The organism is Ochrobactrum sp. WV_118_8, assembly GCF_039631535.1.
In the GTDB taxonomy this organism is placed as follows: domain Bacteria; phylum Pseudomonadota; class Alphaproteobacteria; order Rhizobiales; family Rhizobiaceae; genus Brucella; species Brucella anthropi.
Genome location: NZ_JBDIUZ010000001.1, coordinates 169,676 through 283,939 on the forward strand (window position 1 = coordinate 169,676; position 114,264 = coordinate 283,939).

Consider the following 114,264-nt stretch of genomic DNA (forward strand, 5'->3'; position numbering starts at 1 on the left):
ATTTGTGGAAAAGCTGGGAATTACGATGGGATTTCGCGTTTTCATGAGTCTTGTCCACACATGTTGATGACCACTCGCCACATGTTCGCCCGCTGTGGATGACTTGCCAAGTTTCCCACGGCCTGCCATGGCTTGTGGAAGACGTTCGGCCTTTACGCACAGCCGTCAACAGGAGGGCAACAAAACTGTGACCAGACCGCTTTCCTACTTTCATCTTCATCTTATTTCTGATGCGACGGGAGAGACTCTCCTCGCGGCGGGCCGTGCGGCAGCGGCGCAATATGCCAATGCGCGTGCCATCGAGCACATCTATCCGCTGATCCGTACCGAAAAGCAGTTGCGCAAGGTTCTTGAGGGCATCGATGCGGAACCCGGCATCGTTCTCTATACGATTGTCGACCAGAAGCTGGCGGCGATCATTGATGAATCCTGCGCGGAAATGGGCGTGCCGAGCGTTTCCGTGCTGGAGCCGGTGCTGAACACGTTTCAATCCTATCTCGGTGCGCCCGCGCATCGCCGCGCCAGCGCACAGCATGTTCTCAATGCCGATTATTTCCGGCGCATCGACGCGCTCAATTTCACAATGGAACATGATGACGGGCAATTGCCTTATGACATTGAGGAAGCCGACGTCATTCTTGTTGGCATTTCACGCACATCCAAGACACCGACAAGCATCTATCTCGCCAATCGTGGCATCAAGGCCACCAATGTTCCGATTGTGCTGGGGATTCCCTTGCCCGAAGTCCTTTTCACGGCGAAGCGTCCATTGATCGTGGGACTGGTCGCGACGGCTGAACGGATTTCGCAAATCCGCCAGAACCGGCCGCTCGGCAATGTGCCGTCGCTGGATACGGGTCTTTATACGGATCGCGTATCGATCTCGGAAGAACTGGCCTATGCGCGTAATATATGCAACCGAAACGGCTGGCCAATCATTGATGTATCGCGCCGGTCGATCGAGGAAACCGCAGCTGCCATTCTGGCGCTGCTCCGCGCGCATAACGAAAAGGGATAAACAAGGATTCCTGTCATGACGGACAAACTCGTTCTTGCCTCTAAAAGCCCCTTCCGTTCGGCGTTGCTGAAGAATGCCGGCATAGAGTTTTCAACAGCAAGCGCGGATATCGACGAGCGCGCGGTCGAAGCCCCACTTTATGAAACGGGCGCTACGCCGGAAGAAGTCGCACAGGTTCTGGCCGAGGCGAAGGCGCTCGACGTAAGCGAGAAGAACCCCGGCGCGGTGGTGATCGGCTGCGATCAGACTCTGTCACTCGGTGACGAGATTTTCCACAAGCCCGCCGATATGGAAGCGGCGCGCCGCCAGCTTCTGAAATTTTCCGGAAAGACCCATCAGCTCAACAGTGCGGTTGTGCTTGTGAAGGACGGCAAAACCCTGTGGCGCCACGTTTCGATTGCCCGCATGACCATGCGCGATCTGGATCCCGGTTTTGTCGGGCGTTATCTCGGTCGTGTGGGGGACATCGCGCTTTCGAGCGTCGGCGCATATCAGGTCGAAGGACCGGGCATCCAGCTTTTCGACAAGATCGAAGGCGATTATTTCACGATTGTCGGTCTGCCGCTGCTGCCGCTGCTGGCTGAACTGCGGAAGGAAAAACTGATCGATGGCTAAGAAGGCGTTTGTCACCGGCTTTCCGATAAAACATTCGCGGTCGCCGCTGATCCATGGTTTCTGGCTTGATGAACTTGGGATCGACGGTTCTTATGAGGCGATAGAAGTGAAGCCGGAGGATTTCGGCTTCTTTGCTTCGTCGCTTGCCGAAAACGGTTTTGCCGGTGGCAATGTCACCATTCCCCACAAGGAAGCAGCCTATGCTGCGGTGGAAAGTCTGGATGAGGCCGCGAAGGCCATCGGCGCGGTCAACACGCTTTGGCTTGAAAATGGCAGGCTCAATGGCGGCAATACCGATGCCTATGGTTTTGCCGCCAATCTCGATGCATCGGCTTCCGGCTGGGATAATGCCGACAGTGCCCTCGTTCTGGGCGCTGGTGGCGCAAGCCGGGCAATCGTCCACGCGCTGTTGTCGCGCGGCTTTAAGAAAGTCGCCATCGTCAATCGCACGGTGAGTCGGGCGCAAGATCTCGCAACCCATTTCGGACCACGTGTCTCGGCGTATGGCTGGGATGCGGCGCAAAAACTGGTCTCCGACGCCGGATTGATCGTCAACACGACATCGCTTGGCATGAGCGGCCATGACGAGCAGGAAGTATTTCCGCTCGATCTTGGCAAGGCGTCGCGAAAGGCAGTCGCCACCGATATTGTTTATGTACCGCTCAAGACGCCATTTCTGAAAAAGGCCGAAGAAGCAGGTCTGGTGACAGTGGATGGTCTTGGCATGTTGCTGCATCAGGCCGTTCCAGGTTTCGAGTGCTGGTTCGGCAAAAGGCCGCTAGTGACGAAAGCGCTGCGTGAGCATATTCTGGCGGATATGGCAAAGGCTGGCGCTCTATGATCGTGCTCGGATTAAGTACATGAGCACCGGAAGCGCAGAAAAACGCCATTTGCAGCAAGGCATGGCGACTTTTGGAACAGATACTATGATCGTGCTCGGATTAACCGGCTCCATCGGAATGGGGAAAACAACGGCGGCGAACATGTTCGCCGAAGCCGGTGTGCCGATCTATAGCGCCGACGACACCGTGCACCAGCTCTATTCCGGTCGCGCGGCCCCGCTGATCGAGGCTGCGTTTCCGGGCACTGTGGAAAACGGTGCGGTCAATCGGGAAAAACTTTCCGCTGCCGTCATCGGAAAGCCCGAAGCCCTGAAGAAACTGGAAGCCATCGTTCATCCGCTTGTGCGTGAGGAAGAAGAAGCCTTTCGCCGCAATGCGGAGCAAGCTGGCGCCGCTCTGGCACTGATCGATATTCCGCTGCTTTTTGAAACCGGCGGCGACAAGCGTGTGGACAAGATCGTGGTTGTCTCAGCCCCTGCCGAGATACAGCACATTCGCGTGCTTGCGCGACCGGGCATGACGGAAGAAAAACTCGATGCCATTCTCGCCCGTCAGACGCCGGATGCGGAAAAGCGTGCGAGAGCCGATTTCATTATCGATACGAGCGGTAGTTTCGACAATCTGCGCCGTCAGATTACCGAAATTGTTGCGGAATTGAGTGGAAAGCCGGCGGTCGCGACAGAATAATCGCGGGCGCTGTGTTACAGCTGTTCGAGATATTTTCCGAGAGGTTCTTCAATGCGTGAAATCGTTTTCGATACGGAAACCACCGGTCTGGAAAGGCTCGAGGACCGTGTGATCGAAATCGGCGGCGTGGAACTGATCAACAAGTTTCCCACAGGCCGCACTTTCCATAAATACATCAACCCGCAGGGGCGTCAGGTTCATCCCGAAGCGCTCGCGGTCCACGGCATCAGCAATGAACAATTGCTGGACAAGCCGACATTCGCGGAAGTTCTGGACGAGTTTCTCGAATTTTTCGACGGGGCCAAGCTCGTGGCACACAATGCCATGTTCGACCTTGGCTTCATCAATGCTGAACTGGCAAGGCTCGGACAGGCTGAAATCCAGTCGGAGCGCATCATCGATACATTGGCGCTTGCCCGCCGCAAGCATCCGATGGGTCCGAATTCACTCGACGCCTTGTGCAAGCGCTACGGCATCGAGAATGGACACCGTACCCTGCACGGGGCATTGCTCGATTCCGAGATTTTGGCCGAAGTCTATATAGAACTGATCGGCGGCAAGCAGACCGCGCTTGGGCTCAGCATGGGCGGTGCTGTCAGCGGCAACAATGCCGGAGAGAGCGGCGCTGCCATCGTTCTTGCCGCGCGCCCGAGGCCGCTTGCCCCACGCATTTCCGATGCGGAGCGCGCGGCTCACGCTGCACTTGTGGACAAGCTGGGCGAAAAAGCTATCTGGAAAAAGTACTGAGTAAGTCTCAGAAGCGGATATGAAAAAAGCCCGGTCGAAACCGGGCTTTTTTGCAGTTAGAGCATTTCCAGCAAAAGTGCGAAGCGGTTTTGCGTCGGATAATGCGTACAAACAAAGAGATAGAGCGGTTCCACGGCTCTGCTTTAACTGGAACCGCGCTATCGTCTGAAATGATCAGCTCTTTACAGCGGACTTGGCCTGTTCTTCGGCCATCCGCTGCTGGAACATCTGCGCGAAATCGATCGGGTCGATCATCAGTGGCGGGTAGCCACCGTTGCGCGTTGCGTCGGCAATGATCTGGCGAGCGAACGGGAACAGAAGACGCGGGCATTCGATGAACAGAAGCGGAAGCATGTGCTCCTGCGGGATGCCCTGAATGCGGAACACGCCGCCATAGACGAGCTCGGTGTTGAAAAGGACGTCCTTGCCGTCAACAGCCTTGGCTTCCAGCGTCAGCACAACGTCGAAATCCGTTTCGGAAAGCGGGTTGGCGTTTACGTTCACGTTGATGTTGATGGACGGTGCCTTCTCGCGCGGACGCAGCGACAGCGGCGCGCCCGGGCTTTCGAAGGACAGGTCCTTCACATACTGCGCCAGAATGTTGAGGGACGGCTCGGCCGTCGCGCCATTGCCGTTCTTTACTTCGCCCGCGGCCTTATCGCTCATTATCGGTATGCCTTCTATCGGTGATTAAAACTTTTGCGCTTCCAGCGCAGTCTACGCAGACTGCCCCGAAAGGTCGGAATGTTTGGCTAGCATGTGCGCGGGCATGAGGCAAGAAAGGCTTTTTAGGTTAGTATTTGCGTATTCATTGATCTTTACGGTCGTCTTTCCATGGCGAGTTTTCATTCGGCCTGGTGGTATAATCCTCTGGATCGAGATCGATGACATGGTCCTGACGTGGATTTGAACCGGGACGCTGTTGCCCGTAGCCGTCCGAATAGCGCGCGGATGTCGCAACGACCATGCGGCCGCGCATGAATTTTTCCCACATGAAATCACGGATGAACGGAATGAACAGCAGAATGCCGATGGTGCTGCTGACAAAGCCGGGCACGATCAGCAGGATCGCCGCCAGAACCAGCATGGCGCCATGCACCATTTCGCGATCCGGCACGCGTCCAGCAGCCGTTTCGGTACGGATACGCTGCAAAAGCCCGATGCCCTGTACGCGCAGCAGAAAGAAACCCAGCATTGCGCTCAGAATAACGAGGCCCAAAGTCGCGAAAACGCCGATCTTGCTGCCGATAATGACGAAACCGGCAATTTCGATGAAAGGCATCGCCAGCATGACGAGAGGGGCGAGAGAGGAGGACACGTAAGTTACGACCTTTGTTGTTTGGTTTCAGCGTTTCAATTTAATCCGAATTGTAACTTTTTCAGGTTTGGAACGAAATTGAAACTGTCTGTCATGCAATATCAAATAGGTATGCATGATCGGGATTTGAATGATGACGTAAGCCGATCTATATGTATGAGATACAAACTAGGGATAAGGAAAGGCGAAATGCCTGATCCTTCAATCAGCGGCAGGCGGCATGGAATTTTTTGATTTTGGCACGATATTCTTCTTCATCGCAGCGGTGATCATCTTTCTCCAGCTGAGGAATGTTCTTGGCCGTCGTACCGGAAGTGAAAAACCGCCCTTCGATCCTTACACATCAGCCCGCAGTGCCGATGCTGCACCGGCAAGCGGTGAGACGGATAATGTCGTCTCTCTGCCACGTCGTCCGGGCGAAAAAGATTTCACCGCCATCGACAAGGCCGCTCCGGTCGGCACGCCGGTCAATGATGGCATGCGCGCGATTTACGCTGCCGATCCTTCGTTCGATCCGGCCGGTTTCGTGGAAGGCGTGAAGATCGCCTATGAAATGATTGTGATGTCCTTTGCCGATGGCGATCGCAAGGTTCTGAAAAATCTGCTTTCCAAGGATGTCTTCGAGGGCTTTGTTTCAGCTATCGACGACCGCGAAACCCGTGGCGAAAGCGTGCGTTCGTCCTTTGTCGGGATCGACAAGGCGGAAATCGCCGGTGCTGAGATGAAGGGGTCGGAAGCGCACGTAACGGTCAATATCGTCAGCCAGATGATTTCATCCACCTTTGACAAGGACGGCAAGCTGATCGACGGTGATCCGGAAAACGTGCTCGAGATCAAGGATCTCTGGACCTTTGCCCGCGACACACGATCGCGTGATCCAAATTGGAAGCTTGTCGCGACTGAAGCGGAAGATTAAGAGAAAACATGTGAATCCGGCCGCGATAGCGCATCCCGAAAAGTGTGAAACGCCTACGCAGGGAAATCAGTCCACTGGACTGATTTCTGATCCTGCTTCGATCGGAAAAGATGCGCGTTTCAAAAAATCAGCGGCCTTTTTGTTTGTGCATAGTTAGACGGATGCGGCGATGAACGACTTGGCGAGGATTTTGCGCCCGGTGGCTTTTTCCGATTGTCCGGGCTGGAACCGGGACGATCAGTCCGCGGCATTCGCTGCGTTTCGCCGTTCTGCCGACTATGCGGCCCACCAGACTTACAAAAGCGGCAGTCTCGGCATCTGTTTCGAAGCGTTGGGGCCGATCTTTGCGGCTGCACGCAGCCTCGACAATCCGGGTGTGGAAGAAGCGCGCGCTTTCTTCGAACAGAATTTTATCCCCTGCCGGATCGTTCCCGATCAGGGCAAAGGCTTTGTGACCGCTTTCTATGAACCGGAGATCGAAGCCTCCCTTGAGGCCGACACCCGGTTCAAGGTGCCCTTCCTGCGCCAGCCCGATGACCTCGTGAAAGTGACAGATGAAAGCCGTCCAATCGGACTTGATCCGTCCTTTGCCTTTGCGCGCCGGACGGAAAACGGCCTTGCCGAATATGACGACCGCCAGACAATCGAGCAGGGAAGTCTTTCCGGGCGTGGGTTGGAAATCGCTTTTGTCGCCGACCGGGTCGATGCCTTTTTCGCGCATGTGCAAGGTGCAGCACGCCTGAAACTGCGCGATGGCGGGTTGCTGCGCATTACATATGCAGCCAAATCCGGCCATCCGTTTACAGGCATCGGCCGCATTCTGGTTGCCAATGGCGAAATCCCGGCTTCAGAAATTTCCATGCAGTCGATCCGACGCTGGCTGGCCGAGCATCCGGATAAGGCCGACGATCTCATCTGGCAGAACCGGTCCTACATTTTCTTCCGGGAAGCTTCTGTGGACGACCCGGATGCCGGACCTATTGCGGCTGCAAAAGTTCCGCTGACCGCCGGGCGTTCGCTTGCTGTCGACAAATTGCTCCACACATTCGGGACGCCGATCTACGCCAGTGCTCCCAATGTCACGGTCTTTGACGGCGAACCCTTTGCACGCCTGATGATCGCGCAGGATACGGGAACGGCCATTGTCGGCCCTGCCCGCGGCGATCTGTTCGCGGGCTCTGGCGACACGGCAGGCGAGATCGCCGGTGGTGTAAAGGACGATGCTGACTTTTATGCGCTGGTGCCGCGCAGGCTTCTGGAGGCTTGAACGGGATGGCGCGTAACACCGACAAGCCGGAAAAGGATTATCTGCGGCCCGAAGACCGCATCCTGTGGGAGACGGTCGCGAAAACCGCAAAGCCGCTGATAAAGCCAAAGGCGAGTGAGGACGAACTTCCCGACTTCAAATCCCTGATGGCGGAAGAAGAAAAACGCCCTGCCAAGGCGAAGGTTCAGCCTGCAGTGGAAGCGAGCAAACCGAAGAAGGGTTTGTCGGCGCTCAGCGAAATGCAGATTCAATCACTCGACAAGCCGACGCATCGAAAGATCGCCAAAGGTCGTGTCGATATTGAAGCCCGCATCGATCTGCACGGTCTCACGCAGGGAGAGGCGCACGGCCTGCTCTACGGATTTCTGGTCAGCGCACATGCACGTGGCCTGCGTCACGTCATGGTTATTACCGGCAAAGGCCGTTCATTCGGCAGCGAAGGGATTTTGCGACAGGCGGTGCCGCACTGGTTTTCCACACCGCTGTTCCGGCTTCTGGTGAGTGCCTATGAGGATGCGGCGCGTCATCATGGCGGGCATGGCGCCCTCTATGTAAGGCTTCGCCGCCAGACGCAAACCATGGCACAGCAAACCGTATTGCCCGGGGGGAGCAGACCGCGATGACGCCATTTGGAATACGCTTGCGCGAGTTGCGGGAAGAACGCGGCGTAACGCAGAAGGATATGGCGGCAGCGCTTCGCGTTTCACCGGCCTATCTGTCAGCGCTGGAACATGGCCGGCGCGGCCAGCCGACCTGGGACCTGCTTCAGCGCATCATCACCTATTTCAATATCATCTGGGACGAAGCGGAAGAGTTGCAGAACCTCGCCGCCGTGTCGCATCCGCGCGTGGTGATCGATACGTCGGGCCTGTCGCCGCAGGCAACAGAACTCGCCAATCTTCTGGCGCGCAATATCCGCATCATCGACCGCGAGACGATCAGGCATCTGAGTGAGGAAATAGAGGCGGCGCGAAAGCGCCGCCGCGGTATCAAGCCTGTTCAAGTTGATTAAAGCGCATCCCGAAAAGTGTGAAACGCCTACGCAGGGAAATCAGTCCACTGGACTGATTTCTGATCCTGCTTCGATCGGAAAAGATGCACGTAGAAACAAATGATCAGAGCGCCGATCTGATCCAATCAGATCGAAACGCGCTCTAGTGGATTGAATTTGACGTTTGATACCCGTCCGATATTAATCCCGTTTCAAACGTCAAATTCGAAAAACCCACTAGAAAAGCGCTTTCAGCTCATCAAGCTTCGAATTGACCAGCCATCCATAGTAGTTTTCCTGCGGTAGCAAAGGTTCCTGACCGTCCGCCTTTCGCTTGGCGTTTTCGTTGGCAAGCGCTCGTGCGCGTGCTTCGGCACCGCCCGTATTATAGAGCGTGGCGGTCAGGCCGGGATTCTTCGAAATGTCGAAGTCGGCGATCTGGCGGTAGGAGTTGATCGACTGTTTCAGCGTCGCCGCAATGTAGGGCAGCGTCAGATCGGGGTCCATGATCGTCTTGTAGACGACATTGCCGTCTTCTGCGTTGAGCTTGGGCAGACCGGAAACGCGGTTCACCATGTCGGACATCTGCAATGCTGTCAGCGGATTGATCTGGCCAAGACCGAATGTCTGCCCGGCATAGAAGGGCTGGAAGAAGACCGCGCTGAAACGATTGTTGGGATAAGCGTTGCCACCGACAGATTTGCCGCGGAAGTTCTTATTCCAGACATTCTCGCGGCAGGACCATAGCGAATAGCTGTCCTTGTGTTTCAGGCAGTCGGCAAATTCCGGCCGCTTGATGAACTGGCCGATGCTTTCACCATTGTAGCCGAAGCTCACGCCCTGGTTCACATAGGACATGGCCTTGACGTAATAGGTCTGCAGCCGGTCATAGACGTCGACATTATAGGTATGCTCGCCGACGATGGCGCCGACTATATGAATGGGATCGATGCCATAGGCGGCTGCCGTTGAGCGGATCTTGGAACGCAGCGAGGCATCCTTTTTCAGGAGATTGTAGATCTTCTGATACTTCTTCTCGTACGTCGTGCTCAGCTCACGCGTGCGCTTGGCGGATGCGCCGGGAATTGGCGGCTGTTCCGCACTGCGATTGCCCGGAGGCACGACCGTCGCTGCATAGGCGCTCTGGCTGGCAAGGCTGAGGGCCAGGACAAATCCAACAAAAATGCGTCGCGGCTTTGCGCCCATTATTCTGATCATTGTGTGGAAACGGTCCTGATATGGTGAATATTCGGTAAAAGTTGCGGGGAAAATAAAAAACCCCCCGATGCAAGTCGAGGGGTTTTTGCAGTATTTGCGAAAGTGAACTCGCGCCGTGGCTTTATGGCCACTTTTACAAGATGAAGCGCGACAGATCGGTGTTCTTGGCAAGGCTGCCGATCTTGTCCTTTACATAGGCCGCGTCGATGACGAAAGTTGCACCGGTCTTGTCGGGCGCGGTGTATGAAATCTCATCGAGAACACGTTCCATCACCGTCTGCAACCGGCGCGCACCGATGTTTTCAACCGTCGCATTGAGATCGACAGCGATATCGGCCAGAGCGTCGATGGCGTCATCGGTGATCTCCAGCTTCACCTCTTCCGTTTCCATCAGTGCGATGTACTGCTTGATCAGGCTTGCCTCGGTCTCCGTCAGGATGCGGCGGAAATCTTCGCGTGTCAGCGCATTAAGCTCGACACGGATCGGCAGACGGCCCTGCAGTTCCGGCAGAAGATCGGACGGCTTGGATACGTGAAACGCACCGGATGCGATGAACAGCACGTGGTCGGTCTTCACCGGCCCGTATTTGGTCGCAACGGTCGTGCCTTCGACCAGCGGCAGCAGATCGCGTTGCACGCCTTCGCGCGACACACCGGCACCCATACCGCCTTCCCGCGATGCGATCTTGTCGATCTCGTCGATGAACACGATGCCTTCGTCTTCGGTGACGCGAAGCGCTTCCTGAACGATCTGGTCCTGATCCAGAAGCTTGTCGGATTCATCATTGATCAGGATCGGATAGGAATCCTTCACCGTGGTCTTGCGCGTCTTGGTGCGCCCGCCCATGGCCTTGCCCAGCATGTCGGACAGGTTCATGACACCAATATTGGCGCCCGGCATGCCCGGAATTTCAAAGCTTGGGCCGGAGCCGGCATCGGCGACCTCGATTTCGATTTCCTTGTCGTCCATTTCGCCATTGCGCAGCTTCTTGCGGAAACTGTCACGCGTGGCGGGGCTGGCGGTCTTGCCGACCAGTGCATCCAGCACGCGTTCTTCCGCATTGAGATGCGCCTTGGCCTTCACATCGTCGCGACGCTTTTCACGGACGAGCGTGATGGCAACTTCGACGAGATCGCGGACGATCTGCTCGACGTCACGGCCGACATAGCCGACTTCGGTGAACTTGGTTGCTTCCACCTTGACGAAAGGCGCACCGGCCAGCTTTGCGAGGCGGCGGGAAATTTCCGTCTTGCCGACGCCGGTCGGTCCGATCATCAGGATGTTTTTCGGCATGACCTCTTCGCGCATCTGGCCTTCGAGCTGCTGGCGGCGCCAGCGATTGCGAAGGGCGATAGCGACCGCGCGCTTGGCGTCGTTCTGGCCGATGATGAAGCGGTCGAGTTCGGAGACGATTTCACGGGGAGAGAAATTACTCATAATTATAACCCACTTTGCCACTGCTTGATGAACTCGAACGGATGCAGCAGCATGATCACGTTGAGCGTAAGATTGTCGCGAATGACGATCAGCGCCAGAACTTCAAAGAACAGCGCGATGGCGACGGTTATTTTCGTTGGCAGTTTGGCTGCGATCAGAAAGCCGATCAGGGCGGCAACCGTGTCGGCAACCGAATTCACGATGCTGTCACCGAAATAGTCCACCGAGGACGTATTGGCGCGATAGCGTTCGATGATGAAGTTCGAATTCTCGACCAGTTCCCATACGGCTTCGATGCCGACCGCAGCCGCAAGTCTCAAGCCGAGCGGGGCTTTGGGTGCGATGACCGTGAACAGCCAGTAGAACAGAAAGCCATGGATGATATGCGACAGCGTATACCAGTCGGATATATGCTGCGAATTTTCGGTCATCAGCGAACCCGACCATAATTTTATGGTCCCGCATTCGCACATGGCGATCCGCCCGTCGAAGTAAAGCCAGGCGGCTTGCACTGCGAGTATGGCAAGAACGATCAGGGCGCCCAGGCCCCAGCGTTGCGCACTCGGTTTTGAGGCCTGCGCGAGCGAACTCATTCTGCGTCCAGGCTTTCCACGATGATATTGTGGTTGGTGTAGATGCAGATATCGGCGGCGATATCCATCGCCTTGCGGGCGATTTCTTCGGCTGACTTGTCCGTATCGACCAGCGCGCGGGCAGCGGCCAGCGCATAATTGCCGCCCGAACCGATGGCCATGACGCCGTGTTCGGGTTCAAGCACGTCGCCGGTGCCCGTCAGCGCCAGCGTTACCTTGCTGTCGGCAACCAGCATCATGGCTTCCAGCTTGCGCAGATAGCGGTCGGTGCGCCAGTCCTTGGCGAGTTCGACCGAAGCGCGCATGAGCTGGTCGGGATATTGTTCCAGCTTCGCTTCGAGGCGTTCCAGAAGGGTGAAGGCGTCTGCGGTGGCTCCGGCAAAACCGGCAATCACATTGCCCTTGCCGATGCGGCGAACCTTTCGCGCATTGCCCTTCATGACGGTATTGCCGAGCGAAACCTGTCCGTCGCCGGCGATAACGACCTTGTTACCCTTGCGCACGGTGACGATGGTCGTGCCGTAAATTGTCGTGGGATGATGTTCGATCATGGATGCTCCTTTGGCGGCACATGCAATCCCGGAAGGCAATTGCAGGTGCCCCTTCATCTATTGAAGAAACAGGTTCCGTCAGCCATTGGCGGATGAATCGTGCTTCGCTGAGAATATTTAAGAACGTACGGACGAATTGCAAATGCCGAATTGCAGCTTGCCAAACCGGCAAAAGGAATTGGCAAACTGGGCAAGCTGTTCTAGAACGCCTCCAAGCTATTGAATGAGGAAAGCTTATGACTGCAGAAAGCACCCGCAAGGCAAGCATCGAGCGCTCGACCAAGGAAACGAGCATTGCCGTTTCCGTCGATCTGGACGGCGTTGGCAAGTTCGACATCACCACCGGTGTCGGCTTCTTCGATCACATGCTGGAGCAGCTTTCCCGACATTCGCTCATCGATATGCGTGTCATGGCCAAGGGCGACCTGCATATTGACGATCACCACACGGTCGAGGACACCGGCATTGCGCTCGGTCAGGCCATTGCCAAAGCATTGGGCGAGCGCCGCGGTATCGTGCGCTATGCCTCGATGGACCTGGCCATGGACGATACGCTGACCGGCGCTGCCGTCGATGTATCCGGGCGCGCCTTTCTGGTCTGGAACGTCAATTTCACGACATCCAAGATCGGCACGTTCGATACCGAGCTGGTGCGCGAATTCTTCCAGGCTTTCGCGATGAATGCAGGCATCACACTCCACATCAACAATCATTATGGTGCCAACAACCACCATATTGCGGAATCGATCTTCAAGGCGGTGGCCAGGGTTCTGCGCACGGCGCTGGAAACCGATCCGCGCCAGAAGGATGCAATTCCCTCCACCAAGGGTTCGTTAAAGGGATAGGTCCCGAACGGAAGGACAGGTCATGGCGCAATATGTCGTGCTGGAACCGAGGGATAGTAAAGCAATTTCAGGAAAAGTGGACACCGGTTTTCGGTCCGAAATTGCGACTGAAAAAAGCGCTGAAAAGGCCGTCTTCGTGCGCGACGGATTCCATGTACTGGCGCTGGTCTTGCCCTTCGTCTGGCTTCTGACCCAGCGTCTGTGGTTTGAAGCTTTTGCTGTTCTGGGCATTACAATCCTGCTCGGGCTTGCCGGAGCTTACTTTGGCATCGCCGATGCGGTTCCGCTTCTGACCCTGCTGGTATCGCTGTTTGTGGCGCTGGAAGGCGTCAACTGGAAGATCGCCAAGCTCAGGCGTCAGGGTTTTGTCGAAAAAGCGGTCATTGATGCCTCCGATCTGGAAGAAGCAGAGATCCGCTATTTCTACAGCCTCGAAGATGCGGCCCGGCCAGCAACCTCTCTTGCGGACAAGCCTGCTCCGGAATGGGCGCAGCAGCCCCCTCGTCCCACCTATTCCTCATTTGGCTCGACGATCGGGTTTGTCGGCCATCGCGGAGAAAACTGAAAATGCGTGTTGCAATCATCGATTACGGCTCCGGCAATCTGCGCTCGGCCACCAAGGCTTTTGAGCGTGCGGCGCATGAGAGTGGTATCGCGGCAGAAATAGAACTGACGGCGGATGCCGACCGAGTGGCGACGGCTGACCGTATCGTGCTTCCGGGCGTTGGCGCCTACGCCGATTGCCGTCGCGGCCTTCATGCCGTACCGGGCATGGTGGAAGCACTGGAAGATGTGGTTCTGAAGAAGGCGCACCCCTTCCTTGGCATTTGCGTCGGCATGCAGCTCATGTCGGAGCGCGGCCTTGAAAAGGAAGTGACCGAGGGCCTTGGCTGGATTGCGGGCGATGTGCGTGGAATGACACCGTCCGATCCTTCGCTGAAAATTCCGCAGATCGGCTGGAACAGGATTCACGTGAAACATTCTCACCCGGTCTTCGAAGGTATCGAGACCGGCGAGAACGGCTTGCACGCCTATTTCGTGCATTCCTATATGTTCGATGCGAAGAACAAGGCTGACGTGCTGGCCGTTACTGAATATGGCGGCGATGTCACTGCAACGGTTGGCCGCGACAATATGGTGGGAACCCAGTTCCATCCTGAAAAGAGCCAGCTGCTCGGCCTTTCGCTCATTGCCAATTTCCTGAAATGGAAGCCCTGACATTATGATCCTTTTTCCCGCCATCGATTTGAAAGACGGTCAATGCGTGCGCCTGAAGCTCGGCGACATGGATCAGGCCACCGTCTATAATGAAGACCCGGCTGCACAGGCCAAAGCCTTTGAGGATCAGGGCTTTGAATGGCTGCATGTGGTTGATCTCAACGGTGCCTTTGCTGGCGAAAGCGTCAACGGCAAGGCTGTGGAAGCGATCCTCAAAGCCACGAAAAATCCGGTGCAGCTCGGGGGCGGTATCCGCACGCTCCAGCATATCGAGAACTGGCTTTCCAAGGGATTGCGCCGCGTCATTCTTGGTACGGTCGCCGTGCGCGATCCAGCATTGGTGATAGAGGCCTGCAAGGCATTTCCGGGTCGGGTTGCTGTCGGCATCGATGCCAAGGGCGGCTATGTCGCCGTTGAAGGCTGGGCAGAAGCGTCTGAACTGGGCGTGATCGAACTCGCGAAAAAGTTTGAAGGCGCAGGCGTTGCCGCCATCATCTATACCGACATTGATCGCGACGGCGTTCTGGCTGGCATCAACTGGGATTCGACGCTCGGCCTCGCAGATAGCGTTTCCATCCCGGTGATCGCATCGGGCGGCCTCGCCTCGATGGATGACATCAAACGTCTTGCCGCTCCTGATGCCCGCAAGCTGGAAGGCGCGATTTCCGGTCGCGCGCTTTACGATGGCCGCATCGATCCGGCAGAAGCATTATCCCTGTTGAGGGCCGCAGTATGACACTCAAAGCACGCGTAATTCCTTGCCTCGATGTTAAAGACGGCCGCTCCCGCCTGCCCGCAGCGAACAGTCCGGCAAAGGCCGGACAGCGAGGACAGGCAAAACTGAAAAGAGACGCGGCAGATCGAGGACAACCATGCTGAAAGCAAGAGTGATACCGTGCCTCGATGTGAAGGACGGACGCGTCGTCAAGGGCGTGAACTTTGTCGATCTGATCGATGCGGGTGATCCGGTGGAAGCTGCCCGCGCTTATGATGCGGCGGGCGCGGACGAACTGTGCTTCCTCGACATCACGGCGTCTTCGGACAATCGCGAGACAATTTTCGATGTGATCGCCCGTACAGCGGAACAGTGCTTCATGCCGCTCACTGTTGGCGGTGGCGTGCGTCAGGTTGCCGATATTCGCAAGCTGCTTCTGGCCGGTGCAGACAAGGTTTCGATCAACACGGCTGCGGTGAAGAACCCGGAATTTGTTGCAGAAGCTGCTGACAAATTCGGTGACCAGTGCATCGTGGTTGCCATCGACGCCAAGAAGGTTTCGGGCGAAGGTGAAGCCGACCGTTGGGAAATCTTCACCCATGGCGGACGCCAGACAACCGGCATCGACGCGGTGGAGTTTGCGCAGCAGGTGGTGAGCCTCGGCGCCGGTGAAATCCTGCTGACCTCGATGGATCGCGACGGAACCAAGGCCGGTTACGACGTGGCACTGACGCGAGCCGTGGCTGACAGCGTGCGCGTTCCGGTAATCGCTTCGGGTGGTGTCGGCAATCTCGATCACATGGTGGCGGGCATTCGTGACGGTCATGCGACCGCAGTTCTCGCAGCATCCATCTTCCACTTCGGCACCTATACGATTGGCGAGGCCAAACGCTATATGGCCGAAGCTGGCATCCCGATGCGGCTCGATCCGGTCCGTTAAAGAGCAAGATTTAAGGAAATCCGATGACTGAGTTCACACTTTCCGACCTTGAACGCATCGTCGCGGAGCGTGCCGGCATGACGGACGGCTCGTCTTATACTGCAAGCCTTGTTGCCAAGGGACAGACACGGGCCGCGAAAAAGCTCGGTGAAGAAGCCGTGGAAACGGTCATTGCCGCCGTTGAGGGCAACCGCGCGGAAATGGTCACCGAAAGCGCTGACCTGCTTTATCATCTGCTGGTGGTTCTCAAGATTGCGGACGTACCGCTCAATGAGGTTCTTGCAGAATTGCAACGCCGCACGGCGCAGACTGGTCTTGAGGAAAAGGCCGGTCGTCCGAAAGCATAAATGCAAAGCGAATTGAAAGCTGCTAGTGCAGAATTGGCGTTGAGGGAGAGCAGCGACAATATGTGGGAAAAAGTGGACCAGCTAACGCCGTCGCGTTACTCGCCTTACCGTTTCTTTTCGGCTGAGGAATGGGCGGGCTTTCGCGCCGACACGCCGCTCACTTTGACTTATGACGAGGTCAAACGGCTGCGCTCGCTGGGCGATCCTATCGATCTCGATGAGGTGCGGCGCATCTATCTGTCGCTGTCGCGATTGCTGTCGGCGCATGTGGAGGCAAGCCAGCTTCTGTTCGAGCAGCGCAAGCAGTTCCTCAACATGGAAGAGTCGTTCAAGACACCGTTCATCATCGGCATTGCCGGTTCGGTTGCAGTCGGCAAATCCACGACTGCGCGTATCCTGAAAGAGCTTCTTGCACGCTGGCCATCGAGCCCGAAGGTCGATCTGGTGACGACCGACGGTTTTCTCTACCCCAATGCGGTCCTGCGCGAGCAGAACATGATGGAGCGCAAGGGTTTTCCCGAAAGCTACGATGTCGGTGCGGTCTTGCGCTTTCTGTCAGCGATCAAGGCAGGCATGAGCCAGGTGCGTGCGCCGCTCTATTCGCATCTGAGCTACGACGTATTGCCGGGCGAATATCAGATCGTCGACAAGCCGGATATTCTGATCTTTGAAGGCATCAATGTGCTGCAGGTGCGCGATCTGCCGGAAGACGGCAAGATGGTGCCCTTCGTCTCCGATTTCTTCGACTTCTCGATCTATATCGATGCGGAATCGCAGCTGATCCACAAATGGTATATCGACCGCTTCATGCGGCTGCGGGAGACTGCTTTCGTCAATCCGGAATCCTTCTTCCATCGCTATTCGCAGCTTTCGGAAGATGCGGCGCGTTCGATTGGCGAAGGACTGTGGAACAATATCAACCTGAAGAACCTCAAGGATAATATCCTGCCGACGCGCCCGCGCGCCGATCTGATCCTGCGCAAGGGCAGCGATCACCTGATCGAGGAAGTGGCGCTGAGAAAAATATAAAAGCGGAAGATATAGTAACGACAATGCCGCAAACGTTGCGCATGTATCAAGTGGATGCCTTCACCGACTGCCTGTTTGGTGGCAATCCGGCAGCCGTTCTCATTCTCGACGCGTGGCTGTCCGACCATCTGATGCAGGCAATCGCCAGCGAGAACAATCTGGCGGAAACGGCTTTTGCCTGCCGCGACGGGGATAGCTGGCGTTTGCGCTGGTTCACCCCAACGACGGAAGTCGATTTCTGCGGCCATGCCACGCTGGCGACGGCGCATGTCCTTGCTGCACATTATGATGTTGAAGGGGATATGGATTTTGAAACCCGCGTCGGCCCGATCCGGGTTTCTCGTTCGGGCAGCGGTTATGTCCTCGACATTCCGTGTTTTCCGCCGCAACCATTGGCGGAACTGCCGACCTCCATCGCTCCGCTTTTTGACAGATCGGACGGGAGCCGGTTCTTCCGCAATTTTGAGAACATCTTCGTTGAGGTTGCAGACGAGGCGTCCGTACGCGTTTTCGTCCCTGACTTGCCGCAGATTGCGAAACTGGGACCCGTCGGTCTAGTTGTCACGGCAAAGGGCGTGTCGCATGATTTTGTCTCGCGCTATTTCGTACCTGGCGCGGGCATTCCCGAAGATCCCGTCACCGGGTCGATTCACGCTACGCTTGTACCCTATTGGAGCCGGAAATTGGGAAAGAACCGACTGCATGCACAGCAGGTGTCGGCACGTGGCGGACATCTTCTTTGCGAACTGAAAGACGACCGCGTCCTGCTTGCGGGCAAGGCCGTCACCTTCATGGCGGCGGAAATCTATCTGCCGGATGTTGATGGCGGAGAGTTTCCGCCCCGTGGTTCCTTTTAATCGTAAGAAACCTTGCCGCGGCCCTTCTTGATGTCGGATCGTCCGGACTTGGCCTTGAGGCGGCGTTCGACGGAGCCTTTTGTGGGCCTGGTCTTCTTGCGTGGCGGCGGCGGTGGTTCGGCAGCTTTGGCAATAAGCGCGATCAGCCGTTCGCGCGCATCCTCCCGGTTACGCTCCTGGGTGCGGAAACGATTGGCCTCGATCAGAATATCGCCGTCCTTGGTACCTTTCTGTCCGGCAAGCTTGAAGAGCCGTGACAGGATATCTTCCGGCAGACCTGCTCTCACGGCATGAAAGCGCAGCTGCACGGCAGTCGAAACCTTGTTGACGTTCTGACCGCCCGGCCCGGAGGCACGAATGAAGCTCTCCTCCAGATCGTCTTCACGGATCGTCAGGCGATTGGTGATGCGGATGATGTTCCGGTTCTCTTCCATGACGAGGAGATATACCGCTTTGTATCCCTTATACAAAAGAAAAACCCGGCCTTTCAGCCGGGCTCTCCCTCCTCCTCAGGATGGTAAAAGCATGTCTCCAAAAAGTGGGAACCGGTTTTTGAATAAAGACATGCGTAGAAAAGCTATTCCGCAGCGATACGGATCGCTGGCGCCGCGTCCTTTACCTCGTGATCGACATGGCTTTCGAATTTCTCGAAATTCGTGACGAACATGTCGACAAGCTTCTTGGCCTGCGCGTCATAGGCAGCCTTGTCGGCCCAGGTCGAGCGCGGATCGAGAATGGACGTGTCCACACCCGGTACGTCGACCGGAACCGCGAAGCCGAAATTCGGATCGATGCGGAATTCGGCATCGTTCAGCGAACCGTCAAGCGCGGCGGCGAGCAGAGCGCGGGTTGCCTTGATCGGCATGCGCTTGCCGACGCCGTAAGCACCACCGGTCCAGCCGGTATTGACCAGCCAGCAATCGACCTTGTGCTCGGCGATCAGCTTGCGCAGAAGATTGCCATATTCCGACGGATGGCGCGGCATGAACGGTGCGCCGAAGCAGGTCGAGAAGGTCGCTTCCGGTTCGGTCACGCCCTTTTCGGTACCGGCGACCTTAGCCGTGTAGCCGGACAGGAAGTGGTACATGGCCTGTGCTGGCGTCAGCTTGGCAATCGGAGGCATTACGCCGAAGGCATCGGCGGTGAGCATGATGATGTTCTTCGGCTGGCCGCCCTTGCCCGACTTCGATGCATTCGGGATGAAATCGAGCGGATAGGCGCAGCGGGTGTTTTCCGTCAGCGAGCCGTCGTCGAAATCCGGCTGGCGGTTCTCATCGAGAACGACATTTTCCAGCACCGTGCCGAAACGCTGCGTCGTCGCGTAGATTTCCGGCTCCGCTTCGGCGGACAGACGGATGGTTTTGGCGTAGCAGCCGCCTTCGAAGTTGAAGATGCCATGTTCGCCCCAGCCATGCTCGTCATCGCCGATCAGCGTACGGGTCGGATCTGCCGAAAGCGTGGTCTTGCCGGTGCCGGACAGGCCGAAGAAGACGGCGGTGTCGCCGTTCGGGCCTTCATTGGCCGAGCAGTGCATCGGCATCACACCCTTCGCAGGCAGGATGTAGTTGAGTGCGGTGAAAACCGACTTCTTCATCTCGCCGGCATAGGACGTGCCGCCGATCAGTACGATCTTGCGGGTCAGGTCGACCGCGATCACGGTTTCAGTGCGCACGCCATAGCGTTCCGGATCCGCCTTGAAGGATGGCAGGTCGATAATCGTCATTTCCGGCACGTAGGAAGCGAGCGCTTCCTGTTCCGGACGGATCAGAAGATTGCGAATGAACAGCGAATGCCAGGCATACTCGGTGATGACGCGGGCATTGATCTTGTTGTCGGCATCGGCGCCGCCGATGAGATCCTGAACGAAAAGCTCCTTGCCCTTCGCATGGTCGATGAAATCGGCATAAAGAAGCTCGAAGGCCTCGCGGCTCATCGGCTTGTTGTTGTCCCACCAGACATGACCTTCCGTGTCGGCATCGCGGACGACGAACTTGTCTTTCGGCGAACGGCCCGTGTGCTGTCCGGTGCGTGCGACAAGCGCACCCTGCGCCGACAGTTCGGCTTCGCCCCGGCGAACGGTTTCCTCATAAAGCCGGGCGGCCCCAAGGTTGTAAAAGACTGCGGAGATTTCCTTCAGTCCTGAAGTGGCAATGGAAGCGGCCGTGTTGTGAATGCCGGTCTCTCTCATGATGTCTCCGCCATATGGTTTGACAATTGATCGGTCTCGTTTCGCGCCTACCAGATTGATCGCGAAACTGAGGATGGCAGTCAGAAACAGATTAATCGTGGCAATTCAAATATTTAATCGATTTAAAATTTTTGAAATTTTTTTAAATCGTTTAATCTATGCGTTATGAGCTGTGAGTTTCGGGGAATGAAGGTCGGGCTGGCATTAACCAAAGCGCGATTCGGAGAGCGTCGTTTCGCGGCTTCTTCCGGTGCTGCCACATTTTGTACCTAATTTGTACTGCACAAGCAGGCACATTATACTAGTATCGATGTGTAATAAGGCGCTCGATCTATAACCCGCCAGTCTCTGGCGGCTGAAAGACGTCACCAGCCGGATATTCCGGTTGGCTTAGTTGAAGGAGAAAGGTTCGCATGAAGGAAGCCTCGGCAACGCAGACAATTGCGCTGGTCGACGACGACCGCAACATCCTGACCTCCGTGTCCATCGCGCTGGAATCGGAAGGCTATCGGGTCGAAACCTACACCGATGGCGCGTCCGCGCTGGACGGTCTGATGGCGCGTCCGCCCAATCTTGCGATCTTCGATATCAAGATGCCGCGCATGGACGGTATGGAGCTTCTGCGCCGTCTGCGCCAGAAATCCGACCTCCCCGTCATCTTCCTCACGTCCAAGGACGACGAGATCGACGAGCTTTTCGGCCTCAAGATGGGCGCGGATGATTTCATCACCAAGCCGTTCTCGCAGCGCCTTCTGGTCGAGCGCGTCAAGGCGGTGCTTCGCCGGGTTGCCGCACGCGACGGCACGGCCAAGCCGACCGGACAGCAGGCCAAATCGCTTGAGCGCGGCCAGCTGGTCATGGATCAGGAGCGTCACACCTGCACCTGGAAGGGCGAGCCGGTAACGCTGACGGTCACTGAGTTCCTGATTCTTCATTCGTTGGCACAGCGTCCGGGCGTCGTGAAAAGCCGTGACGCCCTCATGGATGCGGCTTATGATGAGCAGGTCTATGTGGATGACCGTACCATCGACAGCCATATCAAGCGCCTGCGCAAGAAGTTCAAGGCGGTTGACGACGATTTCGAAATGATCGAAACGCTCTATGGCGTTGGCTATCGCTTCCGCGAGGCTTGATAGATAATTACATATCGCCAGTCCGTAAGGTCTGGCGGTAGTTTAATGAGAGCAGACAGAGCGACATGGTCGCAGAAACCGGGAACGACGGCCTTATCGGCCAGAAATCGGATTTGCGCGAACGCAGGGCCCGGCGGCAGCGCTCGGTGTTCTGGCGTCGCTTCTTTGCGCCCCTGCGCAAGTTTCTTGGCCAATATCTGTTCTCGAGTCTGACGCGCCGTATCCTGTTTCTCAATCTGGCGGCGCTGGCGGTTCTTGTTTCCGGCATTCTCTACATGAATCAGTTCCGTGAGGGGCTGATTGATGCAAAGATCGAAAGCCTGCTGACGCAAGGCAAGATCATTGCAGGCGCCATTTCGGCTTCGGCGACCATCGATACCAATTCTCTGATGATCGACCCGGAAAAGCTTCTGGAGCTTCAGGCCGGGCAAAGCCTGACGCCATCACCGGATTCGCCCGACAATTGGGAATTTCCGATCAATCCGGAAAAAGTTTCTCCCTTGCTGCGCCGGTTGATTTCGCCGACGAGCACGCGGGCGCGCATCTATGATCGCTACGCCAATATGTTGCTCGATTCGCGCGCACTCTATTCACCAAGCTTCCCTTCGGCGGGGCCTGTACTTCGCTACGACCTGCCGCCGATCGAGGAAGAGACGCCGACCATCTGGGAACGGGCCGGGACGTGGATTTCGCATCTGTTCTATGGTGGAGGTCTGCCGGTCTATCAGGAACAGCCGGGCGGTAACGGCCTTGCCTATCCGGAAATCGTCAAGGCGCTGGCCGGTTCGCCGCAAACAGCGCAGCGACGCAATGAAAAGGGCGAGCTGGTCGTCTCGGTTGCCGTCCCGATCCAGCGCTCGCGTGCAATATTGGGTGTACTCCTGCTCTCCACCGAAGGCGACGACATCGACAAGATCGTGCAGGGTGAACGCATGGCGGTTTTCCGCGTGTTCGGCGTCGTTTCTCTGGTCATGGTCATTCTGTCGCTTTTCCTCGCATCGACGATTGCAAGCCCGCTGCGCAAGCTTTCTGCTGCGGCAGACCGCGTTCGCCATGGTGTGAAGAGCCGTGTGGAAATTCCCGATTTCTCCGAACGTCAGGATGAGGTCGGCCATCTTTCCACGTCGATCCGCGAAATGACCGATTCGCTCTATACCCGTATCGAAGCCATCGAAAGCTTTGCCGCCGATGTCAGCCACGAGTTGAAGAACCCCCTCACCTCGCTGCGCAGCGCTGTCGAAACCCTGCCGCTCGCCAAGACCGAAGAATCGCGCAAGCGGCTTCTCGATATCATCCAGCATGACGTTCGCCGCCTCGACCGCCTGATTACCGATATTTCCGACGCTTCGCGTCTCGATGCGGAACTTGCGCGCGAACATATCGACCGCGTCGACATGAAGACGCTTCTGACCAATCTCGTAACGGCAGCGCGCGAAGTGCGGCGCAACAAGGTCGGAACGGAAATCGTCTTCGATACCGGCAAACTGCCTGCCGGAAAGAAGGGTTTCTATGTTGCCGGTCACGATCTGCGTCTCGGTCAGGTGGTGAGCAATCTGATTGAAAATGCCCGTTCTTTCGTGCCGGACGATACAGGCCGCATCGTCGTGTCGCTGAGTGGCGAAGGCAGTCGCTTGCGCGTGCTTGTCGAGGATAATGGTCCAGGCATTCCGATCGAGAATATCGAGCGCATTTTCGAGCGATTCTATACGGACCGTCCGGCCTCAGAGGCTTTCGGCCAGAATTCCGGTCTCGGCCTTTCGATCAGCCGCCAGATCATAGAAGCGCATGGCGGCACGCTGACTGCAGAGAATATTGTCGATCCGGCAAGGCCCGACCAGTTCAAGGGTGCGCGCTTCATCGTCGACCTGCCTGCAAGCCCATGACGCCTGAAGAGGAAAAAAGCGGGCTTCATGCGACCACGCTTCAGGTTCAAGGCCGCGGTGTCATGATCATGGGGCGTTCCGGCGCGGGCAAGACCGAACTTGCGCTGACACTTGTGGAAAGAGCCCTCCTTCGTGGAGAGGTCGCTTCACTGGTCGCTGACGACCGCACATTGCTTCATGTGGAAAGCGGCACGCTGATCGCCAGCGTTCCAGCCGCCCTTGCTGGTGGCGTGGAGATTCGCGGGGCGGGGCTTTTTAAGGTCGCTTTTGCGGAGGCCGTTCCGCTTTATCTCGTCGTCCGGCTTGTGGATCGTGACGAGGCCGAACGCTATCCAAGTGGTGAAATGTGGGAATTCGAGGGCATCTCACTGCCCCGACTTCTTTTGCCGGCTTTGTCGTCGAATGGCGATTCCAACGCGCTTTCACGGGCCATCGAAGCCACCTTGTTCTATGAAAAATGGCCCTCCTCCGAGGGCTGAAACAGGCTTCGTTACGAATCGGCTAATATTTCACAGCGCTGCGGCATTTTGCTTTTTTAGTGGCAGCGTGGAAATTTTTCACTTGCTATCAAGATTTGCGCTGCCAAGATGCACAACTCGCCGGCGCTTTTCCGGCGTGGTTTCAGTGCCATCTGACACTCTGGCGGGGTGATGCGGCGGGCACGCGACGGGAGCTTTTATAGTATGATCGGACTCGTGCTTGTCACGCACGGAAGGTTGGCCGAAGAGTTTTTGCATGCTGTTGAGCATGTAGTCGGGCCGCAAGACAATTTCGAGACCGTTTGCATCGGTGCCGAAGACGATATGGAACAGCGTCGGCGGGATATCGTTGATGCGGTGGAACGCGCCGATAATGGCAGCGGGGTCATCATCCTGACCGATATGTTCGGTGGTACACCGTCCAATCTCGCCATTTCCGTCATGAAGGAAGGCAAGGTCGAAGTCATCGCAGGTGTCAATCTGCCGATGCTTATCAAGCTGTCGAGCGTCCGCATCGGGGGCGACATCAAGACAGCCCTGCGTGAGGCGCAGGATGCGGGGCGCAAATATATCAATGTTGCGAGCCAGGTCCTGACAGGAAAGTAATTCATGCACTCCAGCGTGCCCGTTACCGGTGAATACGAACCCGAAACTGCAGTTTCCCGATCCTTCGAGATCGTCAACAAGCGCGGACTTCATGCCCGCGCTTCGGCCAAGTTCGTGCAGTTGGTCGATGGTTACAATGCGCATGTCCGCGTGAGCAAGGACGGCATGACCGTTGGCGGCACGTCGATCATGGGGCTGATGATGCTCGCCGCGTCACCCGGCTGCTGCATCGACGTTAGTGCCTCCGGTGAACAGGCCGATGCCGTGTTGGAAGCCTTGCAGACACTCATCGCCGACAAGTTCGGCGAAGAATGCTGAAGAACAAGACTGTGGCCGCCGTGGGTGATCTCAACGATCCGGTGGCCGTTTTTGATGCAGGGATCGGCAGTTATGCTCTGGTTGAACTGATCAGGCGCAGCCAGCCGCAGCGCGACATCATCTATTTTGCTGATCGGGCCAGTTTCCCCTATGGCGCCAAAAGCCGCGATCAGCTGCTTTCCATCATGCGCAGCACGATCCAATACCTCACAAGCCTTGGCGCTCAAACAATTGTCCTTGCTTCCAACGCGCCCTCGGTCATGGTCCTCGACACATTGAAAAGCGAGTTCGCCGTACCGGTTTACGGTGTGGCGCCGCCGGTACGCACTGCCCTTGCGATGAGCCACAGCGGCAAGGTTGCCGTTTTGGGGGTGCGTTCGATGATCGAGAGCGAAGAACTTGCATGTTTTGTCCGAACACAGGCCGATAACCCAGGCGATGTCGCTCTGATCAATGCGTCTGCGATGGTGGAGCTGGTGGAAAATGGCGCTTTTCTTCGGCAACCGGACGAGACCGCACAAAAGGTCGCCGCATTCTGCGATGACATTGCTGCGAGCCACCCTCATATCGACACGCTGACACTTTCCAGCACCCATCTGCCATGGCTCAGCCCGTTTTTCGAAACGGCCCGTCCCGGCTGGCAGTTTCTTGATCCGGCGGATGACGTGATCGCTGCACTCCCGCAACCCGAAGGCGGCTCTGGTCGCACGGTTGCCCTTGTCACGGAAAGCGAAACCTATCCCGTTGCCGAGTTTCGCCACATGCTCGAAATATTGCAGGTCGACCTTCCTTTGACGGTCATCGACCCCGTATTCGACAAACCTGTCTGATATGCACGTATAAAGATTTCTTTATATTGCGTTGTGCTTCTGGCGGCGATCTGCTAGTCAAGGCGGCAGCCGGAGCGCTTTCCCGTGTGGAAAGCCGCCCCATATTGGAATGCAATCCCGGCCGCTGATTACATCTTTATCGAGCTGGAACTGCCTTTTATTGGAGCAAGCGATGACCGCAAGCCAAGATTTTGTCGTCAAGGATCTTAGCCTGGCCGATTGGGGCCGCAAGGAACTCGATATCGCAGAAACCGAAATGCCGGGCCTGATGGCTGCCCGCGAGGAATTCGGCAAGTCGCAGCCGCTGAAAGGCGCACGCATTTCCGGATCGCTGCATATGACGATTCAGACCGCCGTTCTGATCGAAACCCTGCAGGCGCTGGGCGCTGAGGTCCGCTGGGCCTCCTGCAACATTTTCTCGACGCAGGATCATGCGGCTGCCGCGATTGCCGCAACCGGCACGCCGGTTTTCGCCATCAAGGGTGAAACGCTTGAAGAATACTGGACCTATACCGACCAGATCTTCCAGTGGCCGGACGGCGAACCGTCCAATATGATCCTCGACGATGGTGGTGACGCCACCATGTATATCCTCATCGGCGCGCGTGCCGAAGCAGGCGAGGACGTTCTGTCGAAACCCGGTTCGGAAGAAGAGGAAGTGCTTTTCGCGCAGATCAAGAAGCGTATGGCTGCAACGCCGGGCTTCTTCACGCGCCAGCGCGACGCCATCAAGGGCGTGACGGAAGAAACCACCACCGGCGTCAACCGTCTTTACCAGCTGCAGAAGAAGGGCCTCCTGCCCTTCCCGGCCATCAACGTCAATGACAGCGTCACCAAGTCGAAATTCGACAACAAGTACGGCTGCAAGGAATCGCTCGTTGACGGCATTCGTCGCGGCACCGATGTCATGATGGCTGGCAAGGTTGCTGTCGTGTGCGGTTATGGCGATGTCGGCAAAGGCTCCGCCCAGTCGCTCGCCGGCGCCGGCGCACGCGTGAAGGTTACCGAAGTCGATCCGATCTGCGCACTTCAGGCTGCAATGGATGGTTTCGAAGTCGTAACACTCGACGATGCCGCTTCTACAGCCGATATCATCGTGACCACGACCGGCAACAAGGACGTGATCACCATCGACCATATGCGCAAGTTCAAGGACATGGCGATCGTCGGTAATATCGGTCACTTCGACAACGAAATTCAGGTGGCGGCACTCCGCAACCTGAAATGGACCAATGTGAAGCCGCAGGTCGATCTGATCGAATTCCCGGACGGCAAGCGCATCATCCTGCTTTCCGAAGGGCGCCTGCTCAATCTGGGCAATGCAACCGGCCATCCGAGCTTCGTCATGTCGGCTTCGTTCACCAATCAGGTTCTGGGCCAGATCGAGCTCTTTACCCGCACCGACGCCTACAAGAATGAAGTCTATGTGCTGCCGAAACATCTCGACGAGAAGGTCGCGCGCCTGCATCTCGACAAGCTCGGCGCCAAGCTGACTGTGCTTTCCGAGGAACAAGCTGCCTATATCGGCGTCACTCCACAGGGCCCGTTCAAGTCGGAACACTACAGGTATTAACCATACGTTAAGCATTGCACTACATGTTGAGACCGGGCGGTTGACAAACTGCCCGGTCTTTCTTTTTGCGTGCAAGATGCTTCACGTGGATTCGCCGGAAGGGTATTGTGTAGGCGAATCAAGGTGTTTGAGCGGGTGTTTGCGTTGTGCGTTTTTTGCCGGTTGTGGCGGGAAGCGACAGGACGATTCATCCCCGAAATACCTGAAAACGGGTTGACCTTCGTGCACTGTGGCGGCGTGCGTATGGTCAGGCTTTGATGTGTATTGAAGTGTTTTAATACGGCCGGTCTGCCTTCGTGGCGGTTTTCATGGCCGGGTGGCGGAGAAAAGGACAACATGCCAGATTTCGGCGCAACGGGGATTTTGCGGAATGTTTCCGCAATCGTTACTGGCAGGCAATGGCTTCCTGCCGCCCATGTTGCAAAGCCGTTCGCATGGCTTGCTCCGAAAAAAGCCCTGATGAAGGCTTCCGTTTCTCTTTCGACGCTTTTCGCCGCCATGCCTGCCTTCGCACAGGGCGCGGAATCGGCGCGTATCGCCCTGCCCTTCGGCGGTGGCAGTATCGGCGCTTTCGAAGTCATCCAGTTTTCCATGTTCCTAGGTGTGATGGGCGCAGCGCTTCTTTCTGCGGGCTGGCTGATCCGCGAACGATCGCGCGTTGCCGCAGAAAACAAGGAACTGCGTTCCAAATTCGCCGACCTCAATCTGGTCGCCCAGCGCAATGAAGCGCTGCTTAACCTCAAGGATCAGCGCATCGTGGTCTGGGATGGCCATAGCACACGCGCTGAAGTCGTCGGACTGTTGCCAGACGATAGTGCGGCCCCGCAGGATCGCTCCACCTTTCTGGCATTTGGCCGCTGGTTGCGCCCGCAATCGGTCGTGGCGCTTGAGCGCGCCATTGGAATGCTGCGTGAACAGGCACGGTCTTTCGATCTCACGGTTGAAACTGTCAACGGCACTCTGCTCGACGTGCGCGGACGCACATCGGGCGGCTTTGCTGTTGCCCGGTTCCTCAGCCTGCAGGGCGTGCAGGCGGAACGCGCGGCACTGCAGGCGCAGAACCGTGAATTTTCCGAGCGTATCGAGCTTTTCCGGCGTCTTCTCGACCGGATCGACCAGCCGGTATGGACCCGCGACGCCGGTGGTCGCGTCGAATGGGTCAACGCCGCCTATGCGCAGGCAGTCGATATGGCGGATGCGAGCCAGGTCATTTCAGAAGGGCGCGAGCTTTTCGGCGCACAGGCGCGTCAGCGTCTGGAGCGTGATCGCTTTGCCGAGCCTGTCCTGCAGGACCAGCTGACGGCTGTGGTGCACGGTGACCGCCGCCTTTTCAACGTGACGGACGTAAGCGCGGAAACAGGTTCCATCGGCCTCGGTTTCGACCAGACCGAAGTACAGGCGGTGCGCGAAGAACTGAACCGCACCATGAAGAGCCACGCTGAAACGCTCGACCAGCTTTCGACTGCTGTGGCGATTTTCGATCCCGAGATGAAGCTGCAATTCTTCAATCAGGCTTTTGCCAAGCTTTGGTCACTTGATACGGCTTGGCTGGAATCGCAGCCGAGCAATACGCTGATCCTTGACCGCCTGCGTTCGGAAGGCAAACTTCCAGAGCAGCCGGAATGGCGCAAATGGAAGGATTCGGTGCTTTCTGCCTATCGCGCAGTCGAGCCGCAGGAACATATGTGGCATCTGCCGGATACGCGGACGATGCGCGTCGTCGCCAATCCGCATCCGCAAGGCGGTGTGACCTGGTTCTTCGAGAACATGACCGAGAAGTTCGAGCTCGAAGGCCGTTACAACACGCTCATCAAGGTGCAGGGTGAAACGCTCGACCATCTGGCGGAAGCCGTGGCGGTGTTCGGCTCTGATGGCCGCATCCGGCTTTCCAACCCGTCCTTCGCCGATCTTTGGGCGCTGCCGATGCCGCTCATTGTCGAAGGCACGCATATTTCGTCGATTGCCAAGATTTGCGGCGAGCGCGGCGGCAACGGATTGTGGGATGATTTCGTCTCCACCGTCACTGGCTTTCTCGATACGCGTGACGGGCGCATGGGACAGGTGGAGCTGGACGACGGCACCATTCTTTCCTTTGCCGTGGTGCCACTGCCGAAGGGCCAGACCATGCTGACCTTCATCGACGTCACCGACACCGTGCGCGTCGAACGGGCGCTCAAGGAAAAGAACGAGGCGCTGGAACTGGCCGACCAGATCAAGAACGATTTCGTCCAGCACGTTTCCTACGAACTGCGTTCGCCACTCACAAACATCATCGGCTTTACCGAGCTGTTGCAGACACCGACTTTCGGGTCGCTCAACGAGCGCCAGATCGAATATCTCGACCATATCAGCACGTCGTCATCGGTCTTGCTGACCATCGTCAATGATATTCTTGATCTCGCAACGGTCGATGCAGGCATCATGGAATTGGAGGTCGGTGAGGTTTCCGTCGTGGAAGCGATTTCCGCTGCCGCCTCCCGTGTCGGCGAGCGTATGCGCGACCACGATATCGGGCTCGACATCGACATTGCCGACGACGTGGATGTATTCAAGGCCGATGCAAACCGCGTCCGTCAGGTACTTTTCAACCTCCTGTCCAACGCCACCAACTATGCGCCGGAAGGCTCCAGCATCCAGCTGCAGGTGGCGCGCGAGGGGTCGGAAGTGGTCTTTGCCGTCCACGATGACGGTCCCGGCATGCCCGGAGAAGTGCTCGACACGGTTTTCAAACGCTTCCAGTCCTATCCGAATGGAGGTCGCCGTCGTGGTGCCGGCCTCGGACTTGCCATCGTCAAGAGCTTTGTTGAGCTGCATGGCGGGTCGGTCGATATCGATACGGGTTCCGGTCGTGGAACAACGGTCATTTGCCGTTTTCCGTCGGAAACACGTAGCTTCCGCGTCGCTGCCGAATAAGGTAAAGGGTGCCCATGAGCGCCTCACAATCCAGTATCAGCTATTTCTTGCCCGACGAAGCTGCAACACAGCGTTTCGGCGAGGATTTCGCCCTCGCCCTGCAGAAGGGCGATCTTGTCACGCTTTCCGGCGATCTGGGGGCGGGAAAATCCTCGCTTGCCCGCGCTATCATCCGGGCAATTGCTGATGATGAGGGGCTGGATGTCCCAAGCCCGACTTTCACGCTGGTACAAAGTTACGAGACTTTGCGCATTCCTGTTGCCCATGCCGATCTTTACCGTATTTCACACGGCGAAGAACTGGATGAGCTGGGACTGCCGGAGTTCCTGGAAGATGGCGTGGTGCTGGCCGAATGGCCGGAGCAGGGCGACAGTTTCCTGCCCGAACCGTCGTTTGCCGTCACGCTGAGCCATGAAGGAGCAGCAGGGCGACGTATTACCGTGTCGGGACCAGCGGCTGCGATCCAGCGGCTGGAACGCTGTCGGATGATCCGCGCATTTCTTGAAAAAAACGACCGGGGAGAGTCCACGCGTCGTTATTTCCAGGGAGATGCTGGTCCACGTAGATATGAACTCATCACAAGTGCCTCTGATGGTGTGGAAGTTCTCATGAACGCGCCAGCGATGCCCTATGATCCGCCACTACGTAATGGCAAGTCCTATCGCCAGCTTGCCCATATTGCAGAGAATATTCAGGCTTTTGTGGCAATTGATGGCTTGCTTGCAAAACATGGTTTTCGCGTGCCGCAAATGCGTGCGGTAGATATTGATGCAGGGCTTTTGATCCTCGAGAATCTCGGAACCGAGGGCGTGCGGGCAGCTTCGGGTGAACCTGTCGCCGAACGCTATGAGGCCGCCGGACGCTTTCTGGCGCATCTGCATGGCGTTGCCTGGCCTGACCATGCATCTGTGGCGGGGCATCCCGACCACATCATCGCCGGTTTCGACCGTGATGCGATGATGATCGAGGTTAGCCTCATCGGCCAGTGGTATGCGCCGCGCATGATGGGGAGGCAACTTACTGACGCAGAAAAGCAAGCTTACGAAGCCGCATGGGACCACGTGATCGCCGACATTGCCGATGCTGAGAAGAGCCTGCTCTTGCGCGACTATCATTCGCCGAACCTGTTCTGGTTTCCAGAGGCGGAAGGCAAGGACAAGATCGGTGTCATCGATTTTCAGGATGCGATGATTGGACCGGCAGCCTATGACGTGGCTTCGCTGGCCCTCGATGCGCGCGTGACGATTTCGCCGGAGCTGGAACAGGCTGTGGTCGCAGCCTATTGCGATGAGCGTTGTGCGCTCGGACATGCGTTCGACGAAGCTTTGTTCCGCAAGGCCTATGCGGCCATGGGCGCACAGCGTAACGCCAAGCTGCTCGGTCTTTTCGTGCGGCTCGATGAGCGTGATGGTAAGCCGGATTATCTAAAACATCTGCCACGCATTTATGACTATCTCGGCCGTGTGCTGAAGCATTCGGTCATGGCGCCAGTGGCGGCGTGGTTTGAGGAATTGGGATTGATGCAGCAGGAAGAGGCCGCGCAATGAAAATGCCTGAAATGGTCCCGAAGACGGCTATGGTTCTTGCCGCCGGACTTGGCAAGCGCATGCGTCCCATCACCGAAACCATTCCTAAACCGCTGGTCAAGGTGGCGGGCAAGCCCTTGATCGACTGGGGGCTCGATGCGGCGGCGCAGGCAGGTATCGGCACGGCAATCGTCAATGTGCACTATTTAGCCGACCAACTGGAAGCGCATCTTCGTGACCGCAACGATCTTGAGATCGTGATTTCGGACGAACGCGAAATGCTGCTCGATTCCGCTGGCGGCATCGTGAAGGCGCTGTCGATACTCGGAACAGAACCGTTTGTCATATTGAATGCCGACACATTCTGGGTAGGCGACGAGAAAGCGCCTAATCTGTTGGCGCTCGCTGACGCTTGGGATGCCGACCGAATGGATATTCTCCTGATGACGGCACGTCTCGATCAGGAAACGGGCTATGAAGGCAAGGGCGATTTTGTTGCCGACGAAAACGGGCATCTGCGCCGCGCACGGGACATCTCCGGCGAGCCGGTGATCTATGCGGGAGCAGGGATCATCCATCCTCGTATCTTCGCTGGCGCGGAGCCGGGTGTGTCCTCACTCAACCGCTATTTCGACGAAGCGATTGCAGCCGGTCGCCTTTATGGTATGCCAATGACCGGGCACTGGCTGACCGTTGGAACGCCGGATGCAATCGGCGAGGCGGAGGCAGCGCTTACCGCATTTGCATAAGGAGGTAAAACGCATGAGCGCAAGACGGCCCAGAGATGGGAAACAGCGCCTGTTTTCAATTCCTCCCGGCACGCCGTTTTTGCCCGCCTTTGCCAAGGCGCTTCTGGAGGGACGGTTAGTAGAAGGTTTTCCCGGCAAACCGTCCGATCCACTGGCGTTGGCCAACGCGACCATCTATGTGCCGACACGCCGTGCGGCGCGCGCGTTGAGATCGATACTCGTCGATAGGAATTCGACAAAAAGCGCTATTTTGCCGACGATAAAGCCGCTTGGCGATGTGGATGAAGATGCCGCTTTCTTCAATGCCGGTTCATCGGGTGTCTTCGATATAAATCCACCGATTGGTACAGCAGAGCGGCTTCTGCTTCTGGCACGATTGATCCGCCCGTGGCGGGAATCGCTGCCTTCGCATGTGCGCGCCCTTTTCGGTGTTGACGATGTTTCGGTTCCGGCAACGACTGCCGATGCAATCTGGCTTGCCCGCGATCTTGCGGGGCTGATGGATCAGGTCGAAACCGATGGGGCTAAATGGAGCGAGCTTGCGGGAATTGCTCCGGAAGACCTCGCCGACTGGTGGCAGGTCACGCTCGGCTTTCTTAACATCGTCACCAATCTGTGGCCGGATATTCTGGCAGAACGCCGGCTTTCGAATCCCGCCGCGCATCGCAATGATCTCATCTGGAGCGAAGTGAAGCGCCTGCGGGATCATCCGCCCGCCGGACCGGTTATCGTTGCCGGTTCCACCGGTTCCATACCGGCGACGGCGGAATTGATTTCCGCCATTGCGGATTTGCCGAATGGCGCGGTGGTGCTGCCCGGGCTGGATCGCGATCTGGATGATGCAGCCTGGCAGATGCTGGCATCGGCAACCGATAATCCGTCGACCTTCGGTCATCCGCAATTCGGTTTGCGCAAGCTTCTCGATGCAATGCAGACATTGCGTGCGGATGTGGAACATCTGGACGATATGCCTGCCTCGAAACGCCTGCGCGAACGGGTGGTCAGTGAAGCGCTTCGTCCGGCGGAAACGACCGATGCGTGGGGACAGCTTGCACGCGATCCCGATATGCAGCCGAAAGCCTTGCAGGAAGCAGCGCAGACGATCGATCTGATTGAAACCGCGAATGAGCGGGAAGAAGCGCTTACTGTGGCTCTCGTCCTGCGCGACGCGATCAATGATGAAGGCAGAACAGCCGCGCTTGTTACGGCAGACCGCAATCTGGCGCGGCGCGTGGTGGGTGAACTTGCCCGTTTCGGCATCGACGCCGATGATTCCGGCGGGCGGCATCTGCGTGATGTCGAGACCACGACATTGCTACGGCTGCTGGTCGAGACCGTCTTCAACCCGGGCGACCCGGTTGCGTTGCTGGCGCTGGTCAAGCATCCGCTGCTACGGCTGGAAGCTCCCCGCATCGAGCGACGCCTTGCTGCCGAAACCCTGGAACTCATCGCCTTTCGCGGTGGCACGGGCCGCGCATCCGTGCTCGATCTTCCTGCATTTTTCGACCGGCGGTTGGAGGAAAGTGCCGGCCAGCCATGGCAACCGGCATGGCACGACACGGTCACACCGGACATGATCGCCGCTGCCCGAAATCTTTGCGAAAGCCTATCGAACGCGGTGGCACCATTGGCGCCTTTCGTTATCGCTGGACGCAGGACCGAGATCGGTGAAATCGCGCGGGCCACGGTGGAGGCGCTGGAAAATCTTGCTCGGAATGAAAAGGCCAGCATCGCGCCTTTCTATTCCGGTGAACGTGGCGAGCAGCTTGCCATCTTTTTGCGTGGTCTGGTTTCGAGCGAAGCCGGGCTCGATTTTGAAGCGTCGGAATGGCCAGCCGTACTGGATGCCCTGATGGCGGGTGAGACGGTGAAGCCGCATCCGGGCGGTCATCCGCGCCTCTTCATCTGGGGTGCGCTGGAAGCGCGCCTGCAAACCATGGACACGGTGGTTATCGGTGGCCTCAACGAGGGGAGCTGGCCCGCACGCACCCGCAACGACCCATTCATGTCACGCCCCATGAAGTCGATGATCGCGCTCGATCCGCCCGAACGCCGCACCGGCCTTGCCGCCCACGATTTCCAGATGGCGCTCGGCATGGACCATGTCGTGCTGACGCGCTCGCAGCGTTCCGACAATGCCCCGACCGTGCCATCGCGCTGGCTTCAACGACTTGAAACAGTGCTGGGTGCGGATGTGACCGCCGAAATGCGCAAGCGCGGGGCTCGATTCATCCAGTGGTCGCGCGAAATCGATCGTGACGAAGATGTGCCTTTCGTGAAGAGACCGCAGCCTGCGCCGCCGGTCCTTGCGCGCCCGAAGCATTTTTCGGTAACGGAAATCGAAACGTTGCGCCGCGATCCCTATGCGATCTTCGCCAAGAAGATATTGAAGCTGCGGCCGCTGGAACCCTTGATCCGCGACCCGGCTGCCGCCGAACGCGGCACTTTGTTCCACGATATTCTGGGCCATTTTACGCAGGAGGCAATCGATCCGCTGGCGCCCGACGCTGCAGAGCGGTTGATGGAGTTGGGGCGCATCCTCTTTGCCGATATGGATCTGCCGACGGAAATAGAGGCCGTTTGGTGGCCACGCTTCACCGCGCTCATTCCGCAGTTTCTGGCTTGGGAACGCGAGCGCGCCTACAATGTCCAGACCCGCTTTGCGGAGATTTCATCCGATAAACGTGAAGTCGAAGGGCTTGGCATTACGCTTTCCGGTCGTGCTGACCGCATCGATCTGATGCGTGACGGGACAGCGGAAATCATCGATTACAAGACCGGATCGACACCATCGCCCAAACAGGCGCATGTGCTGCTGTCGCCGCAGCTGGCGCTGGAAGCCGCACTTCTGGTGCGCGGCGCGTTTCGGGAACTTGGTTCGGTCCGTGCATCCGATCTTACCTATGTGCGTCTCAAGGCGGGCGGCGAGGTGAAGCCGGAATCGATCCTCAAGATCGGACGACCGCCATCGGAAAAAACTGCACCGGCTCTTGGCGAGGAATCCTGGCAGCGGCTGGCGCAATTGCTCGTCGAATATCAAAAACCGGAAAAAGGCTATCTGTCGCGCGCATTGCCATTTCGCGAGACGGACCTGACAGGCGATTACGATCATCTGGCGCGGGTGCTGGAATGGTCTGCCGGGGGCGATGCTGGCGGGGAGGGCGGTGAATGAAAAAGGCACCCATTATCCCCGAAGAAACGCTACGGGCACAGAGCAACGCGGCAAATCCGGCGGCTTCTGTCTGGGTGTCCGCCAATGCGGGTTCCGGCAAGACCCATGTTCTGACTGAACGCGTTATTCGCCTGTTGCTGGAGGGTACTGATCCTTCCAAGATTCTCTGCCTTACCTACACCAAGGCGGCTGCGGCGGTGATGCAGAACCGCGTGTTCATGCGGCTTTCAGAATGGGCTGTCCTGCCTGACGAAGAACTCGTCGAACGTCTGAAGTCGCTGGAAGGCCGCAGACCGAACGATGCTCGTCTTGCAGCAGCGCGACGGCTGTTCGCGCGTGCGCTCGAAACACCGGGCGGACTTAAAATCCAGACCATCCATGCTTTCTGCGAAGCGATCCTGCACCAGTTCCCGCTTGAGGCGAACATTGCCGGTCATTTCGAGATGATGGATGATTTGATGCAGGCAGCCCTTGTCGGCGAAGCACGGCGCCAACTGCTCGAAACCGCGCATGGCGGCGGCGATATTGATCTCGCAGCGGCCTTTGCTGATGTTCTGCAGGCATCGGGCGAGATGGGGCTTCAATCGCTTCTGGATGAGGCCGTAAGCAGGCGCAATGGCCTGCAGACCTATATCGCCGAACTGGGCGTAACGGCGCATCGCAGCGAAGCTCTGCACCGGGCTTTCCGCTTCGACCCGCGAACCAGCGAAGATGACCTCGTCGCAGATCTCTGGCCGATACCGGAGTTTTCCGACGATGCGCTCGACCTCATCATGTCGATCCAGAAAGGCGCGTCGCGCGCGCAGGATTTTGCGCTGCAGCTTCGGCGTTTCGAAAAGGTGACGAGCCAGCGTGACCGCGAGGCCGTGTTGCGCGCAGCTTTCCTGAAAAGTACGGGCGAGCCGAAATCCGGTTCCTATGTTGGCTCGGCGGCGGTCAAGAAACTTCTGCCGGATTTCGAAGAGGATTTTGACGCGGCAGCCGCGCGTGTCGAACAGGGTCTCGACCGGCTGAAGGAATTGCGTCTGGTGCGGCTCAATCTGGCCGCGCTGACGCTGATCGACAATCTGCTGCAACGCTATCACGACCTGAAGCGTCAGCGCGGCCTGCTCGATTTCGAGGATCTCATTACCCGGACCGTGGCGCTGCTCGCCCGCAACGGGGCAGGGCAGTGGGTTCAGTACAAGCTCGATCGCGGCATCGACCATATTCTGGTCGACGAGGCGCAAGACACCAGCCCCGACCAGTGGCAGGTGATCCGCATGCTGTCGGAAGAGTTTTTCTCCGGCGTCGGCCAACGCAATATCAGCCGCACGCTTTTTGCTGTCGGCGATGAAAAACAGTCGATCTATTCGTTCCAGGGCGCGGTGCCGGAGGATTTCGCGGCGCAGGGGCGGTCCGTCAGTCTTCGCGCCGGAGATGCGGAGCTGAAATTCGAGCGCGTCAGCCTCAATTTTTCGTTCCGATCCGCGCCCGACGTCCTGCAGGCTGTAGACGAGGTTTTTGCGAGAGCCGAGGCCAATCGAGGCCTTGCAGGCGCAACGGTACATGAAGCCATTCGCTCCGATGCGCCGGGCGAGGTGGAAATCTGGGATATGCTGACGCCGGAAGTGGTGGAAGAGCCGGACGACTGGCGCGAGCCGGTCGATCATCTGGCAGCACCTGCTGTCCGGCTGGCGGATCAGATCGCAGCCACTATTCGCCACTGGCTGGATCGCGGCGAACCTATTCCGGGCCAGAACCGGCGGATCATGCCGCGTGACATCATGGTTCTGGTGCGAAAGCGCGACCAGTTCATGCCTGCTTTGTCGCGGGCGCTGAAAAACCTGTCCGTTCCGGTAGCAGGTGCAGACCGCTTGCGGCTCACCAGCCATATCGCCATTCAAGACCTGATGGCACTCGGTCGTTTCGTGCTTCAGCCTTCGGACGATCTTTCGCTGGCATCGGTATTGAAAAGCCCGTTATTCGGCTGGGATGACGACCGGCTGTTCGAGCTTGCCTATCCGCGCGGTTCAAGCCTCACGCTGTTCGAGCGGCTTTATCAGGTCTCGCGCGGCGATGCTGCACTGGCCGAGGTGCACAAGACCTTGAGCCGCTGGCGCAATATGGCCGACACGATGCCGGTGTTCGAATTCTATGCACGGATATTGAGTGCGGACGGTGCGCGGCGAAAACTACTGGCGAGGTTGGGGCCGGAGGCGGGCGATATCATCGACGAATTCCAGAATTATGCGCTTTCCGCCGAGCGTGCCGGTCTGCCCGGCCTGCAAGCCTTCCTTGAAACGCTGGAAGCGGCATCGCCGGAAATCAAGCGTGAACTCGATCAGGGGCGCAATGAAGTGCGCATCATGACTGTCCATGCCGCCAAGGGGCTGGAAGGGGCGGTGGTGTTTCTTGTTGATCCGGGAAGCGCGGTCTGGACTGGCAGTCGTGCGCCAAAGCTCATTCCTTTTGACTTTTCGAATGATAGTCCGTCGGTGAAAGGCTATCTCTGGCAACCGAATGCCGGATACCAGACCGGCTTCACGACCGCTCAGATCGAGGAGCTGAAAACGCGGGCGGAGGAAGAATATCGCCGCCTGCTCTATGTCGGCATGACGCGTGCCGAAGACCGGCTCATCATCTGCGGCTATCGCGGCACGCGTGAAAGCGGCGAAACATGGCATCGCCTTGTCGAGGATGCGTTGGCCACCAAGGCCGAGACATTCGTGCACCCCGTGCTGAATGTTGCCGCAAGACGTTATCGCAACACACCGCGCGGCATGGTCGAGATTGCCGAGCAGGATAGAACCGAAGATCATGCACTGCCATCATTTCCAGATGAATATAGAGAGCCGATAAAGCCGGAAATCGGACTGCCGCGACCGCTGGCGCCGTCCGGCGCTTCTGCGCTGATCGAAGCGGATGAAGAACCGCCGCTCGATACGTTTTCGCCCGTTCTGGGACCGGGCAATGGGACGCCAGCCTTTGCGTTGCGACGCGGCACGGCGATCCATATGCTGCTGCAATATCTGCCGGATGTCCCACAGGATGGGCGTGAAACGCTGGCACGCGACTATCTTGGGCGGATTGCTGCCGACTGGCCGGAAACGGAGCGCCAGATTGCCTGGCAAAGCGTCAGGACCATTCTGGACGATGCCACCTATGCACCGGTCTTTGCGGAAGGCTCGCGCGGGGAAGTTGCCATCATGGGCACGATTGAGCTTGGCGGGCGCGATCATGCCGTGTCCGGTCAGATCGACCGCATCAGTGTTGGCGAGGATCGTGTCCTGATCGTCGACTACAAGACCAATCGACCGCCACCGAAAACCATCGAGGCGGTTCCTTTCGCCTATCGGGCGCAGCTTGCGCTTTATCGCGAGTTGCTGGCCCCGCTCTATCCGGGGCGGATTGTCGAAACGGCGCTTCTGTTCACCGAAGGTCCGTTTTTGATGCCGCTGCCGGATGTGGTTCTGGACGAAGCGCTGCAGTCTCTGAAAGACTCTCAAGGAAAGGTGACGAACCAGAACTTGACGGATGGCAGCAGACGCGCCACATGATATAGCGAATGAAGAGCGGATCGTGTTGTGAGTCTGAAAAGATGTCTGCCGTTCTTGGTGAGAAAAGAGGATAGCCCTATGGCAACCGTTAAGGTCGATAACAGCAATTTTCAGTCGGACGTTCTTCAGTCGAGCGAGCCTGTCGTGGTGGATTTCTGGGCGGAATGGTGCGGTCCCTGCAAGATGATCGCGCCGGCTCTGGACGAAATCGCGACCGAAATGGCCGGTCAGGTCAAGATCGCCAAGGTTAATATCGACGAAAACCCGGAACTGGCTGCCCAGTTCGGCGTGCGTTCGATCCCGACGCTTCTGATGTTCAAGGACGGTGAACTCGCCGCCAATATGGTCGGCGCTGCTCCGAAGAGCCGCCTTGCCGACTGGATCAAGGCTTCAGCTGCATAATAACAGCATCATAAAAATGCAAAACCCGGCCTTCGAGCCGGGTTTTTGTTTGGAGCATTTCCAGCAAAAGTGTGAAGCGGTTTTTGCGCAGGATAATGCGACGAAATAAATACTTGGAGCGGTTCCGGCGACTCTGTTTTACTGGAACCGCTCTAGAATTTGCCGTTAGGCGGGTGGTGTGCCGTTCTCTCTCAAAACTTCACCCGCAAGGTAAAGCGAACCGCCAATCAGGATACGCGGTGGCGCTTCATCCGGGGGCCACGTGCCACGCAGAAGTTTCAACGCGTTGGCAACCGAATGCACAGGCTCTGCCGACAGGTTGGCTTTCTGGGCCGCGACCGCCAGCTCATCATTGGGGATACCCGCATCGCTGGACGGAACAGGCACGGTGAAAACATGCCGCGCCATACCGGCAAAAGCCTCGAAATAGCCGACCGGGTCCTTGGTGTTGATCATGCCGGTGATGAGGAACAGCGGGCGTTCATTGCGTTCTTCCAGATCGCCAAGCGCCTCGGCGATGACTGCGCCCGCACCGGGATTATGACCGCCATCAAGCCAGATTTCGGAGGCTGCCGGGGCCATATCCACGAGCGCACCATGGGTCAGGCGCTGCATACGTGCTGGCCAGTCCACCACCATCAAGGCCTTTTCGACGGCTTTGTCGGTCAGGCTGAAACCAGCCATCTGCACCGCCTCGATTGCCGCTGCGGCATTGGAAATCTGGTGGCGTCCGGGCAGGCGCGGCAATGGCAGGTCGATCAGGCCATCCTCGTTCTGGAACACCATGCGGCCATGTTCCTCGAAGGCGAGGAAATCCTGCCCGTAGACCGAAACGGGACAGCCAAGACGATCGGCAGTCGAGACGAGAACTTCCCGCGCCGCATCGAAAGGCTGGAAACCGACAACGACCGGGCAATCCTTCTTGATGATACCGGCTTTCTCGGCGGCAATCAGCTCCACGCGGTCACCAAGATAGGCCTGATGATCGATGGAAACCGGCATGATGAGCGAGACGGCAGGCTCGGCAATGACATTGGTGGCGTCGAAACGTCCACCAAGGCCGACTTCCATAACGACGACATCCGCCGGATGCTCAGAAAAGAGCACAAAAGCCACAGCCGTCAGGATTTCGAAAACGGTGATGTGCTGGCCGCCATTGGCTGCCGCAACGCGCTCTATGGCGTCGGCCAGAACATCGTCGCTGACCAGCCTGCCGCCGCCGGGCGCCGCCAGACGGTAGCGCTCATGCCAGTGGACGAGGTGCGGCGAAGTATGGACGTGAACGTCGAAGCCGCCCGCTTCCAGAAGCGCGCGGCAGAAAGCCGTCGCCGATCCCTTGCCGTTGGTTCCGGCAATATGGATGACCGGCGGCAATTTCAGATGCGGATTGCCGAGCTTTTCCAGAAGACCGCGGATGCGGTCTAATGAAAGATCGAAGCCTTTTGGATGCAACTGCATAAGCCGCTCGATTGCGGCGGCGGCTTTTTCTGTCACGATCAGGCTGCCTTGTCGGTTGCTTCCGTCTTTTCGTGTTCCGGCACGTCGCTATTGCCCGGCTGCCTGGTCATGATCTTGAGAAGGCGCGCAATCGTGTCCTTCAGTTCAAGACGCGAGACGACCATGTCGACCATACCGTGTTCCATGAGATAGTCGGCGCTCTGGAAGCCTTCCGGCAGCTTTTCACGGATCGTCTGTTCGATGACGCGTGGTCCGGCAAAGCCGATCAGTGCGCCGGGTTCGGCAATGTGGATATCGCCCAGCATGGCGTAGGAAGCCGTCACGCCGCCCGTAGTCGGATTGGTCAGAACGACGATATAGGGCAGGCCAGCTTCTTTCAGCATTTCCACAGCAACCGTGGTGCGCGGGAGCTGCATGAGCGACAGGATGCCCTCCTGCATGCGTGCACCGCCCGAGGCCGCGAACAGAACCAGCGGACGCTTCAGCTCGATGGCCTTTTCAAAGCCCTGAATGATCGCTTCGCCGGCACCCATGCCAAGCGAACCGCCCATGAAGCCGAAATCCTGAACGGTGGCGACAATCGGCAGGCCGTCAATGGTGCCGAGGCCGTTGACGATAGCGTCATCCATGCCTGTGCGGGTGCGATAATCCTTGAGACGATCGATATATTTCTTCTCGTCGCGGAATTTCAGCGGATCGATCGGCACTTTCGGAGCTTCAAGCGTGGTGTATTCGCCATTGTCGAAGAAGAAACGCAGACGATCCTTCGCCTTGATGCGCATGTGATGACCCGAGGACGGGATCACAAACTGGTTGCTCTCAAGGTCCTTGTGAAACACCATTTCACCGGTCGACGGATCCTTGATCCAGAGGTTTTCCGGCATTTCACGACGGCCGAGCATCGAATTGATCTTCGGACGGACGTAGTTGGTGATCCAGTTCATGACGTTTGCTTCCGTTTCTTGTTCTTCGGCAAAGAGCTTCAGCCGCTTAGCACTTTTAAGATGTGCACTAAATGGACGATTTATTGGGCGGCTTCAAGGCGTGTGGCACGCACACTCTCCGCAAGGGCGTGGACAAGTCTGGTTGCAGCGGCGACAGGATCGCCCTTCGCCTTGCCGTTTTCGTCCAGTTCACCGGCAATCGCGTTGACAATCGCCGTGCCGACGACGACGCCATCGGCATGGGTGGCGATGGCTGCTGCCTGCTCCGGCGTCTTGACGCCGAAACCGACACAGATCGGCAGATCGGTGCTCTTCTTGATGTGACGCACAGCTTCGCCGACCTTTGCCGTATCGGCAATGGCCGAACCGGTGATGCCGTTCATCGAGACGTAATAGACGAAGCCCGATGAATTATGCAGCACCTTCGGCAAGCGCTTGTCGTCCGTGGTCGGCGTGGTGAGGCGGATAAAATTGATACCCGCCTTCATGGCCGGAATGCAGAGTTCGGCATCCATTTCGGAGGGAAGATCGACGATGATCAGCCCGTCCACGCCGGAAGCCTTGGCATCGGCCAGAAAGCGTTCCACGCCGTAAATATAGATCGGGTTATAATAGCCCATCATGACGATCGGGGTCGTGTCGTCTTCCTTGCGGAATTCTGCTGCCATGTGCAACGTCTTGGCAAGCGTCTGACCGGCGTTGAGGGCGCGCAGGCCAGCGGCCTGAATGGCGGGTCCGTCTGCCATCGGATCGGAGAAGGGCATGCCGAGTTCGATCACGTCGGCACCGGCCTTTGGCAAGGCCTTCATCACCTTGAGCGAGGTTTCCAGATCGGGATCGCCACCCATGAAATAGGTAACGAGCGCCGGACGGCCCTCGGCCTTCAGTTCAGCGAATTTGGTGTCGATGCGAGTAGTCATACCGTGCCCCGTGGCAAAGTGCGTGCCAGATAGTCGGCAACGGGCTTGCCCGCCATTGCCGTTTCCATCCATGCACGCCGTTCAAAGTCTATAATTCCGAGTTCCCACACGCAGGCCATCAGCAGCGGCTGTGCGGGCATGAAGTCCACCTCGTCGCCGAGTTCCGACTGCCAGAGGATTTCCGTAGCGATGCCGCCCTCCAGCCACCAGTGCAGCAGCAGCCAGAGGCCCTCCTCGCCCTGATGAAGAACGGCGAAACCGACGCCCAGATGCGGCAATGCGGTGAGCTTTTCAGCGGCAGTTTCGATCTGTCTGCGGGCGAGGCCGACAGCAGCCTCCGCGACAGGATTGGCCGGATCGGCTTCGATGATGTTGAGCTTGATCGTCGCCGGACCGCACGTCGTCAGGCCGTCGAACCATGCGGCACGCGGCTTGTAGGCGGAGATTTCGGCGACGTCATTACCCATGTCAGATGTCCATGCCGAGAAGCTTGCCGACCGTGTGGACATCCTTGTCGCCACGACCGGACAGATTGACGATCATGACCTGATCCTTGCCCATGGTCGGTGCCATTTTCACGGCCTGCGCGATGGCATGGGCGGATTCGAGGGCAGGGATGATGCCTTCGGTGCGGGTACAAAGCTGAAAAGCATCCAGCGCCTCATCATCGAGGATCGGCACATAATCGACGCGCCCGCTGTCTTTCAGCCATGAATGTTCAGGCCCGACGCCCGGATAGTCGAGACCGGCAGAAACGGAATGACCTTCGAGAATCTGACCGTCATCGTTCTGGAGGAGATAGGTGCGGTTGCCATGCAGAACGCCGGGACGACCTGCGCTCATCGAAGCGCAATGTTCTTCACCGTCGAGACCGCGTCCGCCCGCTTCGACACCGACGATCTTCACCGAGGCGTCGTCAAGGAACGGATGGAACAGACCGATGGCATTGGAACCGCCGCCGACCGCTGCCACGATCACATCCGGCAGGCGCCCTTCCTGCTCCAGAATCTGCTGGCGCGCTTCGTTGCCAATCACCGACTGGAAGTCGCGCACCAGTTCCGGATAGGGATGCGGACCGGCAGCAGTGCCGATCAGGTAATAGGTGTCTTCGACATTCGTCACCCAGTCACGCAGGGCTTCGTTCATCGCATCCTTGAGCGTGCCGTTGCCTGCAGAAACCGGGATCACTTCGGCACCAAGCAGCTTCATGCGGAACACATTCGGCTTCTGACGTTCGACGTCGGTTGCGCCCATATAGACCACGCAGGGCAGGCCGAAACGCGCGGCAACGGTGGCCGAAGCCACACCATGCTGTCCGGCGCCGGTCTCAGCGATGATACGGGTCTTGCCCATGCGCTTGGCAAGCAGAATCTGGCCGAGGCAATTGTTGATCTTGTGACTGCCGGTGTGATTGAGGTCTTCGCGCTTGAAGTAGATTTTCGCGCCGCCCAAATGCTTGGTCAGGCCTTCGGCATAATAGAGCTTGGAAGGACGACCTGCATAATATGTGGAAAGCGCGTTCAGCTCCGCCTTGAACTCAGGGTCGTTCTTCGCCGTTTCATAGGCTTCCTGCAATTCAAGGATCAGCGGCATCAGCGTTTCGGCGACGAAGCGTCCGCCGAAAATACCGAACATGCCCTCTTCATCGGGGCCTGTCTTATAGGAATTGGGTGCAACCGGCTTGTTCAACGCTTCCGCTCCGTCAGTTCAGGCTGTCTACAGGGCAACGGCGCGCATCGGCGACAGCCCGGAAAAAATTCTCGATGAGACGCACATCCTTTTGGCCGGGCGCGCGCTCGACGCCGGACGATATATCGATGCCCGGCGCCTGGGTCTTGTGCAGCGCCTCGGCGATATTGTCCGCATTCAATCCACCGGAAAGCATGTAATCGATATCCGCGTCAAGCGCCGCCAGAAGTTCCCAGTCGAATGACACGCCATTGCCGCCTGGCAGCTCAGAGCCCCTTGGCGGTTTGGCATCGAACAGGAAACGGTCGGCTATGCCTTTATAGGCTGCAATCGCGGTAAGATCGCTGGCTTCGCGCACCGAAAAAGCCTTCATGACCGGCAGGCCATAACGCGCCTTGATGAAGGCCACGCGTTCCGGCGTCTCATGGCCGTGAAGCTGCAGAATATCTGGCTTCACGGTTTTCACGATATCATCCAGCGTTTCATCGTCCGCATCGACTGTAACGGCAACGACAAGCGCACGTTCCTTGACCGCATCGCGCAGGCCTGCCGCTGCCTGCGGGGTTATATGGCGCGGGCTTTTTGGAAAGAAGATGAAACCGATATGCGTCGCACCGCCGTCGAGGGCGGCGGCAACAGCATCGGGGGTTTTAAGCCCGCATATCTTGATATCGAGAACCATGGTTTTCCGTCGCATAAATCCGGGGTCTACTCAAGTTATTCCGTCCATTGTCGACCTATTCGGAGACCGGATGGCCGTCAAAACCCTGTGCGATCAGAAAATCATACGCCTCCATGACCTCAAGGGGAACAGCCTGCGCGATCTGATAGCCCCTGGCGGGATATTCCAGAATGCGTTGAAGATCGCCGGTCATCTCGCTGATAAGCATTTCGACCGGATGATCTGCCGTTGGCTGGTCCTCGAAGGATACGAGCGGCGCGGTGATGCTTGCGCGTGCTTCCGGCCATTGCCGGGCCGCGGTCGCCAGAACACGGCGTTGGGTCTGCGGCTTGGTCACAAGGATGGCGCTGATTGCACCGGGTGCAAGCCGTTCGCGACTGAACCTTATATTTTCGCCGATATTGGTGGCATTGGGTTCGATGGTGATCGCTTCTTCAGGCACGCCGCGCCTGATTGCGATTTCAGCAAAAGCTTCTGCTTCACTTGCCTTGTAGAGCCTGTCCGTCCAGTGACCACTTTTGCCGGTGAATACCAGCCACGTCGCCATGCCGGCCAGAAAGAGATCGGCTGCCCTCTCGGCAACGCGTGGATCGTAGCTGCCAAGCCCGATAATGACATCGGCAGTTTCCAGCGGATCATAGATGCAGTGATAATCCCACAGCACCTTGGCGGCGGTCAGTATGGATGCGGTCATGTGAAGTCGATAGCCTGTAATGCGCTGCCATTGCGCTTCAGCCAAGCCTTGCAGCGCTCCGTGTCGGGGCAAAGCTCATGGCAGAGTTTCCAGAATTTCGGCCCATGGTTCATCTCGATGAGATGGGCCACCTCATGGGCAACGAGATAATTGATCACCGGGGCAGGGGCCATGCCGATGCGCCAGGAGAAAGAAAGGATGCCGTCCGAGGTACACGACCCCCAGCGGCTCTTCGTATCCTTGAAGCGCACTGCCTTGGCCTTGCGGCCGACAGCCGCGGTGTGACGGACGACAAGCGCCTCGATCTCGCGCTTCACTTCGCGCTTGATGTGATCGGCAACGCGGCGTGGCAGATGTGCCGGGTCGCCATGGACGAGCAGAATATTGCCTTCGAGAAGCTGTGTGGTGCCGCGCCCGGGCTGATGCACGATCTTGTGTGGCACGCCACGCAAGGGGATTTTGATACCGGCGCGCACGCCTGGCTGGTCGGGCAGTTTTGCAATGCGGCTTTCGATCCAGCCTTCATGGCGGTTGAGGAAGCTCAGCACCTCGCGCTCGGGAAGGCCGGGCGGAACCGTAATGCGCAGTCCCCTGCCGCCTGCTTCGATACGCAGGGTCAGTCGTTTGGCACGCGGATTCTCGAAAACACGTAAAGGAAGTTCGCGTCCGGCGACCGCATGGATACGTTCGCTGCGAACGGTTGTCGTTCCAGCGGATGCCCCTTTACCGCTGATTTGCCGAAGAAAGGATAAGCCCATCGCTTAAGAATAAGCGATTCGCTTAAAAAGCCAGAAAAAATTGCTGTTTTGACCGAAACGGCGCAGCCAAACCGCGCCGTTTCGAGAGATTTCAGGGTGTTATACCTTATCAAAGATCGGTGATGTCGTCCTTGCCGCCTTTCGCGCGCGGGGCAGGCGTCTTCTTCGAGGCCGCACGGCGTTCAGCCATGAAGCGGTCGAATTCTTCCTTGTCGCGAGCGCGGCGAAGTTCTGCAGCATAGGCCTCGAATTCGGCGCGTGCTTCTTCAAGCTTGCGGCGTTCTTCGGCCAGTCGTTCCAGTTCGGCGCGGCGCCAGTCGTCAAAAGCCTCGTTGCCGGTGGTGCTACCGAAGTTGAAGCTTTCGCCCTTGCGGCAGTTGCGAAACGATCCGAACATGGAATCGGTCTTCTCGTTCACGCCGCGCTTGAATCCTTCGAGGCGGTCGCCCCAGAGGATATAGGCCAGCATGGCAAGGCCAAGTGGCCAGAACAGGATAAAGCCGAGCACCATCAGCGCAATCGTGGCTGGCGTCCATGCCGGGCGGATCAATGCAGTATTGGTCATGGTCTGCTCCGTCGAAAAGCGCATGCCATTCAACCGTTCGACATCGTCCGGCAACATGCGCAAAACCAAGGCCTGCCAGCCCGCCCTGTGCGGGCATTTTGTTCTGGCGGCTTGACTTCGACGTGGTGAAAAGATTGCGGCTTTTCAAGAATGCAACTTGCGGATTCAGGCCACGCTTCTGCTAACCAATGTGATTAATTCGAAATTTTCTTGCGAAAATGTTCGAGAAAAGTGACGGCAAGCCCGGCGATCAGTGCCCAGAAGGCAGAGCCGACGCCGAAAAACGCCATGCCGGAGGCCGTCACGGCAAAAGTTATGGTCGCCGCAAGACGCTCATGTTCATCCTTCAGCGCCAATGACATGGCGTTGATGAACGGGCCTGTCAGGGCAAGCCCGGCAACAAGGGCGATGAGCGTTACCGGTAATACGGCAAAGATTGCGACCAGTGACGCCCCGAAGAGGGCAAACACCACATAGATCGCCGCATAGACCGGACCGGTAAGCCAGCGTTTGGTGTGATCGGGATGTGCATCGGGATTGGTGCAGAGTGCCGCCGAAATCGCGGCCAGATTGGTGGTCGATGCGCCGAAAGGAGCCGTCAGCAGTGAAAACAGACCGGTTACGCGCAGGCAGGCGCTGGTTGGCGGCTCATAGCCTGAAGCACGCAGTACGGCGAAACCCGGCAGGTTCTGCGAGGCCATGGTCACCAGATAAAGCGGTATCGCGATGCCGATCATCGCACCCATGTGGAACTCTGGCCAGATGAGGGTGAGCGTGGAGATTTCAGGCGCGGGCAGTGCGGGTGAGCGCCCAGTGGCGAGCGCGAAGATCATTCCGATCACCAGAACGGCAATGACGGCGAGCGACGGGTTGAACAGGCGGATAATAAAGAACAGCGCTACCAGCGGCAGGACGAAAACCGGATCGCCAGGCACTGTTTTGGCGGCGGCAATGACGAAACTCAGCAGCACGCCTGCAAGCATACCTGATGCGACGGAGGCTGGAATGCGGGAAACAAGCACCGACAATTGGCGGATCAGTCCGGTGGCGACCAGTGCGAGCGCCGTCACGATGAATGCGCCAACCGCTTCCGGCATGGTGAAACCGGCACTGGCGCCGATCAGCGCCAGCCCCGGTGTAGACCAGGCCGCGATGATCGGCATCTTGTAGCGAATGCTGAGCCAGGCGGATGAGGCGGCAATCGCAAGGCAAATCGCCGTCACCCAGCTTGCAGTTTCGGCCTGTGTGGCGCCCAGCACCTGCGCTGCGGCAATGATGAGTGCCAGCGTGCCGCCGAAACCGACAATGGCCGCAACCGCCGAGGAAGCGAAAACCGAAAACCGCATGATTTCGCTCCGTTATGATTTTTCGCCGATGCGTTCCGCCAGACCGGATACGGTGCGGATCAGAAGATCGAGATCCTGCGGTCGCGACAGGCGATGATCCCCGTCGCGCACCAGTGTCAGGGTCACGTCATCGACAGGCAGGTGTTCCACCAGCGTCAGCGCATGCTTGTAGGGAACATCGGGGTCCTGCATGCCTTGCAGGATATGAACCGGACAGCCGGTCTCGATGATACCCTTGAGAACCAGGTTCTTCCGTCCGTCCTCGATCAGCGCACGGGTATAGACATAAGGATTGGGCGAATATTCGGAGGGTTCTTCGAAATAGCCCTTTTCCTGAAGGTCGTTTTTCTGCGCGTCGGAAAGTGTGGGCTCCACAAGCACAGCCGTAAAATCCGGAGCAGGTGCGATCAGGACGATCCCGGCAGGCGGGTTCCCTTCCTTTTTGAGCTCCTGCGCCATGCGCAGCGCGATCCAGCCCCCCATGGAGGAGCCGACCAGAATCTGCGGACCTTTGGCATATTTGCGATAGACGGCGAGGCTTTCGTTCAGCCAGCGCGAGATGGTGCCTTGATTGAAATCGCCGCCGGATTCGCCGTGGCCGGAATAATCGAGCCTGAGTGCGCTGTGCCCAGTCTCAGTCGCCCATTCATCGAGAACGACCGCCTTGGTGCCCAGCATGTCGGACCGATAGCCGCCGAGCCAGACCACACCGGGAGATTTGCTTCCGGCTCTGTAACGCAGGGCGATTTTCGCTCCGTCCACGTCGATGAATTCCGGCCCCGCAACGCTCATGACAAATCTCCTCATTTTCCGGGAGTGTTTTTGCATGTTCGCAAAAGAGAGAAAACCCGCATGTGGGGCGAGGCCCTTGAAATGACGGCAAATGTGACCGATATGCCGCTTGTCCGCCGCGAAATGACAACAAAAAGAACGTTTATCACGCGGGGGTGATTTTTCCTGTCAAAGATGCTATTGACTTCGCCGCCCGCTTGACGACATTTCCGCGATCAACTGCGGTTTGATTGGGGATATGCCGTCTGGCAGCGAGTATCCGACCGCATGAGACGTAACAATTCAGGAGATAACGACCATTCGCCGACCCTTCAGAGCGACGCCGGTTCAGAAAGACGGACCGCGCTCCAACCGTGATATCCGGGTTCCCCGGGTTCAGCTTATCGATGCCGAAGGCCAGAACCACGGTGATGTTTCCATTCAGGAAGCTATCGCCATGGCTGAAGAAGCAGGTCTCGATCTCGTCGAGATCGTGCCGAACGCAGAGCCTCCGGTTTGCAAGATCGTCGACCTCGGCAAGCTGAAGTATCAGAATCAGAAAAAGGCCGCCGAAGCGCGCAAGAAGCAGAAAACGGTTGAAATCAAGGAAATCAAGATGCGACCGAACATCGACACCCATGACTATGAGGTGAAGATGAAGGCTGCTCTGCGTTTCTTTGAGGAAGGCGACAAGGTCAAGGTTACCTTGCGTTTCCGTGGACGTGAAATGGCGCACCAGGAACTTGGCATGAAGCTTTTGCAGCGCGTCAAGGAAGACACTGTCGAAATCGCCAAGGTTGAGTCCGAGCCGAAGCTTGAAGGCCGTCAGATGATGATGGTTCTCGCTCCGCGCTGAGCATTTCGAAATGCCTTGGAAAAGCCGCCTTCGGGCGGCTTTTCTTTTGGCCAGGCAAATTGGATCATGGAATCGCAATGAAGACTTTGGGCGAATTGGGTAAATATCAGCAGCGTCGGCGTCTTGCGATCGGCGCCGTCGTGGTGCTTCTGGTCGTGGCGCTGCTTTTTGTCAGCTCGCAATCGACCGGCCATTTTCATGAATATATCGAGGCGTTCGGTCTCAGTCTGATCGTCGCGGCCATCATCGGACGCATGTGGTGTACGCTCTATATCGGCGGGCGCAAGAGCGCGGAAATCGTGCAGAGCGGACCGTATTCGGTCACGCGCAATCCACTTTACGTCTTCAGCAGCATCGGCGCGATGGGTATCGGCGCGCAGACCGGCAGCATCATCATTGCGATCGCCTTCGGCGTGCTTTGCTATCTCGCTTTCTCGGTTGTCATCCGGACGGAAGAGAAATTTCTCAAGCAGAATTTCGGCAAGCCTTATGAAGCCTATTGTGCGAGCGTTCCGCGTTTCTTTCCGAAGTTTTCGCTGTTTCGCGACGACAAAGAACTGATCGTCCGGCCTGACCGGATTTATCGCACTTTTCAGGACGGCCTGGTGTTCTTCGTGGCCTATCCGTTTTTCGAGTTCGTGGAATATCTGCAGGACATTCACGTCCTGCCGGTACTTCTGCGGCTTTATTGACGTTCCGGTTGCGATTCAGTCCAATTCGGGCATTGCGTTTTGCAGTCTTTGAGCCTATAAGGCCGCGTTCGAACCGCCCGGCAGGGCATGCCGTGGCGGTTTCGTATGCTTTTCGGGCTTGGTCAGTCCGGAAGTAAAACTAGGTTCCCATCCGCATCAGGCATGACCGGACGCCACGCAAGAGGCGTCGAGTGCCGGAGGCACGAGGGGGATCGCAAAGAAGGAGTAGCAAAATGCCCAAGATGAAGACCAAATCGGCCGCCAAGAAGCGGTTCAAGATCACCGGCACCGGCAAAATCAAGGCCGCAGCTGCTGGTAAGCGTCATGGCATGATCAAGCGTTCGAACAAGTTCATTCGCGATGCACGCGGCACCATGGTTCTCGCCGATGCCGATGCAAAGATCGTGAAGCAGTTCCTGCCGAACGGCCTCTAAGATTAGTCTGAGAAGGAGATCATAACATGGCACGCGTAAAACGCGGCGTTACCGCCCACGCAAAGCACAAGAAGGTTCTGGATCAGGCTGCTGGTTTCCGTGGCCGTCGCAAGAACACCATCCGCACCGCCAAGGCTGCAGTTGACCGTTCGAAGCAGTATGCTTACCGCGACCGCAAGAACCGCAAGCGCTCGTTCCGCGCTCTCTGGATCCAGCGCATCAACGCTGCCGTCCGCGAGCAGGGCCTGACCTATGGCCGTTTCATCGACGGTCTTGCCAAGGCTGGCATCGAGATCGACCGCAAGGTTCTGTCCGATATCGCAATCCACGAACCGGATGCATTCGGTGCGCTGGTTGCATCGGCAAAGAAGGCTCTCGAGTACCTCAAGAACACCGAGACGCCGAACGCTTTTGAAGGCGCTGTCCGCTAAGCCAGCCGCCTTTCCCAAGCAGTATCGATAATTTGGGGACCCGCGCTGGCTCGGCTGGCGCGGGTTTTCTCGTTTTAAGGATTCAAAGCGGGCATGAAGGATGAACCGGGCAAGTTGAGACTGGATCTGGATGCGGATGATCTCCGCAGCCTGCTGGTTCTGCTTGTCCAGAGCCGGGGCAAGCGCATTTCCAGTGCCGTCATCGGTGGTCATCGTGTCTGGATCAAGCGCTACGATGCAGAAAGGCGCCCATTTCCGAAGCGTCTGCACAGCCTCATCTCGCCGCTTCTTCCCTATCCGTTCCTGCGCAGCCCGAAGGATGTTGGAGAAGCAGACATGGCCGACCGCGAAGAGCGCAAGATGAGCGCTTTTCTGCAGGCAGGCTTTCAGGTTCCCAGGATCGTGTACCACCAAGGGGCGGTGATGGTTCTGAGCGATGTCGCGCCGATTATCCAGGACCAGCTTGACCATTTGCGTCGCAATGATCCGCAGGGCCATGATGCACTTCTCGTGCATTGCGCCCGCGCGTTGGGTGAAGCCCATGCTGCCGGGCTCTGCCATGGGCGTCCGCACCCGCGCGATTTCTTCGAGAAAAACGGCGTTGCCGGTTTTCTGGATTTCGAGGAGGAACCGGAAACGGTCATGCCGCTTGCTGCTGCACAGGCGCGAGACGTGTGGCTCCTGTTTTTCCAGATCACGGCGCAGGCGCGTCTTGCCGGGACACCGCAGCAGACATTCGCAGCCTATCGTGCGGTCGCGCCCGCTGACGTGATTCCGGAATTGAAGAAAATTGTCGGCTTCTTCCGATTTACCATCGCGCCGCTGAGGCTGTTCCGCCGCATTTTTCTCGGCGGCGATGGAAGACGGCTTTTGCAGGCGATGGAATTTTTTGACGCCAATCTTGATGCGTCTCACCAATCAGGCCAAAGAGAGTAACGACAACGCTTCTTTGGCTGCAAAGCGAAATATGTGGAGCGCTGCAGGCGCAACAGGTAACTCAAAACAAGAGGCGTGGAGTGCCGCAGGCACGACAGGGATTTAAACAATGAGTGATCTAGAACAACTTGAACGGCAGATTCTCGAAGACATCGCGGCGGCGGCTGACGAGCCTGCCATTGAAGCCGTGCGTGTCGCCGCTCTTGGCAAGAAGGGCTCAGTTTCGGAAAAGCTGAAGACACTGGGCAGCATGACGCCGGAAGAGCGCCAGGCGCAGGGACCGGCGATCAACGGCTTGAAGAACCGGGTTACCGAAGCGCTGACCGAGCGCAAGACGGAACTGCGCAAGCAAGCGATTGCCGCTCGCCTTGAGCGCGAAAAGGTCGATGTGACGCTGCCGGTGCGTGAAAGCGCTGCATCGCGCGGCCGCATTCATCCGATTTCACAGGTCATCGATGAGATCACCGCAATCTTCGCCGATATGGGTTTCTCGATTGCCGAAGGTCCGGATATCGAGACCGATTATTACAATTTCACGGCTCTGAACTTCCCCGAAGGCCATCCGGCGCGCGAAATGCACGACACCTTCTTCTTCAATGCAGACGAGAAGGGCGAGCGCAAGTTGCTGCGCACGCATACCTCGCCGGTGCAGGTGCACACGATGGAGAAGTTCGCGGCCATCCGTGACAAGGAAGGCCGTGACGAGCCGATCCGCATCGTCATTCCGGGCAAGACCTATCGTATGGATTCCGACGCCACCCATTCGCCGATGTTCCATCAGGTCGAAGGTCTGGTTGTCGATAAGTCGGCCAATGTCGCCAACATGAAGTGGGTGCTGGAAGAGTTCTGCAAATCCTTCTTTGAAGTTCCTTCGGTCAAGATGCGCATGCGTCCGAGCTTCTTCCCGTTCACCGAACCATCGGTTGAGGTTGATATTCAGTGCGACCGTTCCGGTCCGCATGTGAAGTTCGGCGAAGGCAATGACTGGCTCGAAATTCTGGGCTGCGGCATGGTGCATCCGAATGTGCTGCGCGCTTCCGGCTACGACCCAGACGTCTATCAGGGCTTTGCATGGGGCATGGGCATCGACCGCATCGCCATGCTGAAATATGGCATGCCTGATCTGCGTGCTTTCTTCGACGCCGATGTGCGCTGGATCGAACATTACGGTTTCCGTCCGCTCGACATTCCGACGCTTTTCGGCGGACTGAGCGCGTAAGGACAGGAAGGGACAAGACAAATGAAATTCACGCTTTCCTGGCTCAAGGATCATCTTGAAACCGATGCGACGCTGGAACAGATCGTCGAGAAGCTGACCGATATTGGTCTGGAAGTGGAATCGGTCGACGACCGCGCTGCTTTCAAGGCCTTCAAGATCGCCAAGGTCGTAAGCGCTGTTCAGCATCCGGATGCCGACAAGCTGCGCGTGCTTTCCGTCGATACGGGCGATGGCAAACCGGTTCAGGTCGTTTGCGGCGCACCGAATGCACGTACCGGTCTGGTCGGCGTTCTGGGTCGTCCGGGCGACTACGTGCCGGGCCTCGATGTCACGCTTTCCATCGGCAAGATTCGCGGTGTCGAAAGTTTCGGTATGATGTGTTCCGAGCGCGAGCTGGAGCTTTCCGACGAGCACAATGGCATCATCGACCTCCCGGAAGACGCTCCGGTCGGCACCAGCTTCGCGACTTATGCCGGATTGGACGATGCGGTGATCGAGATTGGCCTGACGCCGAACCGTGCCGATTGCACCGGCATTCATGGCATTGCACGTGATCTTGCTGCTGCAGGTCTAGGCACGCTCAAGAATACGTTGCCGGACGCCGTCAAGGGCGAAGGGGAAACCCCGGTCAAGATCATTCTGGATCAGGATGCCGAGAACCCGTTCTGCACCGGCTTCGCACTGCGCATGGTCAAGGGCGTGAAAAATGGCCCAAGCCCCAAATGGATGCAGCAGCGCCTCAAGGCCATCGGCCTACGCCCGATCAATGCGCTGGTCGACATCACCAATTATGTGACCTTCGATCAGGGCCGTCCGCTGCACGTCTTCGACGCTGCCAAGGTCAAGGGCAATCTGACGGTGCGTCTGGCAAAGGATGGCGAAACCATTCTCGGCCTCGATCAGCGTGATTATAAGTTCAAGCCGGGCATGTATGTGATTGCCGATGAGAACGGTCCCGAATCGATCGCCGGTATCATGGGCGGCGAACATTCCGGTTGCGATGAAAACACCACCGATGTGTTGATCGAATCGGCTCTCTGGGACCCGCGCATGATTGCGCGCACGGGCCGCGAACTCGGCATCGTCACCGATGCGCGCTATCGTTTCGAGCGTGGCGTCGATCCGGAAATGATGGTGCCCGGTGCGGAAATTGCGACCAAGCTGGTGCTGGACCTGTGCGGCGGACAGCCAACAGTTCTCGACGTGGTTGGATATAGCAAGCCTACGCCGCGCGTGATCGATTTCCCGGTATCGGAAGTCAAGCGCCTGACGGGCATCGAGGTTTCCTACGACGCATCCTTCGATATCCTGAAGCGTCTTGGCTTCGGCGTTGAAGGCGACGGCAAGGTTATAAAGGCCACCGTTCCGACGTGGCGTGGCGACGTGGAAGGCAAGGCCGACCTCGTTGAAGAAGTCATGCGCATTCATGGCATCAACCAGATCGACCCGCAGCCGCTGCCGGGGCTTGGCACGGTCAATGGTCGTATTCTGACAACCTTGCAAATCAGAACCCGCCATGCCCGCCGCATGCTCGCTTCGCGCGGCATGATGGAAGCTGTGACCTATTCCTTCATTTCCGACGCGCAAGCCAAAGCTTTTGGTGGTGGCAAGCCGGAACTGAAGCTGGCGAACCCGATTGCCGCCGATATGTCGGACATGCGTCCTTCGCTTCTGCCGGGCCTGCTGGTCGCAGCACAGCGCAATGCGGATCGCGGTTTCGGCGATACGGCACTGTTCGAGGTTTCGGGGATCTACGAAGGCGATACGCCAGACAAGCAGCGTCGCGTGGCGGGTGGCGTGCGCCGCGGTACAGCCAAGGTTGATGGCTCGGGCCGTTTCTGGGCTGGTAATGCGGCTCCCGTCGGCGTCTTCGATGCCAAGGCTGATGCGTTGGCAGCACTTGAAGCTGCTGGCGCTCCGGTTGACCGCATCCAGATCGAAGCTGGTGGTCCTGAATGGTTCCATCCGGGTCGTTCGGGCACGTTGAAGCTCGGACCGAAGGTCGTCTTGGGCTATTTCGGCGAGTTCCATCCGGATACGCTGGAAGCACTCGATGTTTCGGGCGCGCTTTGCGGCTTTGAAGTCTATATTGATGCGGTCCCTGAGCCGAAGGCAAAGTCCACGCGCACTAAGCCGGCTTTGAACCTCTCGCAGTTCCAGAGCCTCAAGCGCGATTTTGCGTTTGTGGTGGATGCAGATGTGGAAGCTGGAAATGTCGTGAAGGCAGTTTCGTCGGCTGACAAGAAGCTAATTGTTGGCGTTCAGGTCTTCGACATCTTCACAGGCGCATCGCTGGGTGAAGGCAAGAAGTCGATCGCGGTCGAGGTGCTGCTGCAGCCGCAGGACCGCACATTGACGGATGAAGATCTGGAAGCACTATCGAAGCAGGTCGTGGCCAGTGTGGCCAAGCAGACCGGCGGCGTGCTGCGCGGATAAGCATGAAATGAAAAGCCCGCCATCTGGCGGGCTTTTTTAGAGCATAATCCGACCGGAGTAAAACGAGGATCGATAAGATTATGCTTGAAATAGAAGAAGTTAGAGCGTCGATCTGATCCAGTCAGATCGACGCTCTAATGCAGCTATTCAGCGGCCTGTCTAGTCCTTGCTGGCAGAGCCATCATCGCCATATCGATGATCTTTTGTACCGCGGCGCGCGAATTGCCATCGCGGGCTTCAAAAGAAATGCTCTGCTGGATCATGTGATAGAATTCGGTCATCTGTGCAGTATCGGCATTGGAGGGTAGATCACCTGCCCCTACCGCCTGCTGCAAGCGCTTGGAAAGCCGCTCATGATTTGCGTGTCGGATAGCCTGGAGAAACTCCTTCACAGGCACATTTTCCGGTTTGCACTGGATTGAGCTGACACTGATCATACAGCCGCCCGCCGGGCAGGCGAAAGCGCTGTCTGCGCTCAGTTCCAGCCATTGGCGTAAGCCATCCTGTATGGTGGTCGCGTTTTCCAATGCATCGAAAGGAGCGGCACCGATGGTGCGGCGATAATAGTCGACGGCTTCACGAAACGCCTGCTCCTTGTTGCCGAAGGCGGCATAGAAGCTTGGCGGCGTAATGCCGATGGCGGTCGTGAAGTCGTTGATCTGGGCGCACTCATAGCCTTTGGCCCAGAAAACCTTCATCACCTTGTCCAGCGCTGTATCGCGGTCGAAGCTGCGCGGGCGTCCGCGTGGAACCATTTTTCTCCCTTTCTGTAATCATCCTTATATAATTCTCTTGACCCTTTCGGGCAAGGCGATATTAATTATGTAATCTACACTATATAAATAGGATTCGTCCCATGAACGATACGTGCGAATCCGCCCTTGCGGCGGAAGAGGTTTCTGCGTCTTCGCAAAAGGCACGAGCGATCCCGCTGGTTGTCTATTGCCTCAGCTTAGGCGTGTTCGCGCTCACGACTTCCGAACTCATGATCTCGGGCATGCTGCCTTCACTTCAGGTGGCGTTCGACCGTTCCATCGCCGATATCGGCAATCTCATTTCGCTTTATGCGCTTGGCATGATGATCGGCGGACCGCTGGTCACGATCCTGTTTCTGGCGTTGAAGATCGAGAACAAGCGGGGACTTCTGATTCTGCTTGTATTTTATGCGGCGGCGCAAAGCGTGGCCGCGTCCACAAGCAGTTTTCAAATTCTGCTGATCGCCCGTGTTTTGACCGGTATGGCGGCGGCAACGAGCTTCGGGCTGATGCTTGCCATCACGGCACAGCTCGTCGGACCGGAACTGCGCGGGCGAGCTTCATCGCTGGTCTTTGCCGGTCTTATGCTCTGCACCGTCTTCGGCGTGCCGATAGCGACGGCGATCACCAATGCGTTCGGCTGGCGGGCGAGCTTCTGGGCCATTGTGGTTCTGGTCCTGATCTGCGCCCTTGTCATCGCCTTCAAGATCGAATCGTCGCCCGATACGCCGCAGGCCGATCTGCGCTCTGAACTGAAGGAAATGCGCAAGCCGAAACTCTGGGCCGCCTATGCCACGAGCGCGCTCGTCATCGGTTCGTCTTTCGCGGTCTACAGCTATCTGTCACCGATCACGGTGGAGCTTGCCGGCTTCTCCGCAATGCAGGTGCCATTGTTGCTTGCCGTCTATGGTGGCGCCAATATCGTCGGCAACTATGTCACCGGTCGCTTTGCCGACCGTCACACAATCCCGACTATCGCTATCGGTCTTGTGTTGATGCTGTCGGCCATGCTGATTTTCGCGCTTTTCGCCGAGCTGAAACTGGCTACGATCCTTGCCATCGTGATGATCGGTCTGACAGGCATAGCACTTAATCCTGCCTTTATCGCGAGGGTGATGCGGATCGCGCATCCGGGCGCGCTGGTGAACGCCATGCATGCATCGGTCATCAATATCGGTCTCGGGCTTGGGCCGTGGGTTGGTGGACAGGCAATGGAGGCAGGCTATGGCCTACATGCACCTCTATGGGTCGGCTTTGCCATGACACTGGCTGGGCTTCTGACGCTTGCACCGCCAGCTCTGCGCAGGATGTAAAAAAGGGAGCCCGACGGGCTCCCCTTTTATTTGGAGCATTTATCAAAGACCGGTCAAAGCAAGCTGCTGTTCGTTGTAACGCTTGCCTGCGATCAGGGCGGGTGCGGATACCTGCGTAGCGACAATCAAGGTGAGATTCAGCGTCAATCAGGATGAGACTCGCGCCGGGGTGTGACGGAGAGAGGGCGTAGCCCGACCGTAGTCATATCCCGGCGCGGCGCAGATTTTCGACGTCTCATGATCGCGGTCGGTCCGATACATTTCAGGTTTTCTGGATTGGAGAACCAGTTTGTGCCGGGTCGTCATGTAACCGATCATCAGATGAGATTATTCATGAAGTATCGACAAATGCATTCAGTAGAGGTCGCCGCTGCAAAAGCGTCGATCAGCCGGGCCACGGCCTATCGTCTCGATAAGGAGACGCAACTTCCATCCCAAAGCAAAGCACCACGCGGGCGTCGTCGTCCTGATCCGCTTGAGCCGATATTCGATACGGAAGTTGTTCCGCTCCTCAAAGCAGCACCGGGCATCCGCGCCGTGGCCGTTTTCAACGAGATGCTACGGCGGCATCCAGAACTGCCCGAAGGTATCCGCCGCACGCTCGAGCGTCGCATCCGGTCCTGGCGTGCTGTTCACGGTGAGGCCCAGGAGGTCATCTTCCGCCAGACGCATGAACCTGGTCGGCTGGGCCTTTCGGATTTTACTGACATGAGCAGCCTCGGCATCACAGTCGCCGGCCAGCCGCTCGATCATTTGTTTTATCACTTCCGGCTTGTCTGGTCTGGGTTCGAGCATGCTCATGTCATTCTCGGCGGCGAGAGCTTCGTTGCGCTGGCAGAAGGGTTGCAGAACGCCCTGTGGTCTGTGGGGGGCGCGCCCCTTTATCACCGCAGCGACAGTCTGTCGGCCGCCTTCCGCAACCTCGATGCCGATGCCAAGGTCGACCTGACAAATCGCTATGACGAACTGTGTGCCCATTATCGCATGACGCCGACGCGCAACAACAAGGGCATCGCACATGAGAACGGCTCGATCGAAAGCTCCCATGGCCATCTCAAGAATGCTGTTCGTGATGCCTTGCTGATGCGCGGTACCAGGGAATTCGCTGATCTCAGCTCTTACCGCGCCTTTGTCGACGAGATTGTCAGCCGGCGCAACGCCGCCCATGGCAAGCGTATCGATGCCGAGCGGTCCCATTTGCAGGCGCTGCCCGAGCGCCGGACCACGGACTTCGAAGAGGTTGTCGTGACGGTATCTCGCACCGGCGGCTTTACCTTGCGCAAGGTGTTCTACACCGTGCCGTCCCGCCTCATCGGGCATAGACTTCGGGTGCGCTTGTTCGACGATCGGCTTGATGTCTTTGTCGGGGGTACGCACCTGATGACGCTGCGCAGGGGACGTGGCCATGCCGACGGGCGGCATGATCAGGTCGTCAATTACCACCACATCATCCATTCCCTGCGCAAAAAGCCGATGGCGCTGCGTGGTCTCGTCTATCGTGACAAGCTCTTTCCACGGCAGGAATACCGCAGAGCCTACGAGACACTCATCGAGCATCTTCCCGACAAGCAGGCCTGCAAGATCACCGTCGAGCTTCTGGCGCTGGCGCATGATCGCGGCTGCGAGCGCGAACTTGCCGAAGAATTGGCCACGACACTCGATGCCGGAGATCTGCCCGATCTGGCTGCAATGCAAGCGCTCTTCGGTCCCGATCCAGCCAAATTGCCGACCGTCCATGTCCAACTCGCATCGCTTCATGGCTACGAGGCCTTGATCGGGACAGGAGAAGCAGCATGAAGAACGCTCATGTCATCGATGAAGCGCGGCTCGGCATCATGCTCAACGAACTCCGACTGCCGACAATCAAGACTCTATGGTCGCAATTTGCCGAACAGGCCGATCGAGAAGGATGGCCGGCCGCACGCTTCCTATCGGCCATCGCCGAGCACGAATTGGCCGAGCGTGCCCACCGCAGGATTGAAAGGCATCTCGCTGAGGCACACCTGCCACCTGGAAAGACCCTGGATAGCTTCGCTTTCGACGCCGTGCCCATGGTCTCAAAGGCCCAGGTCATGGCAATTACCGCTGGCGACAGTTGGCTCGCCAAAGGTGCCAATATCCTCATGTTCGGCCCACCCGGTGGAGGAAAGAGCCATCTCGCTGCCGCTATCGGCCTCGCACTTATCGAGAATGGATGGCGCGTGCTATTCACCCGAACAACCGACCTCGTGCAAAAGCTACAGGTCGCGCGCAGGGAACTGCAGCTCGAATCTGCTATCGCCAAACTCGACAAGTTCGACTTGCTCATCCTCGATGATCTCGCCTACGTCACCAAGGATCAGGCCGAAACGAGCGTGCTCTTCGAGCTGATATCGGCACGCTACGAGCACAGATCGGTCTTGATTACCGCAAACCAGCCATTTGGAGAGTGGAACCGGGTCTTCCCAGATCCTGCCATGACACTCGCAGCGGTCGACCGGCTTGTTCATCACGCTACGATCTTCGAGATGAATGTCGAAAGCTACCGGCGAAGAACGGCGCTGGAGGAAAAACGCCAACGCGGACGACCGGCATCTTTTGCGACAATCAAAACCTCGACGGTGATTGCCGCGGAGCGACAATCAGAAAGCGACGAAGAGCTTGCCAGCGACATTCAACGTGATAACTTCAACTCGACCGCGACATAAGAATCTCATCCAGATTGTCGCCCGCGTCTCATCCTGATCGCCGCGCTATAATACCTCATCCAGACGCTTGAGATCTTGCTCCGTCAGCATGATGTCCACGGCTTTCACATTGTCTTCCAGATGATGGATCTTGCGGACACCGGGGATCGGCACGATGAAATCGCCCCGGCTCAGCACCCATGCCAGCGCCAATTGCGCGGGCGTGACCTGCTTTTCCTGTGCGATCTCGACGATACGATCCACCTGCCGGTTGTTGGCTTCCAGATTGCCCGGCTGGAAACGCGGCAGGGTCTTGCGGAAGTCGTCTTCGGCGAGATCGGACTGTGAGCGCAATGTGCCGGTCAGCATACCGCGCCCAAGCGGGCTATAGGGTACGAAACCGATACCAAGTTCACGGCAGACTGGCAGCACATTGTCTTCCGGATCGCGCGCCCATAGCGAATACTCGCTTTGCAACGCGGCGATCGGATGGACCGCATGCGCGCGGCGCAAGGTGGTGCTACCTGCTTCCGAAAGGCCGATGGCGCGTATCTTTCCCTCATCGATCAGGTCTTTCAAAGTGCCAACCACATCTTCGATTGGCACGGATGGATCGACGCGGTGCTGGTAGAACAGATCGATCACATCAATGCCAAGCCGCTTCAGGGAGGCCTCGGCTACGTCGCGAATATGTTCAGGGCGGCTATCGACACCCTTCATCTGGCCGTCTTCGATCTTGAAGCCGAACTTCGTTGCAATCGTCACCCGTTCACGGAATGGCTTGAGCGCCTTGCCGACGAGTTTCTCATTCTCGAACGGGCCATAGACCTCCGCGGTATCGAAAAATGTCACGCCAAGGTCGACGGCGCGGTGCAGCGTGCGGATTGCATCCTGTTCGTCCTGCCCCCCATAGGCGTGTGTCATTCCCATGCAGCCGAAACCAAGGGCGGAAACGCTCAATTGCTGGCCGAGTTTGCGCTGTTGCATTGTAGTTCCTTTCGAATGGCTGATTGAAAGTACTGAAAATTGTGCGGGAGGATCGGGAGGAGATTCTGGGTGGACGCGCCTTCAAGCTGCCTGCGCCCAAGCCCGGGATCATGTTGCGAACCATAAAACAGGGTGATCAGTTCGATAATACCGATTTATTTTCACGGCTTGTTCTGTAATTTGTAACAATGAATCGAAGTCAACTGTCACAGCTTGCCGTTCTAGCCGCCGTTGCCGCGCATGGAAGTTTCCGTGGCGCTGCGCGGGAACTGGCGATTGCGCCCTCGGCCGTCAGCCATGCGGTGGCAACACTGGAGGACAGTCTGGGTGTGCGTCTTCTTGCGCGCACAACGCGCAGCGTTGCCCCGACGGAGGCCGGGCGGCAATTGCTGGAGAGGCTGGCACCGGCGCTTGAGGAGATCAATGCGGCTTTGGGTGCCGCCGTCGATTCGCGGGATCGTCCGTCGGGGGTGCTGCGTATCACAGCGCCTTATGTGGCGGCGCAGCTTGTCATTGCACCGCGTCTGGGCGAGTTCGCCAGAGCTTATCCCGATATTACACTCGACCTGCGGGTGGAAAATGGCTTCACCGATATCGTGGCGGCGGGCTTCGACGCAGGTGTGCGTCTTGGTGAAAGCCTCGAAGCGGACATGATTGCAACGCGGCTGACCGGGCATGTTCGTGCGGCAATCGTCGCGGCACCGGCTTATTTCAATAACCGTCCAGCTCCCGTCGAACCGCGCGATCTTTTGCAGCACGCATGTATTCGCCATCGCTTTCCGAGCGGGCGAACCTATCGCTGGGAGTTCGAAAAAGCGGGCGAAGTGCAGGAAATCGCCATTGAGGGACCTCTGATTGTCAATGACGACAGGGTTATTCTGGAAGCAGCCCTGAACGGTACGGGGTTTGCTTATCTGTTCGAAGCCTATGTTCACGATGCATTGGCGAATGGACGTCTTGTCCGGGTCCTGGAAGACTGGTGCCAGCCTTTCGCCGGGCTTTATCTCTATTATCCAAGCCGCCGCCAGATGCGCCCGGCCTTGCGCGCATTCATCGACTTTTATCGCCATGGGTCGGGGAGCGGTCAATGAAGGCAACGTCGAACCATTTGCGTCATGCCGGTCTGCCATTCGCACGGCAGCGGGATATCTTTTCACAGATGATTCTGGAAAGTCCGCTGCTGACGGATGCGCTGCATCGGCTGCATGAACTCGGCGGGGAATCATCTAAATTCTGGCTCGTCTCCGGTGCCCTCTACAACACCATCTGGAATCGGCTGACTAGGCGACAGGCTCTGCATGGGATCAAGGATCTCGATATTATCTATTTCGACAGCAGCGATCTCTCCTGGGAGGCAGAGGATGCGGTTATCACCCGCGGGGCTGACGTCTTCCGCGACTTTCCGCTTCCGGTGCAAATTCGCAATCAGGCACGGGTGCATCTGTGGTTCGAAAAGCGCTTTGGACAGCCCTATGCGCCGCTTCGCTCTGCGACCGAATCGATAGAACGCTATTCGACGATTGCCCATTGTGTGGGTGCGCGGCTGGCAAAAGACGGCGAGGTGACGGAAGATGGGCTGCTCATCCACGCTCCATTCGGCTTTGACGATATTTTTTCATTTCGCATTCGGCCCAATCGTGCCATCGATAACCGCGAAACGCATGAGATCAAGGCAACCCGCGCGCTGAAATTCTGGCCGGAACTGAGAGTTCAGGACTGGGACACGCCGGAATGAGTCCGGTTCTTGCTTTGAATGAAAGAGGGAACAGCATGTTTCGTTGGGGTATCCTTTCAACTGCCAAGATTGGCGTCACGCAGGTAATTCCAGCGCTTTGCGCGTCCGAAAATGGCATTGTTCATGCCATTGCAAGCCGCGACCTGTCGCGGGCACGCGCCGTCGCCGACCGTTTCGGTGCACCGCTGGCATTCGGTTCCTATGAAGAACTTTTGGCCAGCGACGCTATCGACGGCGTCTATATACCGCTGCCGACCTCGCAGCATATCGAATGGAGCCTCAAGGCGGCTGAAGCAGGCAAGCATGTCCTGTGCGAAAAGCCGATTGCACTCAAGGCCGACGATATCGACCAGCTTATTGCCGCGCGTGACAGGCATAAGGTTACGATGGCTGAAGCCTTCATGGTCTATTACCATCCGCAGTGGATCAAGCTGCAGGAACTTCTGGCCGAAGGCGCTATCGGCAGGCTCCGCCATGTGCAGGGCGCTTTTTCCTATTTCAATGTCGATCCGGGCAATATGCGCAACCAGCCGGAACTGGGTGGCGGCGCCCTGCCGGATATTGGCGTCTATCCGACCGTGGTAACCCGTATGGTTACCGGTCAGGAACCGGTGTCGGTTCAGGCGTCGGTCGAATATGATCCGGCCTTCGGCACCGACCGTTATGCCAATGTTTCGGCGCGCTTCGACGGTTTTGACCTGACTTTCTATGTCGCCACGCAACTTGGCGCTCGACAGACGATGGTTTTCCATGGCGACAAGGGCTTCATTGAAGTCTATGCGCCGTTCAATACCGGCAAATATGGTCATGGCAGCATCGCGCTTTTCGATGCCGGTCACACGAAGGCGACGGAATGGTCGTTCGGTGACGCCAATCATTATCAGCTTCAGGCCGAGAGTTTTGTGCGTGCTGCGCGTGGCGATAAGGATGCGCGGCTTTTCTCGCTTGAAAACTCGAAGGCGAACCAGAAATTCATCGATGCGATCTACCGAGCGGCAAAAGACGGCAAATCGGCTATGGTATGATGGTCGGCGCGCACTATGTAGTGCAGCGGCGACCCCTATTTCGTACGTCGATAGGTCCCTGTCAGTATTTCCGGGTGCGGAATCTGCCTCAGCTTGGCTGTTGTGACTTGCAGTAAAAAACCGCGTTTCTTATATACGCCTCGCACAGGGCATTGATGTGCGTCTGGAAACCGGTCCGGTATCTGGACAAGCATCGTGAAAAGCGCATTGTGAAACCGATAGGAACCGCCCATGGAACGCTCGGTAGAGGTCTTGGCGGTTTGCTGAATGGAGAGAAATATGGCTAAAGTAATTGGTATCGATCTAGGAACGACCAACTCCTGCGTATCCGTCATGGACGGCAAAAACGCGAAGGTCATCGAAAATGCCGAAGGTGCGCGTACAACCCCTTCGATCGTTGCATTCACGGATAGTGACGAACGTCTTATCGGCCAGCCTGCAAAGCGTCAGGCCGTCACCAATCCGGAAGGTACCATTTTTGCGGTCAAGCGCCTGATCGGCCGCCGCTTTGACGACCCGATGGTTACCAAGGACAAGGACCTTGTCCCATACCAGATCGTCAAGGGCGACAATGGCGATGCCTGGGTTGAAGTCCACGGCAAGAAATATTCCCCGTCGCAGGTTTCTGCGATGATCCTTCAGAAGATGAAGGAAACCGCTGAGTCTTATCTCGGCGAAACGGTTACGCAGGCGGTTATCACCGTCCCGGCCTACTTCAACGACGCTCAGCGCCAGGCAACCAAGGATGCCGGCAAGATCGCCGGTCTTGAAGTGCTGCGTATCATCAACGAGCCGACGGCTGCTGCGCTCGCTTACGGTCTGGACAAGAACGAAGGCAAGACCATTGCTGTTTATGACCTTGGCGGCGGTACCTTCGACGTGTCGATCCTCGAAATCGGTGACGGCGTCTTTGAAGTGAAGTCGACCAATGGCGACACCTTCCTCGGCGGTGAAGACTTTGACATGCGTCTGGTCGAATACCTCGTGGCCGAGTTCAAGAAGGAAAGCGGCATCGACCTCAAGAACGACAAGCTCGCTCTGCAGCGCCTCAAGGAAGCTGCCGAAAAAGCCAAGATCGAACTGTCGTCCGCGCAGCAGACCGAAGTCAATCTGCCGTTCATCACGGCCGACCAGACCGGTCCGAAGCATCTTGCCATCAAGCTGTCGCGCGCCAAGTTCGAAAGCCTGGTCGACGATCTCGTCCAGCGCACCATCGAGCCTTGCAAGGCAGCGCTGAAGGATGCCGGTCTCAAGGCTGGCGAAATCGACGAAGTGATTCTGGTCGGCGGCATGACTCGCATGCCGAAGATTCAGGAAGTCGTGAAGGCCTTCTTCGGCAAGGAGCCGCACAAGGGCGTTAATCCTGATGAAGTCGTCGCCATGGGCGCGGCAATTCAGGCAGGCGTTCTGCAGGGCGACGTCAAGGACGTACTGCTGCTCGACGTGACCCCGCTTTCGCTGGGTATCGAAACGCTGGGCGGCGTGTTCACCCGTCTGATCGAACGCAACACCACGATCCCGACCAAGAAGTCGCAGACCTTCTCCACCGCCGAAGACAACCAGTCGGCCGTGACGATCCGCGTCTTCCAGGGCGAGCGTGAAATGGCTGCCGACAACAAGATGCTCGGCCAGTTCGACCTCGTCGGCATTCCGCCCGCACCGCGTGGCGTGCCGCAGATCGAAGTGACCTTCGACATCGACGCCAACGGTATTGTCAACGTGACGGCCAAGGACAAGGGCACGGGCAAGGAACACCAGATCCGCATCCAGGCATCCGGCGGTCTGAGCGATGCCGACATCGAAAAGATGGTCAAGGACGCCGAGGCGAATGCCGAAGCGGACAAGAAGCGCCGCGATGCCGTGGAAGCCAAGAACCAGGGCGAAAGCCTCGTTCATTCGACCGAAAAGTCGCTGAGCGAATATGGTGACAAGGTTTCGGCTGATGACAAGAAGGCCATTGAGGATGCTCTCGCAAGCCTCAAGACTTCGCTTGAAGGCGACGATGCCGAGGACATCAAAGCCAAGACGCAGACGCTCGCCGAAGCTTCCATGAAGCTTGGTCAGGCCATGTATGAGGCCGCTCAGGCTGCTGAAACCGGTTCTGCCGGCGGTAGCGAAGAAGCTGCTTCGAACGACGATGTTGTCGACGCCGATTACGAAGAAATCGACGACGACAAGAAGAAGTCGTAATTTCAGGCTCTATACGCTCAAGCCCGGGGCTCTGCCCCGGGCTTTTGCCAATTTTCGAGATGTTCATATTCGCAGGTTTTGTATAAGCCTGCATATTGGCCGGTATCGGTAGAAAGTACCGATGGAAATATCAGGCAGATCAGCCTCTATTTGAAAAATCGCGCTGGCCTGCATACATCTTGAAAAGCATGAGACGGTTTCGGGCAAAGTGGTGTTGACGCTGAAACCCGGAGTGCTGCTCTGACGCATTGAGTCGGAAGGCGCTTCGATAGATGAACAATTGGAAACGCTGGCCCCTGACAAGTGTTGAACGCTTTTGGGGCGTGTCGCACGAATCTGGGGACCGGTTTCGGGATACGATGTCCGTGAAAGCAAAAGGCGCGTTCCTGCCGCCGGGATAACGAACTGATGAAGATCGACTACTACGAAGCTCTGGGTGTTGAAAGAACGGCAGACGATAAGGTGCTGAAAACCGCCTTTCGCAAGCTCGCGATGGAGTACCATCCGGATCGCAATCCGAACAATCCGGAAGCTGAACGCAAGTTCAAGGAAATCGGCGAAGCTTACGAAACGCTGAAGGATCCGCAGAAGCGTGCCGCTTATGACCGGTTCGGTCACGCAGCCTTTGAAAATGGTGGCATGGGCGGCGGCTTCGGTAACGGTTTTGGCGGTTCTGGTGGTTTTGCCGATATCTTCGAAGACATTTTTGGCGAGATGATGGGTGGCGGTCGTCGTCGCTCCAATGGCGGACGCGAACGCGGCGCCGATCTTCGCTACAATATGGAAGTGACGCTGGAAGAAGCCTATGCGGGCAAGACCGCGCAGATTCGCGTTCCGACTTCCATCACCTGCGACGAATGTTCCGGTTCCGGGGCAAAGGCCGGTTCCCAGCCGACCACCTGTACCATGTGTTCGGGTTCGGGCCGCGTTCGCGCTGCCCAGGGCTTTTTCTCGGTGGAACGCACCTGCCCGACCTGTAACGGTCGCGGACAGATGATCAAGGACCCTTGCGGCAAGTGCCATGGTCAAGGCCGCGTCACCCAGGAACGTTCACTGTCGGTCAATATTCCTGCTGGCATTGAGGATGGCACCCGTATCCGTCTTTCCGGTGAAGGCGAGGCCGGTATGCGCGGTGGCCCATCGGGCGATCTCTACATTTTCCTTTCGGTCAAGCCGCATGAGTTCTTCCAGCGCGACGGTTCCGACCTTTATTGCAAGGTGCCGATCTCGATGACGACCGCAGCGCTTGGCGGCCAGTTCGAAGTTTCGACACTCGATGGCACGCAGACAAGGGTCAAGGTTCCGGACGGCACACAGAACGGCAAGCAGTTCCGCCTCAAGGGCAAGGGCATGCCGGTTCTGCGTCAGGCCGCCGTTGGCGATCTTTATATACAGATCGACATTGAGACGCCGCAGAACCTGTCCAAACGCCAGCGTGAACTGCTGGAAGAGTTCGAAAAACTTTCCTCGCAAGAGAACAGCCCGAAATCAGCGGGGTTCTTCTCAAGGATGAAAGAATTCTTTGAAGGTATCGGTGAATAATAAAGGGAGCCTTTTGGCTCCCTTTTTTGTTCTTTTCCTTATTCACGCCTTGCTTAGGGAATTCAAAGCGGCATAAACTTGTCCAATAACGACAATGGGAGCAGCAAGAATGGCAGGACAGCTCGGCAGGAAACTGGCCGCTAAGTTCGATGAGGAGATCCGCTTTTTCAAGGGATGGATAGACGGGCCGAAAGCGGTCGGCGCTATTTTGCCGACGAGTTCCATTACCGCGCGCCGTATGGCGAGCGTCATCGATACCGGTTCCGGTCTTCCGGTTCTGGAACTCGGACCGGGCACGGGCGTGATTACCAAGGCGATCCTGAAACAGGGCGTGAAACCTGCTGACCTCTATTCCATCGAATATTCGCAGGACTTCGTGGATCACTTGAATACGATCTTTCCGGAGGTCAACATCATTCAGGGTGATGCCTTCGATCTCGATAGCGCGTTGGGTGAGAAGAAAGACCAGAAATTCGACTGCATCATCTCTGCGGTGCCGATGCTCAATTTCCCGATGGACAAGCGCATCCAGCTCGTGGAAAGCCTGCTTTCACGCATTCCACACGGACGGCCTCTGATGCAGATCACCTATGGTCCCTTGCCACCGGTTCCAGCCGGTCGCGGCAATTATACGGTCCAGCACTATGATTTCGTGGTGCGCAATGTGCCACCGGCGCAGCTTTGGGTTTATCGCAGCCCTTTGGTCTAGTTTCGCACGAGGCTTTTCATGACTGCACGTATTCTCGTCTTCGCGGGTTCAGTTCGCATAGGCGCTTTTTCCGGCCATATGGCAGATGCCGCCGAGAAAGAATTACGGGCGCAAGGTGCGCAGGTCACGCGCATCACGCTTGCCGACTATCCGCTGCCGATCATGGATCAGAATTTGGAAAACGAGCATGGCGTTCCCGAGAACGCCATGCGACTCGGTCGCCTGTTTGCCGAACAGGACGGTCTGATGATCTGCTCGCCGGAATATAATGCATCGATCCCGCCGCTTCTGAAAAACACCATCGATTGGGTCAGTCGCATTTCAAGAGACGGAGACAGGCCGTTCAGGCCTTATGCCGGTCTGACTGTCGGCCTCTGTTCCAGCTCCGACGGTATGTTTGCCGGTATGCGTGGACTCTACCACCTGCGCGCCGTTCTGATGAATGTCGGCGTACAGATCGTCACCGAGCAATGCTCGGTCGGTCATGCATCGGTGGCGTTCAATGACGATGGTACGCTGAAAGAAGAACGCAGCGCGAGAATGCTCTCCGCTGTCTGCCGCAGCCTCATCGCACGGGTGGAAGAAGCAAAAAGCTGATTCCGTCTCTTTCGTAACGAGTCTTGTTGTGCGAAGAGAATAAAAATCACCACGGAGACTCTCATGACGACGACAGATTTGCGCGATCAAGCATCCGGGCGCTTGATCGTGGGCCTCGACGTGCCGACCATCGCCGATGCTGAGAAGGCGGTCGAAGAGCTGGGCGATACTGTTTCCTTCTACAAGATCGGCTATCAACTGGTTTTTGCGGGTGGTCTCGATTTCGCAAAAAGCCTTGTGGCGGCGAAGAAGAAAGTCTTCCTCGACATGAAGCTGCTTGATATCGACAACACCATCGCGAAGGGTGTTGAGAATGTCGCGAAGATGGGTGTTTCCATGCTCACGCTTCATGCCTATCCGAAGGCGATGCGGGCAGCGGTGGAAGCCGCCAAGGGATCAGACCTCTGCCTCCTGGGCGTGACGGTTCTAACCTCAATGGACAATGCCGATCTGCTGGAAGCAGGTTATTCTGACGATGCCGAAACGCTGGTGCTGAAACGCGCCGTTCAGGCGCGTGAGGCTGGTATGGGCGGCATTGTTGCTTCCGCGGTCGAAGCGGCAGCCATCCGTCAGGCGGTCGGCCCGGATATGGCCATCGTCACGCCGGGCATTCGTCCCGCCGGTTCGGAAAAGGGCGACCAGAAACGGGTCATGACCCCTGCGGATGCCTTGAAGGCCGGAGCCAGCCATCTGGTCGTTGCCCGTCCAATTGTCGGCGCGGTTGATCGCAAAGCCGCAGCCCTTGCCATTCTCGACGAAATGCGTTCCGTTGCCTAGGGCATTTCCAGCAAAAGTGCGAAGCGGTTTTGCGCGGGATAATGCGGTGGAAAAGATTGCGAGCTAGTGGAGGAAACAGCATGACTAAAGCCTACTGGATTGCCCGTGTGGATGTCCGTGATCCCGAGCGATACAAGGATTATGTTTCAACGGCGAAACCGGCATTTGAACGTTATGGTGCAAATTTCATCGCTCGTGGCGGCACGGCTGATGCAGTTGAGGGACAGGGTCGCGCCCGCAACGTGATCATCGAATTCGAAACCATGCAGCACGCGCTCGATTGCTATAATTCGCCGGAATATCAGGCGGCGAAGGCGATCCGCCAGACGGTTGCGGATGGTGAAATCGTCATCGTCGAAGGCGTTTAGAGTTCCGATCAGATAGGATCTGATCGGAACTCTAACCTATTATATTTTAAGCATAATCTTATCGATCCTCGTTTCACTTCGGTCGGATTATGCTCTAAATCAAAGGGCCCGCAGGGGCTCTTTTTTATTTGCTGTTTAGAGCCGAACCGGCGGATCGTGCCGTCCGGCAAGCGTCAGATCGAGCAGCAGAACCTTTCCGGCATGGGGATCGGAACGGCGAGCCTCTTCGTCGAGTCCTTCATTGGCACTGGTCACGATCATCACCGTTGCATCCGGTCCGACAAAAGCAGGGCATGATGGCTGGCGGACCGGCAGTGAAATCGAGCGGATCAGGCGGCCTTGCGATGAATAGGCATTGAGCGAACTGCCGCCCCAGCAGGCATTCCACAGCGTGCCGTCCGCATCAACGACCGAGCCATCGACACCGCCTTCTTCGGCCCGGTGGTGGAAGACGCTTTTGTCGGATATCGGTAGGCCGGTCTCAGGATCCGTATCGACCCGCCAGATGATGTTGCGATCCGTGTCGGCGAAATAGGCGATCGTTCCATCGGAAGAAAAGCAGATTGAATTGGTGATCGTGATACCGGAGAAAAGCTTTTTCACCTGGCCTTCGCGATACCACCAGATCGAGCCTGCATCGGTCTCGGCCTTTTTGCCCATCGTGCCAATCCAGAACGATCCTGATGGATGCACGCGCGCATCATTGGAACGGGTAATTTCATTGTCGGCTTCAAGCGGGTGATGAAGGGTCAGTCGCCCATTGGCGCGCTCGCGGATGAACAGCCCATGCTCACTGACGATCAACTGCCGGTCACGGTCGATAACGGCGAGGGCGCTGGCCTTCATGCCAAGCGCATGGACGTGGATTTCACCGCTGTCCCAGTTCTTCTCGATCAGTTTCTGACCGAGAATATCGAACCACCAGACATTTCCGCTCAGTGGATCGTAGCCGGGGCCTTCGCCCAGTTCTGCTACATGGTCGGCAAACAGGGTAGTTTTAACGACGGTCACTTTTTCCTCCCGAGACGCCCGAAGCGATTGCATCCAACATAATCAACGGATGAAAGCTGATCCAGTTCAACTTCAAGCATTGTAAGTGCACAACAGACACCCGAGAACGGATTGAGAGAAAGGACTATGTTGCCCAGTCATTCCGTTTTAGATTTCCCGCAACTTCGAATCGCGAGGAAATCATGGCTCTCAAAGTCGCGGTCCAGATGGACCATATCAGCACGGTGAACATTGCGGGCGATACCACATTCGCCCTTTCGCTCGAGGCGCAGAAGCGCGGTCATGAGCTTTACCATTATACGCCAGACCGGCTTTCGATGCGCGATGGCGTCGTTTCCGCCCGCTTGGAAAAGATGGAAGTGCGCGACGTCAAGGGCGATCACTATACGCTGGGTGAGCCGATCCGCCGCGACCTGTCGGAAATGGATGTGGTGCTTTTGCGTCAGGACCCGCCCTTCGACATGAACTATATCACCACCACCCATCTTCTGGAGCGGATTCACCCGAAAACACTGGTTGTCAACGATCCGGCATGGGTGCGCAACAGCCCCGAAAAAATCTTTGTGACAGAGTTTCCCGACCTGATGCCGGAAACGCTCATCACCAAGGACCCGCAGGAAGTCATGGATTTCCGTCGCGAGTTCGGCGACATCATTTTGAAGCCGCTTTACGGTAATGGCGGTGCGGGCGTCTTCCATCTGGCCGATGGTGACCGCAATCTGACCTCGCTTCTGGAAATGTTCGGTCAGCTCTTCAAGGAGCCGTTCATTGCACAACGTTATCTGAAGGACGTACGCGCCGGCGACAAGCGCATCATCCTGATTGATGGGGAACCTGTCGGTGCAATCAATCGCGTGCCGTCGGAAACCGATGCCCGTTCCAACATGCATGTCGGCGGGCGTGCGGAACAAAGCAAGCTTACGCCACGTGAACGCGAGATTTGCGAGCGCATTGGCCCATCACTGAAAGAACGTGGTTTCATTCTGGTCGGCATTGATGTGATCGGCGACTACATGACCGAAATCAACGTTACCTCTCCAACTGGTATCCGCGAAATCCAGCGTTTCGACGGGACTAATATAGCAGCCCTGTTCTGGGATGCGGTCGAAGCCAAGTGTTAATTTGTTCTCTTAACGTTCTTGAGTTTACCGCTCGCTCGTGCTTAACTCTCTAAGTTGTATTTGAGTCTTTACTCACTTAAGAGATGTGGTGCGTGGCGAGCGGGGGCACATGGTCGCGCGGGTTGGAACAGTTGCTTTTCAAGGCATAGAAGCTGTGCCTGTCGACGTGCAGGTGATGGTCGCGCCGGGCAAGATGGGCATGTCCATTGTCGGCTTGCCGGACAAAGCCGTGGCAGAAAGCCGGGAGCGGGTGCAAGCGGCGTTGCACGCCTCGGGCCTTTCCATGCCGACCAAACGGGTGACGGTTAATCTGGCACCTGCCGACCTGCCGAAAGAAGGGTCGCATTATGACTTGCCCATTGCTGTCGGGCTTATGGCGGCGATCGGCGCTATCCCGGCGGATGCAATCCAGTCCTATCTCGTTCTGGGTGAATTGTCGCTCGATGGTTCGATAACGCCGGTGGCAGGCGTGCTGCCTGCTGCAATCGGTGCGAACCGGGATGAGAAAGGGCTTATCTGCCCGTATTCCTGCGGACCAGAAGCAGCCTGGGCGGGTGCCGATATCGATATCCTGGCTCCGCGCAGTCTCATCGCCCTTGCCAACCATTTTCGCGGCACGCAGGTTCTGACCCGACCGGAACCATCCATGCGGCTTTCCGGTGAAACGGAACTCGATCTTGCTGATATCAAAGGGCAGGAGACTGCCAAGCGAGCGCTTGAGATCGCTGCTGCGGGCAATCACAATCTGTTGCTTGTCGGGCCACCGGGATCCGGCAAATCCATGCTTGCTCAGCGATTGCCATCCATTCTGCCTCGCCTTTCTCCGCGCGAATTGCTGGACGTATCGATGATCGCCTCGATTGCGGGTGAGCTTTCGGGTGGAAAACTGTCAGATCGCCGTCCGTTCCGCGCGCCGCATCATTCGGCGTCGATGGCGGCAATGGTCGGCGGTGGACTGCGTGCGCGTCCGGGCGAGGTATCGCTTGCGCATAACGGCGTGCTGTTTCTGGACGAGTTTCCGGAATTCTCGCCACAGGTGCTGGATTCCTTGCGTCAGCCACTCGAAACCGGCGAATGTCTCATTGCACGCGTCAATCATCGCACCAGCTATCCAGCGCGCTTTCAACTGATCGCCGCCATGAATCCCTGCCGTTGTGGTATGGCGGGCGAACCCGGTCATGTCTGCGCGCGGGGGCCCCGTTGTCAGGCCGATTATCAGGCGCGTATTTCAGGCCCGCTTCTCGACCGTATAGACTTGCGGGTGGATATGCCTGCCGTCTCTGCCTTCGATCTCATCAAGCCATCCCGGTCGGAAACGAGCGAGACGGTCGCGCAACGCGTCTCCCGCGCTCGTGCGATTCAGACCCAGCGTTATTCAGCGCTCGGTCTGGAACCGTCCCTGACCAATGCCTATTGCTCGGCCAAACTGATCGAACAGGTTGCTGAGCCGGATGCGGCAGGCCTCAAGCTTTTGCGTGACGCAAGCGAGCAGATGCGTTTTTCTGCCCGCGCTTATCATCGCATTCTGAAGGTCGCCCGGACGCTGGCCGATCTGGACGGGAGCGACAAAGTCGGTCGCATTCATTTGGCCAGCGCCATATCCTATCGCATGGGTGCGGAAAGGCTGGTTTCCGTAGCCTGAACATCTTCTACGACGTCATGTTTTCAAGCGTCTTCATCCGATCACGCGATTGCACGCGAATCTCGCCATTGTTGAGAAAGAGGCATGTATCGAACAATGTGAGATCAAGCGGGTTGGGAAGCCGAACATCCTCGATCCCTGGGCACGGCTTTGCCGCTGGATCAAAGGAACGGTCGATTTGCGATATACACAGAATGGTGAGCCTTCGCTTTGAAGCAAATGACCTGAGCGCCGCAATCTGGGTCGACAGGTCGGGTTTTTCCCGCTTCTGATCGAGAATCTGCAGATAATCGAGGATCACGACGGTTCCAGCCGAAGCAGCGTCGAGTTTGGCGATCATATAATCCGCGCAGATGGCATCCGAGCAATCGAAACGGAATAGATGCCGGAAGTTATCGCGATCGACGCCGAGTGCCTTGAAGCGTCCGGCGATATCCGTCTCAGTGTATTCAAGCGAAAAGAAAAGGCCGTAATTGCCATCTCGCATGGCCTCAATCATTATATCAAGACTCAACAGGGTTTTCCCATGGCCCGGTCTGGCGCCAATCAGCACCATGCTGCCGGACTTGAGATAGCCATAGATTTCGCGAGCAGAAACGGGAGCGGATGTGTTGTTAACGAGCAGGCTCCAGCTTCTGTAACCCTCCTGCGCGGCAACGCGATCAAGCGCTTCGTGAAGTGGAATATCAGCATCATTTGCCAAACGCTTGGCAAGCCGCTTCAGGTGATAGATAGGTGACGATAACCGCATCGATAAACCTCCTGTGACGAGCTGTCATTGCAGTCCCTCCTTGTGCATGTGCCCGAACAGTTGGTTCGATGATTTCATCTTCCTGCATGAAAAATGCTTTCCCGGACGGAGGGGGGAGGCTTGGAAGCAACCAGAATCGGAGAATAACGCAAATGGTCAGTCTGCGGAACTGCTATGTAGCTTAGACAGTACGATGAGGAAATTTCAGCGTGGCGCTATCGGCTTCCAGTGATGGAGGACGGATCTGTCTTCGCAAGAATAACACCAGTAATGGCCCTGAAAGGGCTGATCATACTGGCGGCTGATTGGACGTCCGGCCAGAAAGCAGAGCAGCAGCGTACCGGCACCACCGTGGCCGACAATCGCGATGTCTTCGGAGGCCGGAAATGATTTCACCGCTTCAAAACCTTCCACGATGCGTTGTTGCACATCGATGGCCCGCTCCCAGCCGTGAATACTCGCTTCGGGTGCGGAAAAGAACTGGTCGGCTACAGTCTCGTGTTGTTCGGCGGGCAGGAAGCCAGTGGTGCTTCGGTCGATCTCGTTAAAGCGGCTGTCGGTTAATAGACGGACTCTCAAAATATCCGCTAGAATTTCAGCAGCTTCAGTTGCCTTTGCTTCCGTGCTGGACCAGATCGATGTGATCGATTGCAGTTCAGGCTGGTTGGCAAAGGAGCGCATCCGTTCAATTCCGCGCTCCGACAGGTTCCACGACGGAACAGGCTTTGCGGGATCGATCACGACTTCCGGATGCGAGATAAAGTAGATTTTCTTCATACGCCCCCCAATAGCCGTATCATTGTAAACAACAGGGCGCATTTCGCGCCCTGTTGCCAACCCATTGAGTTCATATTCCGAACGTTACAAGTCCATTCTCATCGATGGCCCAGGCCGGGTTCCATGCAATTTCCCAGGCGTGATCGTCAGGATCGGCGACATAGCCGCGAAAACCACCATGGCTCGGCGCGTCAGCCGAACGCACCAGTTTGCCACCAGCCCCAACCAACCGGTCCATCAGTGGCACGACATCCGTTTCCAGTTCCACATTATGTGCAAGAGAAAATGCGCCGGGCTGCTGGAGGCCTTTGCGGTTCATATCGGTTTCGAGCGAAGCTTTCAGGAAGGTTCCGAGAACGAAACCGTTCATCTGATAGAAGATGATTTCTTCATTCTCGAAAACAGGCACCCAGCCGAAGCCCTGCGTGTAAAAACGACGTGAGCACTCGAGGTCGGCGATACCAATTGTAATGACGGAGATTTGCTGTTTCATAACCAAGACCTTTTGTTCTCCAATGCACCATTGCATCGGAGTGTAAGGTCAAGGGACTCAACGCATTTGCCGAAATGAAAGCAATTGCGAAGGCCAGGACCCGCTTTGCAACGGGGATCGGGCTAACCGCACCGACCTCTCCTTTTTAGACCCGGAATGAATAGCACATTCCGGGACGTTTTCAAAAACATATGGGGAAGGTTTTGTGTCAGCGTACCGAGCCGACGAGGAGATTGTCCGGGCCTTCGATGGTGACCCAGCGACCGGTATCGTTGGCTGCCTGACGCTTCAGATAAGTATAATCGGTCTCGTTCCAGCGCATGACTTCATCGGTCAGATTGTCGAGAACGAAATCACCGCGATCCGTGCGAACGGTGAGGACTGCATGACCTTCGCCGTCCGGCTTGCGAACGACAGTGATCAGAAGATCGGTGATCGGAATGCCGGCCTTCTGCAATTCACGCTGCTTCAGCAGGACGTAATCTTCGCAGTCACCGACGGTTGTCGGGTAAGCCCAGTATTCCTCGACGCCATAGATTTCCATGTCGGTCATCGGCTTGATACGTTCATTGACCGAAAGATTGATCTCGACGATGCGCTGCCAGTTTGAATGGTCGAGCTGCAGTGCGCGGGTGTCGCGGCTGGTGATGCCGCATTCCTTGGCTTCGCGCTTGCAGAATTCATAATGTCCAATCGGCTGCGAGGTCAGCTTGCCGGTCTGCATGAAGTCGCCGGAGGCGGCTTCCGCACCAAAGCTTGCCATCAGCAGCGAAACTGCAAAACCGGCGACTGCCATAATCTTTGTGGTCGAGCGAACAACGCAAAACATACTCAACGCCCTTTGGCTTTCGCCAGTTACTCATTTGTTAACGAAACGTTAATGTCTGAAATACTCCAGAGTCAATTCAGTTCGCCTTGGGCACGCCGGACTTCTTAATTAATGGTTAACGCGGGTGGTGCCAAAAATTGCAATTATTGATTGAGTTTTTGCGGCTGTGCGGAACCGATCTGGCGGTAAAAATCACTCATAATTTTGCCACGGTCCGGGCGCTTGTCTTTTGCCTCGAATAAGCCAATGTTGGTGTCGACCGGATCGTAACGATCCCTTTGCAAAGGCCAAAAGATGACAGGCGCAACGACGCGCAAGGCCACGGCAGACGACATAGATGCGCTCCTGCGCATCGAGGAGCGCTGTTTCGAGACAGACCGGATTTCTCGCCGTTCATTTCGCGCCCTCATCGCACGACCAACCGCAGAAACCATTGTTGCAACAATGGACGGCACGGTCATCGGCTATGCGATGATTCTTTTCCGTCATGGCACCGCGCTTGCGCGACTTTACTCGATAGCCGTCGACCCGGAGGCCAAGGTCAAGGGCGTCGGCTCTCTTCTGTTGCAGGCGGCGGAAACGGCAGCTTACGACCACGACCGTCCGTTGCTGCGGCTGGAAGTGCGCGAGGATAATGAACGCGCCATCGCGCTTTACAAGCGGCATGGCTACCGCCCCATTGGACGCTATCTCGATTACTACGCTGACCATTCGGATGCGCTGCGTTTCGAAAAGACGGTTCGCGGTGACATTTCACCCGTCACGGCCTTTCCCTATTACGAGCAGACGACTGATTTTACCTGCGGTGCAGCCTGCCTGATGATGGTGCTTGCCCGGCACAATCGGGAGACGCAGCTCGACCCCGTGCTGGAAGTCCGCCTTTGGCGCGATGCGACGACGATCTACATGATGTCGGGGCCGGGCGGTTGTGAGCCGTTTGGGCTTGCGGTCGCTGCGCATGAGCGCGGTCTGAAAGCTTCGATCATCGTTTCCATCGAAGACATGCTTTTCCTGCAATCGGTGCGTTCGGAAGAAAAGCGCAAGGTGATGCAACTGGCGCAGACCGATTTCCGCCAGCGTACAGAAGCCTATGCAATTCCGGTGGACTATCGCGGTTTCACGCTGCACGACATTCTGGCTGCCTTGCGCCGTGGGGCGGCAGTGATCGTGCTGATCAGCGGTTATCATATGTTCGGCAAGAAAGTGCCGCACTGGGTGCTCGCCCATGGCGAAGATGGGCGGCATATTCTTATTCATGACCCCTGGGTGGAGGAAGAGCTCGGCGAAACCATTGCCGATGCTGCAAATGTCCCTGTTCCCTTCCACATTTTCGACCGCATCGCACGGTTCGGCAGTGATGGGCTCAGGGCGGCCGTTATTCTGGAAAAAAGGACGGACTGATGACGATCTGCGTCATTCTGGTAGGGCGCCTCTCGGATATCGACAATGGGGCGACGCCGCACAAGGTCATGACCACGCGTGACTATCTCGCGCATCCTGCTCTCTTCAACGGGCAGCTGCGCCCGCGCATCATCAACCTGTCGCGCTCCTACGCTTATCAAAGCCGTGGCTATTACGCTTCGCTTCTGGCTGAAGCGCGGGGGCATCGCATCATCCCCTCTGTGGAAACGATGATCGATCTGTCGGAACGGCGACTTTATGAAAACGCTATTCCCGAACTCGAAGACATGCTGAACAAGGCGCTCGGCAAGCATCCGGAAAGGGCGCCCGAAACAATCCACGTGCATTTCGGTCTTGCCGATAATCCCGAATTTGAGCGCTTCGGACGGCTGCTCTTCGACTGGTTTCGCGCGCCGTCGCTGGAAGTCACGGTCAAGCCCGGTGAATGGGCGCGAATCCAGAAGATTGGCTTTGCGAATATCACCAAGTTTACCAAAGCACAGAAGGAACGCTTCGAGGACGCGCTTGATCGCTATACCCAGCGTGAGTGGCGCGCCGCGCGCCCAAAGGTGCCAGCGCGCTATTCCTTCGCAACGCTGTGCGATCCGAAGGAAGCTATGCCGCCCTCGACCGTTTCAACGCTGAAGCATTGGGCAAGAATCGCAGCCCGACTCGGGGTGGAAGTGGAACCGATCGGCAAGCGCGATCTGCCGCGGCTTGCCAACTATGACGCACTGTTCATCCGCGAGACGACATCGATCTCCAATCACACCTACCGTTTCGCCCGGCGGGCGCAGCAGGAAAACATGCCAGTCATCGACGATCCGATTTCCATGATCCGCTGCACCAACAAGGTTTATCTGCACGAACTGATGCAGGCGAACGACGTGGCGGTTCCGCCGACGGTGATGATTGCGGGTGAGGAGGATCTGGAGCGCGCCGCCGATATGCTCGGCTTTCCGATGGTCATAAAGATACCGGATTCGTCATTTTCGCGCGGCGTGAAGAAGGTGAAGGATTTTGCCGAACTGAAAGCACTCGCCACTTTATGGCTGGAGGACAGTGACCTCCTGCTGGCGCAGAAATACATGCCGACGAAGTTCGACTGGCGTGTTGGCGTTCTCGACGGAAAGCCGCTTTTCATCTGCCAGTACATGATGGCCAAGAACCATTGGCAGATCGTCAAGCACGATACGGGCGGCAAGCCTCTGGAAGGCGGGTTTCGTTCCTATGCGCTGGGCGATGCGCCGCCATCGGTTCTGGAAACCGGGCTACGCGCGGCACGCTGCATCGGCGACGGACTCTATGGCGTCGATCTGAAGGAAACGGACGATGGCGTGGTGGTGATCGAGGTCAACGACAATCCCAATCTTGAACACGGGATCGAGGATGCCGCCGAAAAGGACGAGGTCTGGATCAAGCTAACCCGCTGGTTCACCGACCGGCTGGACCGGAAATAGGCATGTCACCCAAAAGTGGGAACCGGTTTTGGGGCAAGGAAATGCCGAAAACAATTCGATGGAGCATTTCTAACGATCGAACTTAGATCGGAAATGCTCCATATCCAGCAGTCGGACGAAATGTCGCCGAAATCAAAGCGGCGTAAAGCAGACCTTGGTGTGTCCCGCGCCGATGAAGCCAAGGCGGCCTGCGGCACCCTTCGACAGGTCGAGGACGCGTCCCTTGATGAACGGGCCGCGATCGTTGATGCGCACGACGAGTGACTTGCCGTTTCTCTGATTGGTAACCTTGACCTTGCTGCCAAGCGGCAGGGTGCGGTGTGCTGCGGTCAGGCCGGCCGGGTTCATACGTTCACCCGAAGCCGTACGGGAAGTGAGGGCGTACCAGGAGGCACCGCCGCATTGCTGTGCTGAAGCCTCGATTGCGGTGGTCGCGAGAAGACCGGTTGCCGCAACGGCGAGCATAGCCATACGGGTCTTGAAAGTCATGCCAGATCCACTAGTTGTTAACGGGGTGTCCCACAGTTGTCGCTGAGAAAGACAATCGCGAACTGGAATCTAAATGTGGCGCTGGCGTGGTTCGAATGAGAACATTATGCGATAATTGAATCTATATCGCATCGGGAAAATCATCCTATACTACACGTTGTTTATTTAATCAGATAAACATAACCAAGGAATATTAGGAAAGATTCTGTTTGGTTGCTGTAGTACCGTTTACGATTCGTTAAGAATCTGCGGCAGCCTTTGCTGCGCCTTGTTTTCGCGCATTGATTGCAAGAAGAACTGCTTACCCGGACGGAGGTTCGGTGCGATTGCGTTGCAATTTTTATTTGTAGAACAAGTTTTCATCCTGAGTGGCGAAGTTAAGGAAATAAGGCATTTCGGGGGCAAAGCTGCAATTTATGACTGTGTTTTACAATTCCTTACCGGTCTCAAAAAGTTATCCACAGGGGCTGAAAGGCAGTGGGATGACATTTCTTTGACCGCTGTGAACCTGCACGAAAGCGCCAGAATCCTGTTATAAGCGTCCAGATCAGACGATGGAACGCCATGCAGGACCACCCGGAAAAAGACAGGATCGAGACCGCTTCGCCAGCAATTTCGGCGGGTAAGCGGATACTCTATCTTTGCCTCGGCTTCCTTATGCTGGCGCTTGGCATCATCGGTGCTTTCCTGCCGGTCATGCCAACAACGATCTTCATCATTTTTGCCGCGTGGTTCTTTGCACGATCATCGCCGAAGCTTGAGGCTCGCCTGCTTGCCGATCAGCGTTTTGGTCCTCTGGTCATAAAATGGCGTGAGCGTGGAGCCATTCCGCCACGTGCAAAGCTCTATGCCTGTCTTGGTATGACGGTCGGTTATGGCCTGTTCTGGTGGGGCGCGAAACCCGGCTGGGTGCTGGCAACAGCAGTAACGATCTTCATGCTCGGTTCCGCTGCTTACGTGCTTTCGCGTCCGAGCGAATAATGGCTTCAACCACACCAGCGATCGCGATAAGAGTGGCCGAAACCACCATGGGAGCCGCCAATGTCCTTGCCTGCCGTCAATCCGCTGATTAATCGCCTTTCCGCGCCGCCCATTCCAGCGGTGCAGGCCTGGGCGCGGGACTATGACGGGTCGCGTGGAGCGCTTATCGATTTGTCGCAAGCTGTTCCCGGCTATCCTCCGCATCCCGATATGTTGCGCTTTCTGGGCGAGGCAGCGGGATCGGTGGCTTCCGCCGGTTACGGTCCGATCGAGGGTGAAAAGATTTTGCGCGGGGCTTATGCGGCGTATGTCGGTCAGCTTTATCGCGCACAGATAGATGTTGCCAACGTCCATATCACATCCGGCTGTAATCAGGCCTTCATCGCTGCCATCATGTGCGTAGCGCAAAGCGGCGATACGGTACTGACCACTGATCCCTTCTATTTCAACCATCGTTCATCGCTTGAAATGCTCGGCATCGCATCCGGTTCGGTGCCCTGCCATGCCCGGAATGGCTTCATCCCCAGCGTGGAAGATGTCCGGGCTGCGCTTCGTCCGGGTATTGCGGCGCTGGCGCTTGTCACTCCGAACAATCCAACGGGGGCAATTTATCCGGATGGGCTCCTTGCAGAAATTTATGCGCTCTGTCGCGACAATGGAACATGGCTCATTCTGGACGAGACTTATCGCGATTTTATGGCCGATGCCAATGAACCGCCGCATCGGCTTTTTGACGAGGCGGACTGGCCGTCGCATCTGATCCAGCTTTACAGCTTCTCAAAATCGTTCTGCATTCCGGGGCACCGGCTTGGTGCGATTGTCGCGGGCAAGGCAATGGTCGAGAACGTTGCAAAAGTCATGGACAATCTGCAGATATGCGCAAGCCGCGCGCCACAGGTCGCAGTCGCACGCGCCATCGAGCCCTTGACCGGCTGGCGTGACGATAATCGCGGCGAGATTGCAAGGCGTGCCTCTGCATTGCGGTCGGTCATGGCCAATATCGAAGGCTGGCATGTGGAGGCGGTTGGGGCCTACTTCGCCTTCGTCCGTCACCCTTATCCTGATGCCTCATCGGTCGAGGTTGCCGAGCGCCTTGCGAAGTCACTTGGCATCCTCACCTTGCCAGGCCGGTTCTTCGGTGATGGGCAGGAAGCATTTCTGCGCTTTGCCTTCGCCAATGTCGATGTTTCGGGGATTGAAGATCTCGGTGCGCGTTTGCCGCATTTCTAAGAGCATTTCCAGCAAAAGTGCGAAGTGGTTTTGCGTCGGATAATGCATACAAACAAAGAGATAGGTCGGTTCCACGATTCTGTGTTAACCGGAACCGCTCAAGCGCTGAAATCTTTGCCGGTTCAGGGACCGGCAGAACCCCACAAAATCACTGGCAAGCGGCTCTGATACAAACCTGTAACAATAGTGTCATATGAATGTAATATAGAGCGCGTAGAGGGCTAACGACGCCACATCGTCATATGTCTTTTACAACAGGAGCCGCAGCTCATGAACAAGATGATTTCCTCGACCGCAGCGATTGCTATTGCTGCTGTTATGTCGGTTTCCGCCGCTCAGGCGCGCGATCAGATTCAGGTTGCCGGTTCCTCGACCGTTCTGCCTTATGCAAAAATCGTCGCCGAAACGTTCGGCGAAACCTTTCCGAACTTCAAGACACCGGTTGTTGAATCGGGCGGTTCGGGTGCAGGCATCAAGGAATTTTGCAAGGGCGTCGGTGAAAACACCATCGATATCGCCAATGCATCGCGCGCCATGAAGGACTCGGAACTGAAGTCGTGCATCGACGCTGGCGTCAAGGATGTTCAGGAAGTGCGCTTCGGCTATGACGGCATCGTCTTCGCGACCGACGCCAAGGGTCCGGATTGGAAGCTGAAGCCGGAAGATGTCTACAAGGCTCTCGCAGCCAAGCTCGTCGTCGACGGCAAGCTGGTCGACAATCCGAACACCAAGTGGAACCAAGTCAACCCGAACCTTCCGGACTGGGACATTGCTGCCTATATCCCAGGCGAAAAGCACGGCACCCGTGAAGTGTTTGAAGAAAAGGTTCTTGCCGACGGCTGCAAGCACTCCGGCGCTCTGGACGAAATCAAGAAGACCGGTCTTGACGACAAGGCTGCCGCTTCCGCCTGTATCGCAGTGCGCAAGGACGGTAAAGCTGTCGACATCGACGGCGATTATGCCGAAACGCTCGCCCGCATCGACTCCAACAAGACCGGCGTTGGTGTATTCGGCCTCTACTTCTTCGAAAACAACGCTGACAAGCTGAAGGTTGCGACCGTCAACGACATCACCCCTTCGGCTGAAACCGTCGCTTCGGGCGAATATCCGGTGTCGCGTCCGCTGTTCTTCTACGTGAAGAAGGCTCACCTCGGCGTTATCCCGGGTCTGAAGGAATATGTTGAGTTCTTCCTGAATGACCAGATGATCGGTCCTGATGGCCCGCTCGCCGAATATGGTCTCGTTCCGGCTCCGGACGCAGAACGTGAAGCACAGCGCGCCGCCTTCACCGAAGGCAAGACGCTGGCTGCGAAGTAAGTTTTAATCTGTGGAACGCGGGGATGATGAATCTCCGCGTTCTTCTCCTTTCGCGCCTTTGCACTATGACAGGCGCATCCGCGTGGAACGGCATGGGTGGAAGCTGCACCTAAAACCGTCCGCATTCATCAGGGCAACCGGGGAAATTGAATGTCCTTCTTTCTGGTTCTCGTCAGTATCGTTGCAATCGGGCTGATCGGATTCTTCATAGGCCGCCAGCGTGCCGTTGCACTGGACAAGGCGCAGTCTGCTTCCGCAAAAGCCTCGCCGACCGAGAAAATGCATTCCCGCCCGCATTATCATGGCTGGTGGGTTTTCCTCGTTTCTGCATTGCCTGCGATTCTGTTTCTCGCTGTATGGGCCGTTGGAACGTCGGTCTATCTCGATCACAGCGCGACCGCCCGTCTGCCGGATGCTATCGAGGACGGCTCCTTCACCAATCGCAGCCTGCAGCTTGGCATGGTGCGTGGTCTGGCCAACGGGCTTGACCGGCTGACGCCTGCCGAACTGGAAAGCTTCCCGGCAAACTATCAGGATGCTCGCGCCGTTCTTGCATCCAAGGGCGTGGCGCTCGCGACTGAAGGCCAGGATTACATGGTGCCTATCGCGCTTTACCTGAAAAAGGCAACGGCGCTGACGCACACCATCGGTTCGGCTGTTTCCTTGGTGATAGCCATCGCAGGCCTGATCTTCGGCCTTTCCACGATCAGTCGTCGCATGCGTGCACGCAATAATGTCGAGCGTATCGTTCTCTGGGGACTGATCGCCGCATCCGGTATCGCCATTCTGACGACCGTCGGCATCATCTGCTCGATGTTGTTCCAGACGATCAGTTTCTTCCAGTCCGTCTCGCCGTGGGAGTTCTTCTTCGGAACCGTATGGGATCCGCGCTTTGCCGCCGCCGGCTCGGGTGGTGAGACAGGCCAGTTCGGTCTCATTCCGCTGCTGGCTGGTACACTTTACATTGCCCTTGTGGCCATGCTGTTCGCCGTTCCGGTGGGGCTGTTCTCGGCAATCTATATGGCTGAATATGCTTCGCCCCGAGTACGCACGATCGTCAAGCCGGTCCTTGAGCTTCTGGCCGGTATTCCCAGCATCGTCTACGGTTTCTTCGCCCTTGTGACAGTCGGACCTTTCCTGCGCGATCTCTCGATTGCCATTGCAGGCGGTCAGGGCTTCATCATGGCGCAGAGCGTTCTGACCGCTGGTCTCGTCATGGGTGTGATGCTGATCCCCTTCGTGTCCTCGCTCTCCGATGACATCATCACAGCCGTGCCGCGGACATTGCGCGACGGTTCGCTTGGTCTTGGCGCAACCCGCTCCGAAACCGTCAAACGTGTTGTCCTTCCTGCCGCTTTGCCCGGAATTGTCGGCGCGCTTCTGATGACCGCATCCCGCGCCATCGGCGAAACCATGATCGTGGTTCTTGCTGCCGGTGTTGCGGCACGCATCAACATCAATCCTTTCGAGGCGATGACCACCATCACGGTGAAAATCGTCAACCAGCTCACCGGCGATCTGGAGTTCAACTCGCCGCAAACGCTGGTGGCCTTTGCACTCGGCATCACGCTTTTCGTCCTGACGCTGATCATGAACATCTTTGCGCTGCATATCGTGCGCAAGTACCGGGAGCAGTACGAATAATGACCGATACGACCTTCAACGCCAGTGGCGCCACGGCACAGCCGACGCGCCGCGATATCGGACTGAAACGCCGCTACGCTGCCGAACGTCGCTTCCGCTATTACGGTATTGCTGCGATCGCCATCGGCGTGTTCTTTCTGTGCGCGCTCCTCTTCTCGGTCTTTTCCAAGGGCTATACAGCCTTCTGGCAGACGACGCTTTATCTGCCGGTCAAGCTTGAAGAAAAGGTGATTGACCCGGGCAACAAGCGCGCGACCGATCCGAATGTGCTGATCACGGCCAATTATCCGCTGCTGGTGCGCAATGCATTGGCCGAAAAACTGGGTGTTGCTGCGACAGACCGTCCGGCAATGCGTGATCTGGGCCGCTTCTATTCCGACGGCGTGCGCATTCAGCTACGCAAGATGGTGATGGACAATCCATCGCTCATCGGCACGACGCAGACCGTTCCTGTTCAGGCCGGCGCCGACATCGATTCTGCCTTCAAAGGTCAGATTGACCTTTCCGTGCCGGAGACGAGCCGTAAGGTTTCTGACCGTCAGGTGGGCTGGATGAAGATGCTTTCGGAAGAAGGCGTCATGAAGGAGGCCTTCAATACAGGTCTCTTCACCTTCGGTGCCTCCAGCCGTCCGGAAACCTCCGGTCTTGGTGTTGCGCTTGTCGGTTCGCTCTACATGATGCTGATCGTTCTCGGTCTGTCGCTGCCTATCGGCGTCGCCGCTTCGATCTATCTGGAAGAGTTCGCCAAGAAGAACCGTTTCACCGACATGATCGAGGTGAACATCAACAACCTGGCAGCGGTTCCGTCCATCGTGTTCGGTCTGCTCGGGCTTGCGGTTTTCATCAACTTCTTCGGCCTGCCGCGTTCGGCGTCACTGGTCGGTGGTCTGGTGCTGACGCTGATGACGCTTCCCACCATCATCATCGCGACCCGCGCCGCCCTTCGCGCGGTGCCGCCGTCGATCCGCGCTGCGGCCCTCGGTCTTGGTGCATCGAAAACACAGATGGTGTTCCACCACGTCCTGCCGCTTGCCGCACCCGGCATCCTGACGGGAACGATCATCGGCCTTGCCCATGCGCTTGGTGAAACCGCACCGCTTCTTCTCATCGGCATGGTGGCTTTCGTCGCCGACGTGCCGTCCACGCCAATGGATCCAGCGACGGCATTGCCTGTACAAATCTACATGTGGGCGAATGAAGCAGAACGCGCCTTTGTGGAACGCACGTCAGGCGCTATCATCGTCCTGCTTCTGTTCCTTGCCGTGATGAATATTGCAGCAATCATTCTGCGCCGCCGCTTCGAGCGCCGCTGGTAAACGGGAGTCGAAAGCTATGAACCTGATGACTGAACGATCTCTCGAGAAAGCCGTAGGAGAAAAGATGAACGCCAACGCCAATTCCATAAAGATGCGCGGCGACAAGGTTTGCGTATTTTATGGCGAGAAGCAGGCGCTGTTCGACGTCGATCTGGAAATCCAGGAAAAGATGGTCACGGCGCTGATCGGCCCTTCGGGTTGCGGCAAGTCTACCTTCCTGCGTTCGCTTAACCGCATGAACGATACGATCGAAGGCTGCAAGGTCGGTGGCAAGATCACGCTCGACAATGAAGACATCTACGATCCGAAGATCGATGTCGTCGAACTGCGCGCCCGCGTCGGCATGGTGTTCCAGAAGCCGAATCCGTTTCCGAAGTCGATTTATGAAAATGTCGCCTACGGCCCACGCATTCACGGTCTCGCCCGCACCAAGGCCGATCTTGAAGAAATCGTCGTGACGAGCTTGCAGAAGGCGAGCTTGTTCGAGGAAGTGAAGGATCGTCTGCACGATGCGGGCACCGGTCTTTCGGGTGGCCAGCAGCAACGTCTTTGCATCGCACGCGCGATTGCGGTGAGCCCGGAAGTCATTCTCATGGACGAACCGTGCTCGGCGCTCGACCCGATTGCGACCGCGAAGGTGGAGGAGCTGATCGACGAACTGCGCCAGAACTATACGATTGTGATCGTCACGCACTCCATGCAGCAGGCCGCGCGTGTTTCGCAGCGCACCGCCATGTTCCACCTCGGCAATCTGGTCGAAGTGGGTGACACGGAAACCATGTTCACCGCGCCGACCGAAAAGCGCACGCAGGACTACATTACCGGACGCTTCGGCTGATCCGGAACTGCGCTTCAACAGATAGACAGTGCGGCTTCCCCGCAATTTATATTACGAGGTCTACTATGCCGTCTCAGCATACCGTTCGCTCCTACGACGAGGAATTGAAGTTTCTCTCCCATAAGATCGCCGAAATGGGCGGACATGCGGAACGTATGGTCGAGCAGTCGGTCGCCGCTATCGTCAATGCGGACAATGCGCTCGCACAGCGCGTCATCTCCGACGATCTCATTCTCGATGCCAGCGAGCGCGAGATTGACGACAAGGCTGTGATGATTATCGCCAAGCGTCAGCCCATGGCTGTGGACCTGCGCGAGATTATTGGCTCGATCCGCATTTCTGCCGATCTGGAACGCGTGGGCGATCTGGGCAAGAACATTGCCAAGCGCGTTGCCGCCGTTTCGGAATCACGCCAGCCGGTAAAGCTTTATCGCGGGCTCGAAACACTCGCCGAGCTGGCGCTGACCCAGCTCAAGGATGTTCTCGACGCCTATGCGTCGCGCTCGGTGCAGCAGATCAATGTCGTTCGCGACCGCGACGACGAGATTGATGCCATGTACACGTCACTGTTCCGCGAGCTGCTGACCTACATGATGGAAGACCCGCGCAATATTTCCGCCTGCACGCATCTTCTGTTCTGCGCAAAGAATATCGAGCGTATCGGCGATCACGCGACCAATATTGCGGAGACCGTCTACTACATCGTGACCGGCCTGCAAATGCCGGCCGAACGACCCAAGGAAGACCTGAGCCACGGTATTGTCGTGGATGAGGCGCGTAAACCCTGAACTGCAGCCGACCGGACCACGGTCTGGCGGTTGAGAATGAGTGAATAGCGCGGCGGCACGCGGTCGATTGGGGGGATTGTATCCACCGCCCGCCGAATTTGGATAGGGAAATACTGGATGTCACAGGCACCCAAAATCGCTGTGGTAGAAGACGAAGAGGCGCTGAGCGTTCTTCTTCGCTATAATCTTGAGGCAGAGGGCTACCAGGTCGATACAATGCTGCGCGGCGACGAAGCCGAGATCGCCTTGCGCGAGAACGTACCGGATCTGCTCATTCTGGATTGGATGTTGCCGGGCGTATCGGGCATTGAGCTTTGCCGTCGCTTGCGCCAATGGCCGGAAACCGAACGCCTGCCCATCATCATGCTGACGGCACGTGGCGAGGAAAGCGAACGTGTTCGCGGCCTGAGCGTCGGTGCGGACGACTATGTCGTGAAGCCATTTTCGACGCCGGAACTGCTGGCGCGCGTCAAGGCGATGTTGCGCCGGTCGAATCCGAGCATTCTTTCGCACGTGCTGAAAGTGGGCGATCTGGTTCTCGACCGCCAACAGCATCGTGTCTATCGCAAGGAAAAGGAAGTTCGTCTCGGACCAACGGAATTCCGCCTGCTCGAATATTTCATGATGTCGCCCGGTCGTGTCTTCTCGCGTAGCCAGCTTCTGGATGGCGTTTGGGGACCGGATATCTATGTCGACGACCGCACGGTGGACGTCCATGTCGGACGGCTGCGCAAGGCGATCAATGTCGGTCGTGCGCTCGATCCGATCCGCACCGTTCGGGGTGCGGGTTATTCTTTCGGGTGACCGCTGCGGTCATCTCGGCGTCAGGAACTGAACTTGTCCGACCCGCCACGGTATCCGTGGCGGGTCGTTTTTTGTTTTAGACCCAGCTTTGCAAGGTGCGGATCGTGCTCGCCCGATTCGCATTGCAACAACCCGAAACGGGTCTCAAAAGTATGATCTCACGCGATGTTACAAATCTGTTGTCAAAGTTGACAAAGAGCAATGGAACCGGCCTGGAAGCAGAATTTCTGCAGAAGATTTGAAACACCACGAATGTGTATGCAAAAAATGTACAAGCAAAAGCGAATTAAGGCAGCGCTATGGCGTGTATTGCGGGACTTTGAATCTCGTTAAATCAATATCTTACCTGAACTGCTAATTCTCGTTAAGGAATTATTAATATATTTAAAGGGCTTGTAGGCACATTCGCAATCTCGATTCGGAATTGTTTTAGGACTTTTCAACGGTCTCCAGCATTGTTGGGATTTGACCCGCCGCCTTTTTTTGGCCTAAAAATTCCAAAACCTTGAATTCGATTGAGCGACTGTAGGACGTGTGATTTTGATCTTCGTCCTCTTTGACTTGCACCGCAGTCAGACGTTCGCGCGCATCGTTCCAGATGTGTTCGCCTGAATGGATGACTGGATCAGTTAAGGGTCCTAACATGAGACTGAGCCATTGACGCGCGCCGCGAAGTGGAAATTGCCCGCTCTTATCGGGCTGGTGATTGCGCCTTTCGTGGTGACCGGTTGCACGACAACCGGAACCTCGGGAAAAGCCAATTCGGAAAAGACGGCGGCAAGCCACGTCAAATCCGTCAATGGCGTGAAGACCTACACCTACACCGCACGGGACAAGAATTGCCTTGAACGTGCGATGTTCTTCGAATCCAATCGTTCGAGTTCCGACGGTCTTCTGGCTGTTGGTACGGTCGTCATGAACCGTCTCGCGTCGGGACGTTATCCGGATACGATTTGCGGTGTCGTCGGTCAGAAGAACCAGTTTGCGCCCGGTGTGCTTACCCGCCAGATGAATTCCAAGGCGCTGCCTGATGTTCAGGCCGCTGCTGACGCGGTTCTGAAGGGTGAGCGTCATCCGAAGCTCAAGAATGCCATGTTCTTCCACACGGCGGGTCTGAAGTTCCCTTACAACAATATGCATTACGTGCTCGTAGCCGGTGGAAATTCCTTCTACGAGAAGCGCAATCGCGACGGCTCGCTGCAAAATCCGGTCCCGCAGGAGCCATACAATCTGGCTATGGCCTATTCGCCACAATCGCCTTCCGTTCCACAGGATCCGTCTTATGATGTGACCTTGCCACAGACCGGTCCAGTTCCGGGAACGGAACCGACCGTTCAGGTGGCACTCGCGGAAGCGGCAAAGGCTCAAAGTGTGGAACAGAGCACTGGTGCTGGTCCGCAGGCCCGTGGCGAACGACTGGCACGCCATCGCGGTGTGGCTGCACCTCAGCAGGAACAGCATATGCAGGTGGCCTCCTACCAGCCGCAATTCGATACGACAGCCCCGCAGCCGACATCGCTTGGCTATGCTCCGGCAAGCCAGAAGCAGGCTGACGCCATTGGCGCGCTTCTTCTGTCCCAGGACCGTCCAGAAGCACCGCTATAAGAGGCGATTTTACAATCAGATAATCTGCAACGCCGGTCTGGTTCTACCTGACCGGCGTTTTGATTTTCTGGCTGATTGTCGTCGCTTTTCGGCGAAAGTTTCAGCGATAGATCGGGCGATAGATCACCATCGGAGTGTCGTAGAAATCGACCTGATTCTGCCAGGCACGCCGGTCAGCTCTGCGATCGAGGTCCAGTCGCATGAGACAGTTGGCGAAAGCGTCAGTTTTGGCCTTAAAGCCATAGCTGCGGCAGGTCTGTTCGTCGGCCGCACGACGTTGTTCAGGTGTCATGGTCACGCAGCCCGCCAGAAGGCCGATAACGCCCAGCAAAATAAGCACTTTCTTATTCATTACTGTCTGCTTTCTCCTGCAACTGACTGCAGAATTACTATACTGCAAAGGCAGGAAAAAAGGTGGTGAAATTATGCCGTCTGATAAACTGTCGGTGATTCCATATCCAAAAAGGTCTTCCACCCATGGCTCATGAACAGCTGAACCCAGTCATCGATCCGGTGAAACTCGAACGTCTCGCGGAAGTCGCCGTTCGCGTTGGTCTGCAATTGCGCGAGGGGCAGGATCTCGTCATTACCGCACCGGTCGTGGCCTTGCCGCTGGTTCGCCTTATCGCCAAGCATGCTTACAAGGCTGGAGCCGGACTGGTAACACCATTCTTCGCGGATGACGAAATGGCGCTTGCGCGTTACGAGAACGCATCCGACGCAAGTTTCGATCGTGCGGCGAGCTGGCTCTATGAGGGAATGGCGAAGGCCTATTCGGATGGCGCTGCCCGTTTGGCCATTGCAGCTGATAATCCGATGCTGCTCTCCAGCCAGGACCCGGCCAAGGTTTCACGCGCCAACCGGGCCAACTCGAAAGCTTATCAGCCGGCTCTCGAAAAGATTGCCGGTTTCGACATCAACTGGAACATTGTCTCCTATCCCAATCCGGCATGGGCGAAGCTTATGTTTCCGAACGAACCGCAGGACATCGCGACCCGCAAGCTGGCCAATGCGATCTTCGCGGCTTCACGTGTCGATGTCGACGATCCGGTCGGCGCATGGGCGGCACACAATGCAGCGCTTCGCACCCGCACCCGCTTCCTGAACGGCAAGGCTTATAGCGCCCTGCATTTCAAAGGTCCGAACACCGATCTGACGGTCGGACTTGCCGATGGTCATGAATGGCACGGCGGCGCGTCTACGGCGAAGAATGGGATTACCTGCAATCCGAACATTCCGACGGAAGAAGTGTTCACCACGCCTCATGCACTACGGGTCGAGGGCTATGTGACGAGCACCAAGCCTCTGTCGCATCAGGGCACATTGATCGAGGATATCGCGGTTCGCTTTGAAGGTGGACGAATTGTCGAGGCGAAGGCAAGTCGCGGTGAAGAAGTGCTCAACAAGGTGCTGGATACAGACGAAGGTGCCCGTCATCTGGGTGAGGTGGCACTGGTGCCGCATTCCTCGCCGATCTCGCAGAGCGGGCTTTTGTTCTACAACACGTTGTTCGATGAAAATGCCGCAAGCCACATCGCGCTCGGCCAGTGCTATTCCAAGTGCTTTATCGACGGCGCAAAACTGACACCGGAACAGATCAAGGCGCAGGGCGGCAATTCAAGTCTCATCCATATCGACTGGATGATTGGTTCCGGCCAGATCGACGTTGATGGCATCAATGCGGATGGAACCCGAGAGCCAGTGATGCGCAGCGGCGAATGGGCCAACTGATTATCGCGAATAGAAAAGGCCGGGAGTTCCCGGCCTTTTCATTGCATCTGTGAGGTCAGTTCTTTTCCTGAACGTGGGCCTCAAGGAACCACAATGCCTTGTCGAGACCACGGGAAGCGGCGGTAAAAATATCCGCCGTATCGTCGTCACCTGCATCATCCGCATCCTTGATCGACTTGCGCAGAAGATTGGCAACGTCGCCATAACGCTCGATCAGTGCAAGCAGATGATCGTGAACGGCATAGATGTCGGTCGGATAAGGCTTGAGCTTGCTTTCCTTGGCCACGACCTGCGTAGTGCCATAGGCCGTTCCGCCGATCTGCACGGCACGCTCCGCAATCGTGTCGACATGTTCATCAAGATCGGCGCGGAAACCATCGAGCATTTCATGAACGGCGATGAACTGCGGTCCCTTGAGGTTCCAGTGTGCCTGCTTGGTGATGAGGGCAAGATCGATTGTCGCGGCTAGATTTTCGTTGAGCAGCGCGATCATTGTCGTCTTCGTATTGGAAGGAAGATCGTTGCGGGTTGCATGCATCGACTTCTTGGACATTTTATCCTCATATCCTGTTGTTCGATCCGGCTTGGAGCGGCTGGGAGATGTCGCTCATCGTCACGGGTGGGTGTTCCAAACGCAAATGAACCCGCCAGATCATTGTAAGGCTCGATTGCTGAATGGGCCTTGTCGCCGTCAGGACAAAGCAAAAACGTTGCCGCACCCGGATTTCAAACGCATATCGCCAAGTTTTGTTCCGCGAGAAGGGCTAAAAAACGAAACTGATCCAGCCTTTGGACAAGACTTGGCTTGTCGCGAGGTAAAATCTGATTTACCCGGTTGCGCATGAAGATACTTGCGCTTGATACTGCCGCTTCGTGGTGTTCCGTTGCTGTCTACAATGCCGACGGCGATGTCGTGCTTGCCGATGTGAGCGAAAACATCGGCAAGGGACATGCGGAAGTATTGATGGACTATATCGAACGTGCTGTGACTGAGGCGAAACTGTCGCTCCGCGATATGGATCGGGTAGCGGTCAATATCGGACCGGGATCGTTTACCGGCGTTCGTATCGGTGTCTCGGCAGCACGTGGCTTTGCATTGGCGCTCGACGTTCCTGCCATCGGCATAACGGCGTTCGAAGCGTTGGCTGCGGAAACACAGATACTGTCCCCGGAAAAGCCAATTCTGGTTCTCCTCGACGCGCATCGTGGCGAGATTTATGCGCGATCATTCGATGCAAAAGGGTTGCCGGGCGCGAAGCCGCTGGTTCTGTCGCGAGAGGAAGCGGAGGCTCTTGCTGTTTCTCAAGCGGAAAATACTGTTCTTGCAGGTTCTGCAGCCGCTGCGATCAATGACGTGCTTGGTGGCCGTTTCGAGTTGGGCCCGATAGAGCCAACCGCGAAAATCGGTATCTATGCGCGTCTGGCAAGCTTGCGCCAGCCGGGCGATGCGCCGAAGCCGCTTTACATGCGTGGGCCTGATGCGAAGCCGCAGGTCGGGTTTGCGCTGCCGCGCAAGGCTACCGGAGAATAGCCGATGATGGGCTTGCCGTTTGGGCGTTTCGGTCGCAGACAAATCTCGGTGGAGCCGCTTGGTGCACAGGACAGTCATGCGATTCAGCGTATTCATGCAGTCGCTTTCCATCACGGCTGGAGTTCCGACGATTTCAGATCGCTGATCGCACAGGATACGGTTTTCGGTTTTGTTGCCCGTGCGGAAGGCAAACCGAACGATGCCTGTGGTTTCGTGCTGGCTCGTCTGGTGGCAGGTGAGGCGGAAATCCTGACGATCGCCGTCGCGCGTGATGTGCAACGCCAGGGCGTCGGGCGCGCGCTGATGGATGCCGTGTTGCGCCATCTCTATCAGGAGCGCGCTGAAACGCTTTTTCTGGAAGTGGATGAGGCCAATGTTGCCGCTCAGGCGCTTTATCGCCGTCTCGGCTTCCAAAAGGTTGGCGACAGACCCGCTTATTATGAAACCGCCTATGGGCGTTCGGCTGCGCTGATATTGCGCCGCGACCTGAGCCGTACTCCGGCAGGGCCACGATGATCGGAGCAATCCGCATCTTTCTCGTCGTCGCGGCAATGGTCGCATTGAGCCTGTCGCTTATTCCAGTTCAGTATCTGTTGCTTAAGCTGAAGAACAACTGGAAGCGGCGTCTGCCGACCTTTTTCCATCGTATTGCTGCACGCCTGTTCGGTTTTCGCATCAAGACCGTCGGCCAGATGCACGAGGGCCGACCTTTGTTACTCGTCGCCAACCATACTTCGTGGAGCGATATTATTGTTCTGTCGACGGTCGGTCAGGTCTCCTTCATCGCCAAGTCGGAAGTCAGGAAGTGGCCTGTTTTCGGTATGTTCGCCGTTTTGCAGCGCACCGTTTTCGTGGAGCGGGAACGGCGGGGCAAAACGGGTGAACAGACATCCGAAATCGCAAGGCGTCTGGTAACCGACGACGCTATGGTGCTGTTTGCGGAAGGCACGACCTCGGATGGTAATCGCGTCCTGCCGTTCAAGACCGCGCTTTTTGGTGCCGCGCATGCCGCGATCAAGGAAGCCAATGTACCCGAAGTCGTGGTTCAGCCGGTTGCCATTGCCTACACGGGCGTGCATGGCATGGCCATGGGCCGTTATTTCCGCCCGATCGCATCATGGCCGGGCGACGTCGAGCTGTTGCCGCACCTGAAAGGTATCTTGCGTGAAGGCGCTATCGACGTTGAAGTGCGTTTTGGCGAGCCGGTCGTCGTAACGGCCAAGACAGACCGCAAGGCGCTGGCTCGCACAATGGAAAACCGTGTGCGCTCGCTCTTGCAAAGTGCGTTGCTGGGGCGCGAGATTCCCGAAGAGTGACAACTGCTCCATCGGGTGTTCAGCCAAGTGTTCAGATTGTCACCTTTCAAAATGGTCACAAAAGCTGTAGATAGCCGCGCATGAGCGACAATATTACCGATCTCGAGCCCACGGCAGAGCGCCCCAATGTGCGCAAGGTTTTCGTAAAAACCTATGGCTGCCAGATGAACGTCTACGATAGCCAGCGCATGGCCGACAGCCTTGCAGCGGAAGGCTATGTTGCGACCGATACGCCGGACGATGCCGATCTGGTTCTGCTCAATACGTGCCACATTCGCGAAAAAGCGTCGGAAAAGCTCTATTCCGCGCTTGGCCGTCTGCGCAAGATGAAGGATGCGCGTGAAGCGAATGGCAAGGAACTGACCATCGGTGTTGCGGGCTGCGTGGCGCAGGCCGAAGGGCAGGAAATCCTGCGCCGGGCGCCGAATGTCGATCTCGTCATCGGTCCGCAGACCTATCATCGCCTGCCCAATGCGCTTGCGCGGGTCCGCAGCGGCGAAAAGGTGGTTGAGACCGAATACGCTCTCGAAGATAAATTCGAACACCTGCCGTCTCCCAAGCGCGAGGAAACCCGCAAGCGCGGTGTTTCTGCCTTCCTCACTGTGCAGGAAGGCTGCGACAAGTTCTGTACCTTCTGCGTGGTTCCCTATACACGCGGCTCGGAAGTTTCGCGCAGTGTGAAGCAGATCGTGACCGAGGCCGAGCGCCTTGCCGACAGCGGCGTGCGTGAACTCACCCTGCTTGGCCAGAACGTCAATGCCTGGCACGGCGCTGGTGACGATGGTCGCGAATGGGGCTTGGGCGAACTCCTGTTTCGCCTGGCGCGCATTCCGGGCATTGCCCGGCTTCGTTATACGACCAGCCATCCGCGCGACATGGACGACAGCCTGATTGCCGCCCACCGTGATCTGCGCCAGCTGATGCCCTATCTGCATCTGCCGGTACAATCCGGTTCTGACCGCATTCTCAAGGCGATGAACCGTCGTCACAAGGCGGATGAATATGTGCGTCTGATCGAACGCATCCGCGAAGTGAGGCCGGATCTGGCGCTGTCGGGCGATTTTATCGTCGGCTTCCCCGGTGAAACCGATCAGGACTTCGAAGACACGATGCAGCTGGTGCGCGCGGTCAACTACGCGCAGGCCTATTCGTTCAAATATTCGCCTCGCCCCGGCACGCCGGGTGCCGATCTCGACGATCATGTCGAGGAAGCGGTCAAGGATGAGCGTCTTCAGCGCCTTCAGGCTCTCCTGTCCGAACAGCAATATGCATTTCAGGATTCCATGATCGGTCGCGAGATGGATGTGCTGCTTGAAAAGCCGGGTCGTGTCGCAGGCCAGATGGTGGGCCGTTCGCCATGGCTCCTGCCTGTCATCATCGATGACAGCAATGACCGGGTCGGCGACATCATTCATGTGAAAATCACATCCACAGGGACCAATAGCCTTATTGCGCAAAAACTGGCCTGAAGGCATGATGATGTCGAGGCAGAAAATTTCGGCGTATTGAGTCGCTTGCCGGTAATCCTGTCGAGACTTCGATTGCAATGCGTGAACGGTTTGCGTTCACGCATAATCTGGTCTGAAAAGTCGCAACTTTTCAGGATTGTGCTTTAAGGAGATACGGTTGAGCGCTACGGAAAAGCTGAAGTCTGCCAAGCCAACCAATCAAACGCAAAAAAGCCCGACGACCGGGGCCTCGGATATGGCCCACATCGTGCTCACTTTCGACAATAACCGTCTTGCCATCGCGCTTTACGGTCAGTTCGATGAAAATCTGGCCCGTATCGAACAGAAGCTTGGCGTGGATGTCCGCTCCAAGGGAAACCAGCTTTCGATCCGGGGGGAGCCGACCGCAACCGAGCAGGCGCGGCGTGCACTCGATCATCTTTATGAATCGCTGCAGAAAGGTCATGAGCTGACGACGTCGGATGTCGACGGCGCCTTGCGCATGGCAATCGCTGCGGACGACCAGCTGACGCTGCCGACCATGGAAAACAAGGGCAAGCTCTCTGCTGCCCAGATTTCCACGCGCAAAAAGACCATCTTTGCCCGCACGCCGACGCAGGATGCCTATATGCGTGCGCTCGACCGGTCGGAGCTGGTGTTCGGCGTCGGCCCCGCAGGTACCGGCAAGACCTATCTTGCCGTCGCCCATGCGGCGATGCTGCTGGAACGCGGTCTGGTGGAGCGCATCATCCTGTCACGTCCGGCTGTCGAGGCCGGCGAACGACTGGGCTTCCTGCCGGGCGATATGAAGGAAAAGGTCGATCCCTATTTGCGCCCGCTTTACGATGCGCTTTACGATATGATGCCTGCCGAAAAGGTTGAGCGTGCCATTACGGCAGGTGTGATCGAAATCGCGCCGCTTGCCTTCATGCGCGGGCGTACCCTGGCGCATTCCGCGGTCATCCTTGATGAGGCGCAGAACACGACGTCCATGCAGATGAAGATGTTCCTGACCCGCTTGGGCGAGGGGTCGCGCATGATGGTCAATGGCGACCCGAGCCAGATCGATCTTCCGCCGGGCCAGAAATCAGGTCTCGTTGAAGCGCTTCGCGTGCTGGACGATGTCGAAGGCGTCATCAAGGTGCGCTTTACGGAGAAAGACGTTGTTCGTCATCCGCTGGTGGCGGCAATCGTCGGAGCTTACGACCGCGACGGCAAACAGCACGCGCGTTCGGAATGATCTTGCAATTGCCTATTGGAATCACGATTTAAGAAAAGCTGTCTGCCTTTTCGAACGTGTCCCCAAAAGTGGGAACCGCTCTTGGCAGGCAGCTTTCTTGTAACTGAAAGGATGATGCGGCTAGCCAGCACGGAGAGCCGCCGCAGAACGTGTCAAATAACGCGATCCATATCGATATCATGGTTGAAGCTGGCAACTGGCCGGATGAAACCGCCCTTGAAGGGCTCGTCAGAAAGTCGGTCGAGGCCGCCTGGGCCAATCTTGGCCTGAAAAGCGCGGCAAGCGAGCTGAGTGTTGTCTTCACCGACGATGCCTCGATCCAGACCCTGAATGCAGAATGGCGCGGCAAGGACAAGCCGACCAATGTGTTGTCGTTTCCGGCGTTTCCGGTCAAGGCCGGGGCGCAGCCGGGCCCGATGCTGGGCGACATCATCATCGCGCGCGAAACTGTCGAGCGTGAGGCCCGTGAAGAGGGCAAACCGCTCGAAAACCATCTCGCTCACCTCGTCGTGCATGGCTTTTTGCACCTTTTGGGTTACGATCACGAAACCGATGCGGAAGCGGAGGTTATGGAGGGGCGCGAGCGTGAAATCCTTCATGCTCTTGCCATCCCCGACCCTTATGCTGTATCCGAATAAGACCCTAACAACGATTGACCATGGCTGATCAAACATCGCACCCCCCGTCCGCTGGCGAAAATCGCAGCGAGACTCAAGACGCCGAAGGGCAAAGTACGCAGCGGCCCGTAGTGGCCGAGAAGCGTTCCCTCTTGTCTAATATTTTCCCGTTCATGCGCTCGCGCCAATCATCTTCCTTGCGTGAAGATCTGGCCGATGCCCTTTCCAGCACGGCAAGCGAACAGGATTCAGCATTCTCGCCTGAAGAAAAGGCGATGCTGCATAACATCCTTCGCCTGCGCGAGATTCGCGTCGAAGACGTGATGATCCCGCGCGCCGATGTCGAGGCAGTGGAAATTTCCACACCGCTCTGGGAAGTGCTGGAGCTTTTCGAAAAATCCGGCCATTCGCGTATGCCGGTCTATGCCGAGACGCTGGACGATCCGCGCGGTATGATCCACATCCGTGATGTTCTCAATTACATCACCAAGCAGGCCCGCCAGAAGACCACGCGCCGTAGCAGCGCGCGCAGCAAGGCGACGGCCGAAGACAAGGCCGCCAAATTCGACATGGGCCGGATCGATCTCACCAAGACGATCGGTGAACTCAATCTCATGCGCAAGGTTCTGTTTGTGCCGCCATCCATGATGGCAAGCGGATTGATGGCGCGCATGCAGGCGACCCATATCCAGATGGCGCTGGTCATTGATGAATATGGCGGTACCGACGGTCTGGTTTCACTGGAAGACATTGTCGAAATGGTTGTCGGTGATATCGAAGACGAGCATGACGACGAAGAAATCATGATCGCCGAAGAAGCCGATGGCGTGTTCGTTGTCGATGCGCGCGCCGATCTGGAAGAGCTCGCCGCGAAAATCGGCCCATCCTTCGAAGTCGGCGAACATGGCGAGGATGTCGACACGGTCGGCGGCCTCATCTTTTCGGTCCTGGGGCGTATTCCGGTTCGCGGTGAAGTGGTGCAGGCTATTCCGGGCTATGAATTCCATGTGCTGGAAGTCGATCCGCGCCGGGTGAAGAAAGTGCGTATTGTGCCGCTTTCCGCGGCTGATCGCCGTCGCCAGCAGCGTGCTGTCGTGTCCGCCAAGCCGGGTGACCAGCCTATAGAGGCTGAAACCATAACCGACGCTCCCAAAGAGGCCTGATGATCGAAAGGCTGGCGGGGAAAATCATTCTTTCGAGCGGCTGGCGTCGAGCGTTGGCCGCTTTCCTGAGCGGTGCCTTCGCCACGCTGACCCAGCCGCCCTTCGATGGTTTTGTGGCGGGTTTCGTTTCTTTCCCCATTTTGGTCTGGTTGATTGACGGGGCCAGTGCGAAAGCGAATGCCGGCCCGATTCGCCGTCTGTTGCCAGCGGCCATGGTTGGCTGGTGGTTCGGGTTTGGCTATTTCGTTTCCGGACTGTGGTGGATTGGAACGGCGCTGTTGGTTGATGCGGACCAGTTCGCCTGGGCCTTGCCGCTGGCGGTTCTAGGCCTCCCTGCATTTCTGGCTCTATTCTATGCGTTTGCAGCCATGGTTGCGCGCATCTTCTGGTCGGACGGCTTGGGGCGTATCTTCGCGCTAGCGTTTGGCTTTGCGCTGGCGGAATGGCTGCGTCTTTTCCTGTTCACCGGTTTTCCGTGGAATGCGATTGGCTATGCCATCATGCCGACGCCGCTGCTGATGCAATCGGTTGCCGTGCTCGGTCTGATCGGGATGAGCGCATTGGCCGTCTTTGTCTTTGCCGCACCGGCTCTGCTGATTGGTGGGCGGTTTGCCAAGACAGGCATTGTTCTCGCCTTGTTGCTGGTGGCAGCGCATGTCGGATTCGGTGCCTGGACGCTTTCAAAAGCGCCGGCAATCGGTGAAGAAAAAGGAACGCTCGCGGTTCGCATCGTACAGCCGTCTATCGCCCAGACCATGAAGTGGGATAATGCGGAGCGCCGGTCTATCTTCGACAAGCTGGTGTCGCTGACGGGCGAAGTGCCAGCGGAAGGCAAGCCGAAACCCGATGTGGTCATTTGGCCGGAAACGGCTGTTCCCTATATTCTCACCTCGACGCCCGAGGCTCTGTCCCGCATCGGCGAGGTTCTACAGGACGGGCAGATGCTGCTCACCGGTGCCGTTCGTGAAGAGAAGGCATCAGGGGGCGGTGAACCGCGCTATTATAATTCAATTTATACGATTGATGATCGTGGTGTGATTGTCGATGCCGCCGACAAGGTGCACCTCGTCCCCTTTGGCGAATATCTTCCCTATGAGAGTTTTTTGCGCAGGCTTGGACTTCAGGAAGTGGTGGAGATGCCGGGCGGATTTACCGCCGGTGCGTCGCGTCGGGCGCTGAACGTCAAAGACGGCCACACCTTTCTGCCACTGATCTGTTACGAAGCCATTTTTCCGGATGAGCTTGGATATACGGGCCAAAAAGCCAGCGCCATCATCAATGTGACAAACGACGCATGGTATGGCGATACGCCGGGTCCGTACCAACATTTTCGCCAGGCACAGGTTCGCGCGGTGGAGCAAGGGCTCCCCCTCATTCGTGCAGCCAACAATGGTCTTTCAGCTGTCGTTGATGCTTATGGTCGAATCACCGACGGACTTGCACATGACGCTGTCGGGGTCGTTGACGCTTACCTACCGTCATCTCGTGCACCATTTTGGGGCACGACACATGGCTCACGACAATCTCTGGTAGCGCTGTTAACCTTACTCGTGTTGAGCATGGCTTTCCGACTGCCAATCGGCAGGCGTTTTCATTGACAGACTAATATTGTTACGATGTTATGGCGCGGCGGCGACGGTTTTTGCGGAAAATCGTCAGACTACCTCCCAAAACTTATTGTTATCGCTGTTCAGATGAACAGAGCATGAATGGAAGCTCGCAGCTGCGAGGAGTGACAGTTGTATGATTGAGAATAAAAAGAAGCCCAACCCAATTGACGTGCATGTCGGCAGCCGCATCCGTCTTCGCCGTAACATGCTGGGCCTCAGTCAGGAAAAACTTGGCGAAAGCCTTGGAATTACGTTTCAGCAGATCCAGAAATACGAGAAAGGCACCAACCGCGTTGGTGCAAGCCGCCTTCAGGCGATCTCGGCAATTCTCAATGTCCCGGTTTCCTTCTTTTTTGAAGACGCACCAGGTTCCTCGAACCAGGCCGGTTTTGCGGAAGACAATGAAGCAACCTATGTGGTCGATTTCCTGAATTCCAACGAAGGTGTTCAGCTGACCCGCGCCTTCACGAAAATTTCAGATCCGAAAGTGCGCCGCAAGATCATCGATCTCGTGAAGTCGCTCGCTGCAGACGCTGACTGATTTCATATCTCGAAAAGTGCAGTAAGCGCGGGACATGGACATGTCCCGCCGGTTTTTGCGATTTACAGTGCCTGAACAGGCAGAAAATGCCGTCCGGAATGAATTTTCCCGCTGATGCGCTGTCGCAACAAGAATATGCATTGACGGTTTAATCCCAACTTCGCTAACACATTACCGTGCCCGGAACGCTGAAAGCCTGTTCCGGGCGCTACTGTGTTTCCATGGCGGAGATATTCTCCGTTGGATTTTCAAGAGGGGTTACCCGTGTCGCGCAGTTCTTATCTCTTCACCAGCGAATCTGTGTCCGAAGGACATCCGGACAAGGTTTGCGACCGCATCTCCGATGAAATCGTGGACATGATCTATAAGGAAGCGCGCCGCACCGGCGTGGATCCCTGGTCTGTCCGTGTTGCCTGCGAAACGCTTGCCACCACCAATCGGGTGGTCATTGCCGGCGAAGTGCGCGTGCCGGATACGTTCCTGAAGAAGAATAAGGACGGCACCGTCGCCCATGATGCTGCAGGGCATCCGCTGATTAATCCTTCGCGTTTCCGCTCGGCAGCCCGCAAGGCGATCCGGGAAATCGGTTACGAGCAGAACGGTTTCAACTGGAAGACGGTGAAGATCGACGTGCTTCTGCATCCGCAGTCCGCCGATATCGCGCAAGGCGTGGACAACGCCGCCGATCGTCAGGGCGAAGAAGGTGCAGGCGATCAGGGCATCATGTTCGGTTATGCCTGCCGCGAAACCCCGGACCTCATGCCGGCCCCGATCTATTATTCGCACAAGATTCTCGAAAAGCTCTCCGAAGCCCGTCACAAGGGTGAAGGCGACGCAGGCAAGCTCGGCCCCGACGCCAAGAGCCAGGTCACAGTGCGCTACGAGAATGGCAAGGCCGCTGAGGTCACGCAGATCGTTCTGTCCACACAGCACCTGGATGCAAGCTGGGATTCGAAAAAGGTTCGTTCGGTTGTCGAGCCCTATATCCGTGATGCGCTCGGCGAGCTTCCGATCGCAGCCACTTGCAACTGGTACATCAATCCGACCGGCAAGTTCGTCATCGGTGGACCGGACGGCGATGCTGGTCTGACTGGCCGCAAGATCATCGTGGATACCTATGGCGGCGCCGCTCCGCATGGCGGCGGCGCGTTTTCGGGCAAGGACACGACCAAGGTGGATCGCTCCGCCGCCTATGCCGCGCGCTATCTCGCCAAGAATGTCGTTGCTGCCGGTCTTGCCGACCGCTGCACGATCCAGCTTTCTTATGCCATCGGTGTGGCACAGCCGCTTTCGGTTTATGTCGATCTGCATGGCACGGGCAAGGTAGCCGAATCTGCGGTTGAGGAAGCGCTTCGCGAGGTCATGGACCTGTCGCCGACCGGTATCCGCAAGCATCTCGACCTCAACAAGCCGATCTATGCCAAGACCTCGTCTTACGGTCATTTCGGCCGCAAGCCGGGCCGTGACGGTTCTTTCTCCTGGGAGAAGACGGACCTGACCAAGGCTCTGAAAGCCGCGGTAGCGTAACTTTCCTGGCGGAAAGTTGCATCGCAAGCCGCTTGGCGTTATGTGTCCCGACGATTTTCGAGGAGCGCGGTCTTGGATCGCGCTCTTCTGTTATTGGAGCACATCCCGAAAAGTGTGAAACGGTTTTCGGGCTAGATGCGCGTCAAAACGAATAAATAGAACACCGATATGATGCCGACGGATAAAATATGACCGAAGAATCTCATCCTCTGCGCGGTGCCGGAAATTTCTTCGGCCGTCGCCACGGCAAGCCATTGCGAAGCCACCAGAAGAACCTGTTCGAGGATCTTCTGCCGCGCCTCAAGGTCAACGTCGAAAGCCCGGCGCCACAGGATCTGCGCACGCTCTTTGAAGCGAAGGTCGATGCAGTTCGTCTGGAAATCGGTTTTGGCGGCGGTGAGCACCTGCACCATGAGACAGGCCGTTATCCGCAAACGGGTTTCATTGGCGTCGAGCCTTTCATCAACGGCATGGCCAAGATGCTGGCGGCATTGGATGGCGAACCGCGATCGAACCTGCGTCTCTACGACGAGGATGCAACGGCGGTTTTGGACTGGCTGCCCGACGCCTCCTTGTCGGGTATCGATCTCTTCTATCCCGATCCATGGCACAAGCGTCGCCACTGGAAGCGCCGTTTTGTCAGCGATGCCAATCTCGACCGCTTCGCCCGTGTCCTGAAACCCGGCGCGAAATTCCGGTTTGCTTCCGACATTGAACATTATGTTAACTGGACGCTCCAGCATTGTCGCCGTCATCCTGCATTCGACTGGCAGGCAGAAGGCCCGTCCGACTGGAACGGCGCCTATGAAGGCTGGCCTGGCACGCGCTATGAGGCAAAGGCTTTTCGCGAAGGACGCCGTGCAGCCTATCTGACCTTCACCCGTCGTTGAAGCTACCAGCAGTGAACGGAATGAATCGAACAGCAGAAGCGGTCTTGAAAAAATCCGCTTCCGCTGGTATATAAGTCTCAAATTCTTGGTCGTTTGAACAAGAGTGGGTCCACCCGGTCCCGCTCTTTTTTGTTACTTACGGCTAACTTGAAGGGGCTTTCCGGCCTTTTGAAAGGTTTTTAGGTTGACGGAACAGGTTCAGGCAAACGAAGCAGAAACGCTCGCAGCAGGCGCGGATGAACGCATCATTCGCGAGACGGGTATTGATGCGAAAGTGGCTTCCATCATCGAGCCCGTCATCAATACGCTGGGCTTTCGGTTGGTACGCGTGCGCCTTTCGGGGCTCAATGGCCAGACCTTGCAGATCATGGCCGAACGTCCCGATGGCACGATGACGGTCGATGATTGCGAACTGGTCAGCCGTACGGTTGCCCCGGTTCTCGATGTGGAAGATCCCATCAGTGGAAAATACCATCTGGAGATTTCGTCTCCCGGTATCGACCGCCCGTTGGTTCGCAAGTCGGACTTTGCCGATTGGGCCGGTCACATCGCAAAAGTGGAAACCTCCGTCGTGCACGAAGGCCGCAAGAAATTCCGCGGTCGCATCGTCCTGGGGGATGCGGAATCGGTCGTGATCGAAAGCGACCAGATTTCCTACGGCAGCGAACCTGTCGTGCGCATTCCATTCGATCTGATTTCTGATGCACGCCTCGTGCTGACCGATGACCTGATCCGCGATGCGCTCCGCAAGGACAAGGCCCTGCGCGAAGGCCGCATTCCCGGTGACGACCTCGGTAGCGAAGAAGCGGGCGAGCAGTCCGATGAAACCGCATCGGGCGAAGCTGAAGATAAAGAATAAGTTTCTGGCGTCCGGCATCTAGAGGAGCCGGGTGCGACACCAAGGAGAGTCCAATGGCAGTCAGTGCTAACAGGCTGGAGCTTCTGCAGATCGCCGATGCGGTCGCACGCGAGAAGTCGATCGACCGCGAGATCGTTCTTGCGGCCATGGCCGATGCGATCCAGAAGGCGGCGCGTTCGCGTTACGGCCAGGAAAGCAACATCCGCGCGGACATCAATGCGAAGTCCGGCGAGATCAAGCTGCAGCGTCTGCTCGAAGTCGTCGAGCATGTCGAGGATTACGCGACGCAGATTTCGCTCTTCACCGCGCGCGATCGCAACCCGGACGCACAGGTCGGCGACTTCATCGCCGATCAGCTGCCGCCGATGGATTTCGGCCGTATTGCTGCCCAGTCGGCAAAGCAGGTCATCGTGCAGAAAGTGCGCGAAGCCGAGCGTGACCGCCAGTATGACGAATACAAGGATCGCGTTGGTGAGATCGTCAACGGCACCGTCAAGCGCGTCGAATATGGCAATGTGATTGTCGATCTCGGTCGTGGCGAAGCCATCGTGCGCCGCGATGAGCTGATCCCGCGTGAAGCTTTCCGTTATGGTGACCGCATCCGCGCCTATGTCTACGACGTGCGCCGCGAACAGCGCGGCCCGCAGATTTTCCTGTCGCGTACCCATCCGTCCTTCATGGCGAAGCTCTTCACCATGGAAGTGCCGGAAATCTATGACGGCATCATCGAAATCAAGTCGGTTGCCCGCGATCCGGGTTCCCGCGCCAAGATTGCGGTCGTGTCGCGTGATGCGTCCATCGATCCGGTCGGCGCTTGCGTCGGTATGCGTGGCTCCCGCGTTCAGGCCGTTGTGGGCGAACTGCAGGGTGAAAAGATCGACATCATTCCGTGGTCGCCGGACGCTGCTTCCTTCATCGTCAACGCGCTTCAGCCAGCTGAAGTTGCCAAGGTTGTTCTCGATGAAGATGCTGAACGTATTGAAGTTGTCGTTCCGAATGACCAACTATCACTTGCAATCGGTCGTCGCGGTCAGAACGTGCGCCTTGCTTCCCAGCTCACCGGCTGGGATATCGACATCCTGACGGAAGACGAAGAATCCGAACGTCGCCAGAAGGAATTCACCGAGCGTTCGACGCTCTTCATGGATGCCCTCAACGTTGACGAGATGGTTGGTCAGGTTCTGGCCTCCGAAGGTTTCGCATCTGTTGAAGAACTGGCCTATGTCGAGCCGGGCGAAATCGCTTCCATCGATGGTTTCGATGAGGATACGGCTGGCGAAATCCAGGAACGTGCTCGCGAATATCTGGATCGTATCGAGAGCGAACAGGATGATCGCCGCAAGGAACTGGGCGTCGAAGACGAACTGCGCGAACTGCCGGGTATCACCACGGCAATGCTCGTGGCTGTCGGTGAAGACGGCGTCAAGACGATGGAAGACTTTGCCGGCTATGCCGTCGATGATCTGGTCGGCTGGCGTGAACGCAAGGACGGTGAAACCGTCGCTCATAGCGGTATCTTCTCTTCCTTCGATGTTTCGCGCGTCGATGCGGAACAGATGGTCCTGACTGCGCGTTTGAAGGCAGGATGGATCACGGAAGAAGAACTGGCATCGGCTCAGGAAGAAGAAGCCGAAGTCGGTGAAGAGGAAGCTGCTTCCTAAGAAGCGGCCGGAATAAAAAGAGCCGCATGGCTTCTTACGTCTGGTGTAATTCAGGCGTAAGCTATGCGGCTCTTGCAATTCATCCCTGAAAAATGGTCGTCATTCATTCGAATTGATTGGCCAGTTCAGGTTTCGGACATGTTCCGGGTTGTGGTGGGGCTTATGCTCTGGTACAGCGCCCGCGTTACGTCCGACGTGCGGGCAGACCGCAATATGGCAAGACTGGAGTTCGCGTGGAGCAGGATATGAATGACAGAACCTGTATCGTCACGCGCGAAAGCGGTTCTGCCGATGATCTGATCCGTTTCGTGGCCGGTCCCGACGGTTCCGTGGTGCCGGACTTGAAAAGAACTCTGCCGGGCAGGGGGTGCTGGGTCAAGGCCGAGCGCCGTCTGGTGGATGAAGCAGTCAAGCGCAAGCTTTTTGCGCGGGCGCTGAAGGAAGGTGTAACGCCGCAGGCGGATCTTGGCGCGCTGGTGGACCAGTTGCTGACGAAATCTGCCCTTGGCAGCCTCGCGCTGGCTCGCAAGGCCGGGGCTGTGGTATCTGGCTCGACCAAGGTGGATCAGGCGATCCGCACCGGGACAGCCGCCATGGTGTTGCACGCAAAGGAAGCCGCCGCCGACGGCGTACGCAAGCTCGATCAGGCTCGTCGTGCCGTGGTGCATCTGGATGGTCCGGAAATCCCTTCTTTCACTCTTTTTACGGGGGAAGAAATGGATTTGGCATTTGGGGGCGGAAATGTGATACATGCAGCCGTACTTGAAGGAAAGGCGGCGGCCGGGTTCGTAAAGCGGGCGCTTATGTTGCATCGCTATCGCGGTGAAAGCGCATCGGACCCGGATTAGAGCGCAATTTTGGAGGGGCCTGGCAGACCCCGGATCGGATTGCGCGTTGAGGCGGATGACTGGAGTTTTATCCAACATGACCCGGTCACGTTGGATAAAGCTCGAGTAGAGCGGCCGGAGCCGCGAAGGAAACGGAAACGTAATGAGCGATAAAACGAACGACGACAAGACGCTGAGCGTTAATACGAAGAAGACGCTGACCATGAAGCGGCCGGGCGTCGAGCAGAGCACCGTGCGCCAGAATTTCAGCCACGGCCGCACGAAGGCTGTCGTCGTTGAAACGAAAAAGCGCAAATTCTCGCGGCCTGACGAGAAGCCGGAAGTCGAGGCAGCGGCGCCGAAGCCAGCAGCTCCGGCACCTGCTGCTCCCGCGCCTGCGGCATCTACTCCTGCACCGGCACAAGCCGCGCAGCCTGCACAAGCCGCGCCGGTAGTGCGTGCGCCAGCACCAGCCGCCCCGGCACCGAAGCCAGCAGCCCCTGCTGCTCCGGTAACGAAGCCGCATGTCGCACAGCAGCGCCCGGCACAGCAGCGTCCCGGCGGCCAGCAGGCACAGCGTCCGCGCCCGTCCGACCGCTCCGGCATGGTGTTGAACACGCTGTCGCGCTCCGAAATGGATGCGCGTCGCCGTGCGCTCGAAGAAGCACAGGTCCGTGAAGTTGAGGAACGCGCACGCGCTGTCGAGGAAGCCAAGCGTCGCGCCGAGGAAGATGCCCGCCGCGCCAAGGAGCGTGAAGAATCTGCCCGTCGTCAGGCGGAAGAGGAAGCTCGCCTCAAGGCCGAGGCCGATGCCCGCCGCAAGGCCGAGGAAGAGGCTGCCAAGCGTATGCCGCAGCCGGAAGCCCGTACCGAGCGTCGCGACGATGCGCGCCCGGCACCGCAGGGCAATCGCCCGCAGCAGGCCGGTCGTCCTCAGGGCAATCGTCCGCCGCAAGGTGGCCGTCCGCAGCAGGGTGGTCCGCGCCCGGCTGCGCCAAGCCTTGCCGACGCTGCCCCAATCCCGGGCAAGCCGCTTCCGCAGAGCCAGCTTCGCAAGACTGCCGCATCTGACGATGACGACCGTCGTGGCGGTGGCCTGACTGCTGCCCGTCGCGGTGCTCCGGCCAAGCCGGAAGTTCGCGCGCCAAAAGTGGTCAAGACCGAAGATGATCGCCGTCGTGGCAAGCTGACCATCTCCAGCAATCTTGAGGATGAAGGTCGTTCGCGTTCGCTTTCGGCGATGCGTCGTCGTCAGGAAAAGTTCAAGCGTTCGCAGATGCAGGAAACACGCGAAAAGATTTCGCGTGAAGTGACCATTCCTGAAACCATTACGCTTCAGGAACTTGCACAGCGCATGACCGAACGTTCGGTCGATATCATCAAGTACCTGATGAAGCAGGGCCAGATGATGAAGCCGGGCGACGTGATCGATGCCGATATGGCGCAACTCATTGCTGAAGAATTCGGCCATACCGTCAAGCGCGTTGCGGAATCGGACGTTGAAGAAGGCATCTTCGGTGTTGCCGACAACGAGGCTGCGCTGGTTTCCCGTCCTCCGGTCGTGACCATTATGGGGCACGTTGATCACGGCAAGACCTCGCTGCTTGATGCGATCCGTCACGCCAATGTTGTTTCGGGCGAAGCCGGTGGCATCACCCAGCATATCGGTGCTTATCAGGTCGAGCAGAATGGCCAGAAGATCACCTTCATCGATACGCCGGGCCACGCTGCCTTTACTGCAATGCGTGCCCGTGGTGCGCAGGCGACCGACATTGCCATCCTCGTGGTGGCTGCCGATGACAGCGTGATGCCTCAGACGATTGAATCGATCAATCATGCCAAGGCGGCAGGTGTTCCGATCATCGTGGCGATCAACAAGATCGACAAGCCGGCTGCCGATCCGCAGAAGGTTCGTACTGCTCTGTTGCAGCATGACGTCTTTGTGGAATCGATGGGCGGTGAAGTTCTCGACGTCGAAGTGTCGGCCAAGAACAAGCTCAACCTCGACAAACTGCTTGAAGCAATTCTGTTGCAGGCTGAAATTCTTGATCTCAAGGCTGATCCGTCGCGTACGGCTGAAGGTGTTGTCGTCGAAGCCCAGCTCGATCGTGGCCGTGGTTCGGTTGCAACCGTTCTGGTTCAGACGGGTACGCTGCATCCGGGTGACATCCTCGTCGCCGGTAGCGAATGGGGCCGCGTGCGCGCACTGGTCAACGACCGTGGCGAGCATGTGAAGGAAGCCGGTCCTGCGATGCCGGTGGAAGTCCTTGGCCTTCAGGGCACGCCGCAGGCCGGTGACCGCTTTGCCGTGGTTGCCAACGAAGCCAAGGCGCGCGAAATTGCCGAGTACCGTCAGCGTCTGGCACGCGACAAGGCTGTAGCCCGCCAGTCCGGTGCGCGTGGTTCGCTCGAGCAGATGATGAACCAGCTCCAGGTGTCGGGCACGAAGGAATTCCCACTCGTCATCAAGGGCGACGTGCAGGGTTCTATCGAAGCCATCACCAATGCACTGGACAAGCTCGGCACCGACGAAGTGCGTGCACGTATCGTGCATTCGGGCGCCGGTGGTATCACGGAAAGCGACGTGTCGCTGGCTGAAGCCTCCAACGCTGCGATCATCGGCTTCAACGTCCGCGCCAACAAGCAGGCACGTGACGCAGCTGATCAGCAGGGCATCGAAATCCGCTACTACAACATCATCTATGATTTGATCGATGACGTTAAGGCAGCGATGTCGGGTCTCCTGTCGCCGGAACGCCGCGAAACCTTCCTCGGCAATGCCGAGATTCTCGAAGTCTTCAACATCACCAAGGTCGGCAAGGTTGCCGGTTGCCGTGTCACCGAAGGCAAGGTCGAGCGTGGTGCAGGCGTCCGCCTCATCCGCGACAACGTGGTTATTCACGAAGGCAAGCTCAAGACGCTCAAGCGCTTCAAGGACGAAGTGTCGGAAGTTCCGGCCGGTCAGGAATGCGGTATGGCGTTCGAGAACTACGACGACATTCGCGCAGGCGACGTTATCGAAGCCTTCCGCGTCGAACACGTTTCGCGCACGCTTTAAGTACTATCCCGCCGGGCTGCCGAGAGGTGGCCCGGCTTTTCATTATCCGGTCCAGAGGGTCTGACTCCCAGCTGGATTGTGGTAAGTTGCGTATTATTACGCCTGCCAATTTGTAGTCATGTTGTCGGACAGTCCTTCGCGGCTGGATGCCGATTGGCGGCTGTTTATCGAGGATATAGCCATGGCACGTTCTCCAGATCCAAAAGGCTCAGGCGGCCTTTCCCAGCGCCAGCTTCGCGTGGGCGAGCAGGTGCGCCACGCATTGGCGCAGGTGCTTCAACGCGGTGAAATTCGCGACGATCTTATCGCCCACACCGTGATTTCCGTCTCGGAAGTGCGGATGTCGCCCGATCTCAAGATTGCGACCTGTTTCATCACCCCGCTTGGTAACGCCGACACGCAAGCGGTTATCAAGGCGCTGGCTGCAAACGCAAAGTTCATTCGTGGTCGCATGGCGCCAAGCCTCAGCCAGATGAAATACATGCCGGAATTCCGCTTCCGGGCCGATACGAGCTTTGACAATTTTTCCAAGATCGATGCACTGCTCCGCTCGCCGGAAGTCGCCCGCGATCTTGGGCATGACGATGAAGAAGACCGGGAGGCAGACAAGGCTTCCCGCAATGGAGACGAATAAAGCATGGCAAGACGGGGCAAGAAAAAAGGTCGTCCGATATCCGGCTGGGTTATTTTCGATAAGCCGAAAGGGATGGGATCGACCGAGGCGGTCTCGAAGATCAAGTGGCTGTTCAACGCCGAAAAAGCCGGTCATGCCGGTACGCTTGATCCGCTTGCTTCCGGCATGTTGCCCATAGCGCTGGGTGAGGCCACCAAAACCGTGCCTTATGTCATGGATGGAACCAAGATCTACCGTTTCACGGTAAGCTGGGGCGAGGAACGCTCAACGGACGATCTGGAAGGTGTTGCCACCAAGACCTCGGATAATCGCCCGTCGCGCGCCGATGTCGAGGCATTGCTGCCGAACTACACCGGTGTCATTTCGCAGGTTCCACCGCAGTTTTCCGCCATCAAGATCGATGGCGAGCGCGCTTACGATCTTGCCCGCGAAGGCGAGACGGTCGAGATACCTTCCCGTGAAGTCGAGATTGACCGTCTGGAGATCGTTGGTATTCCGGATGCTGATCGCACCGAGTTCGAGGTCGAATGCTCCAAGGGCACCTATGTGCGCTCTCTCGCACGCGATATGGGCCGGGATCTCGGTTGCTACGGACACATTTCAGAGCTGCGCCGCATCGAAGTTGCGCCGTTCACGGAAGAAGACGCTGTAACACTGGCAGAACTTGAACAGGCTTGGCCGCCGCTTCCGCCCAAGGATGAGGATGGCAATGTCGTCGAACCCGCTCCGCGTCGCGACTTTTCGGCGATTGATGCATTGGTCATCGATACGGGAGCTGCTCTCGATTGTCTGCCGCAGGTGCCGCTTACCGACGATCAGGCGCAACGCGTGCGTCTTGGCAATCCGGTGATCCTGCGCGGACGCGATGCGCCTCTGGAAGCAGACGAAGCCTGTGTCACGACACGCGGAAAACTGCTCGCCATCGGTTACATCGAGCATGGACAGTTCAAACCGAAGCGCGTTTTCACAACGGGCTGACGTTTCGTCAGAAGATCGCGATAAGGCGGCAAATTGAATTGAGACTGGCGTTCCCGCCAATTTTGCACTATATGCCCCTTCATCGATCATGCGTAAAAGCATGTCAGATCGTGTAAATGGCCCGCGCTGGACGACATCCCGGCCCGGGCGTCTGGTTTTCCTCTCATCTAGAAAGGGTGTTACGATGTCGATTACTGCTGAGCGCAAGCAAGCACTTATCAAGGAATACGCCACCAAGGAAGGCGACACCGGTTCTCCTGAAGTACAGGTTGCCGTTCTTTCCGAGCGTATCGCCAACCTCACCGAACACTTCAAGGGCCACAAGAATGACAATCATTCGCGTCGCGGCCTCCTGAAGCTGGTTTCGCAGCGTCGTCGCCTTCTTGACTACGTCAAGGGCATCGACCAGGCACGTTACCAGGCGCTGATCGGCCGTCTCGGCCTGCGCCGCTAACGGTAAAATCGGGCGACGTCTCAAAACGTCGCCCATTTGATTTATTCGGCATTTTGTCGTGCGGATAGCCGCTTACAGATAAAATGCGACACTTGAGCATGTCTCCCAAAAGTGGGAACCGGTTTTGGGACGAAGACATGCGTAAAACCAAACAGATAGAGCGGAAGCGCGAACATATGTGAGCGCATCCGCTCTATCGGGCGAATGCCCGCTGGCATGAAACGACGCACCGGGTGCATTCCGTCATGCCGATGAAGAGCCAAAAGGCTCATGACCTGGACCAGTCATGGGGCAGGATTGCAGGCAGTTCGTGTCAGAGGATATTCGGGAGCGAATGTTCTGACACATAACGAACTTCCCGTTGTCTTGCCCGTGGCCCGTCCGCCAACCGAGGCGATGCCTTCAGGCGCTTTTGCGCGGCATCACCACATGAGGACAAGATATGTTCAATACCCATAAAGTAGAAATCGAATGGGGCGGTCGTCCGCTTACGCTCGAAACCGGCAAGATCGCACGTCAGGCTGACGGTGCAGTTCTCGCAACCTATGGCGAAACCGTTGTCTTGGCGACTGTCGTTTCTGCCAAGGAGCCGAAGCCGGGCCAGGATTTCTTCCCGCTCACTGTCAACTATCAGGAAAAGACCTATGCCGCTGGCAAGATCCCTGGTGGTTACTTCAAGCGTGAAGGCCGTCCGAGCGAAAACGAAACCCTCGTTTCGCGTCTG

General features: G+C 57.2%; 111 protein-coding genes (1 of these 111 running past the window's edge). 82 read left to right on the top strand and 29 right to left on the bottom strand.

Annotation, left to right across the window (positions count from 1 at the left end; translation table 11 throughout):
- Positions 1-187 precede the first annotated feature (187 nt).
- From ABDF71_RS00830 to dnaQ, 5 genes are all read left to right on the top strand, one after another.
- Entirely contained in the window at positions 188-1,018 is an 831-nt protein-coding gene (locus ABDF71_RS00830; RefSeq protein ID WP_029926309.1) for a pyruvate, water dikinase regulatory protein, read from the top strand.
- Positions 1,019-1,033: 15 nt separating this feature from the next.
- Positions 1,034-1,633 carry a Maf-like protein gene (locus tag ABDF71_RS00835; RefSeq protein ID WP_500060825.1) on the top strand — a complete coding sequence of 200 codons (600 nt, stop codon included), beginning with the start codon at positions 1,034-1,036 and terminating at the stop codon, positions 1,631-1,633.
- Entirely contained in the window at positions 1,626-2,474 is an 849-nt protein-coding gene (locus tag ABDF71_RS00840) for a shikimate dehydrogenase (protein ID WP_151615983.1), read from the top strand. The genes ABDF71_RS00835 and ABDF71_RS00840 overlap by 8 nt, the downstream gene beginning before the upstream one ends.
- Positions 2,475-2,559: 85 nt before the next feature.
- Entirely contained in the window at positions 2,560-3,162 is a 603-nt protein-coding gene (gene coaE / locus ABDF71_RS00845; protein ID WP_010657656.1) for a dephospho-CoA kinase, read from the top strand.
- A gap of 51 nt (positions 3,163-3,213) precedes the next feature.
- Positions 3,214-3,909, top strand: a complete 696-nt coding sequence (gene dnaQ, locus ABDF71_RS00850) for a DNA polymerase III subunit epsilon (RefSeq protein ID WP_010657657.1) — start codon at positions 3,214-3,216, stop codon at positions 3,907-3,909.
- A gap of 174 nt (positions 3,910-4,083) precedes the next feature.
- On the opposite strand, the gene secB is transcribed toward dnaQ, so the two are convergent.
- Both secB and ABDF71_RS00860 read right to left on the bottom strand, forming a co-directional pair.
- Positions 4,084-4,575 (bottom strand): protein-export chaperone SecB, encoded by a 492-nt coding sequence (gene secB, locus ABDF71_RS00855; protein ID WP_010657658.1) that lies wholly within the window; start codon positions 4,573-4,575, stop codon positions 4,084-4,086.
- A 142-nt stretch (positions 4,576-4,717) separates the two neighbouring features.
- On the bottom strand, positions 4,718-5,227 hold the full coding sequence (locus ABDF71_RS00860) for an FxsA family protein (RefSeq protein ID WP_010657659.1): 510 nt from the start codon (positions 5,225-5,227) through the stop codon (positions 4,718-4,720).
- A gap of 220 nt (positions 5,228-5,447) precedes the next feature.
- Here ABDF71_RS00860 and ABDF71_RS00865 point away from each other — a divergent pair, with 220 nt between their 5' ends.
- The 4 genes from ABDF71_RS00865 to ABDF71_RS00880 all read left to right on the top strand — a co-directional run bounded on the left by ABDF71_RS00865 (position 5,448) and on the right by ABDF71_RS00880 (position 8,422).
- Positions 5,448-6,143, top strand: a complete 696-nt coding sequence (locus ABDF71_RS00865; protein WP_010657660.1) for a Tim44/TimA family putative adaptor protein — start codon at positions 5,448-5,450, stop codon at positions 6,141-6,143.
- A 169-nt stretch (positions 6,144-6,312) separates the two neighbouring features.
- Complete coding sequence (mltA, locus tag ABDF71_RS00870; RefSeq protein ID WP_151615985.1) at positions 6,313-7,410, top strand: murein transglycosylase A; 1,098 nt, start codon at positions 6,313-6,315, stop codon at positions 7,408-7,410.
- A 5-nt stretch (positions 7,411-7,415) separates the two neighbouring features.
- Positions 7,416-8,033, top strand: a complete 618-nt coding sequence (locus ABDF71_RS00875; RefSeq protein WP_010657662.1) for a Smr/MutS family protein — start codon at positions 7,416-7,418, stop codon at positions 8,031-8,033.
- Entirely contained in the window at positions 8,030-8,422 is a 393-nt protein-coding gene (locus ABDF71_RS00880) for a helix-turn-helix transcriptional regulator (protein WP_010657663.1), read from the top strand. The genes ABDF71_RS00875 and ABDF71_RS00880 overlap by 4 nt, the downstream gene beginning before the upstream one ends.
- Before the next feature lie 216 nt (positions 8,423-8,638).
- On the opposite strand, the gene ABDF71_RS00885 is transcribed toward ABDF71_RS00880, so the two are convergent.
- The 4 genes from ABDF71_RS00885 to hslV form a co-directional block, all read right to left on the bottom strand.
- Positions 8,639-9,619: a DUF1402 family protein gene (locus ABDF71_RS00885; protein WP_012091062.1), complete on the bottom strand. Its 981-nt coding sequence runs from the start codon at positions 9,617-9,619 to the stop codon at positions 8,639-8,641.
- Positions 9,620-9,752: 133 nt separating this feature from the next.
- Positions 9,753-11,057 (bottom strand): ATP-dependent protease ATPase subunit HslU, encoded by a 1,305-nt coding sequence (gene hslU, locus ABDF71_RS00890; protein WP_500060831.1) that lies wholly within the window; start codon positions 11,055-11,057, stop codon positions 9,753-9,755.
- 2 nt (positions 11,058-11,059) lie between these two features.
- Positions 11,060-11,650: a DUF2585 domain-containing protein gene (locus tag ABDF71_RS00895; protein WP_151615987.1), complete on the bottom strand. Its 591-nt coding sequence runs from the start codon at positions 11,648-11,650 to the stop codon at positions 11,060-11,062.
- Positions 11,647-12,201, bottom strand: a complete 555-nt coding sequence (hslV, locus tag ABDF71_RS00900) for an ATP-dependent protease subunit HslV (protein WP_010657667.1) — start codon at positions 12,199-12,201, stop codon at positions 11,647-11,649. The genes ABDF71_RS00895 and hslV overlap by 4 nt, the downstream gene beginning before the upstream one ends.
- 236 nt (positions 12,202-12,437) lie before the next feature.
- On the opposite strand from hslV, the gene hisB reads away from it, so the two are divergent.
- The 8 genes from hisB to ABDF71_RS00940 all read left to right on the top strand — a co-directional run bounded on the left by hisB (position 12,438) and on the right by ABDF71_RS00940 (position 18,152).
- On the top strand, positions 12,438-13,046 hold the full coding sequence (hisB, locus tag ABDF71_RS00905; RefSeq protein ID WP_012091061.1) for an imidazoleglycerol-phosphate dehydratase HisB: 609 nt from the start codon (positions 12,438-12,440) through the stop codon (positions 13,044-13,046).
- A 22-nt stretch (positions 13,047-13,068) separates the two neighbouring features.
- Complete coding sequence (locus ABDF71_RS00910; protein ID WP_500060834.1) at positions 13,069-13,611, top strand: DUF2628 domain-containing protein; 543 nt, start codon at positions 13,069-13,071, stop codon at positions 13,609-13,611.
- 2 nt (positions 13,612-13,613) lie between these two features.
- Entirely contained in the window at positions 13,614-14,264 is a 651-nt protein-coding gene (gene hisH, locus ABDF71_RS00915) for an imidazole glycerol phosphate synthase subunit HisH (RefSeq protein WP_151615989.1), read from the top strand.
- A 4-nt stretch (positions 14,265-14,268) separates the two neighbouring features.
- A complete protein-coding gene (gene hisA / locus ABDF71_RS00920; RefSeq protein WP_010657671.1) occupies positions 14,269-15,000 on the top strand; it encodes a 1-(5-phosphoribosyl)-5-[(5-phosphoribosylamino)methylideneamino]imidazole-4-carboxamide isomerase in 732 nt (243 codons plus the stop codon).
- Between the two features lie 136 nt (positions 15,001-15,136).
- On the top strand, positions 15,137-15,919 hold the full coding sequence (gene hisF / locus ABDF71_RS00925) for an imidazole glycerol phosphate synthase subunit HisF (protein ID WP_151615990.1): 783 nt from the start codon (positions 15,137-15,139) through the stop codon (positions 15,917-15,919).
- Positions 15,920-15,942: 23 nt separating this feature from the next.
- Complete coding sequence (locus tag ABDF71_RS00930; RefSeq protein ID WP_151615991.1) at positions 15,943-16,266, top strand: phosphoribosyl-ATP diphosphatase; 324 nt, start codon at positions 15,943-15,945, stop codon at positions 16,264-16,266.
- 60 nt (positions 16,267-16,326) lie between these two features.
- On the top strand, positions 16,327-17,295 hold the full coding sequence (gene coaA / locus ABDF71_RS00935) for a type I pantothenate kinase (RefSeq protein WP_010657674.1): 969 nt from the start codon (positions 16,327-16,329) through the stop codon (positions 17,293-17,295).
- A 23-nt stretch (positions 17,296-17,318) separates the two neighbouring features.
- The gene (locus ABDF71_RS00940) at positions 17,319-18,152 is read left to right on the top strand and encodes a PhzF family phenazine biosynthesis protein (RefSeq protein ID WP_151615992.1); all 834 of its coding nucleotides are present in this window, start codon (positions 17,319-17,321) and stop codon (positions 18,150-18,152) included.
- Here the strand turns inward: ABDF71_RS00940 and arfB are convergent.
- Positions 18,149-18,586, bottom strand: a complete 438-nt coding sequence (gene arfB / locus ABDF71_RS00945) for an alternative ribosome rescue aminoacyl-tRNA hydrolase ArfB (RefSeq protein WP_010657676.1) — start codon at positions 18,584-18,586, stop codon at positions 18,149-18,151. The genes ABDF71_RS00940 and arfB overlap by 4 nt on opposite strands.
- 143 nt (positions 18,587-18,729) lie before the next feature.
- Positions 18,730-20,340 carry a phosphoenolpyruvate carboxykinase gene (locus ABDF71_RS00950; RefSeq protein ID WP_151615993.1) on the bottom strand — a complete coding sequence of 537 codons (1,611 nt, stop codon included), beginning with the start codon at positions 20,338-20,340 and terminating at the stop codon, positions 18,730-18,732.
- Positions 20,341-20,753: 413 nt separating this feature from the next.
- Between ABDF71_RS00950 and ABDF71_RS00955 the strand changes: the two genes are divergently transcribed.
- From ABDF71_RS00955 to trxA, 13 genes are all read left to right on the top strand, one after another.
- Positions 20,754-21,473 carry a response regulator transcription factor gene (locus ABDF71_RS00955; RefSeq protein WP_006468074.1) on the top strand — a complete coding sequence of 240 codons (720 nt, stop codon included), beginning with the start codon at positions 20,754-20,756 and terminating at the stop codon, positions 21,471-21,473.
- A gap of 65 nt (positions 21,474-21,538) precedes the next feature.
- Positions 21,539-23,356, top strand: coding sequence for a sensor histidine kinase (locus tag ABDF71_RS00960; protein WP_010657678.1), 1,818 nt, complete (start codon positions 21,539-21,541; stop codon positions 23,354-23,356).
- The gene (locus ABDF71_RS00965) at positions 23,353-23,835 is read left to right on the top strand and encodes an HPr kinase/phosphorylase (protein WP_010657679.1); all 483 of its coding nucleotides are present in this window, start codon (positions 23,353-23,355) and stop codon (positions 23,833-23,835) included. The genes ABDF71_RS00960 and ABDF71_RS00965 overlap by 4 nt, the downstream gene beginning before the upstream one ends.
- A 204-nt stretch (positions 23,836-24,039) precedes the next feature.
- Positions 24,040-24,441 (top strand): PTS sugar transporter subunit IIA, encoded by a 402-nt coding sequence (locus ABDF71_RS00970; RefSeq protein ID WP_006472522.1) that lies wholly within the window; start codon positions 24,040-24,042, stop codon positions 24,439-24,441.
- A gap of 3 nt (positions 24,442-24,444) precedes the next feature.
- Positions 24,445-24,759: an HPr family phosphocarrier protein gene (locus ABDF71_RS00975; RefSeq protein ID WP_010657680.1), complete on the top strand. Its 315-nt coding sequence runs from the start codon at positions 24,445-24,447 to the stop codon at positions 24,757-24,759.
- Positions 24,753-25,589 carry a glutamate racemase gene (locus tag ABDF71_RS00980; RefSeq protein WP_151664207.1) on the top strand — a complete coding sequence of 279 codons (837 nt, stop codon included), beginning with the start codon at positions 24,753-24,755 and terminating at the stop codon, positions 25,587-25,589. Before ABDF71_RS00975 ends, ABDF71_RS00980 begins: the two co-directional genes overlap by 7 nt.
- 172 nt (positions 25,590-25,761) lie before the next feature.
- Positions 25,762-27,162, top strand: a complete 1,401-nt coding sequence (ahcY, locus tag ABDF71_RS00985) for an adenosylhomocysteinase (protein WP_010657682.1) — start codon at positions 25,762-25,764, stop codon at positions 27,160-27,162.
- Between the two features lie 459 nt (positions 27,163-27,621).
- A complete protein-coding gene (locus ABDF71_RS00990) occupies positions 27,622-30,075 on the top strand; it encodes a sensor histidine kinase (protein WP_226622508.1) in 2,454 nt (817 codons plus the stop codon).
- Positions 30,076-30,089: 14 nt separating this feature from the next.
- Positions 30,090-31,622: a tRNA (adenosine(37)-N6)-threonylcarbamoyltransferase complex ATPase subunit type 1 TsaE gene (gene tsaE, locus ABDF71_RS00995; RefSeq protein WP_151615996.1), complete on the top strand. Its 1,533-nt coding sequence runs from the start codon at positions 30,090-30,092 to the stop codon at positions 31,620-31,622.
- Entirely contained in the window at positions 31,619-32,350 is a 732-nt protein-coding gene (locus tag ABDF71_RS01000) for a nucleotidyltransferase family protein (protein ID WP_151615997.1), read from the top strand. The genes tsaE and ABDF71_RS01000 overlap by 4 nt, the downstream gene beginning before the upstream one ends.
- A 13-nt stretch (positions 32,351-32,363) precedes the next feature.
- A complete protein-coding gene (gene addB, locus ABDF71_RS01005; protein ID WP_043062760.1) occupies positions 32,364-35,522 on the top strand; it encodes a double-strand break repair protein AddB in 3,159 nt (1,052 codons plus the stop codon).
- Entirely contained in the window at positions 35,519-39,061 is a 3,543-nt protein-coding gene (addA, locus tag ABDF71_RS01010) for a double-strand break repair helicase AddA (RefSeq protein ID WP_043062759.1), read from the top strand. The genes addB and addA overlap by 4 nt, the downstream gene beginning before the upstream one ends.
- A gap of 78 nt (positions 39,062-39,139) precedes the next feature.
- Complete coding sequence (gene trxA / locus ABDF71_RS01015) at positions 39,140-39,463, top strand: thioredoxin (protein ID WP_006473274.1); 324 nt, start codon at positions 39,140-39,142, stop codon at positions 39,461-39,463.
- A gap of 165 nt (positions 39,464-39,628) precedes the next feature.
- Here trxA and ABDF71_RS01020 read toward each other — a convergent pair whose 3' ends face one another.
- The 11 genes from ABDF71_RS01020 to ABDF71_RS01070 all read right to left on the bottom strand — a co-directional run bounded on the left by ABDF71_RS01020 (position 39,629) and on the right by ABDF71_RS01070 (position 49,311).
- Positions 39,629-40,921 carry a bifunctional folylpolyglutamate synthase/dihydrofolate synthase gene (locus ABDF71_RS01020; protein ID WP_012091043.1) on the bottom strand — a complete coding sequence of 431 codons (1,293 nt, stop codon included), beginning with the start codon at positions 40,919-40,921 and terminating at the stop codon, positions 39,629-39,631.
- 38 nt (positions 40,922-40,959) lie between these two features.
- Complete coding sequence (accD, locus tag ABDF71_RS01025) at positions 40,960-41,865, bottom strand: acetyl-CoA carboxylase, carboxyltransferase subunit beta (protein ID WP_151615998.1); 906 nt, start codon at positions 41,863-41,865, stop codon at positions 40,960-40,962.
- An 80-nt stretch (positions 41,866-41,945) separates the two neighbouring features.
- Positions 41,946-42,785, bottom strand: coding sequence for a tryptophan synthase subunit alpha (gene trpA, locus ABDF71_RS01030; protein ID WP_151615999.1), 840 nt, complete (start codon positions 42,783-42,785; stop codon positions 41,946-41,948).
- Positions 42,782-43,252, bottom strand: a complete 471-nt coding sequence (locus tag ABDF71_RS01035) for a hypothetical protein (protein ID WP_010657691.1) — start codon at positions 43,250-43,252, stop codon at positions 42,782-42,784. Before ABDF71_RS01035 ends, trpA begins: the two co-directional genes overlap by 4 nt.
- A 1-nt stretch (position 43,253) precedes the next feature.
- Positions 43,254-44,474 carry a tryptophan synthase subunit beta gene (trpB, locus tag ABDF71_RS01040; protein ID WP_010657692.1) on the bottom strand — a complete coding sequence of 407 codons (1,221 nt, stop codon included), beginning with the start codon at positions 44,472-44,474 and terminating at the stop codon, positions 43,254-43,256.
- 13 nt (positions 44,475-44,487) lie between these two features.
- Positions 44,488-45,156, bottom strand: a complete 669-nt coding sequence (locus ABDF71_RS01045) for a phosphoribosylanthranilate isomerase (RefSeq protein ID WP_029926268.1) — start codon at positions 45,154-45,156, stop codon at positions 44,488-44,490.
- A gap of 55 nt (positions 45,157-45,211) precedes the next feature.
- Positions 45,212-45,850, bottom strand: coding sequence for a YdcF family protein (locus ABDF71_RS01050; protein ID WP_151616000.1), 639 nt, complete (start codon positions 45,848-45,850; stop codon positions 45,212-45,214).
- Complete coding sequence (locus tag ABDF71_RS01055; RefSeq protein ID WP_010657695.1) at positions 45,847-46,608, bottom strand: M48 family metallopeptidase; 762 nt, start codon at positions 46,606-46,608, stop codon at positions 45,847-45,849. Before ABDF71_RS01055 ends, ABDF71_RS01050 begins: the two co-directional genes overlap by 4 nt.
- 109 nt (positions 46,609-46,717) lie before the next feature.
- A complete protein-coding gene (locus ABDF71_RS01060) occupies positions 46,718-47,173 on the bottom strand; it encodes a DUF2852 domain-containing protein (RefSeq protein WP_010657696.1) in 456 nt (151 codons plus the stop codon).
- A 194-nt stretch (positions 47,174-47,367) separates the two neighbouring features.
- Complete coding sequence (locus tag ABDF71_RS01065; protein ID WP_071632106.1) at positions 47,368-48,519, bottom strand: benzoate/H(+) symporter BenE family transporter; 1,152 nt, start codon at positions 48,517-48,519, stop codon at positions 47,368-47,370.
- A gap of 12 nt (positions 48,520-48,531) precedes the next feature.
- A complete protein-coding gene (locus ABDF71_RS01070; RefSeq protein ID WP_151616001.1) occupies positions 48,532-49,311 on the bottom strand; it encodes an alpha/beta hydrolase in 780 nt (259 codons plus the stop codon).
- Positions 49,312-49,609: 298 nt separating this feature from the next.
- On the opposite strand from ABDF71_RS01070, the gene infC reads away from it, so the two are divergent.
- From infC to pheT, 7 genes are all read left to right on the top strand, one after another.
- The gene (gene infC, locus ABDF71_RS01075; RefSeq protein ID WP_012091035.1) at positions 49,610-50,146 is read left to right on the top strand and encodes a translation initiation factor IF-3; all 537 of its coding nucleotides are present in this window, start codon (positions 49,610-49,612) and stop codon (positions 50,144-50,146) included.
- Between the two features lie 77 nt (positions 50,147-50,223).
- On the top strand, positions 50,224-50,838 hold the full coding sequence (locus ABDF71_RS01080; protein ID WP_010657701.1) for a methyltransferase family protein: 615 nt from the start codon (positions 50,224-50,226) through the stop codon (positions 50,836-50,838).
- Between the two features lie 233 nt (positions 50,839-51,071).
- Positions 51,072-51,272: a 50S ribosomal protein L35 gene (gene rpmI / locus ABDF71_RS01085; protein WP_006473268.1), complete on the top strand. Its 201-nt coding sequence runs from the start codon at positions 51,072-51,074 to the stop codon at positions 51,270-51,272.
- A 26-nt stretch (positions 51,273-51,298) separates the two neighbouring features.
- Complete coding sequence (rplT, locus tag ABDF71_RS01090) at positions 51,299-51,703, top strand: 50S ribosomal protein L20 (RefSeq protein ID WP_006468099.1); 405 nt, start codon at positions 51,299-51,301, stop codon at positions 51,701-51,703.
- Positions 51,704-51,796: 93 nt separating this feature from the next.
- Positions 51,797-52,639 (top strand): BUD32 family EKC/KEOPS complex subunit, encoded by an 843-nt coding sequence (locus tag ABDF71_RS01095; RefSeq protein WP_010657702.1) that lies wholly within the window; start codon positions 51,797-51,799, stop codon positions 52,637-52,639.
- A 109-nt stretch (positions 52,640-52,748) separates the two neighbouring features.
- A complete protein-coding gene (pheS, locus tag ABDF71_RS01100; protein ID WP_010657703.1) occupies positions 52,749-53,858 on the top strand; it encodes a phenylalanine--tRNA ligase subunit alpha in 1,110 nt (369 codons plus the stop codon).
- A gap of 21 nt (positions 53,859-53,879) precedes the next feature.
- Positions 53,880-56,294, top strand: a complete 2,415-nt coding sequence (gene pheT, locus ABDF71_RS01105) for a phenylalanine--tRNA ligase subunit beta (RefSeq protein WP_151616002.1) — start codon at positions 53,880-53,882, stop codon at positions 56,292-56,294.
- Positions 56,295-56,437: 143 nt separating this feature from the next.
- Here the strand turns inward: pheT and ABDF71_RS01110 are convergent, their stop codons facing one another.
- Entirely contained in the window at positions 56,438-57,049 is a 612-nt protein-coding gene (locus ABDF71_RS01110) for a TetR/AcrR family transcriptional regulator (protein ID WP_151616003.1), read from the bottom strand.
- Positions 57,050-57,150: 101 nt separating this feature from the next.
- On the opposite strand from ABDF71_RS01110, the gene ABDF71_RS01115 reads away from it, so the two are divergent.
- The 3 genes from ABDF71_RS01115 (at position 57,151) to istB (ending at position 61,049) form a co-directional block, all read left to right on the top strand.
- Positions 57,151-58,362: an MFS transporter gene (locus tag ABDF71_RS01115; protein ID WP_010657706.1), complete on the top strand. Its 1,212-nt coding sequence runs from the start codon at positions 57,151-57,153 to the stop codon at positions 58,360-58,362.
- Positions 58,363-58,653: 291 nt separating this feature from the next.
- The gene (gene istA / locus ABDF71_RS01120; protein WP_500060850.1) at positions 58,654-60,159 is read left to right on the top strand and encodes an IS21 family transposase; all 1,506 of its coding nucleotides are present in this window, start codon (positions 58,654-58,656) and stop codon (positions 60,157-60,159) included.
- Positions 60,156-61,049: an IS21-like element helper ATPase IstB gene (istB, locus tag ABDF71_RS01125; protein WP_500060852.1), complete on the top strand. Its 894-nt coding sequence runs from the start codon at positions 60,156-60,158 to the stop codon at positions 61,047-61,049. The genes istA and istB overlap by 4 nt, the downstream gene beginning before the upstream one ends.
- 45 nt (positions 61,050-61,094) lie before the next feature.
- On the opposite strand, the gene ABDF71_RS01130 is transcribed toward istB, so the two are convergent.
- Positions 61,095-62,015 carry an aldo/keto reductase gene (locus ABDF71_RS01130; protein WP_500060853.1) on the bottom strand — a complete coding sequence of 307 codons (921 nt, stop codon included), beginning with the start codon at positions 62,013-62,015 and terminating at the stop codon, positions 61,095-61,097.
- 188 nt (positions 62,016-62,203) lie between these two features.
- Between ABDF71_RS01130 and ABDF71_RS01135 the strand changes: the two genes are divergently transcribed.
- The 9 genes from ABDF71_RS01135 (at position 62,204) to ABDF71_RS01175 (ending at position 70,958) form a co-directional block, all read left to right on the top strand.
- A complete protein-coding gene (locus ABDF71_RS01135) occupies positions 62,204-63,106 on the top strand; it encodes a LysR family transcriptional regulator (protein WP_010657708.1) in 903 nt (300 codons plus the stop codon).
- Complete coding sequence (locus ABDF71_RS01140; RefSeq protein ID WP_151616005.1) at positions 63,103-63,750, top strand: nucleotidyltransferase family protein; 648 nt, start codon at positions 63,103-63,105, stop codon at positions 63,748-63,750. The genes ABDF71_RS01135 and ABDF71_RS01140 overlap by 4 nt, the downstream gene beginning before the upstream one ends.
- Before the next feature lie 35 nt (positions 63,751-63,785).
- Positions 63,786-64,775: a Gfo/Idh/MocA family protein gene (locus ABDF71_RS01145; protein WP_029926250.1), complete on the top strand. Its 990-nt coding sequence runs from the start codon at positions 63,786-63,788 to the stop codon at positions 64,773-64,775.
- A 279-nt stretch (positions 64,776-65,054) separates the two neighbouring features.
- The gene (dnaK, locus tag ABDF71_RS01150) at positions 65,055-66,965 is read left to right on the top strand and encodes a molecular chaperone DnaK (protein ID WP_010657711.1); all 1,911 of its coding nucleotides are present in this window, start codon (positions 65,055-65,057) and stop codon (positions 66,963-66,965) included.
- A 408-nt stretch (positions 66,966-67,373) separates the two neighbouring features.
- Entirely contained in the window at positions 67,374-68,507 is a 1,134-nt protein-coding gene (gene dnaJ / locus ABDF71_RS01155; protein ID WP_010657712.1) for a molecular chaperone DnaJ, read from the top strand.
- A 109-nt stretch (positions 68,508-68,616) separates the two neighbouring features.
- On the top strand, positions 68,617-69,216 hold the full coding sequence (gene pmtA / locus ABDF71_RS01160; RefSeq protein WP_010657713.1) for a phospholipid N-methyltransferase PmtA: 600 nt from the start codon (positions 68,617-68,619) through the stop codon (positions 69,214-69,216).
- A gap of 18 nt (positions 69,217-69,234) precedes the next feature.
- Positions 69,235-69,813, top strand: coding sequence for an NADPH-dependent FMN reductase (locus ABDF71_RS01165; RefSeq protein ID WP_010657714.1), 579 nt, complete (start codon positions 69,235-69,237; stop codon positions 69,811-69,813).
- 63 nt (positions 69,814-69,876) lie between these two features.
- The gene (gene pyrF / locus ABDF71_RS01170) at positions 69,877-70,590 is read left to right on the top strand and encodes an orotidine-5'-phosphate decarboxylase (protein ID WP_151616008.1); all 714 of its coding nucleotides are present in this window, start codon (positions 69,877-69,879) and stop codon (positions 70,588-70,590) included.
- Positions 70,591-70,670: 80 nt separating this feature from the next.
- The gene (locus tag ABDF71_RS01175; RefSeq protein ID WP_010657716.1) at positions 70,671-70,958 is read left to right on the top strand and encodes a DUF1330 domain-containing protein; all 288 of its coding nucleotides are present in this window, start codon (positions 70,671-70,673) and stop codon (positions 70,956-70,958) included.
- Positions 70,959-71,093: 135 nt separating this feature from the next.
- Here ABDF71_RS01175 and ABDF71_RS01180 read toward each other — a convergent pair whose 3' ends face one another.
- A complete protein-coding gene (locus ABDF71_RS01180; protein ID WP_010657717.1) occupies positions 71,094-71,969 on the bottom strand; it encodes an SMP-30/gluconolactonase/LRE family protein in 876 nt (291 codons plus the stop codon).
- A 182-nt stretch (positions 71,970-72,151) separates the two neighbouring features.
- Between ABDF71_RS01180 and gshB the strand changes: the two genes are divergently transcribed.
- Both gshB and ABDF71_RS01190 read left to right on the top strand, forming a co-directional pair.
- The gene (gshB, locus tag ABDF71_RS01185) at positions 72,152-73,090 is read left to right on the top strand and encodes a glutathione synthase (protein WP_151616009.1); all 939 of its coding nucleotides are present in this window, start codon (positions 72,152-72,154) and stop codon (positions 73,088-73,090) included.
- A gap of 109 nt (positions 73,091-73,199) precedes the next feature.
- Positions 73,200-74,732 carry a YifB family Mg chelatase-like AAA ATPase gene (locus tag ABDF71_RS01190; RefSeq protein WP_259030196.1) on the top strand — a complete coding sequence of 511 codons (1,533 nt, stop codon included), beginning with the start codon at positions 73,200-73,202 and terminating at the stop codon, positions 74,730-74,732.
- A gap of 7 nt (positions 74,733-74,739) precedes the next feature.
- On the opposite strand, the gene ABDF71_RS01195 is transcribed toward ABDF71_RS01190, so the two are convergent.
- The 4 genes from ABDF71_RS01195 to ABDF71_RS01210 all read right to left on the bottom strand — a co-directional run bounded on the left by ABDF71_RS01195 (position 74,740) and on the right by ABDF71_RS01210 (position 77,582).
- The gene (locus tag ABDF71_RS01195; protein ID WP_500060854.1) at positions 74,740-75,483 is read right to left on the bottom strand and encodes a DNA helicase; all 744 of its coding nucleotides are present in this window, start codon (positions 75,481-75,483) and stop codon (positions 74,740-74,742) included.
- 204 nt (positions 75,484-75,687) lie between these two features.
- Positions 75,688-76,260 (bottom strand): histidine phosphatase family protein, encoded by a 573-nt coding sequence (locus ABDF71_RS01200; protein ID WP_151614848.1) that lies wholly within the window; start codon positions 76,258-76,260, stop codon positions 75,688-75,690.
- Positions 76,261-76,330: 70 nt separating this feature from the next.
- Positions 76,331-76,753 (bottom strand): VOC family protein, encoded by a 423-nt coding sequence (locus tag ABDF71_RS01205; RefSeq protein WP_151614849.1) that lies wholly within the window; start codon positions 76,751-76,753, stop codon positions 76,331-76,333.
- Between the two features lie 208 nt (positions 76,754-76,961).
- Positions 76,962-77,582 (bottom strand): transglutaminase-like cysteine peptidase, encoded by a 621-nt coding sequence (locus ABDF71_RS01210; RefSeq protein ID WP_010657744.1) that lies wholly within the window; start codon positions 77,580-77,582, stop codon positions 76,962-76,964.
- 294 nt (positions 77,583-77,876) lie between these two features.
- On the opposite strand from ABDF71_RS01210, the gene ABDF71_RS01215 reads away from it, so the two are divergent.
- Together ABDF71_RS01215 and ABDF71_RS01220 are read left to right on the top strand one after the other, a co-directional pair.
- Complete coding sequence (locus ABDF71_RS01215) at positions 77,877-78,983, top strand: peptidase C39 family protein (RefSeq protein ID WP_010657745.1); 1,107 nt, start codon at positions 77,877-77,879, stop codon at positions 78,981-78,983.
- Positions 78,983-80,443, top strand: coding sequence for a RimK family alpha-L-glutamate ligase (locus tag ABDF71_RS01220; RefSeq protein ID WP_012091014.1), 1,461 nt, complete (start codon positions 78,983-78,985; stop codon positions 80,441-80,443). Before ABDF71_RS01215 ends, ABDF71_RS01220 begins: the two co-directional genes overlap by 1 nt.
- Before the next feature lie 132 nt (positions 80,444-80,575).
- Here ABDF71_RS01220 and ABDF71_RS01225 read toward each other — a convergent pair whose 3' ends face one another.
- Positions 80,576-80,932, bottom strand: coding sequence for a septal ring lytic transglycosylase RlpA family protein (locus ABDF71_RS01225; RefSeq protein ID WP_010657747.1), 357 nt, complete (start codon positions 80,930-80,932; stop codon positions 80,576-80,578).
- Positions 80,933-81,496: 564 nt separating this feature from the next.
- Between ABDF71_RS01225 and ABDF71_RS01230 the strand changes: the two genes are divergently transcribed.
- The 9 genes from ABDF71_RS01230 (at position 81,497) to ABDF71_RS01270 (ending at position 91,455) form a co-directional block, all read left to right on the top strand.
- A complete protein-coding gene (locus ABDF71_RS01230) occupies positions 81,497-81,913 on the top strand; it encodes a YbaN family protein (protein ID WP_029926192.1) in 417 nt (138 codons plus the stop codon).
- Between the two features lie 66 nt (positions 81,914-81,979).
- Complete coding sequence (locus tag ABDF71_RS01235; RefSeq protein WP_029926190.1) at positions 81,980-83,143, top strand: aminotransferase; 1,164 nt, start codon at positions 81,980-81,982, stop codon at positions 83,141-83,143.
- Positions 83,144-83,413: 270 nt separating this feature from the next.
- Complete coding sequence (locus ABDF71_RS01240) at positions 83,414-84,460, top strand: PstS family phosphate ABC transporter substrate-binding protein (protein ID WP_010657751.1); 1,047 nt, start codon at positions 83,414-83,416, stop codon at positions 84,458-84,460.
- A 150-nt stretch (positions 84,461-84,610) separates the two neighbouring features.
- Positions 84,611-86,104: a phosphate ABC transporter permease subunit PstC gene (gene pstC, locus ABDF71_RS01245; RefSeq protein ID WP_010657752.1), complete on the top strand. Its 1,494-nt coding sequence runs from the start codon at positions 84,611-84,613 to the stop codon at positions 86,102-86,104.
- On the top strand, positions 86,104-87,420 hold the full coding sequence (gene pstA / locus ABDF71_RS01250; RefSeq protein WP_500060855.1) for a phosphate ABC transporter permease PstA: 1,317 nt from the start codon (positions 86,104-86,106) through the stop codon (positions 87,418-87,420). Before pstC ends, pstA begins: the two co-directional genes overlap by 1 nt.
- Positions 87,421-87,484: 64 nt before the next feature.
- The gene (pstB, locus tag ABDF71_RS01255; protein ID WP_010657754.1) at positions 87,485-88,258 is read left to right on the top strand and encodes a phosphate ABC transporter ATP-binding protein PstB; all 774 of its coding nucleotides are present in this window, start codon (positions 87,485-87,487) and stop codon (positions 88,256-88,258) included.
- Between the two features lie 65 nt (positions 88,259-88,323).
- Positions 88,324-89,046, top strand: a complete 723-nt coding sequence (phoU, locus tag ABDF71_RS01260) for a phosphate signaling complex protein PhoU (protein ID WP_010657755.1) — start codon at positions 88,324-88,326, stop codon at positions 89,044-89,046.
- Positions 89,047-89,163: 117 nt separating this feature from the next.
- Positions 89,164-89,850 (top strand): phosphate regulon transcriptional regulator PhoB, encoded by a 687-nt coding sequence (phoB, locus tag ABDF71_RS01265; RefSeq protein ID WP_006468130.1) that lies wholly within the window; start codon positions 89,164-89,166, stop codon positions 89,848-89,850.
- Positions 89,851-90,507: 657 nt separating this feature from the next.
- On the top strand, positions 90,508-91,455 hold the full coding sequence (locus ABDF71_RS01270) for a cell wall hydrolase (protein ID WP_010657757.1): 948 nt from the start codon (positions 90,508-90,510) through the stop codon (positions 91,453-91,455).
- Positions 91,456-91,555: 100 nt separating this feature from the next.
- On the opposite strand, the gene ABDF71_RS01275 is transcribed toward ABDF71_RS01270, so the two are convergent.
- On the bottom strand, positions 91,556-91,807 hold the full coding sequence (locus tag ABDF71_RS01275) for a hypothetical protein (RefSeq protein ID WP_029926180.1): 252 nt from the start codon (positions 91,805-91,807) through the stop codon (positions 91,556-91,558).
- Between the two features lie 125 nt (positions 91,808-91,932).
- On the opposite strand from ABDF71_RS01275, the gene ABDF71_RS01280 reads away from it, so the two are divergent.
- The gene (locus tag ABDF71_RS01280) at positions 91,933-93,186 is read left to right on the top strand and encodes an aminopeptidase (RefSeq protein WP_151614851.1); all 1,254 of its coding nucleotides are present in this window, start codon (positions 91,933-91,935) and stop codon (positions 93,184-93,186) included.
- 55 nt (positions 93,187-93,241) lie between these two features.
- On the opposite strand, the gene dps is transcribed toward ABDF71_RS01280, so the two are convergent.
- A complete protein-coding gene (dps, locus tag ABDF71_RS01285) occupies positions 93,242-93,739 on the bottom strand; it encodes a DNA starvation/stationary phase protection protein Dps (protein ID WP_010657760.1) in 498 nt (165 codons plus the stop codon).
- A gap of 288 nt (positions 93,740-94,027) precedes the next feature.
- Between dps and tsaB the strand changes: the two genes are divergently transcribed.
- The 19 genes from tsaB to pnp form a co-directional block, all read left to right on the top strand.
- Complete coding sequence (gene tsaB / locus ABDF71_RS01290) at positions 94,028-94,717, top strand: tRNA (adenosine(37)-N6)-threonylcarbamoyltransferase complex dimerization subunit type 1 TsaB (protein ID WP_151614852.1); 690 nt, start codon at positions 94,028-94,030, stop codon at positions 94,715-94,717.
- Positions 94,718-94,720: 3 nt separating this feature from the next.
- Positions 94,721-95,233 (top strand): ribosomal protein S18-alanine N-acetyltransferase, encoded by a 513-nt coding sequence (rimI, locus tag ABDF71_RS01295; RefSeq protein ID WP_151614853.1) that lies wholly within the window; start codon positions 94,721-94,723, stop codon positions 95,231-95,233.
- Positions 95,230-96,033: a lyso-ornithine lipid O-acyltransferase gene (olsA, locus tag ABDF71_RS01300; protein ID WP_029926172.1), complete on the top strand. Its 804-nt coding sequence runs from the start codon at positions 95,230-95,232 to the stop codon at positions 96,031-96,033. Before rimI ends, olsA begins: the two co-directional genes overlap by 4 nt.
- Before the next feature lie 80 nt (positions 96,034-96,113).
- Entirely contained in the window at positions 96,114-97,502 is a 1,389-nt protein-coding gene (miaB, locus tag ABDF71_RS01305) for a tRNA (N6-isopentenyl adenosine(37)-C2)-methylthiotransferase MiaB (protein ID WP_151614854.1), read from the top strand.
- Between the two features lie 157 nt (positions 97,503-97,659).
- Positions 97,660-98,721: a PhoH family protein gene (locus ABDF71_RS01310; protein ID WP_029375821.1), complete on the top strand. Its 1,062-nt coding sequence runs from the start codon at positions 97,660-97,662 to the stop codon at positions 98,719-98,721.
- A gap of 149 nt (positions 98,722-98,870) precedes the next feature.
- The gene (ybeY, locus tag ABDF71_RS01315; protein WP_012090999.1) at positions 98,871-99,359 is read left to right on the top strand and encodes an rRNA maturation RNase YbeY; all 489 of its coding nucleotides are present in this window, start codon (positions 98,871-98,873) and stop codon (positions 99,357-99,359) included.
- Between the two features lie 20 nt (positions 99,360-99,379).
- The gene (locus ABDF71_RS01320) at positions 99,380-100,501 is read left to right on the top strand and encodes a hemolysin family protein (protein ID WP_029926167.1); all 1,122 of its coding nucleotides are present in this window, start codon (positions 99,380-99,382) and stop codon (positions 100,499-100,501) included.
- The gene (gene lnt, locus ABDF71_RS01325; protein WP_500060856.1) at positions 100,501-102,099 is read left to right on the top strand and encodes an apolipoprotein N-acyltransferase; all 1,599 of its coding nucleotides are present in this window, start codon (positions 100,501-100,503) and stop codon (positions 102,097-102,099) included. Before ABDF71_RS01320 ends, lnt begins: the two co-directional genes overlap by 1 nt.
- A 145-nt stretch (positions 102,100-102,244) precedes the next feature.
- Positions 102,245-102,652, top strand: coding sequence for a helix-turn-helix domain-containing protein (locus ABDF71_RS01330; protein WP_010657769.1), 408 nt, complete (start codon positions 102,245-102,247; stop codon positions 102,650-102,652).
- Positions 102,653-102,916: 264 nt separating this feature from the next.
- Positions 102,917-104,179 (top strand): methionine adenosyltransferase, encoded by a 1,263-nt coding sequence (gene metK, locus ABDF71_RS01335; RefSeq protein ID WP_010657770.1) that lies wholly within the window; start codon positions 102,917-102,919, stop codon positions 104,177-104,179.
- 188 nt (positions 104,180-104,367) lie between these two features.
- Entirely contained in the window at positions 104,368-105,069 is a 702-nt protein-coding gene (gene trmB / locus ABDF71_RS01340; RefSeq protein ID WP_029926162.1) for a tRNA (guanine(46)-N(7))-methyltransferase TrmB, read from the top strand.
- Between the two features lie 184 nt (positions 105,070-105,253).
- On the top strand, positions 105,254-105,928 hold the full coding sequence (rimP, locus tag ABDF71_RS01345) for a ribosome maturation factor RimP (protein WP_012090994.1): 675 nt from the start codon (positions 105,254-105,256) through the stop codon (positions 105,926-105,928).
- Between the two features lie 53 nt (positions 105,929-105,981).
- Entirely contained in the window at positions 105,982-107,589 is a 1,608-nt protein-coding gene (gene nusA / locus ABDF71_RS01350) for a transcription termination factor NusA (RefSeq protein WP_012090993.1), read from the top strand.
- 233 nt (positions 107,590-107,822) lie between these two features.
- Positions 107,823-108,437, top strand: a complete 615-nt coding sequence (locus tag ABDF71_RS01355; protein ID WP_226622371.1) for an RNA-binding protein — start codon at positions 107,823-107,825, stop codon at positions 108,435-108,437.
- 142 nt (positions 108,438-108,579) lie between these two features.
- Positions 108,580-111,474 carry a translation initiation factor IF-2 gene (gene infB / locus ABDF71_RS01360; RefSeq protein ID WP_151614857.1) on the top strand — a complete coding sequence of 965 codons (2,895 nt, stop codon included), beginning with the start codon at positions 108,580-108,582 and terminating at the stop codon, positions 111,472-111,474.
- 181 nt (positions 111,475-111,655) lie between these two features.
- Positions 111,656-112,108, top strand: a complete 453-nt coding sequence (gene rbfA, locus ABDF71_RS01365; protein WP_010657777.1) for a 30S ribosome-binding factor RbfA — start codon at positions 111,656-111,658, stop codon at positions 112,106-112,108.
- A gap of 3 nt (positions 112,109-112,111) precedes the next feature.
- Positions 112,112-113,086, top strand: coding sequence for a tRNA pseudouridine(55) synthase TruB (truB, locus tag ABDF71_RS01370; RefSeq protein ID WP_010657778.1), 975 nt, complete (start codon positions 112,112-112,114; stop codon positions 113,084-113,086).
- Between the two features lie 184 nt (positions 113,087-113,270).
- Positions 113,271-113,540: a 30S ribosomal protein S15 gene (rpsO, locus tag ABDF71_RS01375; protein WP_010657779.1), complete on the top strand. Its 270-nt coding sequence runs from the start codon at positions 113,271-113,273 to the stop codon at positions 113,538-113,540.
- A 442-nt stretch (positions 113,541-113,982) separates the two neighbouring features.
- Positions 113,983-114,264, top strand: partial view of a polyribonucleotide nucleotidyltransferase gene (gene pnp, locus ABDF71_RS01380; RefSeq protein WP_151662876.1) — the 5' end (the start) only. Its footprint extends 1,860 nt past the window's final position; only the first 282 of its 2,142 coding nucleotides appear in the window; the start codon lies at positions 113,983-113,985; the stop codon falls past the right edge of the window.

Excerpts from the sequence above, each read along its gene's own strand:
- ABDF71_RS00835 (WP_500060825.1), top strand. The coding sequence starts at position 1,034 with ATGACGGACAAACTCGTTCTTGCCTCTAAAAGCCCCTTCCGTTCGGCG.
- ABDF71_RS00840 (WP_151615983.1), top strand. The coding sequence starts at position 1,626 with ATGGCTAAGAAGGCGTTTGTCACCGGCTTTCCGATAAAACATTCGCGG.
- coaE (WP_010657656.1), top strand. The coding sequence starts at position 2,560 with ATGATCGTGCTCGGATTAACCGGCTCCATCGGAATGGGGAAAACAACG.
- dnaQ (WP_010657657.1), top strand. The coding sequence starts at position 3,214 with ATGCGTGAAATCGTTTTCGATACGGAAACCACCGGTCTGGAAAGGCTC.
- secB (WP_010657658.1), bottom strand. The coding sequence starts at position 4,575 with ATGAGCGATAAGGCCGCGGGCGAAGTAAAGAACGGCAATGGCGCGACG.
- ABDF71_RS00865 (WP_010657660.1), top strand. The coding sequence starts at position 5,448 with ATGGAATTTTTTGATTTTGGCACGATATTCTTCTTCATCGCAGCGGTG.
- mltA (WP_151615985.1), top strand. The coding sequence starts at position 6,313 with ATGAACGACTTGGCGAGGATTTTGCGCCCGGTGGCTTTTTCCGATTGT.
- ABDF71_RS00875 (WP_010657662.1), top strand. The coding sequence starts at position 7,416 with ATGGCGCGTAACACCGACAAGCCGGAAAAGGATTATCTGCGGCCCGAA.
- ABDF71_RS00880 (WP_010657663.1), top strand. The coding sequence starts at position 8,030 with ATGACGCCATTTGGAATACGCTTGCGCGAGTTGCGGGAAGAACGCGGC.
- ABDF71_RS00885 (WP_012091062.1), bottom strand. The coding sequence starts at position 9,619 with ATGATCAGAATAATGGGCGCAAAGCCGCGACGCATTTTTGTTGGATTT.
- hslU (WP_500060831.1), bottom strand. The coding sequence starts at position 11,057 with ATGAGTAATTTCTCTCCCCGTGAAATCGTCTCCGAACTCGACCGCTTC.
- ABDF71_RS00895 (WP_151615987.1), bottom strand. The coding sequence starts at position 11,650 with ATGAGTTCGCTCGCGCAGGCCTCAAAACCGAGTGCGCAACGCTGGGGC.
- hslV (WP_010657667.1), bottom strand. The coding sequence starts at position 12,201 with ATGATCGAACATCATCCCACGACAATTTACGGCACGACCATCGTCACC.
- hisB (WP_012091061.1), top strand. The coding sequence starts at position 12,438 with ATGACTGCAGAAAGCACCCGCAAGGCAAGCATCGAGCGCTCGACCAAG.
- ABDF71_RS00910 (WP_500060834.1), top strand. The coding sequence starts at position 13,069 with ATGGCGCAATATGTCGTGCTGGAACCGAGGGATAGTAAAGCAATTTCA.
- hisH (WP_151615989.1), top strand. The coding sequence starts at position 13,614 with ATGCGTGTTGCAATCATCGATTACGGCTCCGGCAATCTGCGCTCGGCC.
- hisA (WP_010657671.1), top strand. The coding sequence starts at position 14,269 with ATGATCCTTTTTCCCGCCATCGATTTGAAAGACGGTCAATGCGTGCGC.
- hisF (WP_151615990.1), top strand. The coding sequence starts at position 15,137 with ATGCTGAAAGCAAGAGTGATACCGTGCCTCGATGTGAAGGACGGACGC.
- ABDF71_RS00930 (WP_151615991.1), top strand. The coding sequence starts at position 15,943 with ATGACTGAGTTCACACTTTCCGACCTTGAACGCATCGTCGCGGAGCGT.
- coaA (WP_010657674.1), top strand. The coding sequence starts at position 16,327 with ATGTGGGAAAAAGTGGACCAGCTAACGCCGTCGCGTTACTCGCCTTAC.
- ABDF71_RS00940 (WP_151615992.1), top strand. The coding sequence starts at position 17,319 with ATGCCGCAAACGTTGCGCATGTATCAAGTGGATGCCTTCACCGACTGC.
- arfB (WP_010657676.1), bottom strand. The coding sequence starts at position 18,586 with ATGGAAGAGAACCGGAACATCATCCGCATCACCAATCGCCTGACGATC.
- ABDF71_RS00950 (WP_151615993.1), bottom strand. The coding sequence starts at position 20,340 with ATGAGAGAGACCGGCATTCACAACACGGCCGCTTCCATTGCCACTTCA.
- ABDF71_RS00955 (WP_006468074.1), top strand. The coding sequence starts at position 20,754 with ATGAAGGAAGCCTCGGCAACGCAGACAATTGCGCTGGTCGACGACGAC.
- ABDF71_RS00960 (WP_010657678.1), top strand. The coding sequence starts at position 21,539 with ATGGTCGCAGAAACCGGGAACGACGGCCTTATCGGCCAGAAATCGGAT.
- ABDF71_RS00965 (WP_010657679.1), top strand. The coding sequence starts at position 23,353 with ATGACGCCTGAAGAGGAAAAAAGCGGGCTTCATGCGACCACGCTTCAG.
- ABDF71_RS00970 (WP_006472522.1), top strand. The coding sequence starts at position 24,040 with ATGATCGGACTCGTGCTTGTCACGCACGGAAGGTTGGCCGAAGAGTTT.
- ABDF71_RS00975 (WP_010657680.1), top strand. The coding sequence starts at position 24,445 with ATGCACTCCAGCGTGCCCGTTACCGGTGAATACGAACCCGAAACTGCA.
- ABDF71_RS00980 (WP_151664207.1), top strand. The coding sequence starts at position 24,753 with ATGCTGAAGAACAAGACTGTGGCCGCCGTGGGTGATCTCAACGATCCG.
- ahcY (WP_010657682.1), top strand. The coding sequence starts at position 25,762 with ATGACCGCAAGCCAAGATTTTGTCGTCAAGGATCTTAGCCTGGCCGAT.
- ABDF71_RS00990 (WP_226622508.1), top strand. The coding sequence starts at position 27,622 with ATGAAGGCTTCCGTTTCTCTTTCGACGCTTTTCGCCGCCATGCCTGCC.
- tsaE (WP_151615996.1), top strand. The coding sequence starts at position 30,090 with ATGAGCGCCTCACAATCCAGTATCAGCTATTTCTTGCCCGACGAAGCT.
- ABDF71_RS01000 (WP_151615997.1), top strand. The coding sequence starts at position 31,619 with ATGAAAATGCCTGAAATGGTCCCGAAGACGGCTATGGTTCTTGCCGCC.
- addB (WP_043062760.1), top strand. The coding sequence starts at position 32,364 with ATGAGCGCAAGACGGCCCAGAGATGGGAAACAGCGCCTGTTTTCAATT.
- addA (WP_043062759.1), top strand. The coding sequence starts at position 35,519 with ATGAAAAAGGCACCCATTATCCCCGAAGAAACGCTACGGGCACAGAGC.
- trxA (WP_006473274.1), top strand. The coding sequence starts at position 39,140 with ATGGCAACCGTTAAGGTCGATAACAGCAATTTTCAGTCGGACGTTCTT.
- ABDF71_RS01020 (WP_012091043.1), bottom strand. The coding sequence starts at position 40,921 with ATGCAGTTGCATCCAAAAGGCTTCGATCTTTCATTAGACCGCATCCGC.
- accD (WP_151615998.1), bottom strand. The coding sequence starts at position 41,865 with ATGAACTGGATCACCAACTACGTCCGTCCGAAGATCAATTCGATGCTC.
- trpA (WP_151615999.1), bottom strand. The coding sequence starts at position 42,785 with ATGACTACTCGCATCGACACCAAATTCGCTGAACTGAAGGCCGAGGGC.
- ABDF71_RS01035 (WP_010657691.1), bottom strand. The coding sequence starts at position 43,252 with ATGGGTAATGACGTCGCCGAAATCTCCGCCTACAAGCCGCGTGCCGCA.
- ABDF71_RS01045 (WP_029926268.1), bottom strand. The coding sequence starts at position 45,156 with ATGGTTCTCGATATCAAGATATGCGGGCTTAAAACCCCCGATGCTGTT.
- ABDF71_RS01050 (WP_151616000.1), bottom strand. The coding sequence starts at position 45,850 with ATGACCGCATCCATACTGACCGCCGCCAAGGTGCTGTGGGATTATCAC.
- ABDF71_RS01055 (WP_010657695.1), bottom strand. The coding sequence starts at position 46,608 with ATGGGCTTATCCTTTCTTCGGCAAATCAGCGGTAAAGGGGCATCCGCT.
- ABDF71_RS01060 (WP_010657696.1), bottom strand. The coding sequence starts at position 47,173 with ATGACCAATACTGCATTGATCCGCCCGGCATGGACGCCAGCCACGATT.
- ABDF71_RS01065 (WP_071632106.1), bottom strand. The coding sequence starts at position 48,519 with ATGCGGTTTTCGGTTTTCGCTTCCTCGGCGGTTGCGGCCATTGTCGGT.
- ABDF71_RS01070 (WP_151616001.1), bottom strand. The coding sequence starts at position 49,311 with ATGAGCGTTGCGGGGCCGGAATTCATCGACGTGGACGGAGCGAAAATC.
- ABDF71_RS01080 (WP_010657701.1), top strand. The coding sequence starts at position 50,224 with ATGAAGACTTTGGGCGAATTGGGTAAATATCAGCAGCGTCGGCGTCTT.
- rpmI (WP_006473268.1), top strand. The coding sequence starts at position 51,072 with ATGCCCAAGATGAAGACCAAATCGGCCGCCAAGAAGCGGTTCAAGATC.
- rplT (WP_006468099.1), top strand. The coding sequence starts at position 51,299 with ATGGCACGCGTAAAACGCGGCGTTACCGCCCACGCAAAGCACAAGAAG.
- ABDF71_RS01095 (WP_010657702.1), top strand. The coding sequence starts at position 51,797 with ATGAAGGATGAACCGGGCAAGTTGAGACTGGATCTGGATGCGGATGAT.
- pheS (WP_010657703.1), top strand. The coding sequence starts at position 52,749 with ATGAGTGATCTAGAACAACTTGAACGGCAGATTCTCGAAGACATCGCG.
- pheT (WP_151616002.1), top strand. The coding sequence starts at position 53,880 with ATGAAATTCACGCTTTCCTGGCTCAAGGATCATCTTGAAACCGATGCG.
- ABDF71_RS01110 (WP_151616003.1), bottom strand. The coding sequence starts at position 57,049 with ATGGTTCCACGCGGACGCCCGCGCAGCTTCGACCGCGATACAGCGCTG.
- ABDF71_RS01115 (WP_010657706.1), top strand. The coding sequence starts at position 57,151 with ATGAACGATACGTGCGAATCCGCCCTTGCGGCGGAAGAGGTTTCTGCG.
- istB (WP_500060852.1), top strand. The coding sequence starts at position 60,156 with ATGAAGAACGCTCATGTCATCGATGAAGCGCGGCTCGGCATCATGCTC.
- ABDF71_RS01130 (WP_500060853.1), bottom strand. The coding sequence starts at position 62,015 with ATGCAACAGCGCAAACTCGGCCAGCAATTGAGCGTTTCCGCCCTTGGT.
- ABDF71_RS01135 (WP_010657708.1), top strand. The coding sequence starts at position 62,204 with ATGAATCGAAGTCAACTGTCACAGCTTGCCGTTCTAGCCGCCGTTGCC.
- ABDF71_RS01140 (WP_151616005.1), top strand. The coding sequence starts at position 63,103 with ATGAAGGCAACGTCGAACCATTTGCGTCATGCCGGTCTGCCATTCGCA.
- ABDF71_RS01145 (WP_029926250.1), top strand. The coding sequence starts at position 63,786 with ATGTTTCGTTGGGGTATCCTTTCAACTGCCAAGATTGGCGTCACGCAG.
- dnaK (WP_010657711.1), top strand. The coding sequence starts at position 65,055 with ATGGCTAAAGTAATTGGTATCGATCTAGGAACGACCAACTCCTGCGTA.
- dnaJ (WP_010657712.1), top strand. The coding sequence starts at position 67,374 with ATGAAGATCGACTACTACGAAGCTCTGGGTGTTGAAAGAACGGCAGAC.
- pmtA (WP_010657713.1), top strand. The coding sequence starts at position 68,617 with ATGGCAGGACAGCTCGGCAGGAAACTGGCCGCTAAGTTCGATGAGGAG.
- ABDF71_RS01165 (WP_010657714.1), top strand. The coding sequence starts at position 69,235 with ATGACTGCACGTATTCTCGTCTTCGCGGGTTCAGTTCGCATAGGCGCT.
- pyrF (WP_151616008.1), top strand. The coding sequence starts at position 69,877 with ATGACGACGACAGATTTGCGCGATCAAGCATCCGGGCGCTTGATCGTG.
- ABDF71_RS01175 (WP_010657716.1), top strand. The coding sequence starts at position 70,671 with ATGACTAAAGCCTACTGGATTGCCCGTGTGGATGTCCGTGATCCCGAG.
- gshB (WP_151616009.1), top strand. The coding sequence starts at position 72,152 with ATGGCTCTCAAAGTCGCGGTCCAGATGGACCATATCAGCACGGTGAAC.
- ABDF71_RS01190 (WP_259030196.1), top strand. The coding sequence starts at position 73,200 with ATGGTCGCGCGGGTTGGAACAGTTGCTTTTCAAGGCATAGAAGCTGTG.
- ABDF71_RS01195 (WP_500060854.1), bottom strand. The coding sequence starts at position 75,483 with ATGCGGTTATCGTCACCTATCTATCACCTGAAGCGGCTTGCCAAGCGT.
- ABDF71_RS01200 (WP_151614848.1), bottom strand. The coding sequence starts at position 76,260 with ATGAAGAAAATCTACTTTATCTCGCATCCGGAAGTCGTGATCGATCCC.
- ABDF71_RS01205 (WP_151614849.1), bottom strand. The coding sequence starts at position 76,753 with ATGAAACAGCAAATCTCCGTCATTACAATTGGTATCGCCGACCTCGAG.
- ABDF71_RS01210 (WP_010657744.1), bottom strand. The coding sequence starts at position 77,582 with ATGTTTTGCGTTGTTCGCTCGACCACAAAGATTATGGCAGTCGCCGGT.
- ABDF71_RS01215 (WP_010657745.1), top strand. The coding sequence starts at position 77,877 with ATGACAGGCGCAACGACGCGCAAGGCCACGGCAGACGACATAGATGCG.
- ABDF71_RS01220 (WP_012091014.1), top strand. The coding sequence starts at position 78,983 with ATGACGATCTGCGTCATTCTGGTAGGGCGCCTCTCGGATATCGACAAT.
- ABDF71_RS01225 (WP_010657747.1), bottom strand. The coding sequence starts at position 80,932 with ATGACTTTCAAGACCCGTATGGCTATGCTCGCCGTTGCGGCAACCGGT.
- ABDF71_RS01230 (WP_029926192.1), top strand. The coding sequence starts at position 81,497 with ATGCAGGACCACCCGGAAAAAGACAGGATCGAGACCGCTTCGCCAGCA.
- ABDF71_RS01240 (WP_010657751.1), top strand. The coding sequence starts at position 83,414 with ATGAACAAGATGATTTCCTCGACCGCAGCGATTGCTATTGCTGCTGTT.
- pstC (WP_010657752.1), top strand. The coding sequence starts at position 84,611 with ATGTCCTTCTTTCTGGTTCTCGTCAGTATCGTTGCAATCGGGCTGATC.
- pstA (WP_500060855.1), top strand. The coding sequence starts at position 86,104 with ATGACCGATACGACCTTCAACGCCAGTGGCGCCACGGCACAGCCGACG.
- pstB (WP_010657754.1), top strand. The coding sequence starts at position 87,485 with ATGAACGCCAACGCCAATTCCATAAAGATGCGCGGCGACAAGGTTTGC.
- phoU (WP_010657755.1), top strand. The coding sequence starts at position 88,324 with ATGCCGTCTCAGCATACCGTTCGCTCCTACGACGAGGAATTGAAGTTT.
- phoB (WP_006468130.1), top strand. The coding sequence starts at position 89,164 with ATGTCACAGGCACCCAAAATCGCTGTGGTAGAAGACGAAGAGGCGCTG.
- ABDF71_RS01275 (WP_029926180.1), bottom strand. The coding sequence starts at position 91,807 with ATGAATAAGAAAGTGCTTATTTTGCTGGGCGTTATCGGCCTTCTGGCG.
- ABDF71_RS01280 (WP_151614851.1), top strand. The coding sequence starts at position 91,933 with ATGGCTCATGAACAGCTGAACCCAGTCATCGATCCGGTGAAACTCGAA.
- dps (WP_010657760.1), bottom strand. The coding sequence starts at position 93,739 with ATGTCCAAGAAGTCGATGCATGCAACCCGCAACGATCTTCCTTCCAAT.
- tsaB (WP_151614852.1), top strand. The coding sequence starts at position 94,028 with ATGAAGATACTTGCGCTTGATACTGCCGCTTCGTGGTGTTCCGTTGCT.
- rimI (WP_151614853.1), top strand. The coding sequence starts at position 94,721 with ATGATGGGCTTGCCGTTTGGGCGTTTCGGTCGCAGACAAATCTCGGTG.
- olsA (WP_029926172.1), top strand. The coding sequence starts at position 95,230 with ATGATCGGAGCAATCCGCATCTTTCTCGTCGTCGCGGCAATGGTCGCA.
- miaB (WP_151614854.1), top strand. The coding sequence starts at position 96,114 with ATGAGCGACAATATTACCGATCTCGAGCCCACGGCAGAGCGCCCCAAT.
- ABDF71_RS01320 (WP_029926167.1), top strand. The coding sequence starts at position 99,380 with ATGGCTGATCAAACATCGCACCCCCCGTCCGCTGGCGAAAATCGCAGC.
- lnt (WP_500060856.1), top strand. The coding sequence starts at position 100,501 with ATGATCGAAAGGCTGGCGGGGAAAATCATTCTTTCGAGCGGCTGGCGT.
- ABDF71_RS01330 (WP_010657769.1), top strand. The coding sequence starts at position 102,245 with ATGATTGAGAATAAAAAGAAGCCCAACCCAATTGACGTGCATGTCGGC.
- trmB (WP_029926162.1), top strand. The coding sequence starts at position 104,368 with ATGACCGAAGAATCTCATCCTCTGCGCGGTGCCGGAAATTTCTTCGGC.
- nusA (WP_012090993.1), top strand. The coding sequence starts at position 105,982 with ATGGCAGTCAGTGCTAACAGGCTGGAGCTTCTGCAGATCGCCGATGCG.
- infB (WP_151614857.1), top strand. The coding sequence starts at position 108,580 with ATGAGCGATAAAACGAACGACGACAAGACGCTGAGCGTTAATACGAAG.
- rbfA (WP_010657777.1), top strand. The coding sequence starts at position 111,656 with ATGGCACGTTCTCCAGATCCAAAAGGCTCAGGCGGCCTTTCCCAGCGC.
- truB (WP_010657778.1), top strand. The coding sequence starts at position 112,112 with ATGGCAAGACGGGGCAAGAAAAAAGGTCGTCCGATATCCGGCTGGGTT.
- rpsO (WP_010657779.1), top strand. The coding sequence starts at position 113,271 with ATGTCGATTACTGCTGAGCGCAAGCAAGCACTTATCAAGGAATACGCC.